Below are 113,863 nucleotides of genomic sequence, written 5' to 3' on the forward strand. Positions count from 1 at the left end.
CAGCACCTGTGCAGGCACCGGCGACGTCGTAGTCGTCGACACCGAGGAGACCGGGGTGCTCCGCGGTCTCGCCGCCGATGAGGGCCGTCCCGGTGTCGGAGCACGCGCGGGCGATACCGGCGACGATCGAGGCGATGCGCTCGGGATGGACCTTGCCGCAGGCGATGTAGTCGGTCATGAAGAGCGGCTTCGCGCCGACCACGACGATGTCGTCGACGACCATGCCCACGAGGTCCTGGCCGATGGTGTCGTGCTTGTCGATCGCCTGCGCGATGGCCACCTTCGTGCCGACGCCGTCGGTCGAGGTCGCGAGCAGCGGACGACGGAAGGAGGTGAGGGCCGAGGCGTCGAACAGACCGGCGAACCCGCCGAATCCGCCGAAGACCTCCGGGCCGTGCGTCTTCGCGACGGCCGCCTTCATGAGGTCGACGGCACGGTCACCGGCGGCGGTGTCGACGCCCGCTTCCCGGTAGCTGGTGGATGAGGTCATGACCGTCCTGAGCGTTCTGCGGTGGGTGGATGCTGGGGGCCGGACTCGTCTGGCTCAGCGGACGCCGATGCTGCGGGTTCCGCGGACGCCTGCACGGTGCCGGCTGAATGCACGTCAACTCTATCCGCTGCGACAACCTTCATCCGCTTCGTCATCGAGCGGTCGATGAGCAAGCCGATCCAGAGGGCGAGCGCCCCGAACACGACGCCGCACACGAGCAGGAGGAATCCGAAGACCTGGGTGAGCGAGAAGTCGGGGTTGGCCGGGAAGGCGAAGGTGAGCACGAGCGCCGCGATGATGCCGACGACGACGCCGATCACGAGGAACCGCCAGTACCGCGGAGAGCGCCGGACGGAGACCGTGCCGGAGGAGTACACGGTCGCGATCTCGGTGTCGGGTGCCTCAGTCGGGGAGGCCACAGTGGCGGCGTCCGGCGAGGTCGTCGGCGTCGGGTCGATCGGGTGCTGTGCTTCCGGTGCTGGCTGCCCGGTGGCGTCTGTCATGGCTCTATTCTCCCTCACGATGCTGAGCGTCGTGAACCGCCGGTGAACGGACGCCCCCAACCATGCGCCGGGTACGATCGAGCGGTGGACGTGACGTCGGACGAGGTGGAGATGGAGACCGCTCCGGTGAGCGCGGACGAGCTGGTCGAGGCGATGCGGCAGGCGGCGGATGACGCCGGTTTCGACCTCGAACCCGAGCAGCTCGAGGTGGCCCGACGGCTCGGGTCGCTCGCGGTCGGCGAGGCGTCCGTTCCGGCGCATCTGTACCTGTGGGGTGCCGCAGGTCGCGGCAAGACCTGGTTGCTCGACGCGTACTTCCAGGCGCTGCCGACCGAGCGCAAGCGTCGGGTGCACTTCCACTCCTTCTTCCGTGCGCTGCACCGCTCGATCCACGAACACCGGACCGCGGCGGCCGAGGCGGCACGGGCGACCGGTGAACCGGGTGCCGGCGCGCGGGCTGCCGCTGGCGCGGTCGCGAACGCGGTCGACCGGGCCGTGGAGGATCTCCTCGACGAGGTCGACCTCGTGCTCTTCGACGAGTTCCACGTCCACGATCCGGGCGACGGCACGCTCATGATCCGGCTCCTGGAGGCGCTGTTCTCCCGCGACGTGTCGCTCATCACGAGTTCGAACTACCCGCCGAGCGGGCTCCTCCCCGATCCCGTCTACCATCACATCTTCGAGCCGGGTATCGCCGTCATCGAGGCGAACATGACCGTCGTCGAGCTCGCCGGCGACACCGACCACCGGCGCAGCTCCGCTGTGCAGCGGCGTCAGGGGTTCTCCCGCGGGACCTGGATGCTCACCGGCCAGGAGGCCGACGACGAGCTCGCGGACTTGGGACTCCCCCGCCCCGATGCCGCCGACGCGGTGACCATGGCGATCAGCGGGCACGAGTTCCGGGCGTCCGCCGCGCGCGGTGGCGTGCTGTGGTTCACCAGCGCGGAACTCCTGGAGCGACCGACCTCCGTGGGCGACTATCTGGCCTGGGCGGCCGAGTACGACCGCTGGGTGCTCGACGCCCTTCCTGCGCCCGAGCATCTCACCCGCGAGGCGCGCGCACGCTTCGTGCACCTGATCGACGCGCTGTGCGACCTCGATGTCGAGCTGCACGTCATCGCCGCGACCGACCGTGAGACGTTCATGACGGCGGAGACGCTCGGCCGCGGGGGCTTCGCCCGCGACGCGTTCCGCACCCGGAGTCGGCTGGCTCTGCTGCGCACCGTCGGCTGACGCCGGGGACTCAGCTCCCGGCGAGGAGCGCCCGTTCGACGTCGCGGTCGAGGCCGAGGGCCGGCCGATCCGCACGCTGCGGGGCGACGCCGCCGATCGACTGCAACCAGCTCCAGGTGTCGGCGACCGTCTCGGTCACCGACCGCCGCTGCAGGCCGGCGTCGATCGCCCGCGAGACGTCGCCGTGATGCATCGCGTCGGCGGCCTCACCGGTCGGCAGCCACACCGGCAACTGCGTCCACGGTTCGACCCCGGCGGCGAGGACCCGGTCCTGGTCGATCCAGCGCAGGGTGGCATCCGAGCCAGTGGCGGCGATGCACGCCTCGAGCAGGTCTCCCAGCGAGACGGCGCCGCGCTCGCCGACGACGTTGAACGGACCGCTCGCGCCGATCGAACCCGCGGTGAGGAGGAACGCGGCGAGATCGCGCGCGTCGATGTACTGGATGGGATCCGTCGCCGCACCGGGTGCGAGCACTTCGCCGCCCTCGGCGATCCGGCCGAGCCACCACGGGAGCCGGCCGATGTTCTCGTGCGGGCCGAGGATGAGCCCCGCACGGGCGAGCACGGCCCGGTCGCCGAAGCCCTCGATCGCCGCGAGCTCGCCGCCGCGCTTGGCGCGCGCGTAGTCGTCGAAGACCCGATCCGTCGCCGCACCGTCGACGAGTCCCGCGTCCTCGGCGGCACCCGCCGCCGTCGGGTAGCGGTAGACGGAACGACTCGAGACGTACACGTAGCGAGCGACGCGGTCGGCCAGCAGCACGGCGGTCTCGCGCACGGCCGTCGGCGCCCACGACCAGGTGTCGACGACGACGTCCCACGTCCCCACCCGCAGCGCGTCCAGGCCGCCGGGAAGCGTGCGGTCGCCGTGCAGCACGCGCACGCCGCCTGCGGGCGCCGCGCGACTCGTCCCACGGTTGAAGACGGTCACCTCCCAGCCTGCAGCGACCGCTTCATCGACGACCGCGCGGCCGACGAACTCAGTGCCGCCGAGGACCAGGACCCTGTTCGTGCTCATGCGTCCATCACAGCCCACCCGGCTGAGGAACACCAGACCGTTTCGCCACGGGCAGAGGGAGGAGCTCTGCCGCCGGCACTACTTGCGGCTGTGTTCCAAGGACCCTGCCCGCATGGCGGCCTCGTCGTTCAGGTCGACACGGGACGCGACGTAGTAGCTGCTCCACTTCGCCGCGTGATATGTGGGGTTCACGACGAACCAGTAGGCGCGTCGTTTCCATCCGTACTGCCGGTCTCGGACGATGCGCTTCGCGTCGCGCAGGGCACCGACGGCCGTGTACGCGATCTGTCGGGAGCGCCGGAGCCGGGCGACGGGCTTGCCGATGCGACGCAGGGCCGTCGTCTCGTCGAAGATGCGCTTGCGGTACTCGTCGCGCGTGAGGTCGTTGGAGTGGACGACCCAGCCACGGGGGGCGTACGCCTTGCGGAGGCCTGCCGCGATGATGTCCGCCCCGAACGCCATGTCCTCCGAGTACGGGAGGTCCCGGTAGGGGATGTCGCCGAGCAGCAGCTCACGACGGGTGGCCGAGTTGACGTCGGAGTAGAACGCGAGCGCGTCGAGCAGGCCACCGTCGCCGTCCGCGAAGCCGTCGTTCGCGAACACGGTCGTGCCGAAGTCGGGGCCGAAGTTGCGGAAGACGTCGTGGATCTCGTACTTCAGCAACGGGAAGCAGGTGGGACGCGCGATCTGCTTGCCCATGACCGCGACGACGTCCATGCCGTCCGGGTCGAGCGGCGCGGTGATCTCGTGCAGCCAACGGGAGTCACCGGGGATGGCGTCGTGCGTCAGGTAGGCGACGTACTTGCCGCGGGCGAGCCTCGCTGCGAGCTGCCTCGTGCGACCGTGACCGAACTCGCTGTTCGGGATGACGTGGAGGCGGACCTCCGGGTGCGCTGCGACGATGTCGAGGGTGCGATCGGTCGAACCGGAGTCGATGACGAGCGTCTCGAAGGTGCCGTCGTAGTCCTGACCCTCGATCGCCGTCAGGATCTGCTCGAGGTACATCTCGCCGTTGTAGGTCGGGATGACGATCGTCGCGTCGAGCGTCGTCTCCTCCGGGGTGTCGGGCGACTGCGCGGCTGAGGTCTCGTTGCTGGAGGTCACGGCACCAATGTACCCGGAGGGTGCTGCACCACGCCTGATCGCCGGCGGGCGGGCGCCGGTCAGCGGGGCAGCAGCAGGGGCACGAGCCCCGTCAGGTCGGCGCGCTGCCCCGAGGCGTGCACGGTGCCACCGGCCATCGCGGCGTCCCAGTCGATGCGCCCGGAGGCGAGGGCGAGCCACGTCGCCGCATCCATCTCGATGACGTTCGGCGGCGTCCCCCGGGTGTGGCGCGGCCCCTCGATGCACTGCACGGCACCGAACGGCGGCACCCGCACCTCCACGGTGTTGCCCGGAGCGCGCTCGACGAGCAGCTCGAGGAGGTAGCGCACAGCGGTCGCCGTCTCGGTGCGCGACGCCGGGGTCTCACCGAGCGCCTGAGCGAGGGCTGCGCGTCCCACAGCATCCGTGATCCGGGGTCTGGCCATGACACCGAGGCTAGTACGGCGGTGCGAGGCGGACGCGACGACATCCGCGATCCGTGCCCGGCCGATGCACCTTAAGCTAGACGACGTGAAGATCCTCGTCCTCGGTTCCGGTGCCCGCGAGCACGCCATCATCAAGGCTCTCCTCTCCGAGGAGGCCGGGCACCACATCATCGCCGCGCCCGGCAACGCCGGCATCGCCGGCGAGGTCACCGTGGTCGGTCTCGACCAGGAGAACCCCTCGATCGTGCGCGACTTCGCCCGCGACGAGGCGGTCGACCTCGTCGTCATCGGACCGGAGGCACCACTCGTCGCCGGCGTCGCGGACAAGCTCCGCGCAGCGGGCATCCCGGTGTTCGGCCCGAACCGCTCGGCGGCCGCCCTCGAGGGCTCGAAGTCGTTCGCCAAGCGCATCATGGACGAGGCAGGTGTCCCGACGGGTCGCGCCGTCCGTGCCGAGGACCTCGATGCAGCCGTGGCCGCGCTCGACGAGTTCGGTGCCCCGTACGTCGTCAAGGCCGACGGCTTGGCCGCAGGCAAGGGTGTGCTCGTGACACCCGACCGCGAGGCGGCCATCGGGCACGCGAGCTACTGGCTCGGCTACGGCGGTGTCCTCATCGAGGAGTTCCTCGCCGGTCAGGAGGTCTCCCTCTTCTTCATCACCGACGGAGAGACGGTGCTCCCCCTCGCACCCGCTCAGGACTACAAGCGTCTCCTCGACGGCGACGCCGGCCCGAACACCGGCGGTATGGGGGCGTACTCGCCGCTCCCCTGGCTCGACAACGGGTTCGGCAGCGAGACGGCGTTCGTCGACGAGGTCCTCGAAACGGTCGCGATCCCGGTCGTCCGACAGCTGGCGTCTGAGGGCAACCCGTTCCAAGGGCTGCTCTACGCCGGTCTCATCCTCACCGAGCGCGGTATCCGCGTCATCGAGTTCAACGCCCGGTTCGGCGACCCGGAGACGCAGGTCGTCCTCCCCCGCCTCCTCACGCCGCTGTCCGCGCTGCTGTACGGCTCCGCCACCGGCACCCTCGCCCAGCAGCCGCGTCCGGCCTTCGCGGAGGCGAGTGCGGTGACCGTCGTCCTCGCAAGCCAGAACTACCCGGAGACCCCGGTCACCGGACGGTCGATCACGGGCCTCGACGCCGCGGTCGCCGTGGAAGGCGTGCACGTCGTCCACGCAGCCACAGCCGACGTCGACGGCGGCCTCGTCGCCACCGGCGGTCGGGTGCTCAACGTCGTCGCCCTCGGCACCACCTTCGCCGAGGCTCGCAGCCGCGCGTACGAAGCCCTGTCGCGCATCGAGCTCGAGGGCGGCCAGTACCGCACCGACATCGCTGCCCGCGTCAGCTGAACGACGGATGGACACCGTTCCCGAGCGGTCCGGCGTACTCGTCTTCACCAGTCACGACGGCACCCGCCTGCGGGCGGACGTGTACGGCTCCGACGCGCTGCCGACACTCGTCGTGCTGGGCGGCGGTCCAGCCAGGCATCCCAGATACCTCGGCGACCTCGCCGGTCTGAGCGCGCGGCGACGGCTCGTCGTGCTCCATCAGCGAGGCGTGGGCGATTCGGAGGACGGCCCGGACACGGCGGCAGGAGCCCGAGCCGCCGCCTGGCCCGCCCTCGCCGACGACGTCGAAGCGCTGCGGCGTCATCTCGAGGCCGAGCGCATCGAACTGCTGGCGCACTCCGCGGGCACGCGCGTGGCGATCAGCTACGCCGCCCGCCATCCAGATCGGCTCGACCGGCTGTGTCTCATCACCCCGCCGGCCACCTGGCTCGTGGACGCCGACGACGACACCGCCGAGATCATCGCCAGGCACGCGGCGGACGAGTGGTACCCGGCCTTCCTCGAGGCGCTACCGAAGTTGCTCGCCGCGCCGGACTCGGCGTCGGGCAACCTGCAGTTCCCCTTCGTCGCGCCGATCAGCTGGGCGGAGTGGAACGACACCGCGCGCGAACACGAGGCGCTCGGCGACTGGTACCCGAACGCCCAAGACGGCTTCGTGCACACGCCGTCGACCGACGAGGTCGAGGACATCAGGGATGCACTGCGCACGCTGTCCGCGCCGGTCCTCGTCATCGCCGGCGCGGAGGACGGGCTGACCGGCCTCGCTCCCGTCGTCGCCCTCGCGAAGCGGTTCCCGCTCGGGCAGGCGGTCGTGCTCGACGACTGCGGCCACTACCCGTGGGTCGAAGCACCGGCATCGTTCTGCGCTGCGATCAACCCGTTCTTCCCAGCGCGCTGACGGACCGCTGAGCGCAGGAGAACCGCGCGAGGGCAGGACGCGTTCCGAAGAAGCGTCCCGCCCTCGCGCGGTTCTCCTGCTGTCGCGTCAGGCGGCCGTCTGGCTCTGACGCGTCTCCGGGGACGCCCAGGCTGCCGCCTTCGGCTTCTGGAAGAACAGCACGATCACGGCGCCGACGAGCGCGAGCGCAGCCGGGAGCAGCAGCGACTGCGACATCGCCGTGGTGAAGCCCGCGTGGAGGAACTCGGGCAGCTCTCCACCCGTCACCTCGCTGACACCCGCACTCGCACCGCCGGGAGCGGCCGGGAGCTCCGCTGCGAGACGCGACTGGATGAGTGCGGCGATCGCCGCACTGCCGAGCACTGCGCCGATCTGGCGCGTCGTGTTGAACACGCCCGATCCGGCTCCAGCCTGGTGCTGGGGAAGCCCGCGAGTGGTGAGGTTGGAGACAGGCCCCCACATGAAGCCGTTCGCGAGGCCGAGCACGGCGCTCGGCAGGAGCAGCATGAGGATCGGCTGATCCGGCGTGAGGAGGATCGAGTACCACCCGAGTGAGGCCGACAGCAGGACGAGTCCGGCGAGCGCGAACCACTTCGGGTTGACCCGGTCGATCGCGCGGCCCACGACCGGCGCGAGCGCTGCGGACAGCACGGCCATGGGGACGAGCATGAGGGCCGACTGCGTCGGGGTGAGCCCGCGCACGGTCTGGTAGAAGAACACGAGCGGCAGCGACATGCTCGTGATGGTGAAGCCGATCGTGGAGATCGCGAGGTTGCCGACCGAGAAGTTGCGGTCGCGGAACAGCGCCAGAGGCAGGAGCGGTTCGCTCTTCGTGACGGCCTGCCAGACGACGAAGAGCGCGAGCACCACGATTCCGGCGATGATGAGCCCCCAGACCGTGACGGGTCCGGTGATGGTGCCCCAGTCGTAGCTCTGCCCCTCCTGGATGCCGAACACGAGCAGGAACATCCCGACGCCGCTCAGCACGACGCCGAGGATGTCGAAGCGGTGCGGGTGCGTGGCGAGGGACGGGACGTTCCGGACGACCATGATGAACCCGACGATGCCGATGGGCACGTTGATGAAGAAGATCCACTCCCACCCGAAGCCGTCGACGAGCACGCCACCGAGGATCGGGCCGACGAGGGTCGCGACGCCAGCAGTCGCGCCCCAGAGCCCCATCGCTGCGCCGCGGCGGTCCGGCGGGAAGATACGGGTGATGACGGCCATGGTCTGCGGCGTCATCAGGGCGGCGCCGATGCCCTGCACGACGCGAGCGACGATGAGCATCTCGATCGTGCCCGAGAGCCCGCACCAGAGGGAGGCGAGCGTGAAGATCACGAGCCCGATGAGGTAGAGGTTCTTCGGACCGAAGCGGTCGCCGAGGCGGCCGGTGATGAGCAACGGCACCGCGTAGGCGAGCAGGTAGGCGCTCGTGACCCAGATGACGTTGTTGATGTCGGTGTCGAGGCCCCGCATGATCGCAGGGTTGGCCACCGACACGATGGTCGTGTCGATGAGGATCATGAAGAAGCCGATGACGAGCGACCAGAGCGCGGGCCAGGGCCGCACAGCGCCCTTCTCGGGCGTCGGAGCGCTCTGGGATGCCGGGGCGCCGGTGGGTGGCGGCGGGGTGGTGGCGGACATGATGTCCTTTCTGAACGTGGGGTGGAGCGCGACGGCGGTCGCGGAGGCGGGCGGACGACGGGCCCTCAGCGACAGGCGCGACGTCCTCGTGGGTCAGGCTGGTGGGTCAGGCTGGTGGTTCAGCTGGAGGAGACGACGGTCGGTGCCGGTGGAGTCGCGGCCTGCTCGTGGAGCGGAGCCCTGGTGCCCGGCACATGCCAGGCGAGCGTTCCACTGGTGATCTCGTCGACGAGGGACTCGAGGTGAGCGATCTCGGCGCGGAGCATGTCGGCCGTGTACGGGACGTTGATCCAGTACACGCGCGGGATCTCGCGGTCGATCGCCCACGTCATGCGGCGGTCGATGTCGGCGAGTTCGGCTCGCTGGCGAAGGATGCGGGTTTCGAGGAGCAGCCGCACCTCCTCGGCACCGAGTTCGTGGGCCTCGGACAGGGCGAGGCCCAGTTCGGGGTACTCATCGGAGGGGGTACTGAGGAGTTCACGGAGTCGTTCGCCGAGTCGGTGCCTGCCGGAGTCGGTGATCTCGAAGGTGGTCCGTTCGGGCCGTGCGCCCTCGCGGTCGGTACCGGAGGCACGTACCAGCCCCTCGGCCTCGAGCCCGTAGACGGCCCGGTAGAGCGACCCGGGGCTCACCTTGACGACGCGGTCCTCCTGGCGGTGGAGCGCGAGCTGGTACATCTCGTACGGGTGCATGGGACGCTCGGCGAGGTAGCCGAGTGCGGCGATGCCGAGCATGCCGAGCGGCTTGACCCGTTTCATGCATCCTCCACTCACTCCATGCGAACTATTCCACATGGAATATACGCCCCGGGAGCATCGGACGCAAGCCGAGAATGGACGATAATGGTGCGGTGAACGCACCCACGGAGACCAACGCCTGGAACCACGTCTACTCGGGCAAGGTCCGCGACCTGTACGAGCCGACCACCGGACCGGACGACCGCCTCCTCGTCGTCGCGAGCGACCGGGTGAGCGCCTTCGACCACGTGCTCGAACCCGGCATCCCCGGCAAAGGTGAACTGCTCACGAGCCTCAGCCTCTGGTGGTTCGACCAACTCCGCGACGTTCCGAACCACCTGATCCCCGACCACGAACTCGACGCGACCGGCACTGTCGTCGAGAGCATCCCCGCCGAGTTCGCCGGTCGCGCGATGCTCGTCCGGAAGCTCGACATGTTCCCCGTCGAATGCGTCGTGCGCGGCTACCTCACGGGCTCCGGCTGGAAGGAGTACGTCGCGAACCGCACCGTGTGCGGCATCCCGCTGCCCGCAGGCCTCCGCGACGGCGACCGCCTCCCCGAGCCGCTCTTCACCCCCGCTTACAAGGCACCACTCGGCGAGCACGACGAGAACATCTCCTTCGGCCGCATGATGGAGCTCATCGGCGAGGACGACGCCGTCGCCTTGAAAGACCTCTCGCTGAGCATCTACGCCACGGCCTCCGCCACCGCGGAGCGCCACGGCGTGATCCTCGCCGACACGAAGTTCGAGTTCGGTCGGAACCCCGCGACGGGCGTCATCACGCTCGGTGACGAGGTCCTGACCTCAGACTCCAGCAGGTATTGGGACCGCGACGTCTACCTCACAGGGGGCAGCGACGCGGAGCGCATGGCGAGCTTCGACAAGCAGATCGTCCGCGACTGGCTTGCACGCAACTGGGATCAGGCCGACGACGCGACGCCCGCTCCACCGACGCTGCCGTCCGAGATCGTGACGCAGACTGCGGCGCGGTATCGCGAACTGCTCGAACGCCTCACCAGCTGAGGTCGGGCACGGCGACGCCGCGTCGTAAACGACGCGGCGCGTCAGAGGGACCGACGCTTGGCGCGCTGACGCGCAGTTCCCGCGAGGATCGCCTGCGCATCCGGCAGCGGCCCTTCCGGCACCCGGATACCCATGATCTGGGCAGTCTTCTCGAGACCCTCCCGAGCATCGGCTGCCGCGAAGCGGGCCTCCGCGAGATCGCACTCGTCCTCGTCACCCACCGCACCCCTCGCGGCGCTCAGCTGCACGAGTTCACGCTGGGCACGCTCAGCGGCGGCATACATGCGCGTGAGCGTCCAGAGCGACGTCCACGACACGTCGTCGCTCAGCCCGACCAAGTGGTCGTTCAACGGGTCGATCCAGCGCGACGGCTGGTGGCCTCCGTCGAGACTGCGGCGACGTTTCCGTCGCTCGGCCGACACGAGCAGGAAGACCACAGCTGCGATGACGCCGACGACCGAGCCGACGACGTCGAAACCGGGCACCCAGTCGGCGTCGAGGCCGGGCAGCGAGACGCCGGGGGACTTCACGCGACCGAGCGCCCACTCGACGAGCACGCCGATCAGCGCGCCGGCGATGAATCCGGCGACGAGCAGGAAGCCGCCGAGCAGGATGGTGATCCTGCGACGCAGCCGAAGCACGCGCTGTTGCCCCTCGGTGAGCGTGCCTCGGTCGGCGAACGGATCGACGACCATGAGGCGGCCACCCACACGGACCACACCTGGGTGGCGAGTCGTGACCGTCATGGCCCGAGGATATCCCACAAGGAGGGTGTTTCGGCGGAAATTCCTTCGCCAGATCGCCTCGATTCCGCGGGGTTCCCGGCGTGCTGGCCCCCGTTCTGGGGGCGCTCGAAGGGGTGTCGCCGCGCCGATGTCGGGACGCAGGGGTCGGCGACGATTCCGCGCCACCCTCCTCGTGCATGTTCCGCCAGCACGGGGGTCATCTCGCCTCACCGCTCCGAGGCGTCGTCGGGCGCGCGTTTCACAGGTCTCTTTCAGCCCCACCACTCCGTGAGAATGTAATATATCAGTGTGACTCCACGAGGGTCACGGATCCGAGCAGCCCGGCTCGGACGCCCCGGACCGGCGACGACCCGATGTCGCCGAACACGCTTGGAGCACCATGGCCGACACGACCGCGACGACCGTGCCGCTGACCCGTCGCGCCGCTCGCGCGGCCAGGGAGAAGCAGGAGGCCCACGAGATCAAGAGCCGTCGGCGACAGCCGTGGCGCCCCCGACGTCCGCGCCGATCCGACCTCCTCCGCGGACTCACCGCAGTCCTCGCGGCGACGCTCGTCCTCCCTTCCGTTCTGACGGCGCTCGCCCCGGCCGATGCCGGGCAGAGCGGCCCCCGGCAGGACCCCCGTCCGACCGCGCAACCGCTCATCGTGGCAGGCACGAACGGTGCCCAGATCGAGCGGGCCGGCTATTCGGCGACGTCCGCCGAGGAGGTCGCGCTGCTGTCCGCGTCGGCTCCCCGACAGACCGCCGCGACCTTCGTCAACAACCTCGCCTCCGAGGTCCAGTGGCCGTTCGTCACCGGCGTACCGATCACCGACGACTTCGGTCCCCGCTCGGCACCGTGCTCCGGCTGCTCGACCTTCCACAAGGGCCTCGACCTGGCCCCTGGCGCCGGAACGGATGTCCGCGCGATCGCCGCGGGTGTCGTCCGGGTGGCGCAGGAGAGTGACAGCGGCCTCGGCGTGCACGTCGTCATCGACCACCTCGTCGGCGGCGACTCGGTCAGCAGCGTCTCAGCACACCTGCAGTTCGGCTCGCTCCGGGTGGCCCCCGGCGACGTCGTCTCCGTCGGCCAGGTCATCGGCAGCGTCGGCTCGACCGGCCAGAGCACCGGCCCCCATCTGCATCTGGAGATCCTGGACGGCGGCACGACACCCATCGACCCGTACGCCTGGCTGCTCGCCCGTGTCACCGTCTGATCGCTGACGGCGGTCTCCCGGGACGGGTCAGGGACGCACGCCCACGCGGGGAAACGCCCCGGAAGCCGCCGCGACGAGTGCCTCGTCGACGTCGGCGAGACGGAACTCCGGGCCGACGAGCTCGGCGAACGGGTACCGGCGCCAGGCGCTGGTGAGGAAGTCGACTGCTCGCGCCAGATCGCGCGGACGGTAGTTGTGGGCGCCGCGCACCGTGAGCAGTCGGCGCACGATCTGCTCGGCGTCGATGCCGAGCGGCGCCCCGGGAGACACACTCCCGACCAGGACCGCCGTGCCACCGATCGCGAGCGAGGAGATGGTCGCCTCGACGGCCTGGGCGTTGCCGCACATCTCGATGGCGAGCGCGAACCCCGCGACGCCCACAGCCGTGTGCGCGGCCTCGATCTGCTCGGTTGCACCGAGGGCGGGATCCACGGTCGCGACCGCGCCGAACCGCCCGGCGAGCTGCCGTCTGGCTGGATCCGGGTCGCTCACGACGACCCGTGCTCCCGCGTCGGTCGCAATCGCCGTGACGGAGAGTCCGAGCATGCCGGCCCCGGTGACGAAGACGGCCGCACCGGCAAGCTCGGTGCCGGCGGCGTCGAGCGCGGCGATCGCGGTGGCCGTCGCGCACGATGCCGGCGCGAACACAGCAGCGGGCGGCGTCTCCCCCACGATGACGATCGCGGTGCCGGCCAGGAGCTCGACGTGCGTCGCGAAGCCGCCGCTCAACTCCCACCCGCGGTGCACGCGGTCGTGACCGTACTTCGCGAGTCGTCGGCACTTCTGCTCGAGCCCGGCGGCGCACCGGTCGCAGGCGCCGCAACTCACGATGACCGACCACACGACGCGCATCCCCGCGACGAGGACGGTGCCGTCGACAGCCGTCACCGGTCCGCCCACCGCGACGACGCGACCCACCTGCTCGTGGCCGAGCACCAGCGGCGTCGCCGCGTCACGGTGGCCGAGCACGGTGTGCACGTCGGAGCCGCACACCGTCGCCAGCTCCACCTCGACGAGGACGTCACCGGGTCCGAGCGTCACGCCGGGGACCGCCATCGCCTGGTGAGGGTGCCCCGGCCCCTGCCAGACCATGGCGACCGGCGACGGCCTGATGAAGACGTCGTTGCCCGCATGCGCGGTGAGCGTGCTGTGCATGATTCCCCCGATGGCCGTTCAGTCGAGGCCGAGGAGCGCAGGCAGCTCGGCGATGCTCGCGATGATCTCGTCGGCGCCCGCGGCGAGCAGCGTCTCCTCGTCGTGCGCACCCGTCAGCACACCGACCACGAGTCCGGCTCCGGCGCTGACACCCGAGAGCATGTCACTCGCGGTGTCCCCGACGACCACCATGGTGTCGACCGCACTCGCACCCGTCCGGATGAGGGCGGTGAGCGGCAGGTCGGGGAACGGACGGCCACGGCCGGCGTCGGCCGGTGACAGCGCATCGTCGGCGAGATCGGACCAGCCGAGGCTGTCGAGCAGCGCGTCACGCGTCGCCGGCGCGAAACCGGTGGTGAACACGACACGGATGTCGAGCTCGAGGAGGAGTCGCACGGTCTCCTCCGCTCCGGCGATCGCCTCGACCCGACCCTCCGTGATCAGGCGCTCGTACGCGGCCTCGAAGGCTGCGTTCCCGGCCTGCGCCCGGGCTTCGTCGCCACCGGTCAGCATGAGGAAGACGTCGAGCTTCGACTGGCCCATCGTGTCGCGGACGAGCTCGATCGCAGCACCGAGGGCATCCTCGGTGTCGATGCCGATCGTGCCGGCGGCGGAACGGAACGCGTCCTCGACGACGCCGTCGTCTGCGACGGTCGTCCCGGCGAGGTCGAGGACGACGAGTTCGAGGAGCAGGTCGTCCTCGTGGTCGTCGAACGCCTCGTCGAGGTCGTCGAGATCGGTGTCGAGGTCGAGTTCGAGGTCGGCGACGTCGAGGCCGTCGACCTCGGCCGCTCCGGTGTCGTGCTGTCGCGTGCGGTCGGTGTTGGTCACGATGAGCCTTTCTGCAGGGGGGCTGGTGCTGCGCGGACGAGGGCCGGCGGTGCCGGGGAGAAGGTGGGGCCGAGGTGCTGGGCGACCGCGAGCTCGCCGAGCGCGGGTCCGGTGGTCATGCCGATGCCCGTGGTGGCGGCGACGACACGCACCCCCGGCGTCGGCTCATCGATCAGCAGCTCCTCCGGCGCCGTCGCGTATACGCCCTGCCAGCGCTCGAGCACGTCGATCGGCGTACCGAAGAGGTCGCGACCGGCGCGCAGCAGTTCGTCGAACGCGTGCTCGGGTTGGAAGGGTGGCACGGCATCGCCCCGGCTGTGCGTGTCTCCGAGGATGAGCGAACCGTCCGGGAGCTGCGTCACCATGAGGTTGACGTCGAGCGAGGCGAGCCCGGGGTGCTCGTGGTGCAGACGCTCCCGAACGGCCGGAATGGCGGGCGACGCCGCGAAACCGGCGTAGCGGAGGAGCGACCAGCCGGTGAGGAGCGGCGCGTCGAGCGGGCGCGGCAGATGAGCGCGGACTCGCAGCATGTCGAGGGCGCAGCGTCGCACCTCGGCACGTTCGGCGACCTCCGGGAGCAGTTGGTCGATGTCGTGGTTCACGGCGACGACGGTGAGGTCGGCGGCGATCACACCGCGGCTCGTGTCGACGAATCCGCTCCGGAGCCCGGTGACGGCGGTGCGGAGACGGAACTGCACCCCGCGGCGCTGCAGATATGCCGTGATCGCGGCGGTCGCTTGGCGCGGGTTCGTCTGGAGGTCTCGCGGCAACCATGCACCGCCGAGCACTCCGGCGGCGGCGACGGGGACCCGCTGCAGGAATTCGGCAGCGTCGAACAGTCGGACGTCGTCCGGGGCCCCCGCCGCCGCACGCGCCTGGGCGAAGTCCTCGAGGACCCGCATCTCATCGGTCTGACGCGCCACGACGTGCGTGCCCGAGCGCCTGAGCCAGAGCCCCGCGTCCTGTTCGAGCCGCTGCCAGATCTCCGATGAACGGTTCGCGAGCCGAGCGGCGAGGCCGGCCTGCGGAGTCGCCGCAAGATGTCCGAAGTTGCGGATCGACGCGCCCTGCGCTTCGGCGGAGCGGTCGACGACGATCACCTCCGCCCCTGCGTCCACGGCGGCGAGCGCGGCTGACAGGCCGACGATGCCGGCCCCGACCACGACGACATCCGCGCGGTCCGCCGCCGACCCGAGGCCGCTGACGTCGAGCCCGTTCCGCCTGCTGAGCGGTCCGCCCGTCATCGGAACACCCGCCGCATCCACATCGCGACGCCCTCGACGATGAGCACGACCGCGAGGATCATCAGCACGATCGCCGTCACCTGGTCGTAATTGCCGCCCTGGTCGGCCTGGATCAGGTAGTACCCGATGCCACCGCCGCCGACGATGCCGAGCATGGTCGCCGCACGGATGTTCGTGTCGAGCGTGTAGAAGGTGTGGCCGATGAGGGCTCGTGAGCCCTGCGGCAGGGTCGCTGAGGTGTACACCTGCAGACGCGTGGCACCGACCGCGGTGAGCGCACGCTCCGGTCCGCGCGAGACCTCCTCGAAGGAGTCGGCGATGAGCTTGCCGAGCAGACCGATGCCGCAGATGCCGAGGGCGAGCGTCCCGGCCTGCGGGCCGAGTCCGGTGACGACGATGAGCAGGATCGCGAGGATCAGCTCGGGGATGCCGCGGATGCCGACGAGCGCGAAGCGGGCTCCCGTGCGGACGCCGCGGGTCGGGGCGACGTTGCGCGCCGCGAACGAGCCGATGACGATCGAGCAGACGAGGGCGATGAGCGTTGCGGCGAACGCGATGGCGATCGTCTCGAACATCGCGTCGAACATCTGCTCGGAGGTGCGCAGACCGAAGGACGGTGGCCACAGGCGGACGAGCACGTCGGGGGCCTTCGCCCAGAAGGTGATCAGATCGCCCCACTGGATGTTCGAGGCGACGAGTGCCCAGAGGACCACGGCGACCGCCGCCCACGCACCCAGGGTGTTGCGAACTCGGGCTGCGGTCCACGGCCGCCGGGCAGCGGCCGAGATGCGCTCGGCGGCCGGCAGCGTCGCGGAGGGCAGTGTGCGGGCCGTCGTGTCCGCCCCCTCCCGAGCGGAGCCCGAACGCAGGGCGCTCGCCCGCCGCACCACGAGGTCACCGAGTCCGCGGCCCGTCGGCTGCACACCGAGCATGACCGTTCGGACGGTGCTCGAGACGATCTCCATCACGACGCACAGCGCGAAGATGACGAGGGCGAGCCCGACGCCCAGCGAGTAGTCGAGCGACTTGAACGCCAACGACAGCTCCCGGCCGAGCCCGAGGACGCCCACGTAACCGAGCAGGACCGAACCGCGGAGGTTGATGTCGCCGCGGTGCAGGACGGTCGCGACCCAGGACGGCAGCACCTGCGGCAGCACTCCGGAGGTGAACTCCTGCAGCCGCGAGCCGCCGGCAGCACGGATCGCGAGTCGCGGACCCTCGTCGACCTGCTCGATCGCGTCGGCGAACAACTTCGAGATCATGCCGATCGAGTGCAGGCCGATCGCGATGATGCCCGGCAGTGAGCCGAGCGAGAACATGAGGACCAGGATCATCGCGATCACGACGTCCGGCACAGCACGGCTCAGCACGCCGAGGAAACGACCGAGCGCACGCCAGCCGGGGCCCGGCGTCGTGTTCGCCGCAGCGATGTAGGCGACCGGGATCGAGAGGACCGCTGCGAGCACCGTTCCGGTGATCACGATGCCGAGGGTGAGCGCCGTCAGTGACAGCAGCTCGTCCATCGGCGGGAAGGTGACCATGCCGACCCGACCGGCGAAGTTGACCGCGTTGTCCCAGCTCGCGATCATGTTCGGGATCGAGATGCCGACCTCGACGAGCGAGTACACCGAGAAGACCAGCAACGCCAGCAGGGTGAGGACGGCGGCCATCGTCTGCGGGCGGAAGCGCCCGATCGGGATCGGGCCGGAGAGCGCCGGCCTCCTGTCGTCGAGTCTCGGCTTCGTGCCGGGTGCGGTGACGACCATCAGCGGAGTCCGCCGGAGCGACCGGTGTCGCGCGTGCTGCGACTGTCGCGGGGTTCGCGGCCCTCGTCATCGGCGTCGAACTCCCAGTCCGGGTCGTCCGGGAGCTCGTCGTCACCGACGCGCTCCTCGATGCCGAGGATGCCGCGGAGGTCGTCGTCCGGGTCCCCGAGCACCTCGTCGGTGCCGAGCTCGACCTCGATCGCCTGCAGCTCCCGCGTCGAGGTCGCCACGCGACCGTAGATCTCCATGACCTCGGTCTTCGACAGGTCGGCGGTCGGGGTGTCCAAGACGACCTCACCGTGGCGCAGCCCGACGATGCGGTCACCCCAGGAGAGCGCGAGGTCGACCTGGTGGAGGCTGCACACGACCGTGAGTCCGCGGTCCATCGCGATCTCGCGGATGAGTGCCATGACCTGTTCACTCGACTCCGGGTCGAGGGAGGCGACGGGTTCGTCTGCGAGGAGGATCTCCGGGTCCTGCATGAGCGCGCGGGCGATCGCGACGCGCTGCTGCTGGCCACCGGAGAGCGTGTCGGCACGCTGGTACGCGCGCTCGAGGAGGCCGACGCGGTCGAGGTGACCGAGCGCCTGCAGTTTGAGTGTCCGGCCGTAGCCGAAGATGCCGAGACGCGGGCCGCGGACGGCGGCGAGGGATCCGGTGAGCACGTTCTCGAGGACGGTCAGCGACGGGACCAGCTCGAACTGCTGGAACACGAAGCCGACCCGGGCGCGGAGGCGGCGGAGCGCACCCTGGCCGAGTGTCGGGACCTCGTCGCCGAGCACGGTGACCGTACCCGAGGTCGGCAGCTCGAGCCCGTCGAGGTGCCGCAGGAGCGTCGACTTGCCGGACCCGGACAGGCCGAGGAGCACGACGATCTCACCGCGGCGGATGTCGAGGTCGACGCGGTTGAGGGCGACGGTGCGGTCGAAGCGCTTCGTCACCCCTCGGAGGCGGACGAGTGACTCGGTCCCGCTGTCGGCGGTGCGGCGCACCTGCTGCTCGGTGACACTCATGGTCGGCTGCCTTCCCTGTGGCGGTCGTGGTTTCTGGTGGTGCAGGTGCCCTTCGACAGGTGTGGGGACCGGATGGCGACGAGTCGTCCCCGGTCCCCGAGCCTGTCGAGGGGCGCTGATCAGATCAGGCCTGGCACTGCTTCGCGTTGGTCTTCTTGCAGATGTCGCGGATCGTGTCGTAGTAGCTGTCGTCGACTGGCGAGGTGCCGTAGAACGTGGCGCGGAACGCGTCGCTGTCGGCGCTCTTCACACCGGACTCGATGATCTGGTCGATCGTGACCTCGCTGAGCGCGTCGGTCAGCGTCGCCTTGACGTCATCCGGAAGCACGTCGGAGACGACGATCGGGGCACCGGGCACCATCGTGCGGTCGATGACCTCGACCTTGTCGCTCTTCTCGACCTCGGAGTCCTCAGCGAAACCCGCCTCGCACTCGACGCCCTCGCCGACCTTCGTCACCGAGACGTCGTGCTTGCCCGCGAAGACCGGGGTCACGCCCGTCTCGGGGTCGATGCCGGCGTTCAGGAGGTTGTAGCTGGGGAAGAGGTAGCCGGAGGTCGACGACGGGTCGACGAAGCAGACCTTCTTGCCGGCGAAGTCCTTGATGGACGTGATCGATGAGCCCTTCGGCACGATCGCCTCGGAGTAGTAGCCGGGCTCCTGGCCCTTCTCCGTGATGATCGAGGAGACCGGGGTGAGCTTCGCGCCGTTGTTGAGGGCGGTGACATAGGTGAAGCCGGAGAACGAGGCGACGTCGATCTTGCCGGCGACCGCTGCTTCGATGAGCGCCGCGTAGTCGGTGGACTCGTGGTATTCGACCTTCTTGCCGGTCTCCTGGGCGATGTAGTCCATGAGCGGCTGGTAGTTGGTCTGCGTGTCGACGCTGTCGGGGACGACGCCGAAGACGAGCGTCTGGTCGTCGACGGCGAAGGTGCCGGCGGTGGCTGAGCCGGTGTCGCTCGCAGTCGCGCTCGAACAGGCTGCGAGGCCGATCGAGAGGATGGCTGCGGCCCCGAGGGCTGCGACGCGGGTGAGGGAGAGCTTCATGTGCTGGGACGTACCTTTCGAAGGACCGTGGGCCCGCCCGTCCACCTGTGATGCTCCAGGCCTTCGACGCGGGCACTGCTGTGTGCCGTACGTGCGATCACGCTACGAGTGGCACTCGAACGGGGCCGGTCGCCTCGGTGAACGGCAGGTGAAGGGACGCGGAAGTCCACCGGCTCCGCCCGTCAGGTGTCGGGCAGTGGAGCCGCGGTGCGGAGGGTCCGTAGACTGCTGGCACCCCACCGATCCGACGAGAGCAGGAGAGCGGAATGCCCCTCGACCCGATCTTCGCCGAACGTCTCCGCACGCATCGGGCGTACCTCATCTCCACGGCGATCGAGCAGGCGAAGGCGTTCTTCCTGCGCCCGCGGACGAAGACCGTCCTCCGTCCGACGAGCCCTCCCGCGGCGAAGCCCGCCGCATCCTCGGCCGGTGGGACGACGCCGGGGTCGAAGGCGACGAAGGCACAGGCCACGACGGCTGCGCCGCGAAAGCGGAAGACGCGCGCGCAGCATCGCAAGGCGGCGCTCAACTGGGACAAGAAGGAACTCGCCACGGTCGGTGTGCCCGGGCCGCGGGTGCACATCACCGAGCACACGATCCCGGTCGCCGGGTTCCCGGACGTCCGGGTGCGCCTCTACTACCCGACCGAGGCGCCACCGTCCGCGGACACCCGGCCCGTTCCGGCGGTGCTCGCGTTCTTCGGCGGCGCCTTCCGGATCGGCGGTATCGACTACCCGACGACCGACGCGGGCTTCCGCCGTCGCGCGGCTGACGCCGACGTGATCGTCGCGGCCGTGGACTACGCGCTCGCGCCCGAGCACCGCTACCCGACGCAACTCGAGCAGGCGCACGCCGCGCTCGAGTGGTTGTTCGCGGAAGCCGCGTCGCTCGGAGTGGACGCCGAGCGGATCGGGGTGTCGGGAGTCTCGGCGGGCGGCAGTATCGCCGCAGCGCTCACGATCGCGAACCGGGAGCGGGGCCGCCTCCCCATCCGCCTCCAGCTCCTGGAGGTGCCGGTCACCGATCTGACGGGCGGACACATCGACCTGGGCCCGGTGCGGGAGATGGGCATCCCCCGCTTCTTCGCGATCAAGGAGCTGCGATCGGTCGCGAAGACCTACCTGCTGGACCGGCGGCAGGCGACGGAACCGCACGCCTCACCGCTGTTGGCGCGCTCGCACGAGGGCCTCCCTCGCGCGGTGATCCTCACCGCCGAGTTCGACCCGCTCCGTGGAGACGGCGCGGCCTACCTGGCGGCACTGCGGGCCGACGGCGTCGATGCGAGCGGCGTCCTCTACCTCGGAGCCACCCACGACACACCCATCTTCGGCGGGGTGCTCCCCGCCTCCCGACGCTGGCACGACGACGTCGTCACCGCCCTGCGCTCGCTCCACGCCACGGCTGAGGAGGCTCGATGACGAAGCAACCCGCGATGTCCCCCTCGGACCGCCCTGTCGGGGAGGTCCTCGATCGCGCGACCGGGCCGCGCCGCGCGGAGGTCGATGATCTCCTCGCCCTGCACGCCGAGGTCAGTGGCGAGCAGCCGGTCGTGTGGGCGGACCGCATCATCGGGTTCGGCGAGGTCCGATACCAGTACGACAGCGGTCACAGCGGACGCATGCCGCTCCTCGCCTTCGCTCCCGGGGCGGCGCACCACACGATCTATCTCGTCCCCGGCTTCGCCGAGCGCTGGCCGGACCTCCTCGCCGCACTCGGCAAGCACCGTGCGAGCACGGCGTGCCTGTACCTCACACGGCTCACCGGCGTCGATCGCGACGTGCTGCGGACGCTGCTGGAGCGGACCCTCGCCGAATCGCGAGCCACCGGTCACTGAGGTGCCGCACCTCGACAAGCTCGGTGACCGAGGCGCTCGGCGACCGGATGCGCTCGGCGCATCGGGCCGGTCAGCCGGCCGGAGGCACCGCCCGCAGGCTCACGAGCGCGAGCCAGAGCTCGGCCCTCGCCGCGAAGGTGTCGAGCGTGCGACCGAGGAGCTGCTCGACACGGGTGATCCGGTTGCGCAGGGTGTGCCGGTGGATGCCGAGCCGCTTGGCAGCAGGATCCCACTGCCCGTTGGCCTCCAACCAGCCGAGCAGGCTGTCGACGAGCGCCGTGCCCTCCTCGCGGTCGACGCGTAGGAGGGGCTGCAGCAGCTCCTCTGCCACAGCGGCCGCGCGCACGGGGTCGAGCAACCCCGCCATGCCCGCTGCGGCGAGCGCCCCGAAGCGCACGATGGACTGCCCGGTCGCCACCGCCTGCTCGTGCGCGGACACCGCCTGGTCGACACCGAGGGCGAGTTCGGTGAGCGCGATCGGCTGAGACAGTCCCATCCGCCGGTCCGCGGCCGCCTGGACGATCGTCTCGAGGACACCGCGTTCCCCCGTTCCGGCTCCATCGCCACCGTCAGGCGCAGATCCGGCGGGCCCGGTGTCCGGTTCCACCGTGTCCGCCACGAGGAGCAGGAGTCGACCGTCGTGCTCCGACACGAAGAGTGCGCCAGGCGACAGTGTCTCGGCACGCTCCAGCTCGGTGAGCAGGGTCTCCTTCGCGTCGCCCGGGGCGGAGCACACGCCGACGCGCACCGCCCCGGTCGGCAACGGTGTCCCGAGTTCTGCCGCGACGTCCCTCGCGGCCGCCGACTCCCCCGAGAGCAGCAACCGCCACACGCCGACCCGCAGGGATCGCCCGGCCCGACCGAGCGCGCCGCCCTGCTCCAGCGTCAGTCCGGCGATGGCGACGACGGAGGTGACGACGCTCTGCGAGCCGGGGTCGAGCGGCCCGTCGGTGCCGCCGATCGCGAGGACGCCGCGAAGGTCACCGCGCCGGCCGAGCGTCTGCAACGACACCGTGCCACCACGACTCGTGAGGGTCGCCCCGGACCGCTGCCCGCGCTGCAGCAGGCGCGTCGCTTCGAGGGCGACCCGCTGCACGAGGGGGTCGGCCGCGGTGTCGGCGACACCCGCCGCGACGGCTCCCCCGGTCGCCACGACCGACGAGTGCGCGTCGAACAGGACCACCCACGCCCCGAGCGCCCGCGCGAGTTCGCTGACGACCGCGGACGTCGCATCCGGACGCAGCGCCGCGAAGGCGATCGCTCGTTGGGCGGCGAGCGCCCACGCGTCCTTCGCTCTTCCGGCCTCCGCGATGAGGTCGGCCGCGTAGCGGATGACGGCGATGAACGGCGTCCGATAGGGCACTTCGAACAGTGGGACCCCGTGTGCCGCGCAGGCCTCCGCGAGTTCCGCCGGCGTCCCGGCCGTGATGACCTCGGTGCCGAAGCCGATCCCGGCGACACCCGCAGCCGCGAGTCGGGCGACGTAGGCCTGGACCTGCGTGGCCGATACCGCCGTCCCGAACTGAGTGCCGGTGGTGAGCACGATCTGCTGCTCGACGAGGAACGGGGTCGGGTCGGGCAGGTCGGAGCCGGACACCCACTCCACGGGCCGATCCAGCGCGCCCGCTGCTCCAGCGACGACGAGTTTCAAGCCGAGCGCGTGGTGGTCGAGCAGCTGCTGCAGCGATGGAGCCATGGCCTGACTCTACGCGATTCTGCCATTTCGTCGAGTGACTCGTCTGCCGCAGGACATATTGTCATGTGCCGCTGGGTGGTGCGCTGCCTAGCATGGCTGCAACGACGCGCGAGTGATCCCGGCAAGTGCCCAAGGACTCTCCCTCAGACCGAACGGAGCATCGAAGATGAGCAGCAGCAGCACGGCCACCGCCACCCCGACCGCAGAGCGCTCAGACGACTCCGGTACCGTCCTCGGCGGGCCCTCGCTCCCGCAGGAGCGCCGCCTGGTGACGGCCATCCCCGGCCCCATCTCCCAGGAGCTCATGGCCCGCAAGCAGTCGGCGGTCGCCTCCGGTGTCGGTACGACCATGCCGGTGTTCGCGGCGGGTGCCGGCGGCGGTGTGCTCGTCGACGTCGACGGCAACTCCCTCATCGACCTCGGCTCCGGCATCGCCGTCACCGGGGTGGGCAACAGCAACCCCCGCGTGGTCGAGGCCGTCACGCGTCAGCTCCAGGAGTTCACCCACACCTGCTTCACCATCACCCCCTACGACTCCTACGTCGAGGTGGCGGAAGCGCTCAACCGCCTCACCCCCGGCGACCACGCGAAGCGCACCGCCCTGTTCAACTCGGGCGCCGAGGCCGTCGAGAACGCCGTGAAGATCGCCCGCAGCCACACCAAGAAGCAGGCGGTCGTCGCGTTCGACCACGCCTACCACGGCCGCACGAACCTCACGATGGCACTCACGGCGAAGTCGATGCCGTACAAGAGCGGTTTCGGCCCGTTCGCCTCCGAGGTCTACCGCGCGCCGCTCTCCTACCCCTTCCGCGACGGCGGTCTCACCGGCCCTGAGGCCGCACAGCGCGCCATCACCCAGATCGAGAAGCAGATCGGCGCCGACAACCTCGCCGCGATCATCATCGAGCCCATCCAGGGCGAGGGCGGCTTCATCGTCCCGGCCGACGGCTTCCTCCCGACACTCCTGGACTGGGCGCGCGCGAACGACGTCGTCTTCATCGCCGACGAGGTGCAGACGGGCTTCGCCCGCACCGGCGCCATGTTCGCGTCCGAGCACTTCGGCATCGTGCCCGACCTCATCATCACCGCGAAGGGCATCGCCGGCGGTCTGCCGCTCTCCGCGGTGACCGGCCGCGCGGAGATCATGGACGCGCCGCACGCCGGTGGCCTCGGTGGCACCTACGGCGGCAACCCGCTCGCGTGCGTCGCAGCCCTCGCCGCCATCGAGGCGTATGAGGAGGACGACCTCGCGGCGGCCGCCCGGACCATCGAGCAGCACATCGTCGACCGCTTCACGGCGGCTCAGGCGAGCGACCCGCGCATCGGCGACATCCGCGGCCGGGGCGCCATGATGGCCGTCGAGTTCGTCGACCCCGCCACCGGCGAGCCGGACGCCGCCCTCACGGCGAAGGTCGCGAAGGCCTCGCACCTCGCCGGCGTCATCGTGCTCACCTGCGGCACCTACGGCAACGTCGTCCGCTTCCTCCCGCCGCTCACCATCCCGGTGGAGCTGCTCGAGGAGGGCATCGACGTCGTCCTCGAGGCGCTCGCCGCCAGCTGACACCCGCCCCTCGTCAGGCTCGGGCACCGGAGCACAACCAGGGTCCCCGAGCTTGTCGAGGGGCACCAGTCCTGCAACACTCACCTCGACAGGCTCGGCGACCGGGCCGGGAAACAGGCTCGGCGACCGGGCCGGTAAAGGAGCACCACCCATGACCGATGCACGCGAAACCGAGCTGCTCGCCAAGGTCCCGTCGGGCCTGTTCATCGCCGGCGAGTGGCGTGATGCGGCGGGCGGCAAGACACTCACGGTGAGCGATCCGTCCACCGGTGGCGTCATCAAGACCATCGCCGACGCATCCGTCGCCGACGGCGCGGCCGCACTCGACGCAGCGGTCGCCGTGCAGGACGAATGGGCGGCTACCGCACCCCGCACCCGCTCGAACATCCTCCGCACGGCGTTCGACCTCCTCCAGGAGCGCCGCGACGAGTTCGCGCTCCTCATGACCCTCGAGATGGGCAAGCCCCTCGCCGAGGCGAACGGCGAGGTCACCTACGGTGGCGAGTTCCTCCGTTGGTTCTCCGAGGAGGCCGTCCGCATCTCGGGCCGCTACGGCTCGAACCCCGAGGGCACCGGCATGATGACCGTGTCGCAGCACCCCGTCGGCCCGTGCTTCCTCATCACCCCGTGGAACTTCCCGCTCGCGATGGCGACGCGGAAGATCGCCCCCGCCCTCGCCGCCGGCTGCACGGTCGTCGTGAAGCCTGCCGAACTCACGCCACTCACGACGCTGTACTTCGTGAAGCTCCTCGAGGATGCCGGCCTCCCGAAGGGTGTCGTCAACGTGATCACCACGTCGACCTCGTCCGCGGTCTCGGGCCCGATCATCGCCGACCCGCGCCTGCGCAAGCTGAGCTTCACCGGTTCGACGCCCGTCGGCCAGAAGCTCATCGAGCAGTCGGCGAAGAACGTCCTCCGCACCTCGATGGAACTCGGCGGCAACGCACCGTTCGTCGTGTTCGAAGACGCAGACCTCGACAAGGCGGTCGAAGGCGCGATCGCTGCGAAGTTCCGGAACATCGGCCAGGCCTGCACCGCCGCCAACCGCTTCATCGTGCACCGCGACGTCGCCGCGGAGTTCGCGAAGCGCGTCACCGAGCGCGTCGACTCCTTCCGGATCGGCCGTGGCACGGAGGACGGCGTCACCATCGGGCCACTCATCGACGACCGCGCGGTCGCGAAGGCCGGAGCACTCGTCGGCGACGCGGTCGAGCGCGGTGCGGAGGTCCTCACCGGCGGCTCTGCCATCGACGGCCCCGGCACGTTCTTCCAGCCGACGGTCGTGTCGGGCGTTGCACCCGGCTCCGACATCCTGCGCGAGGAGATCTTCGGCCCGGTGCTGGCGATCGTCCCCTTCGACGACGAGGACGAGGCCGTGCGTCTCGCGAACGACACCGAGTACGGCCTCGTCTCGTACGTGTTCACGCAGGATCTCGCTCGCGGTCAGCGCATGATCGGCCGCCTGCAGACCGGCATGATGGGCCTCAACGTCGGCGTCATCTCGAACGCCGCCGCACCCTTCGGCGGCATCAAGCAGTCCGGCATCGGTCGCGAGGGCGGCCTCGAGGGCATTCACGAGTACCTCTACACGAAGTACACGATGACGCCCATCGGGTAGGCCACGGTCGCCCTTCGACAGGCGGTCCCTGACCGCTTGTCGAAGGCCCCGCTCCCATCACAACAACTGAAAACGTCGTATTTCGCAGATTTCACCGTTGAAATCGACGCCGCAGGTTTCGCCGGACCATCGAAACCGCCATAATCAACACATCTCTGCGAAAGGAATGGCTATGCCGGACTCGATCCTCCAGAACTTCATCAACGGAGCGTTCGTCGACGCCTCGGGCAGTGACACCCTCGAGGTCGTGAACCCGGCGACCGAAGCCGTCGTCGCGGTCTCGCCTATCTCCATCGCGGCCGACGTCGATGCCGCGTATGCCGCAGCCAAGGCGGCCGCGAAGACATGGAACCGGTCCACCCCCGGCCAGCGGCAGACCGCCCTCCTCCGACTCGCCGACGCCATCGAGGCCGCGGCCGACGAACTCGTCGAGGCGCAGCACCGCAACACCGGTCAGCCGAAGGCGACCGTGAAGGCCGAGGAGGTCCTCGCGGGAGCCGACCAGATCCGATTCTTCGCCGGAGCCGCCCGCATCCTCGAAGGCAAGTCGGCCGGCGAGTACGTCGAGGGCTTCACCTCCTACGTCCGCCGCGAACCGATCGGTGTCGTCGGCCAGGTCACCCCCTGGAACTACCCGTTCATGATGGCGATCTGGAAGATCGGCCCGGCCCTCGCCGCCGGCAACACGATCGTCCTCAAACCGAGCGACACGACGCCCGAGTCCACCCTCGTCCTCGCGGAACTCACCCGCGGCATCCTCCCCGACGGTGTCTTCAACGTCATCCTCGGCGACGCATCGACCGGCGCCCTCCTCACCGAGCACCCGACGCCCGGCCTCGTCGCCATCACCGGTTCGGTGCGAGCCGGTCAGGCCGTCGCCACCTCGGCCGCGAAGCAGCTGCACCGGGCGCACCTCGAACTCGGCGGCAAAGCCCCGGTCATCGTCTTCCCCGGTTCCGACCTCGCCGCGACCGCAGCCGCGGTCGCCGAGGCCGGCTACTTCAACGGCGGCCAGGACTGCACGGCCGCGACCCGGGTCATCGTCCACGAGAGCATCCACGACGCGTTCGTCACCGAGCTCGTCGCCGCCGCTGAGGCAACCGTCACCGGGCCCGTCGACGACGCGTTCTACGGCCCCCTCAACAACGTCAACCACTTCGGTCAGGTCGAGCGCGTCATCGCCGAGCTGCCGGAACACGCGACCATCGCGACGGGCGGCAAGCGCGTCGGCGACCAGGGCTTCTTCTTCGCCCCGACCGTCATCACCGGTGTGGAGCAGACCGATGCCTGCGTGCAGCAGGAGACCTTCGGACCGGTCCTCACCGTGCAGCCGTTCAGCACCGAGGCGGAGGCCGTCGAACTCGCGAACGACGTCGACTTCGCCCTCGCCGCGAGCGTCTGGACGAAGGACCACGGTCAGGCCCTCCGCCTGTCCCGCGACCTCGACTTCGGCTGCGTGTGGATCAACACCCACATCATCCTCGCCGCCGAGATGCCCCACGGCGGGTTCAAGAAGTCCGGCTACGGGAAGGACCTCTCGTCGTACGGCGTGGAGGACTACACCCGTATCAAACACGTCATGTCGAGCCTCGACGTCTGAGTCCCGGCACCACCCGAAGAGCACCATCCCGAACAGGAGAACAGCATGAGCTCAATCGAACGCGACGTCGTCATCATCGGCGCCGGAGCGTCGGGCCTGACGGCCGCGACGAAGCTGAAAGCGGCCGGCCTGTCCGTCGCCGTCCTGGAGGCCCGCGACCGCGTCGGCGGCCGCCTCTGGACCGACGACATCGACGGCGCGATGCTCGAGATCGGCGGCCAGTGGGTCTCCCCCGATCAGACCGCCCTCATCGACACGCTCGCCGAGCTGGGCCTCGACACCTACTCGCGCTACCGCGAGGGCGAGAGCGTCTACATCAACGCGGACGGCGTGCGCACGCGCTTCACGGGGGACATCTTCCCCGTCGCCGAGGAGACCGCCGCCGAGATGGAACGGCTCATCGTCCTCCTCGACGAACTCGTCGCCGAGGTCGGGGTCGAGGAGCCGTGGGCGCACGCCCGTGCAAAGGAGTACGACCAGGTCTCCTGGAGCCAGTGGCTCAGCGAGCAGACGGACGACCAGGAGGCTCGCGACAACATCGCCCTGTTCATCGGTGCGGCGATGCTGACGAAACCGTCGCACTCCTTCTCGCTCCTGCAGGCGCTCCTCATGGCCGCCTCCGCCGGCAGCTTCACCCACCTCGTCGAAGCCGACTTCATCCTCGACAAGCGCGTCGTCGGCGGCCTCCAGCAGGTGCCGTTGAAGCTCGCAGCAGCCCTCGGTGACGACGTGTACCTCTCCTCGCCCGTGCGGCGTCTGGAGTGGTCGGACGCCGGTGTCTCGGCCGAGGCCGACGGCATCACGGTCAACGCTCGGTACGTCATCGTCGCGGTGCCACCGAACCTGTACACGCGGATCGACTTCCAGCCACCGTTGCCGCGCCTCAGCCACCAGATGCACCAGCACATGTCCCTCGGCCTCGTCATCAAGGTCCACGCCGTGTACGAGACGCCGTTCTGGCGTGAGGACGGGCTCTCCGGTACGTCGTTCAGCCCCTATGAGCTCGTCCACGAGGCGTACGACAACACCAACCACGAGGACCCGCGCGGCACGCTCGTCGGCTTCGTCTCGGACGAACGCGCCGACGAGGTCTTCAAGCTGACGCCCGCAGAGCGCCGCGAGCGCATCCTCACCTCGCTGTCGCACTACTACGGCGAGCAGGCGCTCTCCCCCGTCGTGTACTACGAGAGCGACTGGGGCAGCGAGGAGTGGACCCGCGGTGCGTACGCGGCGAGCTTCGACCTCGGCGGGCTGTCGCGCTACGGCGCGATGCAGTCGACACCCGTCGGCCCGATCTACTGGTCGACGAGCGACCTCGCCGCAGAGGGCTACCAGCACGTCGACGGCGCGATCCGCAAGGGCGCGGCGACCGCTGCGGCGATCATCGCCAGACACCAGGCGTAACCGCACCACCCCTCGGCAGGCTCGGGGACCGGGACACGTCCCCGAGCTTGTCGAGGTACCCCACCCGTCGATACCCTGCACCAACGAACCACCCGCACACCGCCGTGCAGTCCGGCACCTTCGCACCCGATCGAAAGCGAACACCAGATGAGATACATCGTTGGATACACCGATACCCCGGCGGGACGCGACGCCCTCGCGCTCGGCATCCGGATCGCGCGGACCACCGGCGCCAGGCTCGACATCGTGCTCGTCCTCGCCAACGAGGAACGCCCGACGATCACCCCGGCCGACCCCGGCTACGAGCGGTTCCTGCGGGAGACCGCCGAGGGCTGGCTCGCCGAAGCACTCGCCGAGGTGCCGTCCGACGTCACCGCCAAGTCCCACCTCGTCTACGACGAGTCCTTCGCCGAGGGGCTCCTCGAGGCGTCGCGGATCCTCGAGGGCGGACTCATCATCATCGGAGCGGCCCGCGGAGGCCTGCTCGGGCGGTTCTCGCTCGGCAGCGTCGCACAGACCCTCCTGCACTCGGCCGTCGTGCCCGTCGCGCTCGCACCGAGCGGGAGCCGCGAACTGCTCGAGGCCCAGCCCACCGGCGGCACAGTGAGCCGCATCACCTGCGCCATCGGCACACGTGCGGGTGCGCACCAGCTTCTCGACGCGGCGATCGTCGTCGCGAAGAACGCTGGCATCCCACTGCGACTCGTGTCCCTCGTGGCACTCGACCAGCCGGAGGGTGCAGAACACCCCGAGGCGACCGCACGGGCCGAGGCGCACGCCGCCGAGGTCCTCGCCTACGCCGGAGAACACCTTCCGGCTGACGTCACCGTCACCACCGAGATCGCCGGCGGCACCCGGATCGAGGACGCCGTGGCGACCCTCGACTGGAAGCCCGCCGAGATCGTCCTCGTCGGGTCCAGCCGACTGGCCGCTCCAAAGCACCTCTTCCTCGGCTCCACCGCAGCCAAGATGCTGCGCGAGCTCCCCGTACCGATGATCGTCGTCCCCCGCGATTCGGTGCTCACGATCGGAGACCCGTCATGACCCCTCCCGAAACCACGCCGCCGCGCGACATCGCCCACCCCGAGACGACCGCCACAGGCGCGCTGTCGAAGAAGGGGCTCGGCGCCGGCACCGTCGGACTCGTCGGCGCGATCGTCATCGGTATCTCGTGCATCGCCCCGGCCTACACGCTGACGGGCGCCCTCGGGCCGACGGTCGCCGAGGTCGGCACGCACGTGCCGGCGATCTTCCTCGTCGGCTTCATCCCCATGCTGCTCGTCGCCTTCGGGTATCGCGAGCTCAACAGCCGCATGCCGGACTCCGGCACCTCGTTCACCTGGGCGACGCGTGCGTTCGGCCCGTGGATCGGGTGGATGGCCGGCTGGGGCCTCATCGCCGCGACGATCGTCGTGCTGTCGAACCTCGCCGGGATCGCCGTCGACTTCTTCTATCTGATGCTGTCGCAGATCTTCCAGAACCCCGACATCGCGAACCTCACGACGAACCCCTTCATCAACGTCATCACCTGTCTGGCGTTCATGCTCGGGGCGACGCTCATCTCCTACCGCGACATGCAGACCACGCAGAAGCTGCAGTACGTGCTCGTCGGCTTCCAGTTGCTCGTCATGGTGCTCTTCGGCATCGTCGCATTCGCGCACGTCGCCGGTGGCGACGCGTTCGACGCGCTGCCCATCTCGCTCGACTGGTTCAACCCCTTCGCCGTCGGCTCGTTCAGCGCCTTCGCCGCCGGCCTCTCGCTCTCGATCTTCATCTTCTGGGGCTGGGACGTCACGCTCACGATGAGCGAGGAGACCAAGGGGTCGAGCTCGACACCCGGCAAGGCGGCGACGGCGACGGTCGTCATCATCGTCATCCTGTACCTCTTCCTGTCGGTCGCGCTCATCAACTACGCGGGTGTCGGAGACGGCGAGTTCGGGCTCGGCAACGGCGACATCCAGGGCAACGTGTTCTTCTCCCTGGCCGGGCCGATCCTCGGGCCGCTCGCGATCCTCGTGTCGATCGCCGTGCTGTCGTCGTCGGCGGCCTCGCTGCAGTCGACGTTCGTCTCCCCCGCACGCACCCTGCTCGCGATGGGACACTACGGTGCGCTGTCGCCGAAGTTCTCGAAGGTGCACCCGAAGTTCTTCACCCCGGGCTACGCGACGATCGTCTCGAGTGTCGTGGCGTCGGTGTTCTACGCGGTCATGCGCTTCATCTCCGAGGACGTGCTGTGGGACACGATCACGACGCTCGGCATGATGATCTGCTTCTACTACGGGCTCACCGCGTTCGCGTGCGTCTGGTACTTCCGGAAGCAGTGGTTCTCGAGCGCGCGGAACTTCTTCTTCCAGTTCTTCTCCCCGCTCGTCGGCGGACTCATCCTCGCGGTGCTGTTCTTCACGACGATCATCGAGAGCGCGAACCCCGACTACGGTTCCGGCTCGAACATCGGCGGGGTGGGCCTCGTGTTCATCCTCGGCATGATCATCATCCTGGCGGGCATCGTCATCATGCTCATCCAGGCGAAGATCCGGCCGGACTACTTCCGCAACAAGACGCTGGCCCGCGGCATCGCCGGCGACGCCAACGAGGCGGACGCGGCCCTGCCCGAATAACCCCCACGATGCCGACGCGACGCCGACGATTCCCGTCGGCGTCGCGTCGTGCGCTCACCGCTAGACTGTTCTGGTCCCCGCCGCGTCGCAACGAAAGAGATCTCCGTGCCGACCATCGTCGTAGAAGTCATGCCGAAAGCCGAACTGCTGGACCCGCAGGGCAAGGCCGTCGCCGGCACCCTCGCCCGTCTCGGCAAGAGCAAGTTCACCGATGTCCGTATCGGGAAGCGCTTCGAGCTCACGGTCGACGGCCCGATCACCGACGCGACCCGCGCCACGGTCCAGCAGATCGCCGACGACATCCTGTCGAACGCCGTGATCGAGGACGTCGTGGCCATCCACTACCCCGAGGGTTCCGAGGCATGACGACCCGTATCGGCGTCATCACCTTCCCGGGTTCGCTCGACGACCGCGACGCCCAGCGCGCGGTCACCATGGCCGGTGCCGAGGCAGTCGCACTCTGGCACGGCGACCACGACCTCCAGGGTGTCGACGCGGTCATCCTGCCCGGTGGGTTCAGCTACGGCGACTACCTCCGTGCCGGTGCGATCGCCGCAGTCGCACCGATCATGACCGAGCTGAAGGACGCCGCCGCGAAGGGCATGCCGATCCTCGGTATCTGCAACGGCTTCCAGATGCTCGTCGAGGCGCACCTGCTGCCCGGCGGCCTGATCCGCAACGCGCACCAGCAGTTCATCCGCCGCGACCAGCTCCTCACGGTGGAGAACGCCGACACCGCGTGGACGCACCAGTTCTCCAAGGGCCAGGAGATCACGATCCCGCTGAAGAACGCGGACGGCGGGTACATCGCCGACGCCGAGACCCTGAAGCGGGTCGAGGGCGAGGGCCTCGTGGCCTTCCGCTACGCGGGCGTGAACCCGAACGGCTCGCTCGACGACATCGCCGGCCTCACGAACCCGGCAGGCAACGTCGTGGGCCTCATGCCGCACCCGGAGCACGCGATCGAGCCCGGCTTCGGCCCCGACACGAAGGAGGCCATGCGCTCCGGCGTCGACGGCCTCGCGTTCTTCACGAGCGCCGTCCAGGCCCTCCAGGCGGTCTAACCACCACCTCCGAACGCCCGTCCCGATCCGTCGGGGCGGGCGTTCTGCGTCGCGCTGATAGCCAGCTGTGCACCTGAGTCATGTTGGTATCACGTGCGTCATTGAGGTATCACGTTCACAGCTATTTTTCTCGAAGCGGCAGAGATGTACGTCGAAACCAGCGATGTGTCGTCATGGAAGGTCGCAGGCTCCAATGCCGTCAACGCAGGTATCGCAGCGTCAGATGTCATCTGCGGCGTGGTCCTTGGCGAATGCTCCCGCAGTGGGAACCACAGCGACGCCGTAGCCCTCCTTCTGGAAGCGACGCAACCGGACACTGCTCCGCGAAAGCACCTGAACGCCCTCCTCGCCGAGAAGAGCTCCTACCAGTACGGCTCAGCCGGAGTGAGACAGCTTGCCGCCAGGGCGCTCGTCGAGCATGCCTCGAAGCTCGTCGCAGAGGCAGTGGGTCGGGCACGGCAGTAGCCGACCGGCGTGCCCACGAGGCGAACACCACCACGGCACGCCAGCTACGATCGGAGCTGGTTGGACCGATCGAGGGAGCAGCATGGCGATACCGCTCGAGGCCCTCGTGGGCAGGCTCGTCGACCTCGCGATCCCGGAGCCCGGCACGACGGCGAGACGACTCCCACCCGAGCGGGAGCTCGGCGAGGCGCTGCAGATGAGCCGCGGTGCGCTGCGTGAACAGCTCTCGGTGCTCGAACTCCTCGGCTTCCTGCATCGCACCCAGGGTCGTGGCACGTACATCGACGCTCCGGGCGACGCCTTCGTGCGCAGTTGGTTCACGATCTCGCGGCAGCTCGGGTATCTCACGGACGAGCAGTTCGCGAGCTCACGCAGGCTCCTCGAGGAGAGCGTCGCCGAGGCCGCTGCAGGGATCGTCACCGATGAACAGGTGGCCCTTCTCCGCGGTGACGTCGACCGCATGATCGCTGCCACCCGAGCGGACGACCACGACGCAGCACTCGATGCGGACGTGGCCTTCCACAGCAGGCTCAACGCGATCGTCGACAACCCCATCCTCGGACTCCTGCACGAGGGCTTCAGCCACGTGCTCCGCGAGGCGATCCGGACCAGGCGCCTGCTCGCGGTCGAGGTCGAGTCGCCGGACGCCGACGGCGTGCGCACGACCGACAGCGTGCACTACGCGGTGGTCGACGCCCTCGCCGCACGCGACCCCGAGGCCTCACGGCGCGCCATGCGCCGGCACTTCGAGGACTGGCTGGACCTGGGCGTCGAGTCGCACTGAAGCCCGCGCGATCGTCGGGCTTGTCGCCATCCCGTTCACCCCGTACGATTGGTCCAACCAATCTCTGGAGGATGCCATGGCGACGACGCCACGACCCCGAACCACCGCCCTCACCTTCGTCGGCATCGGCGCCATCGGCCTCCCGATGGCCACACAGCTGGCCGGCGCCGGCTACGGCGTGACCGGGGTCGACCCGTTCCCAGCCGCACACGAGCGGGCTGCAGCGGCCCAGATCCCCGCCGTCGATTCGATCGCGGACGCACCCCGAGCCGAGGTCGTCGTCGTGATGGTCGCGACCCCCGACCAGCTCGCTGCGCTCGTCGACCTGGCGCTGGAGCGCACCGAGGTGGCCGGACAGCTCTGGATCGTCATGAGCACCGTCGGCCCGGCCTCGGTCATCGAACAGGCGGTGCGCCTCGAAGCCTCGGGTGCGTCCGTGGTCGACGCCCCGGTCACCGGCGGGGTCGCCCGAGCGAGCATCGGCGAACTCACGATGTTCGTCTCCGGCCAGCCCGCGAGCACCGCGGCGGCCGCCGCGCCACTCGCCGCCCTCGGCACGGCCAAGATCGTGGGGACGGCGATCGGCGACGGCCAGGCCATCAAGGTCGTCAACCAGCACCTCTGCGCCGTCCACATCGCAGCCGCCGCAGAGGCCCTCGCGCTCGCCTCGTCACTCGGACTCGACCCGGCGCAGGTCCTGCCGCTCGTGGAGTCCGGCGCCGCTGCCTCGTGGATGCTGTCGGACCGCGGGCCGCGCATGCTCGAGGGCACCGAAGCCGCCGTGCTCAGCCGGGTCGACATCTTCGTCAAGGACACCGGGCTGGTCGCCGATGCGGCGAGCGCCGTCCGCGCATCGACACCTGTCCTCGACGCCGCCCGCGAACGATTCCTCGCCGCCGCTGCCGCAGGGCTGGGCGCGCGCGACGACTCCCGTGTCATCGAGACCTATCAGGAGACCGGCGCGTGAAGACGATCATCCTCGACGACGATCCGACCGGCACGCAGTCGGCGTCGGGCGTCGACGTCCTCCTGGAGTGGGACGCCGGACTGCTGGAGCAGACGCTGCGCGACGCCGACGCGGTCTACCTGCTCACGAACACGAGGGCGGTCTCCGAGGCCGAGGCCGTCGCCCTGCTCGAGCGAACGCGCGACGACGCCGAGGAGGCCGGCCGTCGCCTCGGTGAACACCTCCACGTGGTACTGCGAGGCGATTCGACGCTCCGCGGCCACGTGTTCCCGGAGACGGCGGTCTTCGCCGGCGAGGGCAGCGTGATCGTCTTCGTCCCCGCGTTTCCCGAGGGCGGGCGCACGACCGTCGACGGCATGCACCTCGTCCGCGTCGGCGACACGATCCTCCCGGCGCACGAGACGGAGTACGCCGAAGACCCCGTCTTCCCGTTCCGCTCCGGGTTCCTCCCCGACTACGTGCGTGAGCAGTCCGGCCGGGACGCCCGACGGTTCGACCTCGACGACGTCCGTACGGGCGCATCGGCGTTCCGCACGGCGCTGCGTGAGGCCGCACCGGGGTCGGTTCTCCTGCCTGACGCGGCGACCGGCGACGACGTCCGCGTCATCGCCCGGGCGATCACCGAGGCCTGGGCCGACGGGGCCGATGTCGTCGTACGCTCCGCCTCGCCGCTCGCCGCCGCGATCGCCGGGGTCGAGAGCGACGGACTCCTGGAGCACCCACTGCTCGCCGCACCGACGAGCACCCTGCTCGTCTGCGGCTCGCACACGGTCGGCGCGACACGACAGCTCGAGGCGGTCGAGGCCGTGTTCGGCGCCGCGCTGCCCGTCCCGACGGATGAGGCGCTGCAGGACGCCGAGGCGACGGGCAGCAGGATCGCCGAGGCGACGCATCGGCGCCTCCTCGACACGGGGTTCGCGGCGATCTCCTCGGAGCGCGTGCGTGACGCCGCCCACAACACCCTCGAACACGGCGAACGCGTGATGGTCGCTCTCACGACCGCCACAGCGGCGCTCCGCAGCGCGGTCGAGGTCGTCGTCTCGAAGGGCGGCATCACGTCAGCAGAGGTGGCACGACTCGGTCTCGGCGCCCGTCGCGCGCGCGTCCTCGGGCAGGTACTTCCGGGTGTCTCGGTGTGGAGCCTCGTCACGCCGGAGGGCCAGGAGAAGCTCTACGTCGTGGTGCCGGGGAACGTCGGCGACCCGGCGACGCTCGTCGACGTGCTCGCCTCGCTCGGGCGTGCGGGCTAGGACGCGCTCGGCGACGGCACGTCGTCAGCCTCAGCCAGGGGGCCGACTCGGTGGACGGGGACGCCTCAGTCGCCCGAGCGGGTGAGGATCGCGTCGGCGTTGTCGTCGATCCAGCCCATGAGCGGCAGCAGGTGCTCGTTGAGGGCGCGCCCGCGATCGCTGAGGCTGTACTCGACGCGAGGCGGGATCTCGGGATAGGCGACCCGGACGACGAGGCCGTCCTGTTCGAGCGTGCGAAGCGTCTGCGCGAGCATCTTCTCACTGATGCCCTCCACCACTCGCCGCAGCTCACCCCAGCGGTGCGTGCCGTCCGAGAGCGCAAGCAGCACGAGGACGCCCCACTTGCTCGTGACGTGGTCGAGCACGGTGCGCGTCGGGCACGCTGCCGGCAGGACGCCGTCCGTGAAGCCGGGACGCCGCGGTTGCGCGGAACTGATCGTCATGAAAGTACCTTACCTGAAAGTGGGTACTGCACTTCGGGAAGTAATGTCGTGGACAGCGGGTTCCACCTGGCGAACCCCATCGAAAGGAACCCCATGTCTGTCGTCGTCACCGGTGCAACCGGCCAGCTCGGCCGCCTCGTCGTCGAGCACCTCCTCGCTCGCGGAACCGACCCCGCGACCATCGTCGCCACCGGTCGCCGCACCGAGGTACTCGCCGACCTCGCCGCACAGGGCGTCCACACCGCGAAGGTCGACTTCACGGACCCCGCGACGCTCGACGCCGCGCTCGAAGCCGGCGACGTGCTCCTGCTCGTCTCGGGCAGCGAAGTCGGCCAGCGCGTCGCCCAGCACGCCAACGTCATCGACGCGGCGAAGCGCGCCGGCGTCGCCCGCATCGTCTACACGAGCGCCCCGAAGGCCGACACGTCCGCGCTCATCCTCGCGCCGGAGCACAAGGCGACCGAGGAACTCATCATCGCCTCCGGCCTCCCGTTCACCTTCCTGCGCAACGGCTGGTACACCGAGAACTATGCGCAGACCGTGCAGCAGGGTGCCTCTACCGGCTCTATCATCGGAAGCGTCGGCACCGGCCGTGTCGCGAGCGCATCGCGCACCGACTACGCCGAGGCCGCAGCCGTCGTTCTCACCACCGAGGGTCACGAAGGCAGCGTCTACGAGCTGTCCGGCGACGTGGCCTGGACGCACGACGAGCTCGCTGCGGCCATCGGCGAACTCGCCGGCCGCGAGGTGGTCTACCAGGACCTCTCCCCCGAGGACCACGCGGCGGCGCTCGTCTCCGCCGGACTCGACGAGGGCACCGTCGGCTTCGTCGTCGCGCTCGACGGCAACACGCGCGACGGCCTCCTCGGCGACACGAGCGGCGACCTGAGCCGCCTCATCGGTCGCCCGACGACGCCGCTCATCGAGGGATTGCGCCCGCTCGCGTCATAGTCGCACGCCACGACCCCGCACTCGAACAGGCCCGGAGCATCTGCTCCGGGCCTGTTCGCGCGCCATCAGCGGCACAGATCACATCAACACGCGCGCCAGACACGAGGACGCGCGAAATCCGTTGCAGAAACGCGATGCTGCGCACGAATCCGTCACCGCGATCCGGGTTATGCTCTCGATACCGCCAGCGCGGCAACGATGCCTCGCGGGCCTGACGGCACCACCGACGCTTCGAGCAGGTGACACATGACGAGCAATGCGGACACGGTCTTCTCCGGAGGCACCGTCTTCCGCAGCGCGCTCGACGCCCCGCGCGCAGGTGCTGTCGCGGTCACCGACGGCCGGATCAGCGCACTGGATGACGACGCCCTCGCGGCGATCGGCCCGGACACCGACGTCGTCGACCTCGGAGGCGGTCTCCTCCTCCCCGGTTTCGTCGACGCCCACGTGCACCCCGTCGAGGCAGGACTCGAACAGCTGGCCTGCGACCTGTCCGGCGAGCGCACCCCGGACGGCTACCTTGCCGCGATCGCCGCCTACGCTGCCGCCCATCCCGACCGCCCCTGGATCGTCGGAGGCGGATGGCAGCAGGCGGCCTTCCCCGGCGGCACTCCGCTCGCCGTGGACCTCGATCGCATCGTGCCGGATCGTCCCGTCTTCCTGCAGAACCGCGACCATCACGGCGCCTGGGTGAACTCCGTCGCCCTGCGGCTCGCCGGACTCGACGCCACGACACCGGACCCGGCGGACGGACGCATCGAACGCGACGATGCCGGCCGGCCGAGCGGCATGCTCCATGAGGGCGCTCGCGCACTCGTCTCCCGGCTCGTTCCTCCGGACACCGACGAGGACGTCGCCGCCGCGCTCCGTGCCGCCCAGTCGACGCTGCACGGATTCGGCGTCACCGGGTGGCAGGACGCCATCGTCGGCGACTACGGCGGCCACACCGACACGAGCGACGCCTACCTGGCCGCGGTCGCGGACGGCACCCTCACGAGCACGGTCGTCGGCGCGCTGTGGTGGGACCGGGAGCGCGGACTCGAGCAGGTCGATGAGCTGATCGCCCGGCGCGATGCGATCGCCCACCGCGCAGCCGGCCTCGGTGACCGCGTCGGTGCGTTCACCGCGGGAACGATCAAGATCATGCAGGACGGCATCCCTGAGAACCGCACGGCCGCGATGATCGACCCGTACCTCCGACCGTGCCGGTGCGGCGACACGGCCGACCACGCGTCAGAGCGCGGCATCTCCTTCGTCGACCCTGCCGTGCTCGTCGAGGCGGTCTGCCGCCTGGACGCCGCGGGCTTCCAACTGCACTTCCACGCGATCGGCGACCGCGCGGTCCGCGAATGCCTCGACGCCCTGGAGGCCACCGCGGAACGCAACGGGGCCCTGGCGAACCGGCACCACATCGCGCACGTGCAGATCGTGCACCCGGACGACCTGCCGCGCTTCGCCCGCCTCGACGTCACGATGAACATGCAGGCGCTCTGGGCCACCTGGGAACCACAGATGCGCGAGCTGAACCTGCCGCTCCTCGGCGACGAACGTGCCGCCTGGCAGTACCCGTTCGGCGGTGCCGCCCGCCTCGGCACCGCCCTGTGCGCCGGCTCGGACTGGCCCGTGACCACCCCGGACCCGTGGGCGGCACTGCACGTCGCCGTGAACCGGACGCTGCCCGTCGACGACCCGGACCATTCACCGGAACCGCTGGGTCCCGAGCAGGCGCTCACCCTCGGTGAAGCCCTCGCCGCCTATACGAACGGCTCCAGCCGGATCAACCACCGCGACGACGCCGGCGCGATCGAGGTCGGCGCGGTCGCCGACCTCGTCCTCGTCGACCGCGACCCGTTCTCCCGTCCCGCCGCAGAGATCGCAAGCACCAGGACCGTCGGCACCTGGATCGCCGGACGGCGCGTCTTCACCTCCACCACAACCACATCGATCGAGCAAGGAACACCATCATGAAGAACCGATACCTGCTCCCGGCGGCGCTCACGGCCGCTGCCGCGCTGCTCCTCACCGGCTGCGTCAACAACGAGGTCGCCACGCCGACCAGCACCGGGTCCAGCGGCGCCGTGTCCGTCGACAAGGCCGCTGAGGCGCTGCTCCCGGACGACATCCGGACGGCGGGGAAGCTGATCCTCGGCACCGATGCGACCTATGCACCGAACGAGTTCAAGGATGCCAACGGCGACCCCGTCGGCTGGGAGATCGAGCTCGCCGATGCGATGGCCGGGAAGCTCGGCCTGACGACCGAGTACCAGGTGGCGAAGTTCGACAACATCATCCCGAGCATCACGGGCGGCAAGTACGACGTCGGCCTCTCCTCGTTCTTCGACACCAAGGAACGCCAGCAGCAGGTCGACATGGTCGACTACTTCACCGCCGGCATCCAGTGGGCGACGCTCGCCGGCAAGACCGTCGACCCCGACAACGCCTGCGGACTGAAGGTCGCCGTGCAGAACGGCACGACGGAGGCCCTCGATGACGTCCCGGCGAAGTCGCAGGCGTGCGTCGACGCCGGTAAGCCCGCGATCGAATCCCTCGGCTACGACACCCAGGACGAGGCGACCGCGGCGGTCACCCTCGGACGCGCAGACGCCATGACCGCCGACTCCCCGGTCGTCCAGTACGCGGTCCAGCAGAGCGACGGCAAGCTCGAGCTCTCCGGCGACATCTACTCGACGTTCCTCTACGGCATGCCGATCGCGAAGGACCGCGGCGACCTCGGCAAGGCACTCCAGGCGGCGCTGCAGTCCCTCATGGACGACGGCACCTACACGGACATCCTCAGCAAGTGGGGCGTCGAGTCCGGCGCGATCGACAAGATCGACATCAACGGCGCGACGAGCTGACGATGAGCGATCCACGCACCGACGCAGCGGGTGCGCCCGCGCCACTCAAGGTGGTGAAGCTCCGCCATCCCTGGCGGAACGTCTTCGCGGTCGTCATCGTCATCCTGATCGTGGCAGTGGTCTACGACGCGGCGCTCCGTCCCGCCTACGACTGGCCGGCCGTCGGCAAGTACGTCTTCGACCGTCGCATCACCGTCGCCGCGCTCATCACGCTGCAACTGACGGTGTATGCGATGATCGGCGCGATCGTCCTCGGTGTGCTGCTCGCGATCATGCGGCTCTCCCCGAACCCTGTGCTGAAAGCCATCGCGTGGGCGTTCGTCTGGCTGTTCCGTGGAACCCCGGTGTACGTCCAGCTCGTGTTCTGGGGGCTGCTGGCCACCATCTACCCCACGCTGAACATCGGTCTGCCGTTCCTGCCTCCGATCGCACAGTTGCCGACCGACAACGCGCTGAACACCTTCTGGATCGCGGTCATCGGCCTCGCGCTCAACGAGGCCGCGTACATGTCCGAGATCGTCCGCGCCGGCCTGCTGTCCGTCGACCGCGGACAGGAGGAGGCGTCGACGGCACTCGGGATGAGCTGGGCGCAGACCATGCGTCGGGTCATCCTGCCGCAGTCGATGCGGATCATCATCCCGCCGACGGGCAACGAGGTGATCTCGATGCTCAAGACGACCTCGCTCGTGACGGCAGTGCCGTTCACGCTCGACCTGTACACGAGGTCTCGGGACATCTCGTCGGAGACGTTCAACCCGATCCCACTCCTCATCGTGGCGTCGCTCTGGTATCTGCTGTTCACCTCGATCCTGATGGTGGGTCAGTACTTCCTGGAGAAGCGCTTCGCGAGAGGACTCACGAGGATCGACACCGGGGTGCCGCTGACCACCGAGGCGATCCAGACCGAGGAGGCACGGCTCCGCGCAGGCGAGGGACCGACCGACGGCACGAGCGGAGAACGACGATGACGGATCAGACTCTCGCCACGGAGATGGTGCGTGCGGAACGCGTCGTGAAGTCCTTCGGTTCGAACACCGTGCTGAAGGACATCTCCCTGACCGTCCGGCGCGGCGAGGTGATGTGCCTCGTCGGCCCCTCCGGTTCGGGGAAGTCCACGTTCCTCCGCTGCATCAACCACCTGGAGCGCGTCGACGGCGGACGGCTGCTCGTGGAGGGTGACCTCATCGGATACCGGGAGCGCGGCGACAAGCTCTACGAGCTGAAGCCGAAGGAGGCCGCCAAGCAGCGACGCGACATCGGGATGGTGTTCCAACGGTTCAACCTGTTCCCGCATATGACCGCGCTCGAGAACATCATCGAAGCGCCCATGCAGGTGAAGGGTCAGCGCCGGGCGGCAGCCGAGCAGCGCGGGAGGGAGCTCCTCGACCGGGTCGGTCTGAGCGACAAGGCCGGCGCATACCCCGGGCACCTCTCGGGCGGCCAGCAGCAGCGCGTCGCGATCGCCAGGGCGCTCGCGATGGATCCGAAGCTCATGCTGTTCGACGAGCCCACCTCTGCGCTCGATCCCGAACTCGTGGGCGAGGTGCTCGACGTGATGAAGGGCCTCGCCAAGGACGGCATGACGATGATCGTGGTCACGCACGAGATGGGCTTCGCCCGTGAGGTCGCGGACTCGCTCGTGTTCATGGACGGCGGTGTCGTCGTGGAGGCCGGCGATCCGCGGGAGGTGCTGTCGAACCCGCAGCACGCGCGGACGCGCGCCTTCCTGTCGAAGGTCCTCTAGCCGCCCGCCGCCACCGTCCACAACTCCTGCAGACGAACAGGCCCGGAGCATCTGCTCCGGGCCTGTTCGCGGCTCCCGCACGTGTGCGGCGCAAGCTGCAGGAGTTGTGTTCGTCGTGCGGTCAGTGAAGCTGCTTCTGGAGCTGCTTCTCCGCCTTGGCGGTGGCCTTCTTGGCACTCTTGACCGCCTTCTTGCGGGCCTTGGCCACGTGCGGGTCGTTCCAGAACTCCTCCGCCGCGTGCTTGATCTCGCGGTACCGGGTGCGTCCGGCCTTCGCGCCCAGGACGTACGCGCCGAACGCGAGCCCGACGACCAGGACGATGACGATCTTCTTACCCATGATGCTGCTCCCTCTCCCACGGAGACGCCGTGGGGCGTTCACCTGTCTTCTGGCATTCTGCAAGCGCAGTCTGCGGATCACCCGAATCGGACGGGGGCTTGATATTCAGGCCCGCCGTCCGTACGGGTGACGGTCAGTGCAGTACCCGCTTCGGTTTGGCGGCGCGGAAGCCACCGCCGACCTCGACGAGCACGGGCAGTTCGACGCCGAGCAGGCTGTCGAGCGATTCGACCGCGGTGCTGACCGTCTCGACGGCGGTGCGCGGCGAGACCCCTCTGGCGCACGTGACGGCGACCTTCAACGCCCGGTCCCGCCCGACCTGCCACGCGGAGACGCGGACGGCGGAGAACGCCGACGTGTCTTCCAGGGCATCCCCCAGAGCGTGGGCTGCGACGTCGGCGTCGAGGATCACGTCGCCGCGATCGGTCGGCGCGCGGTGCACGATGCCCGTGCGGCCACGTCCCTGACGCAGTGCGAACGCGATCAGGAGCGCCGCGACCACGACGAGGAGGACGACGGCGGCGATGGGGACCACGATCGGCGCTGCACCCCGGTCCGCCTGCGCACCGGGCACGGCCGCGAAGGGGTTCCAGGCGAACCAGCCGGCGATGGTGTCGAGGACGACGCCGCGGTTGTCGCGCCACCAGTCCGCGATGAACGGGACGGTGACCACGGCGAGCGCCGCGGCACCGAGAGCGGTGAGCACGAGCCCGACGACGAGGATGAGCAGACGGTTCAGTCCGCGGTTGGTGGAGTTCACTGTCCGACCTTCCCGTTCGTCGAGATCGTGGTGGCGGCCCGCAGGGCAGGCCGAAGTGCATACGTCTCGAGCTGTTCGGCGACCGCGCGGTCGACCGCCGCGCGGTCGACGGTGATACCGCTCGCCGGCGTGATGCGGATGCTCGCGGTGCGGCGTCCGACGGCGACGATCGTGCCATCGGGATGGGTCGACGCGGTCGCGGACGCCTGCTGTGCGAGCGCCGAGGCGATGACCTCGTCGTCGACGACGGCGAGCACCCGGTCGGTTGCGAGCAGGTGCCGGTGCCGCCGACCGGGGCCGACCGCGAGGGCGAGCAGCATGATCCCGAGCACGAGCACGAGCGCACCTGCGATGCCGAGGATCACCGGCTGAGTCGTCGGCAGGCTTGCGGCCGCCGCTGGGATCTCCCCTGGCGACACCAGGAGTGGCGGTATGCCGATGAGGGCGAGTACCGTCTCCACGGCGATCCAGATCGCGACGAGCACGAGGATCACCGCGAGGGTGATCGCAGCGGTCGAACGCGGCGAATGCAGCTCTCGACGAGCCAGTCGGCGGAGCAGACCCGACCGCCCGGCGCTCGGTGCCCGCGGTGGTGAGGCGGCTGGCGACGCGTTCGGCGACGTGATGATCTCGGTGGTCATGAGACGCGTCCTTCCTGTGCGATCTCGAGTCCGCTCACGCGGATGGACACTCGGGAGACGCTCGAACCGGACAGCTGTTCGAGCTTCGCACCGATGGTGGCCGTCGCCGCAGTGGCGCGGTCGAGGACGGAGCCGCCGGATCGCGCGAAGGCGTCCGGGACGGCGGCGATGCGGCCGAGCGGGACCGCCCGCATCGGTGAGGTGACGACGAGGGCGAGTGCGCCCCGGTCGTCGGCGAGCTCGACCTTGACACGTCCCGCCGGGACCCCGAGCGTCTCGGCCGCGATGGCGACCGCGACGTGCTCGAGGGCCTTCGCGGCGATGCGCGTCCGGCCCGGCCCGCCGTGCGCGGGCACGGCGGGTGATTCGGCGACCGCCGAGTCGTCATGTGGCGACCCTGTCCGATCGAGGACGGCGGTGGTCATGACGACACGCGCTTCCCGCGGACGGCGTCGACGATGGCGCTGAAGTCGGTCTGCCCGGAGACGATGCGGCCGACGATCGCGCCGACCCCCATCGCCAGGGCGACGAAGACGAAGGCCCAGAAGCCGAACGCCACCCAGCTGATCGCGAGGACGGCACCGATCAGGATGCCGGTGTGCGTCGGGGTCACTGGACTCGCGCCTCAGCGTTCTGGTCCTCGTCGTCGGACGGGATGAAGACGTCGCTGACGGTCACGTTGACCTCGGTGACCTCCATGCCGACGAACTGCTCGATGGCACGGATGATCGAGGCACGGACCTCGCTCGCGACGACCTGCAGGTCGACGGGGTAGTCGGCGACGATGACGACGTCCGCAGCGACCTGCGTCTCGCCGACCTCGACGCGGATGCCCTGCGAGAGGTCCGAGGAGCCGATGGCGTCGCGGATGGCTCCGAAGGCACGAGCGGCACCGCCGCCGAGGGCGTGCACACCGCGGACCTCGCGGGCTGCGATTCCCGCGATCTTCGCGATCACGCCGTTGTCGATGACCGTCTTGCCGTGCGAGTTCGCCTCGGTGACGATGCTGCCGTCGGCCGTCTGGCCCTTCGCGACGCTCGTGGGCTTCGGGGTGCTGGTGGTGTTCGACATGTGATGACCCTTCTGGAATGTCCGGCCGAGGGGTTCTCGATCGGTTCGTTGTTGATAGGACGCAGGTGTCGCGCCGTTCGTCACGGTCGTTCCGGAAGCTCGTGGAGTTGCTGCGAATCACGCCCAGGACCGTGACGAATCGTGCTGCACCACCGACGCGCCTCCGAGGATCTGTTCGACGCCGCGCGCCGCTAAGATTGGTGGGTCCGGCATCCCCCCTTTTTCCTTTGGAGCCCTGCCCTCGTGACGACCACCAGCCCCAGCAACGCCATCGCAGACACCGTCGAGAACGCGGTCGCGACCCCCGATCGCGAGCAGCCGTACGGTGCCCTCGGTCTGAAGTCCGACGAGTACGCGAAGATCCGTGAGATCCTCGGCCGTCGCCCCACGAGCGGCGAGCTCGCAATGTACTCGGTCATGTGGAGTGAGCACTGCTCCTACAAGTCCAGCAAGATCTACCTGCGCCAGTTCGGTCAGAAGGTCACCGACGACATGAAGAAGAACCTCATGGTCGGCATGGGTGAGAACGCGGGCGTCGTCGACGTCGGCGAGGGTTGGGCCGTCACCTTCAAGGTCGAGAGCCACAACCACCCCTCGTACATCGAACCGTTCCAGGGTGCTGCCACCGGCGTCGGCGGTATCGTCCGCGACATCATCTCGATGGGCGCCCGCCCGGTCGCCGTCATGGACCAGCTGCGCTTCGGCGACATCGACCACCCCGACACGGCCCGCGTCGTGCACGGCGTCACCGCCGGCATCTCGTCCTACGGCAACTGTCTCGGCCTGCCGAACATCGGCGGCGAGACCTACTTCGACAAGGTCTACCAGGGCAACCCGCTCGTCAACGCCCTCTCGGTCGGCGTTCTGCGCCACGAGGACCTCCGCCTCGCCAACGCCTCCGGTGTCGGCAACAAGATCGTCCTGTTCGGTGCCCGCACGGGTGGCGACGGCATCGGTGGCGCGTCCATCCTCGCCTCCGACTCCTTCGATGCGAACGGCCCGACGAAGCGCCCGGCGGTCCAGGTCGGCGACCCGTTCGCCGAGAAGGTGCTCATCGAGTGCTGCCTCGAGCTCTACCGCGACAGCCTCGTCGAGGGCATCCAAGACCTCGGTGCCGCCGGCATCTCCTGCGCCACGAGCGAGCTCGCCGCGAACGGCGACGGTGGCATGTTCGTCGAGCTGTCCCACGTCCTCCTCCGTGACCCCTCGCTCACGCCCGAGGAGATCCTCATGTCGGAGTCGCAGGAGCGCATGATGGCCGTCGTGGAGCCGGGCAAGCTCGAGGCGTTCCTGGCCGTCACCGACAAGTGGGACGTCGAGACCTCTGTGCTCGGCGAGGTGACCGACACGGGTCGTCTCGTCATCAACTGGCACGGCGAGGAGATCGTGAACGTCGACCCGTCCACCGTCGCCGTCGACGGTCCGGTGTACGAGCGCCCCGTCGCCTACCCCACCTGGATCGACGCGCTGCAGGCCGACACGGCGGCAGCACTCCCCCGCACCGACGTCCCCGCAGAGCTCGAAGACCAGTTCCTGTCGCTCCTCGGCTCGGCGAACCTCGCCGACAAGAGCTGGATCACGAACCAGTACGACTACTACGTCATGGGCAACACGGCACTGTCCTTCCCCGACGACGGCGGCATGATCCGCGTCGACGAGGAGTCCGGCCTCGGGTTCGCCATCGCCACGGACGCGAACGGTCGCTACTGCCAGCTCGACCCGCGCCAGGGTGCGCGGCTCGCGCTCGCCGAGGCGTACCGCAACGTCGCCGTCACGGGCGCCGTCCCGGCAGCGGTCACCGACTGCCTGAACTTCGGCTCGCCGGAGAACCCCGAGGTCATGTGGCAGTTCTCTGAGGCGGTCGCTGGGCTGTCCGACGCCTGCCTCGAGCTCGGCGTTCCGGTCACCGGCGGCAACGTGTCGTTCTACAACCAGACGGGCGACGTCCCGATCTTCCCGACCCCGGTGGTGGGTGTGCTCGGCGTGATCGACGACGTCGCGCGCCGCGTGCCGAGTGGTTGGCAGGATGAGGGCGACAACCTGTACCTCCTCGGCACCACCGCCCTCGAGCTCGACGGCTCCGCGTGGGCCGGCACCGTGCACGACCACCTCGGCGGGCTGCCGCCGAAGGTCGACCTCGCCGGCGAGAAGACCTTGGCAGAGCTCCTGCAGGCGGCGGCGAAGGAGGGCCTCGTGTCCTCCGCGCACGACCTCTCGGATGGCGGCCTCGCGCAGGCTCTCGCGGAGAGCGTCATGCGTTTCGGCGTCGGCGCCCGCGTCTTCCTCGGCGAGCTTCTCAGCCGTGACGGCATCGACCTCACGACCGCGCTGTTCTCCGAGTCGACCGGCCGTGTCATCGTCTCGGTGCCGCGCGAGGACGACGTCAAGTTCCAGGGTCTCTGCGAGGGACGCGGCTACCCCGTGCTCCGCATCGGTGTGACCGACGCTTCGGCCGTCGGCGACGCCACCGAGCCTGCACTGGAGATCCAGGACGTCCTGACGATCCCGGTGTCCGAGCTGCGTCGGGTGTCGAAGAGTGTGCTGCCCGAGCGATTCGGCGCCGTCATCGGCTGAGTCACTCCTGGCTGGGCTTCACGCCTCGAGGCCGGTGTCGTCGCGACCTGTTCGTGGCGACACCGGCCTTCTTCTGTTGCTGTGCGTCATGTGATATTCTAGTATATATATACCGAATCACGATCACGACCCCACTCGACGCCCGACAGAGAAGACCATGCCCATGACCCTCAACGCCACGATCGCGCTCATCTCGCGCAGCAGCAACTCCCTCCTCGACCGCATCGAGCGACTCGCGCGACGGATCGCGGTCCCCTTCGTCCGCCTCGCACTCGCCACGGTCATGCTGTGGTTCGGCATCCCGAAGCTCATCCCGAATGGCAGCCCGGCCGAGGACATCGCCGTCGACACGGTGGCGGTCCTCACCACGGGGATGATCACCGGTGACCTCGCCCGCATCCTCGTCGGCTCATTGGAGGTCGTGATCGGCTGCGCGCTCCTGATCGGTCGCTTCATGCCGCTGATTCTCGCCGTCATGCTCGGCCACATGGCGGCCACCTTCGCCCCGCTCGTGATCTTCCCCGCGCTGACCTGGCACGGACCGATGGTCGGCAGCCTCGAGGGTCAGTACATCCTGAAGAACATCATCATCATCGCCTGCGTCATGATCCTCGCAGCCTTCGACCTGCGCCACCACCGTCACGCGAAGCACGCGGCCTGATCCTCGCGATCTGCACCACGGCGAACCCTGTGACCTGATGAAGTATTCGCTGGGTGAGTGGATACCCGAAACCCACCCACCCAGCTCCCCACCGGGCGCACTGACACGGAACCCGAATGTCCGCGTCGGCCTCACCGACGGATCTGGTCGCTAGCGACATCTTCCAGCATATCAGAACTTGGCATGCTTGAGATCCAGGCGGTCGACCGACACGGCGCGCGGCGTTTGCGCCGTCAGACCACGGGCTCCGACATCCGGAACATGCGCTCGATCGCGAGCTCGGCGGCGATCGCGTCACCCTCGGCGATCGCGCCCCGGAATCGCGGGAAGTCGACATCGAGCTCGTCCCAGCGAATCCAGTTGGTTCCGCTCGTCATCCGCAACCGGTGAGCGAGAGCGCCGATGTTGTCCCGCGTCGCCTCGACGAGGATGCGGTTGGGGCAGACGGCGACGAACTCATCGACGAGCAGCCACGCACGTGCGCCGTACGCGACTGGATCACGATCCGGCAGGATCTCGATGATGCGCTCGATCCGCTCGACGAGGTCCGCCCGCGTCGGCTCGTCGAGCGTCGGGACGGTGACGCGGACGACTCCGCCCACGAGCGCGCCCAGCGTCTGGAAGACGAACGTGCGACTCGCCTCATCGGGGCGGGCGACCCGCGTGTACCGCTGCGGCGCGTTCTCGACGAGGCCCATGCTCACGAGGTCGTTGAGGGCTTCGCGGATGGGCTTGCGCGAGCACCCCAACCACGCCTGCAGCTGATGATCGAGGAGCGGCTCGCCCGGCTGAAGGGTGCCGTCGTAGATGGCGTCGCGGATCCGCGTCATCGCCCTCTCGCGCATCGAAGCGCGGGGTTCACCGCCCGCGTCGAGGGTAGGGACCGGCATCGACTGGCGCCTTCCTCTTCTGCACGACGGGACTGGATCGTGCCCGCCAGCCTAGCAACGCGTGATCTCACGCCGAGAGGAGCTCCTGCGCCATGATCGGGCGGAAACGGTCGAAGTATCCCGGGCGGACGAAACGGATGATGTTCCCCGCCGGGTCGACGAGCGCGCAGCCCGGGTAGCGCTCGTCGGCGTGCGGGTCGGCGCCCTCATCGAACAAGGCGGGCGCACCTGTGCGGAAAACCTCGCCGCAGTGGACCTGCATACGGCGAGCGAACTCGAGGTAGACCCCCTGCGGACTCACGGAACTGAGGACACAGGCGCCGGGGCGCGCGGCCCGCCCGGCGAGTTCACCGGACTGACGTTCCACATAGAGCAACTCGCCGCCGCCGACCACGACATGCAGTCGCCGCTCGGTAGCGACGTCGACGCGCGTGATCCGCGCACCGAGCATGGCGTAGAAGCCCTCGACCTCAGGGGCCGACGGGCATTCGAGTACGGCGACGGCAAGGCCGGTGGGCATGATTCTGTCTCCTCGGGTCAGGTCGACACCGGGATCGGGTTGGTGTCTACTCATATTCAAGATATCAGATACCTGAAGGATCGTCGAGGGTTTCGGGCACATTTACGACAGATGCCGCGTAATTTAATCCAACATGCCTCGGATATCGGTATCCTGAACACGAAATATCTGAATCGACGATCGGAGAATCATGCCAGTGCCCACCGCCGCAGAGGCCACCCCTCGCAAGCTCCTCCGGGACGTGGTCTTCGATCAGCTCCTCACCGCCATCCAGGACGGCACGCTCGAACCGGGAGAGCGCCTGAACGATGAGGAACTCGAGAAGTGGCTCGGCGTGTCACGGACTCCGATCCGCGAAGCCATCAGCAAACTCGCCGACATCGGCCTCGTCGAGACGGCTCCGCAGCGGTACACGCGCGTCGCCAAGCCCACGATCGAGCAGTACATCGAGGGCCTGCGCCTGCTGTACGGGTTCCACGAACTCAGCGCACGCTGGGCGATCCCGAACCTCACCGACGCGGACGTCGAGCACTTCCGCAAGCTCGGCGACCAGGTCCTGGCAGACGCCGAGGCGAAGAGCAAGGACATCATCCTGTCCGCCTCCCGCTTCATCGACGTCCTCGTCGAACGCTCGGAGAACTCCCTCCTGCAGCAGCTCGCCCGCCAGGTCGACGCTCGCGTCACCTACATGTCGCTCCCCCGCGTCGGATACTTCCAGTGGGACATCTTCGCCGGATACGTGACGGGGCTCGTCGCGGCGGCCGAGGCACGCGACGCGGACGCCGCCGAACGGGTCATGCGAGCACAGGCCGTCAAGATCGAGGAGTTCCTCGCCGCCGTCGAGCAGGCGGGCGGCGGCTTCCCCGGCGTCTGACCCGATCGCGGCCGGAGCGACTCCAGCCGCGTGAACGTCACACGCGTTCTCCGATTCCTCCCGAGTCCGGCCGCACGGTACCGTTGACGGTCGCCTGCGGGCAGACCGGATCCGATCGGAGCGTGCATGGGCCTGTTGCTGTGGCTGTTCGACGCCACGTTCACGATCGGAGACCAGCCGGTCCTCTGGCGTGAGGTCATCGGCAACCTGTTCGGCATCGCGAGCGCGTTCGGCGGCATGCGTCGGCGTGCCTGGGCCTGGCCCGTCGGCATCATCGGCAACGCCCTGCTGCTGACGGTCTTCCTCGGCGCCGTCTTCCACACCCCGAATCCCACGAACCTCCTGGGCCAGGCCGGCCGCCAGCTCATGTTCATCGTCGTCTCGGTGTACGGCTGGGTGCAGTGGCGGCGCGAGCGGCACCCGACCGCCGGCGCATCGGCCGAGGTGATCCAGCCGCGATGGGCCGGCACACGGGTCCGAGTGATCCTGGTCCTGACGCTGCTCGGCGGCACGCTGGCACTCACGCCACTGTTCCGTGCACTCGGTTCCTACGAACCGGTGTGGGCGGACGCCTGGATCTTCATGGGTTCCCTGCTCGCCACCTGGGGCATGGCCAAGCGATGGGTCGAGTTCTGGCTCATCTGGGTGGCGGTGGACCTCGTCGGCGTGCCGCTCCTCTTCGGTGCGGGCTACTGGGTCTCCGCATCGATGTACGTGTTCTACGGCGCCTTCACGCTCACCGGTTTCATCGTCTGGGCGCGCGGCAGACCCGCTCGCGTCGCCCCCGCGGACTGAGCGCCCGCCCACCACACCGCGGCCGAGCACCCCTCCGCTGCCGAGGAAAGATCATCTGCCGCAGTGCCGACCGCAGCAGTAGAGTGTGCGCCATGGACGAGCTGGACGAACAGATCCTCGGTATCCTCCACGACGACGCGAGGATTTCCTTCAGCGCTCTCGGCCGACGCATCGGGCTCAGCACGAACGCGGCCGCCGCGCGCGTCCGCAAGCTCGAGCAGACCGGTGTGATCCTCGGCTACACGACCCGCGTCGCCGACGAGCTGCCCGGCCGAGGCGGCCTCGAGGTCTTCATCGACATCCGTCTCGACGCCGACACCTCGCACGAGGACTTCGCCGCGAGGCTCGCCGCCGTCCGTGCCGTCGAGGACGCCGTGCACCTGACCGGTGAGTACGACTGGCTCGTCCACGTCCGGGTGGAGGACGCCGCAGACCTCGATGCGCTGCTCCACCGCCTCAAGCAGGAGGCGGGCGTCGCCCACTCGCGGACGAGGTTGGTCCTGCGCAGCTGAGGCCGGCCACGCCGCCGACCGTCAGCCGTCGAGCGATTCGGTCAGTGCGTTCACGATCGCGGGCAGCGTGCGCATCGCGAGGGCGCGCGGAGAACCCTCGTCGCCATCCGGGTCCATGAGGACCGCGGTCTGGATCGCCGATTCATAGAGGGCGACGACGATGTGTGCGACGTCGGGGGTCGGGATCGTGAAGCGCAGGTGCACGAGGAGCGCCGCCTGATCGAGCCAGGCTGCCAGCTGCTGACCGGCACCCTCCTGGTGTTCGAGATAGCGCGCGGCCACTGCGGAGTCGCGCATCGCGAGCATCCGGAACTCGGACTGCACGAGGCACCAGCGTCGATCATCGGGCTGGAGTTCGAGGAAGGCCTGGATCAGTGCCTCGAGCGAGCCCTCCGTGTAGTGCCCGCTGTCATCGATGAGCGACGGAGTGATCGACTGCAAGCCCGACTCCAGGCGGTCGAGTCGCAGCTGGTTCTCGCGCGCCTCGAGGGCGAAGAAGAGCTCCTCCTTCGAGTCGAAGTTGGAGTAGAACGCGCCTCGGGTGAAGCCGGCGCGTTCGCTGATCTGCTCGACCGATGCCGCGTGCACGCCGTGTTCGGCGAACACCTCGTAGGCGGCGTCGATGAGTCGTTCCCTGGTCTTCTGACGCCTGACCGATTCGACCGGGAGATCGCCCTCGGCATCCGTCGTTTCACTCGCGCGCATCCTGACACCTTACTGACAGCTGGGGAACCACCTTGGCGATACACCACTGTATCGGATACAGTCATGTATCGGATACGACGGTGTATCGATTCTGTCCGAACTCGTCTGGTCGGCTCGTCTGCTTGCAGCGAGCCCGGCCACTTCAAGGAGCGACGCGTGTCCTCATTGCTCTACACCCTCGGTCGCTGGGCCTTCCGCGCGCGGAAGCTGGTGCTCATCCTCTGGATCGCCGTGCTCGCCGTCGCCGGCGGGAGCGCACTGCTGTTCAACCAGGGCACCGACAACGCGTTCTCCATCCCGGGCACCGAGTCACAGGAAGCGCTCGACACGCTGAACCACACCTTCCCCCAGGTGAGCGGCGCGTCCGCCCAACTCATCGTGGTCGCTCCCGCGGGAGACACGGTCGAGGACGGCGCCACCCGCACGGCGATCGACGACGCCGTCGGCTCGCTCTCCGACATCGCGCAGGTCCAGCAGGCCGTCTCCCCGTTCGATGAGAACATCACCGGCGCGGTCTCCGACGACCAGCGGGCGGCGCTCATCTCGATCCAGTTCGACGGGGCGATGACCGACATCACCGCCTCGACGATCAGCGACGTCGAGGGCGTCGCATCGTCGCTCGCCGAGGCCCTCCCCGCCGGCGCGGAGTCCTCGCTCGGTGGCGAACTGTTCAGCAACAGCCTGCCCGCCCTGAGCGTCGTCGAGCTCGTCGGCGTGGTCGTCGCCCTGGCCGTGCTCATCCTCACCTTCGGCTCGTTCCTCGCCGCCGGCATGCCGCTCATCACCGCCCTCCTCGGCGTCGCGATCTCGATGGCGCTCATCTTCGTCGCCACGGTCTTCGGCCCGATCTCGTCGACGACCCCGATGCTGGCCCTCATGCTCGGCCTCGCCGTCGGCATCGACTACGCGTTGTTCATCATCTCCAGGCATCAGGACCAACTCCGATCCGGGCTCGACCCTGAGGAGTCGACGGCGCGCGCGACCGCCACGGCCGGATCGGCGGTGATCTTCGCCGGGCTCACCGTCATCATCGCGCTGCTCGGACTCGCCGTGGCGAACATCCCGTTCCTCACGACGATGGGGGCTGCAGCCGCTGTCGGCGTCGCGATCGCCGTGCTCATCTCGCTGACGCTCATCCCGGCGATGCTCGGTTTCGCGGGCGAGCGACTGCGACCCAAGCCGCGCCGCGCGGCGCGCCGAGCCGCCGCGCGGAGGACGACTGCCGCCGCCGCCACCACCTCCCCGCGCGGGGACCGTACGGACGCCGCCGGACCGCTCGACGACCTCGGGGAGCGGTCGGAGTCGCCCGCGCCGGTCCCCGAGCATGTGGAGGGGCAGGGCAACCGCTTCTTCCTCGGGTGGGTCCGCGGCGTCACGCGCCTCCCGATCGTCACGATCATCGCCGTCGTCGCCGTCCTCGGCGCGCTCGCGATCCCCGCGCTCTCCCTCCGCCTGGCGCTCCCCGACGCCGGCTCGCTGCCCGAAGGCGACGGCGCACGCACCACCTACGACCTGGTGTCGGAACACTTCGGCGAAGGGTTCAACGGTCCACTCATCGTCACCGGCAGCATCGTCGGAAGCACCGACCCACTCGGACTCATGGCCAACCTCAAGAGCGAGATCGAAGGCCTCGACGGCGTGGCCGCTGTGCCACTCGCCACCCCGAACGCGACGGCGGACACCGGCATCATCCAGGTCATCCCGAGCGGCAGCCCCGACTCGCAGGCGACGAAGGACCTCGTCGCCGAGATCCGCGGACTGCACCAGTACTTCCTCGACGAGTACGACGTCGACCTGCAGGTCACCGGCTTCACCGCGATCGGCATCGACATCTCCGACCGACTCGGCGGCGCCCTGCTGCCCTTCGGCCTGATCGTCGTCGGCCTCTCGCTCATCCTCCTCACCATGGTGTTCCGCTCGATCTGGGTGCCGATCAAAGCGACGCTCGGCTACCTCCTGTCCGTCGCGGCATCGTTCGGGGTCGTCGCACTCGTGTTCGAACACGGCGTGTTCGCCGAGGCCCTGCACGTCGCGCGGACGGGACCGGTGATCAGCTTCATGCCGATCATCCTCATGGGCGTGCTGTTCGGACTCGCCATGGACTACGAGGTGTTCCTCGTCTCGCGGATGCGCGAGGACTTCGTCCACACGAAGCTCGCGAGGCGGTCGATCGAGACCGGCTTCCTCGGCTCGGCGAAGGTCGTCACCGCCGCGGCGGTCATCATGTTCGCTGTGTTCGCCGCGTTCGTGCCGGAGGGCGACACGAACATCAAGCCGATCGCGCTCGGCCTGGCGGTCGGTGTCTTCGTCGACGCCTTCATCGTCCGGATGACGCTGGTACCGGCCGTGCTCGCGCTCCTCGGCGACCGCGCCTGGTACATGCCGAAGTGGCTCGACCGCCTGCTGCCGTCGTTCGACGTCGAGGGCGAGGGGCTCCAGCACGAGCTCGCGCTCCGCGAGTGGCGCGATGGCACGGACATCGCGGTCGCAGCCTCCGGTCTCGGTCTCGGCGGCCCGGACGGCGTGCTCTACCGTGATGTCGAGACGACGGTCCGCACCGGTGGCGTCCTCGCCGTCGTCGGCTCCCGCCCGATCGAGGTGACCGCCCTCCTGCTGACGCTCGCCGGCCGACTCGAGCCGGACACGGGGCTGCTCAAGGTCGCCGGCCTCGTCCTCCCCGTCCGAGCCGGCGCCGTCCGGGCGAGGGCAGCGTACGTCCGCCTCGACCACGGCGAACCGGTCGAGACGCTCACTGCGTCACTCGCCGAGCGGCCGACGGTGCTCGTCGTCGACGGCGTCGACACCCTCCCCGATGCAGCCACGAGACGCACCGTGTACGAACGCCTGGTCACAGCGACGCGGGCCGCCGAGCGCGCCGGGCGCCCACTCACGATCGCCATGGGGACCGCCGACGCCGCCTCACTCACCGACGTCCTCCCCACCAGTGCACCCGAGGTCCTCGACCTCGACGCCACGAACCCGGGCACCCGCCTCACCGCGGAGCCGTCCGCCTCCACCGCCGAATCCCGTGCCAGCTCAGAAACGCAGGTCGACGCATGAGCACCATCCTGAACCGACTGGAGCGCGCCCGCTCCTCCAAGCGCATCACGGTCGTGTCGATCATCGGCCTCATCCTGGTGCCACTCGTCATCGCCGGTGGGCTCGTCTGGGCGCTCTGGAACCCGTCGGAGCGGCTCGGGCAGGTGACCGCCGCCATCGTGAACAACGACGAACCGGTGACGATCGACGGCCAGACCGTCCCACTCGGCCGCCAGCTCGCCGCAGGTCTCGCAGCCGGCGACCAGGAGACGAACTACACCTGGGTCATCACCGATGCCTCCGATGCGAAGAGCGGCCTGGCCGACGGCTCGTACACGGCGGTCGTCACGATCCCCGCGAACTTCTCCGCGGCCGCCACCTCGTTCTCGGGCGAAGCCGCCGACGCCCAGCGGGCCCGCCTCGACGTTACGACGAGCGACCGCAGCAAGCTCGTCGACGACGCGATCACGCAGACGATCACGCAGACCGCCTCGACGCTCCTCGGTCGTCAGCTCACCACGACGTACCTCGAGAACGTCTACGTCGGCTTCAACACCCTGCACGATCAGCTCGGCGAAGCGGCGGACGGTGCCAGCCAGCTCTCGACCGGTGGACTCTCACTCGCTCAGGGCGCGCAGGACCTCGCGAACGGCACGACGCAGCTCGCGGACGGGGCGGTCTCGCTCGCCGACGGAGCGACCCAGCTGAGTGACGGGAGTGGGCAGCTGTCGTCCGGCCTCGCAGCGCTGTACGCGGGGACGCAGCCTGGCGGGTCGAGCCCGGGGCTCGTGGCGGGCGCCGAGGGACTCTCGACGGGCGCCGCGAAGGTGTCCAGCGGTCTCGCAGACCTCTCCGCCGGCGCGAAGGGGACCGCGGGAGTGACCAGTGCACTCGCCGGACAGCTCGCGCAGCTGGCAGCGGAGTGCGCAGCATCCGGTGCCAGCGACACCTACTGTGCTGGCGTGGCCCAGGCCGCCGGGTTCAGTGCTGGGATCGTCAGCGGGATGCCCGTCCCCGGCGGGACGTATCCGGGCACGACGGTCCTCGCGGACGGCACAGAGGCGGCCGCCGACGGCGCAGCCGAACTCGCCACCGGCGCTGCAACCTTCTCCGCCGGCATGCCGACACTGGTCGACGGCATCGCGACGATCACCAGTGCGGCCAGCCAGCTCGCGACCGGAGCCGCGGCCCTCGCCGACGGTGCCACGCAGGCTTCGACGGGTACCGCGCAAGTCGCCGACGGCGCGACCCAGCTCTCGGCGGGTGCCGGCACGCTCTCGGGCGGGATCACCTCGCTCGCGTCCGGCCTGCAGTCCGCGGTCGACTCGCTGCCGACGTACACGAGCGCCGATCGCCGGACGTTGGCCGACGTCGTGGCGGACCCCGTGTCGGCCGGCGACTCGTCGAGCGTCGCGTTCGGCACCAACAGCGCGCCGTTCTACGCGGTGCTGGCACTCTGGCTCGGAGCGCTCGCGAGCTTCCTCGTGCTGCGACCGGTGCCGGTCCGGGCGTTCGGGTCGACGCGGTCGTCGCTGCGTCTCGCACTCGGTTCCTTCGCCCCTGCTGGAGCGGTCGGGATGGCGCAGGGCGCTCTCGTCGCCGTCATCACGGCGCCCTTGCTCGATCTCGATGCGGCTGCGTGGCTGGGCTTCGCGGGGATCGCGGTCCTCGCCGGAGCGGTCTTCGCTGCGACGAACCAGGCGCTCGTCGCCCTGCTCGGCGGAGCGGGCCGGTTCATCTCGATGATCGTGGCGCTCGTGGGCCTGGCCACCGGGATCATCGCGACGACACCACCGGTGCTCGACCAGGTGCTCGCCTTCCTGCCGATCGCGCCCGCGTTGAGCGGTCTGCAGTCGATCGCGATCGGTGACACGGGCGCCGCGGCAGCGGTCGTCGGACTCGTGGTCTGGCTCCTCGGTTCGATCGCCGCGACGACGTTCGCGGTGGCACGGGCGCGCACGACGACGGTGAAGGCGCTCACGCCGGCCCTCGCCTGAAGCAGGGCGGTCCGGTGCCATGCGGCCAGCGCGATGCGCTGAGTCGGGCGCGGGGCTGTGGCGCGAGCGCGGGTCTCCGGAGGCCCGCGCTCGCGCCACAGACCCACGGACCCATCCGCCCGCCTCCGTCGACGGTCGCGCCGGTAGGCTGGCCTGCATGAGTGAAGACCGGGAACTGGCCGAGTGGGGCGAACAGCGGAAGCGTCGTCAGCGGCTGATCGCCTGGGTGCTCGTGATCGCCCTCGTCCTCGGCGCCGGCGGAGCGACCGTCCTGGGCCTCATCCTCAACTGACCCCGGTGCGGTGAAGCCGCGGTGCGCCGATCCGAGCGCACCGCGATGGCCCGTGGTTTGCCGAACGCGGAAACCCGAACTACACTCGGTTTTTATCGCCGGGATGCCGCATCCCGATCCCCCATCGAACACGCCATCACAATGTCCGTGCGGCCGTGCGATGAAACGATTCATAGGAGAGTCACACGTGTCAGGTTCACCCCTCACCCCGCGCACCAGGAACCCCTGGTTCGTCGCCACCGTCGCCGGCATGGCGTCCTTCCTCGACGCCGGCGCGATCGCGGGAACCTCCACCGCCCTCGTGCTCTTCCAGGAGAAGTTCGCGCTCGGCCCGGTCGAGATCGGTCAGCTCTCCGCGCTCCTCACCGTGATGATCGCGATCGGCGCGTTCACCGGTGGCCGACTCGGGGACCGCTACGGCCGCCGTCGCGTGTTCATCGTCACGATGATCCTCTTCGCGATCGGCGCACTCGTGCTCACGCTGGCCGTCGCGACGCCGATGCTCTACGTCGGCATCATCCTGCTGGGCTTCGCGGCCGGCGCCGACCTCCCGGTCTCGATGGCGATGATCGCCGAGAGCGCCCCGGAAGGGAAGCGCGGCAAGATGATCACCTTCTCGCACGTGCTCTGGATGACCGGGGTGTTCGCGGTGATCCTCATCGGCATCTTCGCCGGTGGCCTGGGCGACCTCGGCGCCCGCATCCTCTACGGTTTCCTGTTCGTCGTCGCCGTCATCGTGCTCGTGCTCCGCGCCGGCCTGCCGGAGTCGAGGGAGTGGACCGAGGCGAAGACGGCGAGCACCACGACCGGCGAGCAGTTCGGCTCGCTCACAGCACTGTTCACCTCGCGCTACGTCGTGCCGCTCATCGGCACCGGTCTCTTCTACGCGATCGCGAACATCGCCGCGAACACCAACGGCCAGTTCAGCACCTACCTGTACGTCAACGTCGCGGGTGTCGACGTCTCGACCGCTTCGACGTTCAACCTCATCGCCTTCGCGTTCAGCTTCGGCGGCACGTTCGTCACCATGCGGATCGTGGACACGAAGTACCGCATGCCGGCGTTCATCGTCGCGTCGGTCATCTCCGTTGCGGCGTTCGCGATCCCCGCAAGCCTGGGCGTCGTCAGCTGGACGCTCGTGCTCATGTCGATCCTGTACTCGATCGGCGGCGCGCTCGCCGGCGAGCCGATGTACAAGGTGTGGTCACAGGAGCTCTTCCCGACGACCTTCCGCTCCAGCGCGCAGGGCATCACGATCGCGTTCACCCGCGTGGTCGCCGCAGCCATCGCGCTCGTCACACCACAGATCATCCTCGGCGGCCCGCAGGCGCTGTTCGCGTTCCTCATCACCACGACGATCGCCTCGTGTCTCATCGGCATCCTGTGGTTGGCTCGCATCAAGCGTGCGCCTGCGACGACGTCGATCGCCACGACGGCCCTCGACCACGACCCCCAGCCGCAGCACTGACCACCCCAGCATCCACCCTCGACCCCGCAACGACGCAGAGACAGGATCGTCATGACCGCTTCGCCGACGCCCACACGCCCCCGCATCGAACACCACGAGGACGGCCGACTCGGCATCGGTGAACGGACGCCACGTCTGTCCTGGCGCGTGACGGACGCCGATCCCGGATATGTGCAGCAGGCGTACCGGGTGGAGGTCTCGGTCGGGATCGCCGGCGCCGAACCCGAGGTGTCGGTCCACGAGGTCCTCGGGACGGCGGGCGCGGAGCAGGTGCTCGTCGAGTGGCCGGCACGCCCGCTGTCGTCCCGCGAGCAGATCAGTGTTCGAGTCGCGGTCGACGGGGGCTCCGGCTGGGGCGATTGGAGCGAGCCGGCCACCGCCGAGCTCGGCCTCCTGGATGCGACGGACTGGCAGGGCTCCTTCGTCGGCGGCGCGTGGGAGGAGGACCCGGACACCGACCGGCGTCCGAGCCGGGTCCGTGCCGAGTTCGAGCTGCCCGAGGGCATCGTGTCCGCTCGCCTGTACCTCACGGCGCACGGTGTCGCCGAGGCGGAGGTCAACGGCGTGCGCATCGGCGACGAAGCCCTGACCCCGGGCTGGACGAGCTACGACCACCGACTCCGGTACGCCGCGTTCGATGTGACCGAGCGGCTCGTGCCCGGCGCGAACGCGATTGGCGTCTGGCTCGGCGACGGCTGGTACCGCGGCCGCATCGGTTTCGAGGGCGGCAAACGCAACGTCTACGGCGAAGACCTGTCCGCGCTCGTGCAGCTCGAGGTCACCACCGCCGACGGCGAGCGCACGATCATCACGAGCGATGCGTCGTGGTCGGCCGGTTTCGGCCCGATCACCCTCACCGGGCTCTACGACGGCGAGACCTTCGACGCCCGCTTGCACGACGCCGAGTGGTCGACCGCCGGCTTCGACGCCGACGGGTGGTCACCGGTGCGCACCATCGAGACCGACGCGTCGCGGTTCGTGTCGCCGATGGGGCCTCCAGTCCGCGCGGTGGAGGAGATCGAACCCGTCGACGTGGTGGCGAAGGGCGACGGGCGCTTCCTGCTCGACTTCGGCCAGAACCACTCCGGTCGACTGCGCCTGCGACTCGACGCCCCGGCCGGCCACACGGTCACGCTGCGGCATGCCGAGGTGCTGCAGGACGGCGAGATCTACACCCGGACGCTGCGCCAGGCCGCCGCGACGGACGTGCTCATCAGCGCCGGCGACCCCATCGAGTGGGAGCCGCGCTTCACCATCCACGGCTACCGCTATGCCGAGGTCGACGGTTGGCCCGGCGAACTCACCGCTGGCGACGTCGTGTCACGCGTCTACCACTCGGACATGGAGCGTCGTGGTTGGTTCCGCAGCTCGAACGCCGCGGTGAACCGCCTCCACGAGAACACGCTGTGGAGCCTGCGTGGGAACTTCGTGGACCTCCCGACCGACTGCCCGCAGCGTGACGAACGCCTCGGCTGGACGGGTGACATCCAGGTGTTCGCGCCGACCGCGTCGTTCCTCTACGACGTGTCCGGGTTCCTCGGCTCGTGGTTGCAGGATCTGGAGGCAGAGCAGCGCGCCCTCGGCACCGTGCCGGTCTTCGTGCCCTACATCTTCCTCGGCTTCTGGGGCGAGATGGTGAAGCACCCGATGGCGGTCTGGGGTGACGCGGCCGTCCTCACCCCGGACGTCCTGCACCAGCGGACGGGCGACGTCGGCATCCTGCGCCGTCAGTATGCGAGCGCCGTCGCCTGGATCGACGAGGTCGAGGAGGCGACGGGCCCAGGGCGCATCGTCGACAACTCGATGCAGCTGGGCGACTGGCTCGACCCAGCAGCGCCGGCCGACAAGCCGTTCGAGGCGCTGACCGCGCCGGACCTCGTCGCGACCGCGTACTTCGCGTTCTCCGCGGGACGGTTGGCGGCGATCGCCGAGCTCCTCGGTGAGCACGCCGACGCGACCAGGTTCACCACGCTGGCCGCCGAGGTCAGGGAGCGGTTCGTCTCCCGATACCTGATGCCCGACGGTCGAGCGACGAGCGACACCCAGACGGCGTACTCGCTCATCTCGATGCTCGACCTCTACCCTGACGCGCGCAGCCGTGAGCTCGGTGACGCCAGACTCGCCGAGCTCGTTCGGGAGTCGAACGGGCACATCTCCACGGGCTTCGCGGGGACGCCGGTCGTCTCCGATGCGCTCACGCGCGGTGGGAAGCTCGACGAGGCGTACCTGCAGCTACTGCAGGACGGCAATCCGTCGTGGTTGTATCCCGTCTCGATGGGTGCGACGACCATCTGGGAGCGGTGGGACAGCATGCTTCCGGATGGTTCGGTGAACCCGGGCGACATGACGAGCTTCAACCACTACGCGCTCGGGGCGGTCGCCGACTGGCTGCACCGGGTCGTGGCGGGGCTGGCGCCGGCTGCTCCGGGTTACCGTGCGATCCGGTTCGAGCCGCGGCCCGGTGGTGGGTTCACGTCTGCCGGGGCGACGCATCTGACGCCCTACGGCGAGGCTTCCGTCGACTGGTCGATCGCCGACGCCACCCTCTCGACGACGGTCACGGTGCCGTTCGGGACGACGGCGGTCGTCGCACTTCCCGGTCTCCCTGAGGTCGAGGTCGGCCCGGGCACCCACACCTACGCAACACCCGTCGTCTGACTCGAGCCGTCGTGGCCGATGCCAGCGCGGTGCGCTCAGGCGAGCGCGCACCGCGCTGGCGCAGGACGACACGGACGACGCACCGATCAGCTCACGGGCGGGCCTCGTGCAGGTCGCGCTGCTTGATGATGCGATCCGGGTTCGCCGGACGCATGCCGACGATGATCTTGCCGCGGGCGTGCAGGCGTTCGAGATCCTCGAAGGCGTCGATGATCAGATCGAAGGGATAGAACGCCGACACGACGACGTGCAACGCGTGATCCGAGGTGAACTCCGCCAGCCGCTGCAACTGACTCGTCGCGTGCGCTGCGAACTCGTCGTCGGGGTCGAGCGCCGCGAGTTCGATGCGCTTGCGGTCCTCGCTGGATCGATAGAGGTGCGGTTCGACGCCCAGTTCGTACGCCAGCTGCTGGCCGTCCTGGCCGAAGTTGTCGATGAACGCCGTGACACCGCCCGGCGCCGCTTTCCGGATGCGCTCCGCCATCCCTTCGCCGTAGACGATCGGCGTGATCCCCTGCTCGCGCAGGAAGTCACGGTTGCGCTCTCCACACGTGCCGATCACCCGAACCCCGGCGAACGCCGCCAGCTGCGCTTCGATGTTCCCGACGCCGCCCGCCGCTGCCGAGATCACGAGGGTGTCACCCTTCGAGAGGTGCAGGCCGTCAAGGGTGTCGAGCGCGGTGAGCCCCGCGAGATACAGGCCGCCGGCTTCCTCCCAGTCGACGCGCTTGGGTTTCCGCACGATCGACGTCGCGGGCACCACGACCTGCGTCGAGTGCGCCCCGCGAACGGCATGCCCGATGATCTCGTCGCCACGCTTCCAACCCGTGACACCGGCTCCGACCTCACGGATCAACCCCGCGAAGTCGCTGCCCTGCCCGGTGGGGAGCTTCAGCGGCAAGGTCTCGGCGAGGTGTCCCTGGCGGACGAACGCCTCGATGTGGTTGACGCTGCTCGCCAGGACGTCGACGACGACCTCGCCCCCTCTCGGATGCGGGATCTCGGACTCGACGAACTCGAGGACCTCAGGGCCGCCGTAGCGTGCGTAGCGGATGGACTTCATCGTCTGCTTCGAACCGAACATGGTTCATCATCTCTCCACAGGTCGCTAGTCAGACGAACTATCAGCCAGCTTCCAGGTTTCTGGGCGCGCGTTCCGCTCAGTCGAAGAGCTCGCTGAGCCAGTTCTCCTTCTTGCGCTTGCGCGAACGGTCGTCGCCGTAACCGCGGTCGCCGTAGCCACCCCGCGAGCGGTCATCGCCGTAGCGCTGCTCACCGTAGGGGCGATCGTCGCCCCGCTGACCGTACGCGGGAGCCGCCGGCGCGACCGGCGCAGCAGGCGCCACGGGAGCGGTCGCCATCGACCGGTCGATGATCTTGTCGAGCTCGCCGCGGTCGAGCCAGACGCCTCGGCAGCTCGGGCAGTAGTCGATCTCGATGCCGCTGCGCTCGGACATGACGAGCTGGGCGCCGTCGATGGGACAGTTCATGGGGAGGTCTCCTCGGTCGTTGACCTCTCGACGCTACCGAGTGTTCGTTTGTGTAACCTGACAGCGCCCGCTCGCCCACCTTCGGGCGAACGGGCGCTGACCCGCCCGAAGACGGGCGAACGGACCGGCTCGTGGACGGGCGTCGCGTTACCCCTTCACCGCACCGGCGGTCAGTCCCTGCACGATGTACCGGCTCGCGAAGGCGAACAGCACCATCGTCGGCACGATCGTCAGCACCGCGGCCGCCGACATGGAGCCCCAGTCGATGTTGTAGCTCGTGATGAAGCCGTTGAGTGCCGTCGGGATCGTCTTGTTCGCGTCACTGTTGATGAGTGTCACCGAGAGGAACAGCTCGTTCCAACAGTTCACGAAGTTGAAGATGAACGCCGCGACGATGCCGGGCTTCAGCACCGGGACGAGCACCCGGAACAGCGCACCGAACCGTGAGCAACCGTCGATCATCGCCGCCTCCTCGAGCGCATCGGGGATGTTCTCGAAGAAGCCGCGCAACATGACGGTGCAGAACGGGATGCACACCGCGATGTAGATGAGGATGAGGCCGAAACGGTTATCGACCAGCTTCAGCTGGGTCATCAGCAGGTACAGCGGCCCGAGGGCGATGAACGACGGGATCATCTGCGTCGCGAGGAACGCCAGGAGGATCGCTCCCTTGCTCCGGAACTCGAACCGGGCCAGCACGTACGCGGACAGCATCGAGATGAACGTCGCGACGACCGCCGCGACCGTCGCCACGATGAGACTGTTGACGACATAGGTGCCGAACTGCGCCTTGCTGAACAGGCCCAGGTAGTTCTCGATCGAGAACACCTCCGGCCAGTACGTCAGCGGGTAGGAGAAGATCGCACCGGGCTTCTTGAACGAGGTGACGACGATCCAGTACAGCGGGAACACCGTGATGACGAGCCACAGCCCGAGGAAGAGGAACTTGATCGCCTTGGCGCGCGAGGTCTCCTTGTCGATCATGCCTTCACCTTCTTCTCACGCATGGACAGCAGGTAGAACGCGGTGAACACGAGCAGGATCGCGACGACGATGAGCCCGATCGCGGACGCCCGCCCATAGTCGCCGCGCTGGGTGGTCGCGATCATCCACGTCGTGAGGATGTGCGTCTGGTTCGCGGGCCCACCGCCCGTCATGCCGTAGATGATGTCGGGGAAGTTGAAGATCCAGATGACCCGGAGCAGCACGGTGAGTGCGAGCGTCGTGCGGATGTACGGGATCGTGATCTGGAACAGCATTCGCGCCTTGCCGGCACCGTCGAGCGCGGCGGCCTCGAAGAGGTCCTCCGGCACCGACTGGAGCGCGGCGAGGATCATGATCGCGAAGAAGGTGACGCCGTACCAGACGTTCGCGACGATGACGGCGAACATGGCGGTGTTCGGGTCGGCGAGCCACGGGATCGGGGTGTCGATCAGGCCGACCTTCTGGAGCAGGTCGTTGATGACACCGAACTCGCTGTTGAACATCCAGCGGAAGAGGATGCCGATGAGGAAGCCCGAGATGGCCCAGGGGAAGAAGATCATCGCCTGGTAGAGACCGCGGAAGCGGAACTTCCTGCGCAGCCAGAGTGCGATGCCGAAGCCGATGACGAACTGCGGGACGATCGACGCGACCACCCAGAGGACGGTGTTCGCGACGACCTTGCCGAAGGCGGGGTCGGCGAACACGGCGATGAAGTTGCCGAAACCGACCCAGGAGGTGTCGGTGAGGTTCGCCAGGTTCCAGTTGCGGAACGCCATCTGCGAACCGGCGATCATCGGGTAGTAGATGAAGACCGCGACGAAGAGGAACGCGGGGGCGAGGAAGGCGAGGAGGCCGAGGCCCCGGCGCACCGTGAAGGTGCGCCGGCGACGCCCGCCGGCGGTCCGGGAGGGACCGGCCGGAGGCACCGGGGTCGCCGGCTGCTGCCTGCGACCCGCCTCGTTCGTGGTGGTGGTCATGCAGGTGTCCCTACTCGCTCTTCCACTTCTCGGTCCAGTACTCGTCCCAGCTCGCGAGGAGCTCCTTCGGCGTCAGCTGGCCGATGAGCACCTGCTGGATCTCCGAGTCGGACTTCTGGACCCACTCCGTCCACCAGGACGAACCGCGCGGCTGCGTGACGCTCAGGTAGGTGTCGGGGGCCTCGTTCATGGTGACGTAGCTGGCCCACGGGCCGGTCTTGTAGAAGTCGCTCTCGGCGGCGCTCTTCACGATCGGGACGAGGCTGTTCTCCTGCGCGAAGGTGGTCGCCTGCTTGTCCTCGGAGAGGAACTCGATGAGCTTCGCGGCCTCGGCCTTGTGCTCGCTCGACGCCGCCGTGCCCCACCCGGCGGTCGCCATGGGCTGCGCGGCCTTGCCGGTCGGACCGGTCAGCAGCGGCGCGGTGCTCCACTGTTCGGCAGTGATCGCCTCGGACTGTTCGACGGTCGCGATGACCTCCGGGTCCTGCAGCAGGAACGCCGTGGAACCGTTGGAGAACCCCTCGACCATCTCGGGGTATCCCCAAGCGACGGACGACGGCGGCGAACCCTGCTTGAACAGGTCGAAGTAGGTGTTCAGGGCGTCGAGCGCTTCCGGAGCGGAGAAGATCGTGTCGCCGTTCTGCAGTTTGAACGCGTTCTCAGTGTCGAGGTCGTCGGCGACGTACGCCTCGATCGCGGCGACGACGTTGCTGTTCGCGTTGGTCCCGCCGCGGAAGGCGTACCCGAACTGGTTCTTCGACGGGTCCTGGATGGCCGACGCCTGCTCGAGCAGTTCGTCCCAGCTCGTGGGAGGACCGTCGAAGCCGGCCTCCTTCACGAGGTCGGTGCGGTAGAAGAGGCTCAGGCCGTAGAAGCCGTAGGGCACGTAGTAGACCTTGCCGTCCTCGCCCTTCGCGTACTTCACGGCGTTGTCGGTGAGGTCGTCCCAGCCCTTCCAGTCCTCGAGGGCCCCGCTCATGTCGTCGAGCCAGCCGTTGGTGGAGAACGGGCCGACGGTGATGTCGCGCACCTCGAGCACGTCGACGCCAGAGCCGGACTGCAGCATCTGCGTGATCTTCTGGTCGGCCTGATCGGTGGGCGGCGAGATCAACTCGACCGTGATCGTCGGGTTCTCCTTCTCGAAGTCGGCGATGAGCGACTTCAAGACCTCGGTCCGGGCGGGGTTGGTGAGGCTCTCGACCATCTGCAGGGTGACGGTGCCGTCGCGGGCGTCGCCGGAACAGGCCGATAGAGCCAGGCCGGTGACGATGGACAGGCCGATGGCGGCCGTTGCACGTGACTTCCTCATGCTCGCTTCTCCTTCGAGTGGTGCTGGGTGGGTGGCGTGGTGCTGTGGGTGGGGTGGGTGGTGCAGTGGGTGGGGTGGGTGCTGGTGGTGCTGGTGGGTCGTGCTCCCGGGAGGGAAGGCTGCTCAGCTCGTGGCCGCGCGCTCCGCCTGGGCCCATCGCGCGAGCACCGGGACGGCGTGCTCGGCGAAGTGTTCGAAGTCCTCGGGGGTGTTGTAGGCGTGGGTCGAGAGGCGCACGTAGCCGACGCCGTCGAGGCTCGTGAACGCACCCTCGATGCCGAGCTCAGCGGACACGCGGTCACGAAGGCCGTCGGCGGTCGCGTGCGTCGTCGCGAGGCCCGTCGGGAGCTTCACGAGGCGGAGCGCGTTGACGGGCATGCCGACGTCGACGTGGCTGTCCTCACCGGTGATCGCGGTGACGGCGTCGGCGACGACCTCGACGGCGTAGTCGGCGAGTTCCGTCATGTAGGCGCGCGTTCCATCCCAGCCCCAGGTGTCCTCGATGAAGCCCAGTGCGGTCGACGCCGCGAGGTAGCTCGTCACGTCGACCGTTCCCTGGGTGTCGAAGCGGTCCGGGAACGGCGCAGGGGCACCCCAGGAGTCGATGAGCGGATACAGCTCCTGCGCGAGTGGGCTGCGGGCGACGAGCACGGCGGTGCCGCGCGGCGCGCAGCCGAACTTGTGCAGGTTGCCGACCCAGAAGTCGCAGTCGAGGCCGTCCATCGGGTCGGTGTAGAGGCCGGGGACGTGGGCGGCGTCGACGAGGGTGGGGATACCGGCGGCGCGGGCGGTCGCCGCGATCTGCTGCACCGGCAGGAGGCGTGCGGTCGGTGAGGTGATCTGGTCCATGACGACGAGCGCGGTGCGGTCGCTGAACTCGGCGACGACGGCGTCGTGGGCGGTCTGCGCGTCCGCGCCGAGCGGCACGCGGGCCGTGCGGACGGTGCCACCCCAGCGACGGGCGAGGCGTTCGGCTCCCATCGTGACCGCACCGTAGCCGTGGTCGGTGACGACGATCTCGAGACCGGTGGAGACCGGGAGGCTGTTGAAGACGACGCTGGCGCCGGCGCTGGCGTTGGGGACGAGCGCGAGCGTGTCGGTCGATGCCCCGAGGAACTCCGCGATGCCGACGCGAGCGGCAGCGACCCTCGCTGGGAGCGCGGGGAACCAGGTGAGCGGGGCGGCCTCCATCTCGCGGCGCAGCGCCTGCTGACGCTCCTGCGCGACGATCGGGACGGCACCGAAGGAACCGTGGTTGATGTGACGCTTGCTCGGGTCGAGCGTCCAGGCGGCAGCAGCCGGTCGTCCGTCGCCGAGCGTGAGCGGGCGAGGCGCTGCAAGGGTGGTGCGAGTGTCCACAGTGACGTTCCTCCGAGTCGATTATGCAGTGGATTGTCCGATAACCATAGAGGCAACGTTTGATGACTTTGGTTTCCTGCGTGTTACAAGTGATCGAAACCGCGTCAATGTCCGCGAGTCATCGGATGAGTCTGCCGACCTCTCAGAATTCATCTGATGTCAGAGGCGCGACCCGGTCTTTCCGGGAACAGCCGCCGTGCCGCTACGATTGCGGGAAGAGTCCGCCTGAGAAGGAGCCGAATGTCAGCTGTCGACACCGCGTTCCACGGCCTGCGACACATGATCGCGTCCGGTCGACTCGTCGCCGGGCAACGCTTCCCCGCGGAGAGCGAGCTGTGCGACGAGCTCGGGGTCTCCCGCGGCTCGCTCCGCGAGGCGGTGCGGATGCTGGCGGCGCTCGGCATCATCGAGTCGCGGCATGGATCGGGCACCTACGTGTCGATGCTGCGGCCGGAGGAGATCATCGGCAGTCTGTCGTTGACGGTCGACCTCCTGCCGCTCGACGGCCTGTTGCAGATGTACGAGCTGCGCCGCGTGCTGGAGACGCACGCCGCCTCGCAGGCTGCCGCTCGGGCCGACGACGCCGTGCACACCGAGCTGATGTCGTTGATCGAGACCATGGAGCGCACCACCGACCCAGCCGAGTCGAGCGAGCTCGACCATCGATTCCACGAGCTGATCACGCGCACCGCGGGGAACGCGACGCTGACCGCCCTCCTCCAGGTGTTCCGTTCGCGCTCGCGTGCCTACGACGTCTTCAGCCTGCCGGATGGCGATGAGCTGCGTCGCGTGAGCAACCGGGGTCACCGTTCGATGACCGAGGCGATCATCGCGCGCGATCCGGTGGGCGCGGCGGGGGCGGCGTCGGCGCACGTCGCCCAGACCGAGGAGTGGCTTCGTGTCCTCCAACCCCCTGCGACCCGGTCGACCGACTGACCAGCCGGAGCGGTGGGTCCGTCCCCCGTTGCCAGCGCGATGCGCTGACGCGGCCGCGGGCCATGCGCGCGAGCGCTCCCCTCTGGAGACCCGCGCTCGCGCCAATCCCCCGCGCTGAAGCCGGTTGGCGGACATCCCGGCACAGCGACCCGCGCGGCTGCGCGTGAGCCCGCGCTCGGGTCAGCGCACCGCGCTGGCTCCCGACAGCACGGGCGTTCCGATGAGCGATTCGAGCTCAGTCCACAGGGCCGACGCCGTGGCGCCGTCGGTCGTGATCGCCGCCGGAGTCTGGCGGACCGCATCGCCCTTCGTCAACCAGCGGGGCCCGAAGAACCACCCTCCGTCGGCCGCCTCGTCGGTGAGCGCTCGCAGCGTCGGTTCCGCACCCCGCGCCTTGCTCTGCGCATAGACGGCCTGGAAGTTGTCGGCGAGACGCCTGCTCTTCGTGGGTTCGTTCACGCCCGGGACGCGTCGGTCGAGTCCGTTCACGGAGTACCCAGGGTGGGCGACCAACGCGCGCACCGTGCTGTGGGCATCAGCCAGTCGTCGGTCGAGCTCGAAGCCGAACGACGACAGTGCGATCTTCGACTGGGCGTACGCCTGCCAGCCGCTGTAGTCGTGCTGCAGCTGCAGGTCATCCGACCTGAACCGGACGAGCAACGTCGACAGGCTACCGAGGAGCACGATGCGCGGCGCGGTGTCATGGTCCGCCGCGGTCCGCTCGAGCACCGGGAGGGCTTCCGCGACGAGCGCCGCGTGTCCGAGCACGTTCGTCGCGAAGACGAGCTCGTTGCCGTCGACCGACTCGGCGCGCTGCTCGGGGAAGTGCACGATGCCGGCGTTCGCAACGAGACCGTCGAGGCGATGGAGTGTCGCGATCTGCTCGCCGGCCGCCCGCACGGACGCAAGCGAGGAGGTGTCGAGTGCGAGGTGACTGAGCTTCGCGTTCGGGACCTTGACGCGGATCGCGCGCATGGCCGCCTGGGCCTTCGTCGCGCTGCGGCAGCCGAGGACGACTTCGGCTCCGGCGCGGGCGAGTGCGAGGCTGGTCCAGAAACCGAGGCCGGCATTCGCACCGGTGACGAGCACGACCTTCCCGGTCTGATCGGGCAGGTCGGCGGCGTTCCAGGTCATGGATTCATGATGCCGCACGAGACTGAACAGCAGCTGTCGCATTGCGGACCCGTCACCTGGCGCACATCTCGGGCCTGGTCAGCGCGGTGCGCCAGTCCGAGCGCACCGCGCTGGCGACAGAGAACAGGTGACTCAGTGACCGCCGGCGAGACGCTCGTGGTGGTGGATGACCTCGGCGACGACGAAGTTGAACCACTTCTCGGCGAAGGCCGGATCGAGGTGCGACTCCTCAGCGAGGGCCCGCAGGCGCGTGATCTGCCGTTGCTCCCGAGCCGGGTCGCTCGCGGGCATCGCGTGCTCCGCCTTCAGCCGACCGACCTCCTGGGTGCACTTGAACCGCTCCGCCAACAGGTGGATGAGCGCCGCATCGATGTTGTCGATACTGCTGCGCAGGCTGCCGAGCCGCTCGGTCGGTGCGGTCGCGTCAGGCGCGACGGCGGGGACGGTGGACTCGGGGGTCTGCTCGGCCTGGCTCATGCGAAAACTCTAGCAATCGGAGCACCCCGCGCACCCTGCCGCCTCAGCCCGACCACCGGTCGCGGACGGCAGGAGCCGGCCGGCCTCGAGGTGGAGTCGCACGTCGGCGTCGGCCATCGCCACCGCGTCATGGGTGACCTCGACGACGACCGCGCCGCGATCCGCCTCCGCACGCAGCACCCGACGGATCGCCCGGGCTGCGACGCGGTCCAGTCCAACCGTCGGCTCGTCGAGCAGCACCACCTCCGCCTCCCGGGCGAGTGCTTGGGCGACCAGGACGCGCTGCCGTTCACCACCGGACAGCTCACCGAACGTGCGGGCGGCGAGATCGGCGACACCCAACCGATCGAGACTCTCGGAGACCACCCGGACGTCGTCGACGTCGAACCGCGACCACCACGATCGAAGCCGCGGCCAGCGTCCCATCGAGACCACCTCGCGCACCGTCACGGGGAAGTGCTCCGGTACCGCGCTGCGCTGCGGGACGAAGGCGAGCGAGCGACCCGACACGCCCTCGACGGCGCCACCGACGATCGGTTGCAGTCCGGCGATCGCGGACAGCAGTGTCGACTTCCCGGCCCCGTTCGCGCCGGTGATCGCCGTGATCGACGCCGACGGGATGTCGGCGGAGACACGGTGCAGCACGCGGGTGCCGGCATGGTGCGCGGACACGTCACGCACGTGGATCGACCCCGAGGGCGAGCGATCGGACGGCAGCGCTGCGGAGACGGAGATGGCGGAGGTCTTGGACACGTCACGACACTATCAATATTGAGAATCATTGTCATGTAGAGTGCTCGACCATGACCTGGATCACCGAGCCGTTCACCGCGGCCTTCCTCCTCCGCGCCCTCGTCGGCGGCGTTCTGGTGGCGGGCATCTGCGGCGTCGTCGGCACCTGGGTCGTCTTGCGCGGACTCGCGTTCCTCGGTGAGGCGATGGCCCACGGCATGCTCCCCGGCGTCGCCGCGGCAGCGCTCCTCGGCCTGCCTCCGGTGGCCGGGGCCGCGGTCAGTGCGGTCGCCATGAGCGCCGGGATCAGCCTCGTGTCGCGCCGCGGCAGGCTGTCGCACGACACGTCGATCGGGCTGCTCTTCGTCGGCATGCTCGCGCTCGGCGTCATCATCGTCTCCGCCAGCAGATCCTTCGCCACCGACCTCACGGCGATCCTCTTCGGCGACGTCCTCGCCGTCCAGCCCGCCGACCTCCTCGGCCTCGCGATCGCCCTCGTCGTCACCGTGGTCGTCGCGACGGCCTTCCACCGCCCCTTCGTCGCCCTCGCCTTCGACCGGCGGGTCGCCGCGACGATGGGGCTTCGGCCCCGCCTCGCCCACGCCGCGCTCGTCGGCCTGGTGACGCTCGCCGTCGTCGCCTCCTACAGCGCGGTCGGCACGCTGCTCGTCGTCGCCCTCCTGCTCGGACCGGCGGTCGCCGCCGCGCACTGGGCCAGGCGGATCCCACTCATCATGCTCCTCGCCACAGGTTTCGGTGCACTCGCCGTCCTGAGCGGCCTCCTGCTCTCCTGGTACGCCGGCACCGCGGCCGGCGCCTCGATCGCGGCGTGCTCGATCCTGCTCGCCGCCGCGTCATGGGGCGTCCGGAGCGCTCTCCTGGCGCTCCGCCGACCGACCGACCACCACCCGACCCACCCGACCGATCCGATCCACCTGGAAAGCGCACCGTGCACCGACTCCCCCACCCACCCGTCCATCGAACCAACGTCCGACGACCGTCCCGCATCGTCGGCCTCTCCCTCGGCGCTCTCGCGCTGATCCTCACCGCGTGCGCTGCGCCCGGAGATGCGGCGAGCTCCCCGACGACGCCTACCGAGGCCCGCGGTCACGGCTACGTCGAGGGCGCGAGCGAGCTCCCCGAACCGCAGCTGCACCTCGCGACGGCGGACGCCACGGGACTCGTCGAGCTCACGGACCTCCTGAGCGAGGACCGGTCGACGGTCGCTCAGCTCGGGCCGCTGTCCTCGATGTCGGGTGACGGGCGGTTCGTCGCCGCGCAGTCCGACCCGCCCGGCACCGTCACCGTCATCGACACGGGCGTGTGGACCGTCGACCACGGGGACCACCAGCACTACTACCGGGCCGAGGCGCGGGTCGTCGGTGAGCTGGAGGGCCAGGGCGTCGCCAGCATCGTGGCGGGTGCCACGACGACCACTGTGCGCTTCGCGGACTCTGGCGAGACGATGCTCCTCGACACGGTGGCGCTCGGCACCGGCGAGGTGGCCGAGACGGGCACGATCACGACGCGGCCCGGCGCCGAGGGGATCGCCGTACCGATCGGCGAGACCGTCCTCGCGACGGACGGCCAGGGCGCACTCGCCCTGTACGACGCATCGGGGAACCCACTCGACGCAGCGGGCTCATCGGTCGCGGCCGCTCGCGCCGCCCTCGAGGGGTGCAGTGCGGCGTCCGGATCCATCACGACGAACGTCGGAGTCGTCGTCGGATGCACCGAGGGAGCGCTGCTCGCCGTCGTCGACCGCAGCTCGAGCGACGCCGATCCGGTGCCGACGTTCGAGGCGATCCCGTACCCGGGTGCCGTCGCCGCGTCCGAGCGGGCCTGGTCCTTCCACGCCCGTCCCGGCCGTCCCACCGTCGCTGCGGTCGCGGGCGCCACCGGCGCCTGGCTTCTCGACACCCGTGAACGCAGCTGGAGCCTCCTGCCGACCGAGGTCCCGCTTCAGCTCGTGAGCGCCGTCGACGACCGCGAGCAGCACGTCGTGGCCGTGACGACCGATGGACGCGTCCTCGTCCTGGACGGCGCGAGCGGCGCGACGGCCGGTGCGACCGGTCAGCTCCTCACTACGGAGGACCTCGCCGCTGGCGTGCAGCTCGAGGTGGACCAGAACCGTGCCTACCTCAACCGCCCGAGCGCGCGGACCGTCGAAGAGGTCGACTACGCGGACGCCGCACGGATCGCCCGAAGCTTCATCTACGACACCGAGCCGGCGTTCCTCGCCGAGACGGGACGATGACCATGCATCGCAGCGCCGAACCGCACCCCAGCGCCGTACGCCGCGCACCACGGCCCCGGACATCACCGATCCGGACCCTCCGCACCCTGGCGGCGCTCACCGTTGGCATCACCGCGGCAGCAGGTCTCACGAGTTGCAGTGCGGCTGCGGACGACCGGCCCCTCGTGGTGGTCACGACGAACATCCTCGGCGACGTCGTCGGTGAACTCGTCGGAGACTCGGCCGAGGTCATGACCCTGATGCAGCCGAACGCCGACCCGCACTCCTTCGAGATCTCCGCCCAGGAGGCCGCCCGTATCGTCGGCGCCGAACTCGTCGTCTCGAACGGCTTGCGGCTCGAGGAGGGGCTGGTCCGGCATCTGGAGACCGCCGCCGCCGAAGGGGTGCGAATCGTCGAGGCCGGTTCGCTCATCGACGTGCTCGAGACCGACTCGGGCGCGCCGGATCCGCACTTCTGGACGGACCCGCGGCAGATGTCCACGGTCGTCGAGGGCGTGACGGATGCGCTGGTCGAGGATGTGCCGTCTCTCGACACCACCGAGATCCGGGCGAACGCCGACGCCTACCTCGCCGAGCTGGCGTCGCTCGACGAGGCGATGTCCGCCGCATTCGACACGATCCCGGTGGAGCACCGCAAGCTCGTCACCAACCACCACGTCTTCGGCTATCTCGCCGAACGCTACGGCTTCGAGGTCATCGGCGCGGTCATCCCCTCCGGCACCACGCTCGCCGCTCCGAGCGCCTCCGACCTCGATGAGCTGTCGACCGCCATCGCGGCCGCCGGTGTGCGCACGATTTTCGCCGACTCCTCCCAACCGGACCGACTCGTGCAGGTGCTCGCCGACGAGGCGGAGCTCGACGTCGCGGTCGTGCCGCTCTTCACCGAGTCACTGACGGCAGCAGACGGCGAAGCCCCCACCTACCTCACCATGATGCGTGCCAACACGGAACGCATCGCCACCGGACTCTCGCCCTGAGCGGGCGTCCACGACACGATAGGACATGATGCACCAGCACCGCAGCTCCACCCGCAGCACCGGCGGCTCGACCGGCACCCGACGACGATGGGCTCCGTTCCTCACCGTGAGCGCCGCCTCGGCCCTCCTCCTCACGGGATGCGCGACGGCGAACGGCTCCACCGCCGACTCGAGCGCGACCGCCTCGGACGGCCCGCAGAGCCGGATCACCCTCACCTACGACGGCGGCCTGCTCGTCGTCGATGCCGCGACCCTCGAGGTCGTCGGCGATCTGCCCCTCGCCGGCTTCAACCGGGTGAACCCGGCGGGTGACGGACGCCACGTGCTCGTCACCACGGGTAAGGGGTTCCAGGTGCTCGACACCGGCACGTGGACGGACGCCGACGGCTCCTCCCACCAGGCCGACCCGGAGCTCACCGACCTCGTGTTCGAGGCGGACACGGCAGGCCACGTCGTCCGGCATGGCGAGAAGACCATCCTCTTCGCCGATGGGACCGGGGACACGACGATCTTCGACAGCGCTGCGCTCCTCGACGCGACTTCCGAACTGCCGGAGACCGAGACGGTCGCCTCGGAGGCCGCGCACCACGGGGTCGCGATCGAGCTCGAGGACGGCACCCTGCTCTCCACGCTCGGCACCTCGGAGGCTCGCACGGGCGTGCGGGTGCTCGACGCCTCACGCACCGAGATCGCCCGCAACGAGCAGTGCCCCTCCGTCCACGGGGAGGGTACGGTCGAGGACGAGATCGTCGTCTTCGGCTGCAGCGACGGCGTGCTCGTCTACGATCACGGCGAGTTCACCAAGATCCAGGCTCCCGACGCCTACGGCCGCACCGGTAACCAGTACGTGAGCGAGACCTCGAGCATCGCGGTCGGCGACTACAACAGCGATCCCGACGCGGAGGGGTACGACCTCCGTCAGCTCGCCTTCACCGACACCGTCGCGAAGACCACGAAGATCGTCGACCTCCCGGAGGGTGTCGGCTACACGTGGCGAGACGTGGCCCGAGGCCCATCCGACGAGGTCGTGGTGCTCGGCAACGACGGTTCACTCCATGTCCTCGACGAACTGAGCGGAGAGGTCACCGACACCATCGAGGTCATCGACGCCTGGGAGCCGCCGGCCGAGTGGCAGGACGCCCACCCGGCGCTCGTCGTCGCAGACGGCGTCGCCTACGTGACCGATCCCGCGACGAAGTCGATCCACGCCGTGGACCTCGCCACCGGCGAGATCGTCACGGGTGAGCTGCCCGACGTGCCGAACGAGATCGCCGTCGTCACCGGCTGATCACCACCGATCGCGCCCGGGCCGTCCTCCCACTGCACCACAGGGGACGGAACGGGCGCGCTCGCGTTTCCAGTCAGTTCGAGCGGCGGCGGTACTGCGCGAACAGGGCGGCGTCGGCGGCCCAGCCGGCACCGAGGAAGCGGATGCCGGATGCCATGGGCGTTGCGGCATCATCGGCGGGCGACGCTGCAGCCGACGTCGTGAGGTCGACACCGGCAGCACCCCTGGACACGTGCGCTGCGGCCGACACGCGCTCGGCGACCTCCGGGACCCGGTCGCCGACAGGAGCGGCCTGCGCACCGATGCGGACCGGCTGCGGCAGCGATGCGACCGGCACGGGCGTGGTGACCTGCGGACGGATGGCGTGCGAGCGGCTGATCGATGACATGTTCCCATCGTCGTCGTGAGAGACGCGCAGGACATCCCGCGGCCGGGTGATCTCGGCGGCCCGATGTCATCCTCCGGTACCACGTCCGCGGTCATCCGTGTGCGGTACCCGCCCGTGCCGCTGGCCCCGCCCGGCCGTCCTGAGCAATACGCTAAGCCCATGTCCAGTGAACCGCGCCGCTCCCAGGCCCTGCGTCGTCCGGCCGGCACGCCACGCATCGCCTTCCGAGGCGGACGCCCGGTGTCCCGCACGTCCACGGTCAAGACGACGCTGCAGCACCCGTTCGCGATCGGCTTCATCGGAGCCCTCGGCGCTCTCGCGGCCGTCCTCGTCGGCCTCACGATCGGCTCCTTGTCGACGATCCTCGTCTACATCGCCGTCGGGCTGTTCATCGCACTCGGCCTCGACCCCGTGGTCGTGCGGTTGGAGTCCAAAGGCATCAGACGGCCGGTCGCCATCGTCATCGTCTTCGCGGCGTTCGCGATCATCATCGGCGTCCTGCTCGCCGTCATCATCCCGATCGTCACGCGGCAGGCCGTCGAACTCGTCTCCAACGCACCGATCTTCCTGACCGACATCCAGAATCAGGAGTGGTTCACCAACCTGAACTCCTACCTCGGCCCCGGCATCGACCTCGAGGGCGCACTCGAGTGGCTGTACGGCCTCGCAGCAGACCCCAAGAACTGGATCGCACTCGCCGGCGGCGTGCTCAACATCGGTGTCGGCATCGCGAACGGGTTCTTCGGCGGGTTCATCGCGCTCGTGCTCGCTCTCTACTTCCTGGCGTCGATGCAGGCGATGAAGAACGCGTTCTACTCGCTCGTCCCCCGCCCGTCCCGTCCGCGCGTGGTCTCGATCACCGATCAGATCACCGGGTCGATCGGCGGATACGTGAGCGGCATGGTCACGCTCGCCGCGATCAACGCCGGCCTCGGCCTCGTGATGATGCTCATCGTGGGCGTCCCGTATGCGGGCATCCTCGCCGTCGTGATCTTCTTCGTCACGCTCATCCCGCTCGTCGGTTCGATCATCGCCACGGTGATCGTCGCGATCGTCGGGCTCTTCAACTCCCCGACGACCGCGCTCGTCGTCGTGATCTACTACCTGATCTACATGCAGATCGAGTCGTACGTGCTCACCCCGCGCGTGATGAACAAGGCCGTCGCCGTCCCCGGTGCGCTCGTCGTCATCGGCGCGATGGTCGGCGGGACGCTCCTCGGGCTCCTCGGCGCTCTCGTGTCCATTCCGGTGACCGCGTCCATCCTCCTCATCATCAAGCAGGTGGTCGTGCCACGGCAAAACCGAAAGCCCTGACAGAGCCTGTTCAGAATTCAGGGAATCTCCGGCGGAAAGACTCGGGTCGGGCACGATCCTCGCGGAAATCGGACATTGCGGCCCGACAGCACCGTGATTCCCTGAATTCTGAACCGCCCGGCTCAGCGCTGCTGCACCGGCACCGGGCGCCCGGTGAAGCGGATGCGGACGGCCTCGCCGACCTCGAGCCGCTCGGTCGCGCCGTGCTGCACGGCGACCAGGGTGCCGTCCGGCAGCTCGACGGTCGTGCGCCGCACCGGGCCGAGGAAGCTCGACGCGAGCACGACGGCATCGGCACCCGACTCGGTCGCGTCGACGAACACGATGTCCTCCGGGCGGACGAGCGCGGTGACGTCGCCGTGGTCGGGGTGCTGCCCGATGACCGGCAGACGCTGGCCGAGCACGTCGACTCCCCCACCGACCAACCGGCCGGCGAAACGGTTGCTGAGGCCGATGAACTCCGCGACGAACGACGACGACGGCCGGGAGTACAGCTCCTCCGGCGTCCCGATCTGCTCGATGACCCCTGCCCGCATGACCGCGACGCGGTCGGCCACCGCCAGCGCCTCCTCCTGGTCGTGCGTCACGAACAACGTCGTGATCTGCAGTTCCGACTGGATGCGCCGGATCTCGTCCCGCAACTGCACGCGCACCTTGGCGTCGAGGGCGCTGAGCGGTTCGTCGAGGAGGAGCACCCGGGGACGGGTCACCAGCGCGCGGGCGAGCGCGACGCGCTGCTGTTGCCCACCCGAGAGCTGGTGGGCGTAGCGTGCACCGAGGTGGCCAAGTCCGACGAGTTCGAGACTCTCTTCAGCGCGAGTGCGTCGCTCGCCAGCGGGAACCCTGCGCATGCGCAGCCCGAACTCGACGTTCTCGAGCACGGTGAGGTGCGGGAAGAGCGAGTACGACTGGAACACCATGCCCAGGTCGCGCTTGTTCGTCGGCACAGCTGCGACGTCGACGCCGTCGATGAGCACGCTGCCCGAGGTGATGTCCTCGAGGCCGGCGAGGCTCCGGAGTGCCGTCGTCTTGCCGCAACCCGACGGGCCGAGCAACGCGACGAACTCTCCGGGCGCGAGCGTGAGACTCACGCCGTCGAGGGCGCGCGCGCCCTGGCCGTAGTCTTTCACGACGCGCTGGAACTGGACCTCGGCGCCGGATTGCCGTTCGGCACCTGAAGCGGCGGATGCCGACTGATCGATGATGGTCATGGTGTCTCCCTGATGCGACGACCCTCGCCGACGCGGCCGATGATGAAGAGCAGGACGAACGCGAACGCGAGCGCCAGCAGCGCGAAGATGACCGCGACGAACGGGTCGCTCTTCGACACCTGCACGAGCGAGGTCTGGAGCGTGTTGCGTCCGAGCAGTGAGGCGATCGTGTACTCGCCGAGGACGACCGCGACCGAGATCACCGACGCCGACAGGACGCCACGTCGCAGGTTCGGCAGCAGGATCCGGATGAGCACGGTGCCCCAGCCCGCTCCGAGAGTGCGTCCGGCCTCCGCGAGCGTGCCCACGTCGACGGACTGCAGGTTGGCGGCGATCGCGCGGTACGCATAGGGCAGCACGGTGATGCCGTAGGCGAAGGCCAGCGTCCACGGCGAGGAGCCGAGCACGCGGGCCACCACCGAATACACCGGTGCGAGGCCCACGACGAGCACGATCGCCGGGACGGTGATGGGGATGATGCACACGAACTCGAGCACCCGTTGGAGCTTCGGGAAGCGCAGCTTCACGAGGATCATGGTCGGCAGCAGCAGCACGACGACGATCAGCACCGTGACGGCCGCGAGGATCACCGAGTTCCCGATGCCCTGGAACAGTACGCGGTACTTGCGTGCGTTCTCCGGGTCGAGGATCGCGGCCCAGTGGCTGAGGTCATGTCCGCCGTCGATACCCGCGCGGAGCGTGAACTCCACCATCGAGAGGATCGGCACGGCGAAGACCAGACCGACGACGATCAGGATGAGCCGACTCGTGAGCTTCGACGGGGTCGCGGCGTCGCGACGGACCGCTGGCCGCACGCGGTGCGGTCTCCCACCGAGCGGTGCCCGGCTCTTCACGAGCGCCTCCGTCTTCGTGACGGTCGGGCGCGGGCCGAGCGGACCTGCGGGGTCCGTGGTCTCAGTGTCGATCGAACTCATCGCTGCCACCGTTCCGTGCGCGCCTGCAGAGCTACCGGTGATCCGCCCAGCCCGGTCATCATCGATCGAACTCATCGCTGCCACCGTTCCGTGCGCGCCTGCAGCGCTGCCGGTGATCCGCCCAGCCCGGTCATCATCGATCGAACTCATCGCTGCCACCGTTCCGTGCGCGCCTGCAGCGCTGAGTACCCGGTCATCATGACGACCATGACGATGATCATGCCGATGGCGAGGGCGCCGGCGAGATTCTCACGGCCGAGGACGGTCTCGCTGATGAGTGCTCCACGGATCTGGAGCGGCACGATCTGCGCCCCCTGGCTGATGAGCGCGGCGGCTGTCGCGTAACTGGAGAACGCGTTCGCGAACAGGAGCAGGAGCGACCCGAAGAAGGAGGGCGCGAGCACGGGCATCGCGATGCGCGTCCAGTAGGTGAAGCGCGTGCCGCCGAGGGTCGCGTTGGCCTCCGACCAGGTGCGCTTCAGTCCTTCCATCGCGGGCATGAAGGTGATGATCATGAGCGGCACCTGGAAGTACAGGTACGGCAGCAGGAGGCCGGGCACCTGGTACAACCACACGCCGTTCGCGAAGATGTCGACGCCGACGCTGTCCTTGAGGAACACCGTGATGAGTCCCTGGATCCCGATCGTCGCGATGAACGCGAACGCGAGCATGACGCCACCGAACTGGGCGAGCACGCTCGAGGCCGCATCGACGATGGTGCGGATGAATCCGTCCGGGCGCACGGCGAGCAGCGCGTAGCAGACGAGCGAGCCGACGAGGGCCCCCGCGATGGCGGTGACCGCTGACACCCAGAACGACGACGCGAACGCGCCGAGGACCGCCGGCTCGAAGAGCGCCGTCAGATTGTCGAGCGTGAACGCGCCGTCGCCGTCGAAGAAGCCGGTCGCGAGCGCCAGCACGGTCGGCACTGCGAGGAAGAGGAGGGTGTAGGCGGCGAACGGTGTGAGGCCGAGGAGCGCCCAGCGGGGGCGGCGGCGTGGCTTCGCAACCGGTTCGGTCTCGTGCGACGACGCACGATCGGTGGTGATGGGGAGCGAGACGGCGGGGCCGGCGACTGCCGACCCCGCCTCGCTCCGCCCTGCGGCGGAAGCGCTCATCAGGAGATCGCTGCCGCCCACTTCTCGGCGAGCAGTGCGGTGGCCTGCTCGGTCTGCGCAGGGCTGAACTGCACGAGGTCTGCGGGCATCTCACCCACGGCGTCGAGAGCGTCCTGATCGACCGTGCCGGCCTCCACCATCGCGTCGAGCGTCGCCGGGTAGGCGCCGGCTGCGAGGTACAGGTTCTGCGCCTCGGGGCTGAACAGGAATTCCTGCCACAGTCGGGCGGCCGCGGGGTGCGGAGCGTCGACGTTCACGGCCTGGTTGTAGTAGCTGCCGACAGCCGAGCCGGGGAGGACGGTGGTCTTCCAGTTGCGCTGGCCCTCGTTCTCGGTCGCGGCTGCGAGGTTGTTGTAGCTCCAGTCGATGACGACGGGGGTCTCGCCAGAGGCGATGGTCGCCGGCGTCGGGTCGAGCGGCAGGAAGTTGCCGGCCTGGTTCAACTTCTGGAAGAAGTCGATGCCGGGCTGGATGTCGTCCGCGGTTCCGCCGGACTGCAGGGCGGCGAGGTACACACCGGCTGCTGCCGCACCGGCCTGGGTCGGGTCGCCGTTCAACGCGACCTTGCCCGCGAACTCGGAGCCGAGGAGGTCGTCGATCGACTTCGGGGCGGGGACGGCGTCGGCGTCGTAGCCGATGGAGACGAGGCCGGTGTAGTCGTACACCCAGAGGCCGGTCTTCTCCTTGTACCCGTCGGGGATCTCATCCCAGTTGGCGACCTGGTACGGCGCGAACTGGTCGAGGTTGGCGAGGGCGACGGCGCTGCCCAGGTCGAAGACGTCGGGTGCGGTGTCCTGCCCCTTCTGGTTCTGCGCTGCGGTGATCTCCTCGGCGCTCGAGACGTCGGGGTCGGCCGAGTTCACGGTGATGTCGTACTTGGCTTCGAAGGCGGAGATGATCGCGCCGTAGTTGGCCCAGTTGTCGGGGAGCGCGATGACGTTGAGTTCGCCCTCGGCTTCGGCCGCGGTGACGAGGGCGTCGAGCCCGCCGAAGTCCTCCGCGGTGGTCGCTGTCGCCGCATCGATGCCGGAGTCGGACGCGGCGTCGGCCCCTGCCGAGCATGCGGTGAGCGCGGTCGCTGCGAGAGCGACGATGGCGAGGGCGGTCATGCGCCTGGTGTTCACGGTTCCTCCAGTGACGTCAGCGGCCGCCCGTGCTGTCGGGCTGTCGGATACCGCGTCCGTCGTCTGGAGGACAAGCTAGGGTCGCCACCTTGCGTGGTCACGGCCACTCGGTGACGCACAGGTGAACACAAGACCTACTGTTCAGAATTCAGGGAGTTCTCGCGCGCAGCGGCCGAATCCTGCAGCATTTTCGCGGGAATCGGACATCGACGTGCCTGGACGCAGAACTTCCCTGAATTCTGAATTCTGAATTGTGAATGCGGGCGAGGGTCGGTCAGCCGCGGAGCGCGACCGGTCCAGGCGTGCGGGCGAGTCGCTCTTCGAGGCCCGCGCGGACCTCCGGCCACTCGTCGGCGATCACCGAGAAGAGCGCGGTCGTTCGCCAGGTGCCGTCGGCGCGCTGCTTGTCGCGGCGGACGAGCCCTTCGAACGTCGCCCCGAGCCGCAGAATCGCGGTGCGGGAGCGTTCGTTGCGCTCGTCGGCCTGGATCTTCACGCGACCGAAACCGGACTCGAACGCCAGCCCGAGGAGCAGCAGCTTCGCCTCGGCGTTCACCGCCGTACCCCAGACGCGCGGGTCGTAGGCGGTCCACCCGAGGTGTGCCGCCTCCCCGGGCTCGTCGAAGTCGCCGAGCGTCGACGTCCCGACCAGGAGGCCGTCGTGGTCACCGCCGACCAAGCGGATCACGTACGTGTTGCGGAGCCCGGTGGTGAAATACCCGTCGGCGAAGGCGTCGAACTCGCCCTGTGTCGTCGGCAACGCCTCGATCCCGCCGCCGTAGCCTCCCGCGAAGACCTCCGGGTGGGCGATCGCAGCGAACAGTTCGGGGTAGTGGGCGGCCTCGAGGGGTTCGAGACGGATGGTCCGGCCATCGATGGGGCGGGGTTCAGGGCGTCGCGCAGTCACCTCTCCACCGTATCCGCTCGTGGCACGTCTTGACCCTCGCGGCACGTCCTGCAACACGCGCCCGTGCTCGCGGCACGTGCCCGCGATTCGGGTGACTCCTGCCGAGGAGGGTCAGGCGCGGATGAGGCAGGTGGGTGAACCTGCGTCGAGTGTCCCGAGCAGCGCGGTCGGCACGCCGGTGCGCTCGTCGAGCCGGAAGCTCGCGACGTCGTTCGACAGCTGGTTGGCGACGTGCAGGAACCGGCCCGACTCGAGGTGGTGGCGCGGCCACGACCCGCCGCTCTCCACGTCTGCGACGGCCTCGAGCTGCGAGCCGTCGCCCAGCACCCGGAGCGTCGCGATCCGGTTGCTCCCCCGCACGCCGACGTGCAGCTGCTCCCGCGAGGCGGCGAGACTGATCTCGGCTCCGGTGTCGCCCTCACCGACCCCCTCCGCCGGCGCGACGGTCGCTGAGATCAGGTGCCAGTGCCCATCGGTGCCGCCCGAGCCGAGCGTGAACACCTCGACCGAGTACTCGGTGATGACGTGGAGGTGGCCGCTCGGGTGCACGACCAGGTGGCGGGGGCCCGTGCCACGCGGGAGGACGACGGTGTGGTCGAGCACGAGGCGGGCGCCGCGCAACTGCCAGATCCGGACGGCGTCGTGGCCGAGGTCGGTGGTGGCGATCCGGCCGTCCGGCAGCACCGCCGACGCGTGCGCGCGCGAGGGCCGGGAGGGCAGCGCCTTGCCGACGGCAGCCTCGAGCGCGAGCAGGGTGAGTGCGTCCTCGCCGGCGTCGGCCGCTTCCGCGTCGAGCGCGGTCGGCGACGCCCACGGGTCGACCGACGCCTCGCCGAGCTTCGGGTCGCCGCCGAACGCCGCGGTCTCGGCGAGCGGCACCGACACGACGCGGCCGTCGCCGTAACAACTCGCGATCAGCGCAGCACCGCCGGGCACCGCCATGACGTGGCACACCGAGTCGCCGGCTTCGATGGGCTTGCCGAACGGAGCGAGCGCGAACTCGCCCGAGCGTTTGAACGCCTCGACCGCGCCCGTCGACTCGCTCGCGGCGTAGACGATCGGCAGTGTCGGGTGCAGCGCGAGGAACGACGGCGACTGCGCTTCGGACGACTGCACGAGTCGGAGGGTGCCGCCCTCGTCCTGCCGCAGGAGGCTGATGCCGGCACCGATGCCGTCGGCCTCCGCCGTGTAGGAACCGAGCAGGAGGTAGGGGGTGTCGTCGCTCACCTGCCCAGTCTCCCACCGTTCGCCGCCGTCGACGATCCCGCCCGCGACCCGGCGCCTGCCCAACCCCAACCCCAACTCAGGATCCGCTCGGCGCGTCGGCCCCGAACGTCGGCGACACGCGGACCCTCTCCTGAGTTGGGGAGGCGGAGATGGGCGTTCCGTCGCACGGCCCACCGTGCCACGATGAAGCATGACCGACCTCACGCGATACGACCTGGCCTGCGGCGCCTTCCTTCGACTCGTCGCCGGCATCGATGCCGCGCAGTGGACACGACCGGGGCTCGGGGTCTGGGACGTCCGGGCCCTTGTCGGGCATACCAGTCGGGCCATCATCACCGTCATCGACTACCTCGAGATCGACGCTCCGGAGACCGTGTCGTTGGAGAGCGCCGCCGACTATTACGGCCAGATCTACCTGACCTACACGAACCCCGACGCGATCGCGCTGCGCGGGGTGCGCGCGGGCGAGGCGCTCGGCGACGAGCCGGTGGAGCACGTGGCTGCGCTGCGTGAGCGGGCGGTCGCCGCGATCGCCGCCCAGGGGCTGGATCGCATCGTCTCCATCGGCGGCATGGGTATTCCGCTCGGCGAGTACCTGCGCACGCGCATCTTCGAGCTGGTCGTGCACTCGCTCGACATCGCGCGCGCGACGGGGCAGGACGCCGCGATCCCACCGGCACTCGTCGAGGAGGCTGCGTCGCTCGCGGCGGGCATCGCAGCGCTCCGCGGCGAGGGCGAGCGCGTCCTCCTCGCCCTGACCGGTCGCGATCCGCTCCCCGAGGGCTTCAGCGTCGTCTGACGTTCCGCCTGTCCTGAGATACCAGCGCGGTGCGCTGGACCGAACCTGGCGGAGACGGCGCCGGCGCGGTGCGCTGAACCGAGCGCGCCGGAACCGGCGACGACGCACCCCACGAACGCGAGCGCGCCCCTCCGGAGACCCGCGCTCGCGCTACTGACCCGCGCTCGGTCCAGCGCATCGCTGGCGGCCACCGGAGGTCAGGGGGTTCGGCGGGCGCGGACGTCGGCGGCGTACTGCTTGGGGGTGACACCGATCGCCTCACGGACGATGCGGATGAGCGTCGCCCGCGTGATGCCGAGGGCGTTCGCAAGCGTCACCAACGAGAGCTCAGGCTGCTCATCGAGCGTTGCGAGCGCGCGACGCACCCGCGGATCGAGCGCGGTGCGGTCGGCGGGGACCCGCGCCACGGCAGGACGAGGCTCCGACGCCCGGGCCAGCTCCTCGAAGGGAGGCAGGCCCGGCAACGACGGCTGTTCGTGCTCGGTCACGCTGATCGACGTCCGACGTTCGCGCTGGGCGTCGCCGCTCAGTCGACGAGGTCGTGGCGGACCACGATCGCGTCGCGGCCGGGGCCGACACCGATCGCCGAGATGCGCGAACCGCTCATCGCCTCGAGCGCGAGCACGTAGTCCTGGGCGTTCTTCGGGAGATCCTCGAAGCGACGGACACCGGAGATGTCCTCCTGCCAGCCGGGGAACTCCTCATAGATCGGGACCGCGTGGTGGAAGTCGGTCTGCGAGACCGGCACCTCGTCGACCCGCACGCCATCGACCTCGTAAGCGACGCACACCGGGATGGTGGCGAGTTCGTCGAGGATGTCGAGCTTCGTGAGCACGAAGTCGGTGACACCGTTGATGCGTGCCGAGTAGCGGGCGATCGGGGCGTCGTACCAGCCGACGCGCCGCGGCCGCCCGGTCGTGGTGCCGAACTCGAAGCCCTTCGAGCGGAGGTGATCGCCCGAGGCGTCGAACAGCTCCGTCGGGAACGGACCGGCACCGACGCGGGTCGTGTACGCCTTGACGATGCCGATGACGCGCTCGAGACGGTTCGGGGCGACTCCGGAACCGGTCGCCGCACCACCCGAGGTCGCGTTCGACGATGTGACGAAGGGGTAGGTGCCGTGGTCGACGTCGAGCATGGTGGCCTGGCCGCCCTCGAAGAGGACGATCTTGCCGGCGTCGAGTGCCTCGTTCAGCACCAGGGCGGTGTCGGCGACCATGGGACGCAGGCGCTCGGCATAGGAGAGGAGGTCGTTCACGATCTCGTCGACCGTGATCGCACGACGGTTGAACACCTTCACGAGGAGGTGGTTCTTCTGGTCGAGGGCGCCCTCGACCTTCTGACGCAGGATGTTCTCGTCGAAGAGGTCTTGGATGCGGATACCGACACGGTTGATCTTGTCGGCGTAGGCCGGACCGATGCCGCGACCGGTGGTGCCGATCTGACGTTTGCCGAGGAAGCGCTCGGTCACCTTGTCGATCGTGCGGTGGTACTGCGTGATGATGTGCGCGTTGGCGCTCACCAGCAGACGGGACACGTCGATGCCGCGGGCCTGCAGCGCCTCGAGCTCGTGGAACAGCACCTCGATGTCGATGACGACACCGTTGGAGATGACGGGCACGACGCCGTCGGTGAGGATGCCGGAGGGCAGCAGGTGCAGGGCGTACTTCTCGTCGCCGATGACGACGGTGTGCCCCGCGTTGTTGCCGCCGTTGAACTTCACGACGTAGTCGATGCGGTCACCGAGGAGGTCGGTGGCCTTCCCCTTGCCTTCGTCGCCCCACTGGGCGCCGACGATCACGATTGCTGGCATCTGGATGCCGCCCCTTCCGGATTCTGTGTGCCCGGCGCCATCCGTGAGGATGCGTCGCCCTGACAGGCCGGACGCCCACCCTCCGCGGGCGGGCGTCTCGTGCACGCACCCGTCTATCGTACCGGAGGCGACTGACGCACACCGAGTGGCCGCTGCCGTCCGGGCACGCGAGCGGGGCGGGTCGGTACGATGAGGAGACGCTCAGGCTCGTGCTGGTAATATTTCAGCCCGATCACCCTGCATCTGCACCTCGCATCTGCGCCGTCGACCCGACCGAACGGAACCCATGACCTCCCTGCCGCGCCTTGTCGCCTTCGACCTCGACGACACCCTCGCCGAGTCGAAGTCCGCCCTCGACCCGCGCATGGCCGAACTGCTCGTCGCGCTGCTCGAACGCACCTCGGTGTGCATCATCTCGGGCGGCCAGATCGTGCAGTTCCAGAACCAGGTCCTCGACCATCTCGGCGCAGCATCTGCCGATGCCCTCGGTCGCCTGCACCTCATGCCGACCTGCGGCACCCGCTACGACCGGTTCGACGGCACGAGGTGGACGACGGTCTACAGGCACGACCTCACCGACGACCAGAAGTCCCGCGCGATGGGCGCCCTCGAAGCTGAGGCGAAGCGCCTCGACCTCTGGGCCGCCGAGACCTGGGGCCCGATCCTGGAGGACCGCGGTTCGCAGATCACCTTCTCCGCTCTCGGCCAGTCGGCCCCCGTCGCAGCGAAGGCCACGTGGGACGCCGACGGCAGCAAGAAGGAGTCGCTCCGTGCCGCCGTGCAGGCGCTCCTCCCCGACCTCGAGGTCCGTTCGGGCGGCTCGACGTCGGTCGACATCACGATGGCCGGCGTGGACAAGGCCTTCGGCATGACCCGTCTCGCGGAGCACACCGGCATCCCGCTCACCGAGATGGTGTTCGTCGGCGACCGACTCGACGAGGGCGGCAACGACTACCCCGTGATCGCGCTCGGTGTTACCACGGTCGCCGTGCACGGATGGCCCGACACGGCCGCCTACCTGGAGTCGCTCGGTCTGTAGCACCTCGACAGGCTCGGCGACCGGGCGCACGTCGGCGGCCGGGCGCATCTCGGCGACTCGACAGGTTCGGCGGCCGGGTGGTTCTCGGCAGAAGGACCGGTCCCTGAGCGCATCGAAGGGCGTGCTCTGAGATCGGCCGGACCGCTCCCCTGCATGCGCTGGCGCGCCCGCGACGAGGCCGAAGGGACTAGTCGGAGCCGAGGATGACGATCGCCGAGGTGGGCGGTGCCGCTGCGGCGATGAGGTATTCGATCTCAGCGGACGCCGTCGGGTCGGCTTCGGTGAGGAAGGCGTCCAGACGCTCGACCTCTTCGGTCTCGCCGATGGCCCTGGCGGAGCGACGCAGCGCGTACAGCGAGCGCAGGACGCCGCGGTTGGGCGCGTGCGACCACGGCACCGGGCCCTGTCCGCGCCAGCCGGCCGCACGCAGGGCGTCGAGGCCGCGGTGGTAGCCGACGCGCGCGGCGGCATAGCCGGGCACCGGTGACTGCGGGTCGTGGACCGCGTCGGCGAGCAGTGCCCAGCCGAGCGATGAACGCGGGTGTGCGGCGATGAGTTCGGCGAGCGCCTCGATGGAGCCGACCGCTGCGAGGAACTCGGCGTCGGTCGCGCTGTCGTCCGGCAACAGCGTCGGAGGGGTTCCCATCAGATTCTCACCGGTCATCCTTCAACCATAGCTCCGATGCCTGTTCGCGGCGTGGGAGGAAGCTGGTAGCCGGTCGCTGAGAGCTCACTGCACCTTCGATCACTATCTTGCACAGCGTTGTGCAAGATAGTACGATCGAGTCCATGACCACCACCGCAGCCCAGACGAGCGGCCCGCGTGCGCCTCGTCGCGACGCCGCGGAGAACCGTGTCGCGCTCCTCGAGGCCGCCCAGCTCGCGCTCCGGAGCGATCCCGACGCCAGTCTCGAGACCATCGCGGCGACCGCAGGCCTCACCCGCCGCGCCGTGTACGGCCACTTCGCGAACCGCGACGAACTCGTGAACGCCGTGGTCGTCGCCGGTGCGGAGCGAGTGGCCGCCTCGATCACCGCCGTGCGCGGTGACGACCCGCTGACGACGATCGCCCTGATCGGCGACGTCCTGTGGGCCCAGGTGGACCACGTCCGCATCATGGCACCGCTCGCCGTCCGCGGCCCGCTGCGCACGGTCACGGCGGCAGCCCTCCAACCCGTCCGCAGCCTGCTGCGCGACACCGTCGAAGCCGGGGTCGCCGCCGGTTCCATCCGGCCCGACATCGACGCCGACGTCCTCGCGCGGCTCGTCGAGAGCACCGCGGTCGGCGTCCTCGAGGAGGCCAGCCGGTCCGAACTCACCACGAGCGCCGGCCGCCGCCTCGTCATGCTCGCCACCCTCGGCGCCGTCGGTCTCTCCTGGCAGGACGCCACCGCGGTCGCCGAACGAGCGGACACCATCGCCGCCGACACCACGACCATCCGCACCACCGATGAGGAGCCCTCCCATGCGCGTTGAACTCGACGGCGTCTCGAAGGGCAAGGGCGGCGTCGTCCTCGAGCCCACCTCCCTCTCCTTCCGCACCGGCGAAGCGACCTTCGCGCGCGCGGAGACGGAGCAGCGTCCGACCGTGCTCGGGCTGATCGCCTCCGGGCGCATGAAGCCGGACACCGGCACGGTGCTCGTCGACGGCGCGACCGACCGCCGCACGATGCGTCGCGCGATCGCACTCATCGACGCCCCGGACGTCTCGGAGCCGGCGAGTGGCGTGGCCGTCGCGGGTGTGGTCGCCGAGGAGCTCATGTTCGCCGGCCGCGCGAGCCACCCCTTCGCCGTCGCTCGCCTGCTCGACTCGCTCGACCTCGGCCACCTGTCCAAGCAGCCGATCTCCACCGTCGCGCCGACGGACCGGGTCCGGCTTCTCACGGAGCTCGCGATCCTGCGCGAGGGCGTCACGGCGCTCGTCCTCGTCTCCCCCGACCGCCACGGCGGCGACCCGCTCCAGTGGTGGACGATCGCGCGCTCACTCGCGGCGCGCGGGTACGGCGTCCTCGTGATCGCCGGCGACGCCTCGGCCACCGCCATCAATGCGACCGCGGCCGCACCCGTCTCAGAGAACGCCACGGACGAACTCGTCCCCCTGTTCCAGCAGGACTGGTCGTGATGCGCCGCAGTCCGCGCTCCGCCCGTCTTTCCACCCGCCCCAGCACCACCCGCCCCCAGAAGGACCTCCTGTGAAGATCTTCGCCATGATCCGTGCCGAGCTGTCGAGGCTGTGGGCGACCCCGATGTCGCGCCTCGCCCTCATCGCGCTCATGTGCGTGCCGCTGCTGTACGGCGGCCTGTACCTCTGGGCGAACCAGGATCCCTACGCGAAGCTCGACCAGGTGCCGGTGGCACTCGTCGTCGAGGACACCGGCGCGCCCGCCACGAACGACGCGGGCGACGACACCGGCGACACGGAGAACTACGGCGCCGACATCGCCGAGCAGCTCATCGAGGACGGGTCGTTCGCCTGGCACGAGGTCAGCGCTGCGGATGCCCGGCGCGGTGTGAACGACGGGACCTTCGACTTCAGCGTCACGATTCCCGCGGACTTCTCAGCGTCCCTGACGTCGGCGTCCGGTGACGACCCGCACCAGGCGGAGGTGCAGCTCACCACGAACGACGCGAACAGCTACCTCGCGACGACGATCGGCGAGCAGGCGGTGAAGCAGATCAAGGCGACGATCGTGCAGACGGTCAACAAGCAGGCCGCCGGTCGCTTCCTCGTGGCTCTCGACACGATCAAGACGAACCTCGTGGACGCATCCTCGGGGGCGACCCAGCTCGCCGACGGCGCACAGCAGGCTCTCGACGGCACCGGCACCGCTCAGGCCGGAGCGTCGACCCTCGCCGACGGCACGGCCCAGATCGCCGCCGGAACCGCGAACCTGCCATCGCAGACCGACCAGTTGGCCTCCGGCGCCGAGCAGGTCGCAGCCGGCACATCGACCCTCGCGGGTAAGGGCGACGAAGTGGGCGCAGCGGCGCAGCGACTCGTCGACGCCTTGCCGGCGGCCCGTGCCGACATCGCGACGGTGCTCGCCGAGAACGGCTTCAGCCAGGAGCAGATCGACCAGGTGCTCGCACGACTCGACCCCGTCGCGGCCGATGCGACGGCCGCGAACCAGCAGGTGCAGACCGTGGTGGCGCAGGTCGATCAGCTCAACAGCGGCGCGCAGCAGGTCGCCGGCGGCGCCCGCACGCTGAGCAACGCCATGCCGGCACTCGCCTCGGGAACGCAGCAGGCGGCCGACGGTGCAGCCTCGCTGCGGGACGGGCTCACCACGCTGCAGACGGGCCTCGGTACGCTCCGCGACGGCATCGTCACCCTGCGCGACGGCCTGCAGGACGGCGCGGACGCGATCCCGGCGACGACCGAGGACTCCCGAGCCCTGCAGGCGAAGACGATCGCCGACCCGGTGAAACTCACGAACTCCTCCGTGACGAGCGCCGGTACCTACGGCGCGGGTCTCGCACCGTTCTTCGTGAGCCTCGCCGCGTGGATCGGCATCTACGCCCTGTTCCTCATCGTGAAGCCGGTGTCGCGTCGGGCGATCACGGCACTCCACAGTCCGATCAAGGTGACGGTCGCCGGCTGGCTGACCCCCGGCCTCCTCGGCACGATCCAGATGGTCGCACTGTTCGGCATCCTCGCCGGCGCGCTCCATTTCGAGATCCACAACCCGCTCGGCACCTACGGCATGATGGCGCTCGCGTCGTTGACGTTCGCCGCGATCATCCTCACGCTCAACGTGTGGTTCGGCAGCGTCGGGCAGTTCCTCGGCCTCGTCCTCATGGTCGCGCAGCTCGTCACCGCCGGTGGCACCTTCCCCTGGCAGACCCTGCCGGAACCGCTCGCCTGGTTGCACCACGTGCTGCCGATGTCGTACGCGGTGGACGGCATGAGGCAGCTGATGTACGGCGGCCGGATGGATGCGGCCCTGCAAGACGCCGGCGTGCTGCTGGCCTGGCTCGCGATCGCCCTGAGCCTTGCGGCGATCGGCGTGACACGGATGACGCACGCACGCACGCTGCGCGATCTGCGCCCGAGCCTCATCGGCTGATCCTGCGCCGGAGCGTCACCCGTCGGGTACGGATGTCGCTCCGGCGCACTTCGGATCACCGGACCGCGCGGTGCCCCTTCGGGTGAGGCGCCGATCGTTCGCGATGCGAGTGACCGGCCGGGTCGATCGGGTCTCCTCCGCCGCGGTTGCACTCGCTTGAGTGAGTGCATCCGGTGCCGATCATGATGCGGGTTCCGACAATCGATCGCGAACTCTCGGCTGCGTCCCACTCTGGACGACGAAAACCCCCGCGAACGGGGGTCAAGGACGACGATTCATGCCGACCGCGGGGTGGAACACCGGAGGCCGTCGGGAGTGGGGGAACTCCCGGCGGCCACCGGTGCGACGGTCGGGTCCGTCTGGGGGCGCCTCGCTTCGGAAGTTCGGGCTTCCTCGGGTCGGCACGTCCGTGCGCTGATCAGGCTGCGATCAGCGCGGCTTCCTCGCGCTGCTCGGCGAGCATCCGGCGACGAGTCGCGAACGCCGCGCCGGCACCCCAGATGAGGAGCGAGGCGAACAGTGCACCGGCTGGGGCGATGAGCTCGCTCGGGCCGGTCTGCGACGCAGCGCTCGTCGTCGCGGTCTCGACGACACGCGGCTCGGCCTGCGCCGGGGAGGCGACGCCGACGAGCAGGGCGATTGCGAGGGCTGCGGGCACGGCGACGGCCGTGGCGCCGCGGACCAGTGAGCGGCGGGTTCCTCGTTCGGGCGAGGTTCCCAGGGGTTCGGTGTGACGGTTCATCTTCGACGCATCCTTCGGGTGACCGCCGATTCGCATCGCACGGATTCGGGTTCCGTGCGATGGCCCTCGTGGCTTCGGGTGCGGTGAGGGATTCGGGTTCAGCGGTGGAGTCTTGCTCCGGTATCGAGTATGGCCCTCGCTGTCGGCACTTTGGGGGACTACAGAGTCAACTTGGGCAATCTTGAGGTTTTCCTGAGCTGCCGGTGGGGACAGCCCTGAGAACACCCCGCAGACGGGGGCCACGGCGACTCAGGATGCGGCGAAGGAGACGTGCTGCATGACCCAGGAGTGCATCGCGACGGCGGCGGCGGCGGACGCGTTGATGGATCGGGTGGAGCCGAACTGACTGATCTCGACGACCGCATCCGCCGCCGCGACGGCCTCGGGGGACAACCCTGGACCCTCCTGTCCGAAGAGCAGCAGGCAGCGTTCGGGGAACCGGAAGGTCTCGATGATGACGGAGCCCGGGATGTTGTCGATCGCGATGATCGGGAGGTCTGCTGCGGCCGCCCAGGAGACGAGGCCGGCGACGTCGGTGTGGTGCTCGACGTGCTGATAGCGGTCGGTGACCATCGCACCGCGCTTGTTCCAGCGGCGGCGGCCGACGATGTGGACGGTGTCGGCGGCGAAGGCGTTCGCAGTGCGCACGATCGAACCGATGTTCATGTCGTGCTGCCAGTTCTCGATGGCGACGTGGAAGGGGTGCCGATGGTCGTCGATGTCGGCGACGATGGCCTCCATCGTCCAGTACCGGTAGCGGTCGATGACGTTCCGCGTGTCGCCTGCAGCCAGCAGCTCCCGGTCGTACCAGGGCTCCTCCGGCCACTCGCCCTCCCACGGCCCGACGCCCGAACCCGCAGCCTGGGTCGCAGCGGGGTCCTGAGAGGGGTCTGCGGGGGTCTCGTGCACCCGCCAACCCTACCCGCGGCATGCCACACTGGACTCCCGGGCCCGACGCCGCGCCATCCCGCAGCGGCGCGCAGCTCGCGCGACCCGCAAGCACACCTGGAGGAACGCATGTCACGACGTGACGATGTCGAATGCTGGCTCACCGACATGGACGGCGTGCTCGTCCACGAGAACCACGCCCTACCCGGGGCCGCCGCGCTCCTGCAGCAGTGGCAGGACACCGGCACACCGTTCCTGGTGCTCACGAACAACTCGATCTTCACCCCACGCGACCTCAGCGCCCGTCTCCGCGCCTCCGGACTCGACGTCCCCGAGGAGTTCATCTGGACCTCGGCACTCGCCACGGCGGCGTTCCTCGCCGAGCAGGAGCCGGGCGGTTCGGCGTTCGTCATCGGCGAGGCCGGCATCACGACGGCCCTGCACGAGGCTGGCTTCATCATGACGGAGACCGACCCCGACTACGTGGTGGTGGGCGAGACCCGCAACTACTCGTTCGAAGCCATCACGAAGGCCATCCGACTCATCGCCGGCGGCGCACGCTTCATCGTCACCAACCCCGACGCGACGGGCCCGAGTAAGGACGGCCCGCTGCCCGCCACCGGCGCGATCGCCGCACTCATCACGAAGGCGACCGGCATGGAGCCGTACGTCGTCGGGAAGCCCAACCCGATGATGTTCCGTTCGGCGCTCAACAAGATCGGCGCGCACTCGGAGAACACGGGCATGATCGGCGACCGCATGGACACCGACATCGTCGCGGGTATCGAGGCCGGGCTCCACACCATCCTGGTGCTCACGGGCATCAGCGACGAGGCGGAGATCAACCGCTACCCGTTCCGACCGAACGAGATCCTCGGCGGCGTCATCGACCTCGTGAAGTCCGAGCCGGTCGAGGTCGAACTCTAACCAGCCGCCACCGCCCGACCCCTTCCGAGGAGCAGCATGCGCGCCGTCGTCTACGAGCAGTTCAACCGTCGTCCCGAACTGCGGGAGGTGCCGGACCCGGTGCCGTCGGCCGGCGGAGTCGTGGTGCGTGTCGAGACGACGGGACTCTGCCGCAGCGACGCCCACGGCTGGCTCGGACACGACGACGGTATCGCGCTCCCCCAGGTGCCCGGCCACGAGCTCGTGGGCGTCGTGCACGCGGTCGGGCAGGGCGTCGAGCGGTTCCGGGTGGGCGACCGTGTGACGGTGCCGTTCGTCTGCGCCTGCGGCCGATGCGCGCAGTGTCTCGCCGGCAACGGTCAGGTGTGCCCGAACCAGACGCAACCCGGCTTCACCCACTGGGGTTCGTACGCGGAGCTCGTCGCGCTGCACGACGCCGACGTGAACCTGATCCCCGTCCCCGCCGACCTCGACGCCGGTGCCGCGGCGCTGCTCGGCTGCCGCTTCGCGACCGCGTTCCGAGGACTCGTTCACCGCGCCGGACTGCAGCGAGGCGAGCGGTTGCTCGTCGTTGGCTGCGGCGGCGTCGGACTGAGCGCGGCGATGATCGGTGTAGCGCTCGGCGCAGACGTGATCGCCGTCGACATCGACCCGTCAGCGCTCGCACGCGCGGAGACGATCGGTGTCGCGCACACGATCGACTCGCGTGGGCTCGACGAAGCCGAGGTCCTCGCCCGCATCGCGGACGCTGCACCGGACGGCGTGCAGGTGTCCGTGGAGGCACTCGGTCGCGAGGCCACCATGCGCCTCAGTCTGCTCGCGCTGGCACCACTCGGTCGCCAGGTGCAGATCGGGCTGTTCGCGACGTCTCCCACACTGCCGGTTCCGACGATCATCTCGCAGGAACTCTCCCTGCACGGCAGCCACGGCATGCCGGCCTCCGACTACGCCGAACTGCTCGAACTGGTCGCGAGCGGCGCGCTCCGCCCGCAGGACCTCATCGAGCATCGGATCGGCCTCGACGAGGCCGCCGACGCGCTCGTCGCACTCGCTTCCGGCGACCGCTCCGCCGGGATCACCGTCATCGACGTCAGCTGACCCACCGGCCCCACCGAGCACGGGACGGCGTCGACCGGCACCCCCTTTCGCTTCCGACCGGACCCGCGCTAGCCTCACCAACATGCACCGCGGCAGCGCACGCCCATCCGGTGTGGTCGCAGTCCTGGCTGCGATCGGCATCGCATTCGCCTCCGTCACTCCAGTGGCGACGGCGGTCGCCGCCCCTGCCGCGGCACCGCGTCTCGCAGCGGCCGCGCCGGGATGTCCGGTGCCGGGCGGACCAGGGAGCGGTGAGCCCGGCGGCTCGGATGCCAACGTCTCCGTGTTCGCCGGCGGCGACTACACCGTCGGACGAGCCGCCGCCGAGTCGGAGGGCGTCCTCGTCGTCGGTGCAGACGCCGTCTTCGACCGAGAGCGCCCCGGGGTCTTCAACGTCGGCGTCGTCGGCGTCGGCTCGCAGGTCCCCCCACCCGCGGGCTCCGACATGCTCCTCGCCGGCGGCTCGGTGAGCGTCGGCGAGGAGACGAGACTCGACGTCGGGCACGGCATCGGCGGCAACATCGCGGCGGGCGGGTCGATCACCCCGGAGTCGCGCATCGAGACGTCGGGCGGCATGCTCCGACCGGCCCTGGCGGACCCGCTCGGCCCGTTCGTCGACTTCGGCGCCACCATCCGCACGGCGTCCGACGGTTTCGCCGCGCTCAGCACCACCGGGACCGTCTCGGAGGCCTACGGCACGATCACGTTCACGGGCGACGGTTCATCAGCGCAGCAGGTGTTCACGATCTCCGGCTCACGACTCGGCACCGCCGCCGACACCCGCTCCATCCGCTTCGCTGGCATCCCCACCGGCGCGACCATCGTCGTGAACGTGACCGGGTCAAGCGCCGAGTTCGCTCCCGCCGGCTTCTTCACCGACACCGACCCTCGCCAGATCACCTTCGACGACCCGCGGTTCGTGACGCTCGCGAGCACCACCATGTGGAACTTCGCCGAGGCGACGGACGTCCTCGTGTCGACCGGTGACCAGGTGCTCGGTTCGCTGCTGGTGCCGCGGGCGGACAGCTCGGTCGAGATCGCGGCGAGCACCAACGGCAGGGTCCTCATCGGCGGTGACCTGCTGTTCGCCGGTGACGGCAATGAGGCCCACGCCTACCCCTATCCCTCGCCGGAGTTCGAGTGCAAGCCGACGATCGAACCGTTGCCGCTCGGTTCGCTCGCCGTCACGAAGGTCGTCGACGGAACCGACGCCGGTCTCGTCGACCCAACGCGCAGCTATGTCGGCACCTACAGCTGCGCCGGGCCGGCCGGCCAAGCCATCCCTGGCGGCAGCTGGAGCGTCCGCGCCGGGGAGACGACCGTCGTGGCAGCGCACCTGCGGATCGGTTCGGTGTGCACGCTCGTCGAGTCGGCCCCACCACCACCCGTCCCGGGTGATGACTCCTACGTCTGGTCGCCGGCGGTCATCACGCCCGAGCAGATCGAGATCACGAGCACGACCGAGGCCGCGCTCGTCGAGGTGCGGAACACCGTGGACCGGTCGACGGCGCCGCTCACCGTCGAGAAGCGTGTGTCGGGTGAGGACGTCGCGGAGGGACTCGTGTTCACCGGCACCGTCCGCTGCACCGTCAACGGCGCGGACGTCACCCCGGGCGACGGCACCTGGACCGCTGTCGCCGACGCGGGACCCGTCGCGCTCGGCGAGACCCCGATCGGTGCGTCCTGCGCGTTCACCGAGGACCCGCCGGACGCACCGGCCCCCGGGGTCGGCTGGAGTGCGCCGCGCATCTCTCCGAACCCCGTCATCGTCGACGGCACGACGGGCGCGGCCGTCGTGGTGGAGAACGTCGCCGAACCGACCACGGCGTCGTTCCGGCTGAGCAAGACCATCATCGGTGACGCTGGCGATGCCACGGGCCCCTTCTCCTTCACCGCGAGCTGCACACTCGGTGACGCGACGACCCTCCCGGAGACGAGCGTGTCGCTCGCGGGCGGCGCCAGCTGGGACGCCCCCGACGTCACCGCCGGCAGCACCTGCTCGGTCACCGAGGGCGCGGACCCACCGGGCGACGGCCCCGGAGCATGGCAGCCCCCGGTCATCGCCGTGAGCGGCGTGCCAGGACTCGTGAGCGGACGCACCGTGACGTTCGTCCTGCCGCCTGCCGGCGCCGCGACGGTGCAGGTCTCGGTCACCGACGAGTGGGTCCCGGCGCTCGGCTCCTTCGCCGTCCAGAAGATCACCATCGATCCTCGACGGGTCCTCAGCGTCGACCGTCCGTACGTCGGCGTCTGGCAGTGCGATGTCGACGGCACGGAGATCGCCGGCGGCTCGTGGGAGGTCAAGGCGAACACCGGCCCGCTGGTCCTCGCCGACGACCTCCCGACCACCGCGGTCTGCTTCGCGAGCGAGAGCCTCCTCGTCGACGAACCGGACGGCGTCAACCCACTGGTCGGCTGGGCCCCCGTCACTTCGGACGCCTCGAACCGGACCGTGGCCCAGGACGAGGTGGTGGTGATCTCCATCGTCAACACCGTGCAGGAGTTCCGGGCCTCCCCAGCGACCATCCGCAAGGTGCTCACCGATCCGGGCGGCCTCGCCGACCCCGCGACACAGTACAGCGGGACGGTCCTGTGCGAACCGCCCGGTGACCTGTCGCCGATCGAGGGCACCTGGTCCGTGACGGCGGGTGCGGAACCCGTGCTCCTCATCGACGGCCTGCCCGATCAGAGCACGTGCACGGTGACCGAGGACACCGTCGCACCGCCCGGCGCCGACGCCGAATGGCAAGCGCCCGTGATCGCCCCGAACTCCTTCGTCGCCAGGGTCGGGCAGACGGTCGAGGTGACGGTGACCAACCTGCTCACACCGGTCATCCCGCCCGTGGTGCCGCCGGTCGACCCACCCGACGAAGGCGGACCCGCGGAACTCAGCCGTTCGGGTACCGACCCCTCGATGGGGTTGGCGCTCGCTGGCGCCCTCGCCCTGCTCGGCGCGACGCTCGTCCTCACGACCGGATCGGCCCGGCGGCACAGAGCCGGGAAGTCGGTCGGAGACTAGACCGCCGGTTCGACCAGAGTCGGCAGCGACGTCGCACCGACGGACACGCTCGACGTGGGGGCCGACTCGGCGGGTGCTGCACCGGCGTTCGCCGCGCCGACGAGTGTGCCGAAGTAGAACGCGAGCAGGAGCAGCACGGCGGCTCCGAGACCGACGACCGTCCACAGGAGTGCCTTCGGGATGCCCTGCTCCGCGCGGTCTCCCACGTACTCCGGCAGGTCGCGCTCCGGCGTCGACGGGACGACCGGCGGCGGGACGTCCGCGCCGACGACGCCGGCGGCTGCTGCAGCGGTGACGAGGTTCCCCGCAGCGGCGTCGAGTTCCGGGAAGGCGACGGTCTCACCGGGCAGGGCGGCCGGAGCCGTCTGCACCGGCGGTACCACCGCACCGCGCGAGGGGACGGCCGGCGCATGCTCGCCGACGGCGGTGCCGAAGGCCGGCGTCGTCGGCGCAACCGCCCGGGTCTGGTCGTCCGCAGCGACGACGTCGACGGACGCACTTGGAGCGGTCTCCTCGGTGGCGTCCAGCTGTCCGTCACCGGCGAGCACGCCCGGCACCGGAGCCAGCGGGAGCGCGGGTTCCTCGGTGGCGTCGGGGTCGAGCGACCATCCGCCCTCCGAGGCGAAGGTGTCGGCGAGGGACGTCGCAGCGTGGGTGGGCGCCGTCACCTCAGGGGCGACGACCGCGGACTCCGTCGGCGACGCGCCCAAGGCGTCGTCCTGCGTGCCGTCGACGGCATCGTCCTGCTGGACGACCTCGACGAGGTCGGTGTCGGGTCCGAGGTCGAACAAGGACTCCAAGCGGAGTTCCTCGCTGACGGGCTCCGGCTCGCCAGGCTCCACGACCTCGGTCGCCGCAGCGTCTGCCGGCACGACGTCGATCGGGTCGATCGGATCGAGCACGGCGCCGCGATGCGGAACGTCCGACGCGGCTTCGGCGTCGTCGGGGACGAAGGACGGCAGTGGCTCGACACCGGCGGCAGCGAGCGGGACGGCGTCGAAGGCGACGATCTCCTCGTCGAACTCGTCGTCGAGCTCCTCCGGATCGACCGCGAACACCGGGGTGACGACGGTCGGCGTCTCCTCGGCCGCAGCCGACGGTGCGGGCTCGGCCGCCTCGGACTCGAGGGGATCACTCTGCTCGGCGTCCGCCTGTGCGGGATCGTCGAGCGAGGTCGCGCTGGCGGCATCGGGCGTGCCCGTGGCTGCGATCCCGCCGAGCGCCGCCGCGTCGAGGCCGCCGAGCGACAGCGTCGGGAAGAGGTCGACCGTGTCGCCGGGGTCGGAGATCGGTTGCTGGGGCGTCGCGTCCGTGGTGGTGGACGGCCCGGTGGTGCCGTCATCGTCGGTCCAGGTGCCGAACTCGTCGCCAGGGCCGTCGACCAACGGGCGGGCGAGCGTCTCGGCAGCGAGAGCGGGGGCGAAGGTCTCGAGGTCGCCGGCGACGAACGCGGCGTCGGGCACTTCCCCCTCCGACGCGAGCTCGGACGGCGACTCGGCGCTGACGGCTGCGATCGGCTCCGTGGACTCCCACTGGACGGGCGGTACCGGGATCGGCTGCGTGGTCGGTGCGGCGTGGACGAGCGGGTCGAGGGCGTCGTTCGGCGCGAGGTCCCAGACGAAGGGCGCGTCACCGAACGGATGCACCGTCGGCTCCGGCTGCACGCCGTCGAGGGAGATGAGTTCCGTGATGGAGCGCTCTGCGGGCGGGTTCGGCGGGCCGAACGCGGCGGGGACCGAGGTCGCGTCGTCGTCCGTCGCCGGCTGCTCGACTGCATCGAGCGGCTCCGGCGAGAAGACCGGACGTGAGAACGGCGGCGGGCTCACCGCGGCCGCAGCAGCCGCAGCGGCGAGCAACCCGGGGCCTCCGAGGCTGTCGAAGGGACGCGTCTCGTCGAGCGCCTCGGCGTCCTCGGCCGGTTCGTCTGCGTCGAGGTCGTGGCCTGCGGTCGCAGCGGGCTCCTCCGGCTCCGGAGCGGGAGCGGGAGCGGGAGCATCCCATCGGAAGGTGCCGCTCGTCGTCAGCGTCGCCTGCTCGAGTCCGGCATCGGCGGCCGGGAGGTTCACAGGCGGGACGTCCAGCGGCGTCGTGGGCTCCGACGTCTCCTCGGCCGGCTGCGTCGTCGGTGCTTCGACGGCGTCGGTGGTCGTGTCGGTGTCGAGCGGCGTCACGGGCTCCGACGGCTCGGGCTCCGCCTCGATGTCGTCGTCCGTGGACGCCCAGGCCGCGGGCGGAAGATCGGACACCGCGCTGGTCGCGTCGGACGCAGCGGTGTCGACCTCGGCGGTTTCGGCGTCGTCGGTCTCCGGCGTCGACTCGCCTGCATCCGCGGCACCTGCATCCGCGGTGTCATCATCCGTGGCCTCATCGTCCGTGGTGTCCTGGCCGGTCGTCGGGGTCGCACCGAAGGTCTCACCGAAGGGGACGGCCAGCCACGCGAGCGGGTCGGTGCGCGGCTCGGAGGCGGCGCCGGCGGCGAGGACGTCGTCGATCGGCGTCGCGCTCGCAACGGGTTCGACCGAGGCCGGCTGGGCCGGTGCGGAATCGGCTGGCTCCGGCACGACCGGTGCCGGTGCGACGGCGTCGTGGACCTCGACGGTCTCGCCGTCGAGGACGTCCTCGTCCCAGGTCTCCGACAGGCTCCAGGAGCCGCTCGGCAGTTCGTCGTCCGGGGAGTCCGTCGTGGCTGCGGCGTCGGGGCCCGCTGACCGCGAGGAAGATCCGACGGCAGGTGCGGTCGGGATCTCCGAGGCAGGCACGGATGGCCCCGGTTGGACCGGAGCAGGAGCGACGACCGGAGGAATCGGTGCGGCGGTCGGCTCAGCAGAGGACGCGGACGTCCCACCCTCGATGCTCTCGGTCTCGGCGTCCACTTCGGCCCAGGCTGCCGGGTCGTCGGTGGCGAGGGCGCGAGCGGTGGGGAGGACGGCCGTCTCGACGTCCTCCGGTGCCTGGCGCGCGGCGTCGTCCTCGGCGCCGAGGCTCCACGGCTGATCGTCGACCGGCGGCACGACGACGGGGCTCGTCGGAGCGGGGCGGAACGTCCCCGCGGGGGCGTGCTGCAGGACCGAGTCGGTGTCGACCGTGAGCTCGTTGAGCACGGGCGCGACGGGCGCCTGCGGAGCCGGCGTCGGGGGTGTGACCGGAAGCTGCAGGGCATTGGGGTGCCGCAGCGGGGCCGCGGGGGCTGCTGGCGTCTCAGCGGACGCGGACGACTCGGGCAGCACCGGCTCCGACTGCGGGTCGGTGGCGTCGAGGGGGACCTCGGGGTCGGCGGCAGGACGCACCGTTGCCGAGGTGCTCGCAGGCTGCACCTGCGACTGCCACCAGGCGAGGAGCTCCGACTCGCTCGCGAACTCGCCGGGGGCTGCCGGTGAGACCGGTGCCGCGGGAGCGCCAGCAGGCGCTTCGGCAGGAGCATCCGTGGGCGACGTCGACGGCACGACGGGAGGGACGACCGCCGCAGGCGCGGCGGGTGCAGCGTCGTGATCCGCGATGACGGGCAGCACCCGCGTGCGGTCGTCCTCGGCGTCGGCCGACGCCGATACCCGAGCCGAGTCGGTGGCCAGCGGGTCGACCGATGTGGCTGGCGCCGGCGCGTCGACCGGAGCGGGGACGAACGGCTGCGGCGTGAACGGTTCCGCGGCGGACCACTCCCCTGCTGCGGGGGCCGCAGGCGTGGAGTCGGCCTCCGGCTGCGCCTCCTCGGGCTGCGTCTCGATCGTGCCCGTCTCGTCGTCGTCGAGCTGCGAGAGCAGCCAGTCGGTTCCGTCCGCTGCGTCGTCGGGCGTGCCGGCTCCGCCGCGATCGGTCCCGTCGCCGGACATCAGACGAGTCCCAGGTCTTCCAGGCCGATGGCTGCCAGGTACTGGTAGCCGGCGGCCTCGATGATCTCGCGGGCACCGGTCGCGCGGTCGACGACGACGGCCACGGCGACGACCTCTGCACCGACCTTCTCCAGCGCCTCGGCCGCCTTCAGCGGCGATCCACCGGTGGTCGAGGTGTCTTCGAGGACGATCACGCGCTTGCCGGCGAGGTCTGGACCCTCGACCTGCTTGCCGCGGCCGTGGTCCTTGGGCTCCTTGCGCACGACGAAGGCGTCGTAGCTGAGTCCGCGGGCAGCGCCCTGGTGCAGGATCGCCGAGGCGACCGGATCGGCGCCCATGGTGAGACCGCCGACCGCGAAGACGTCGGGGACGTCCGCGATGAGGTCGATCATGACCTGGCCGATGAGGGGCGCAACGCGGTGGTCCAGGCTCACCTTGCGGAGGTCGACGTAGTACGTCGCCTTCTTGCCGCTCGTCAGGGTGAAATCACCGTGGAACACGGCTTCTGCCGAGATGTAGTCAATGAGCTGAGCTCGTGCGTCCGTCACGCCGGCAAGTCTACAAGGCGTGACCCCCATCGCCGTAGCCGCCCACACAGGGGACAACTCACGCTCTCCCCAACTCAGGAGCGCCCCGGCGAGTCGGGCTCGACTCGCCGGGGCCAGGTCGCGACGCGCCCTCGACTTCCTGAGTTGGGGCGCCGGGAACGGGACGGTTCGGGTCAACGGACGGTGTCGGGCTCCGGGTCGTCGACGCCGTCCGCCGCGAGCAGGCCAGCCTCGGTCGCCCCGCCGTAGCCCTCCGTCTCGGGGTCGCCGTGCAGACCGCCCGAGACCGCGTACTCCTCCTCGGGAGACATCACCAGGCGGTGACGACCCCACAGGGCGAACGCGGCCAGCATGACGAGGTACACCACGACGATCGCGATGATCGCCGGGAGGAACGTCGGGTTCACCAGGAAGCCGACGAAGACGAACGCGGCGATGACGGCCGCGATGACCGCTCCTGGCACACCCCACGGGCTGCGGTACGGCCGCTTGGCGTTCGGGAACTTCTTCCGGAGCAGCAGGAACGCGATCATCTGCATGAGATACGCGAGCACGGCGCCCCACACGGCGATGTTCAGCACGATCGCACCGGCGACGCCTCCGGAGCCACCGGCCGCATCGACGATGATCAGGGCGATGAACCCGATGATCGCGCCGGCGACGAGCGCCACCCACGGGGTCTGCCGCTTGCCCGTCAGCGACAGGAAGCGCGGGTAGTAGCCGGCACGCGACAACGAGTACATGTTGCGGCCGTAGGCGAACATGATGCCCTGCAGCGAGGCGAGCAGGCCGATGAGGGCGAAGAGCGCGAGGACGGCCGCCGCACCGTCGCCGACGATCGCACGGAATCCGTCGAGGAGCGGTTCACCTGCCGTGCCCGTCGCCTCGGCACCGATCACACCGGTGTTGAGGAAGAGCACGAGCAGTCCGGTGACGATGAGGGTGCCGCGAGCCCAGAACCCGGCCTTCGGGATGTCGCGCACGGGGTTGTGGGACTCCTCAGCGGCGAGCGGCAGCTCCTCGATGCCGAGGAAGAACCACATCGCGAAGGGCAGGGCGAAGAGGATCGGGAAGACACCGTGCGGCAGGAACTCGGTCTGGCCGGGGTCGGGCGCGATGTCGAACAGGTTCGCCCAGGCGAACTGCCCGGAGAAGATGGCCATCGCCGAGAAGACCAGCAGGATGCCGATGGAGATGATGGAGACGACGATCGCGAACTTGAAGGAGATGCTTGCACCGGCGGCGTTCAGGGCGATGAAGGCGACGTAGAGGATCGCCCACCAGACGGGCGACGGCATCGAGAAGCCGAGCAGTTCGCTCGTGATCGCGTCGGCGTACGACGCGGAGAAGTACACGATCACCGCGGTCGTCGCGACGTACTCGATCGTCTCCGCGAGCCCGGTGACGAAGCCGCCGAGCGGCCCCATCGCGGCCCTGGCGAACGAGTACGCTCCACCGGTGTGCGGCATCGCAGCCGCCATCTCCCCGATCGAGAAGATCATGCCGTAGTACATCGCGACCAGGATGATGAAGGCGATGAGCATGCCGCCGAACCCGGCGAAGTCGATGCCGAAGTTCCAGCCGGAGAAGTCGCCGGAGATGACGGCGGCGACCGCGAGACCCCAGAGACCCCACACCCCCGCCGACCGCTTCAGGCTGCGCTTCTCGAAATACCCGTCGGCAGCCGTGGTGTACGTCACCCCGGAGACCTTCAGTGTGTCCTTGGCCATTGATGCGTCCTGTTCGCTCGGGTTGCGCGCTGAACGGGCTCGCACAACGTCCTGAGATTCGGTTGGCCCGACTATAGGACCTGCAATGGTCGCGTGTACATACCTTTGTCGCGAAGCTAGGCCCGCAGATATCTCGATTCATCGGTCGTGTTGTGCTTCAATGGTCGAGTTCGCGACCTTTCCGTTCTCCACCGATGCAGAACGAGCCCGATCGGTCACCCGACACACGAGGAGCAGTCGATGCACCCACGCTCAGGAAACCTGACGCTCGAGGAACTCACGCAGGCCGTCGGGGATCGCGAGATCGACACGGTCATCGTCGCGTTCACCGACATGCAGGGACGACTCATCGGCAAGCGGGTCTCCGCCAGGTTGTTCCTCGAGGACGTCGCCGAGCACGGCGCGGAGTGCTGCAACTACCTGCTCGCGGTCGATGTGGAGATGAACACCGTCGACGGCTACGCGATGTCGAGCTGGGAACGCGGCTACGGCGACATGGCGATGATCCCCGACTTCACGACCCTCCGGCGCGTGCCGTGGCTGCCGGGCACCGCCCTCGTGACGGCAGACCTGAAGTGGCTCGACGACGCACCCGTCGTCGCGTCCCCGCGGCAGATCCTCATCGCCCAGTTGGAACGTCTGGCCGAGCGTGGGCTCGTCCCCTTCGTCGGCACCGAACTCGAGTTCCTGGTGTTCGACGACACCTTCCGCGAGGCGTGGAGCAAGGGGTACGCGAAGCTCACACCGGCGACCGACTACAACATCGACTACGCCCTACTCGCCTCGACGCGCATGGAGCCGCTACTCCGTGACATCCGCAACGCCATGGACGGCGCCGGGATGTACTGCGAAGGCGTGAAGGGCGAGTGCAACCTCGGCCAGCAGGAGATCGCGTTCCGCTACGACCACGCGCTCGTCACGTGCGACAACCACTCGATCTACAAGAACGGGGCGAAGGAGATCGCCGACGCGCACGGCAAGAGCCTCACCTTCATGGCGAAGTTCGACGAGCGTGAGGGCAACAGCTGCCACATCCACATCAGCCTGCGGGGCGAGGACGGCTCAGCGGTGTTCGCGGACGCGTCGCAGCCCGACGGCATGTCGAAGCTGTTCCGCCACTTCCTCGCCGGCCAACTCGCCGCGATGCGTGAACTCACGCTGTTCTTCGCGCCGAACATCAACTCGTACAAGCGGTACGTCGACGGCAGTTTCGCGCCGACCGCGGTGGCGTGGGGCATGGACAACCGCACCTGCTCGCTCCGGGTCGTCGGCCACGGTCTCGGCATGCGCGTCGAGAACCGGGTACCGGGCGGAGACGTCAACCAGTACCTCGCTGTCGCGGCGCTCATCGCGGCCGGTCTCCACGGCATCGAGAACGAGCTGGACCTCGAGGAGGTGACGACGGGCAACGCCTACACGGGCGGAGCGCCACGCGTGCCGACGACCCTGCGCGAGGCCGCTGAGCTGTTCTCGCAGTCGGCGATCGCCCGCGAGGCCTTCGGCGACGAGGTCGTCGACCACTACCTGAACTACGCGAAGGTGGAACTCGCGGCCTTCGACGCGGCCGTCACGGACTGGGAGCGGGTGCGCGGCTTTGAGCGCCTCTGACCGGACGACCACCCAGGCTGCATCGAGCGCGCCGCTCATCGGGATCACGACCTACCTCGAGCAGGCGCAGACCGGGGTGTGGGACGTCCCGGCGTCGTTCCTGCCGAAGGTGTACCTCGACGCCGTGACCGACGCGGGCGGGATCGCCGTGCTCCTGCCCCCGCAGCCCGTGAACCGCGCGGTCGCCGCAGCCGTCCTGTCACGACTCGACGGGCTCATCGTCTCCGGCGGCGCCGACGTCGACCCGGGGCTCTACGGCCAACCGGCGCACCCGCGCACCGGCCGTCCACGCACCGACCGCGATGCGTGGGAGGAAGCGCTGCTCACCGCGGCGATCGATGCCGAGCTCCCGTTCCTCGGCATCTGTCGTGGTGCGCAGCTCCTGAACGTCGCCCTCGGCGGCACGCTCATCCAGCACCTCCCGGAGGTCGTCGGCGACGAGTCGTACCAACCGGGTGAAGCGGTGTTCGGCCCGAAGACCGTGACCGTGGACGGCGACTCGCAGCTCGCGAGCGTCCTCGCGCAGGACACCCCGGAACTGCCGGTCCACGTCTACCACCACCAGGCGATCGACCGTGTCGCCGACGGTCTCGTCGTCACGGCGCGCACCGACGAGGGCGTCATCGAGGCGGTCGAGCTGCCGAGCGTGCCGTTCGGTCTCGCCGTGCAATGGCACCCCGAGGAGGAGAGCGCCGACCGCCGCCTCTTCGCCGGCCTCGTCGACGCCGCCCGACGACACCGCGACGGCGAGCCCGTCGCACCAGCGCCCCCTGCCACCAGCACTGCCTCCGGCACCATGAACAGGAGCACCACCCCGTGAGCTACACGATCGTCAACCCCGCGAACGAGCACGTCGTCACGACGGTCGAGCACCTCGACGAGGCCGCCACCGACGCCGCCATCGCCCGCGCCGCCGTGGCCCAGCGGGCGTGGGCCGCGCTCGCCCCTGCCGACCGAGCGCGGGCGTTGCGCCGGTTCGCGGAGGCGGTCGACGGCGATGTCGAACACCTCGCGAGCCTCGAGGTCGTCAACTCCGGCCACCCCGTCACGCAGGCACGCTGGGAGGCCGGTCACGTCCGCGACGTGCTCGACTACTACGCCGCGTCGCCCGAACGACTCTTCGGCCAGCAGATCCCCGTCGCCGGCGGGCTCGACGTCACCTTCCACGAACCACTCGGGGTCGTCGGGATCATCACCCCTTGGAACTTTCCGATGACGATCGCCGCCTGGGGCTTCGCGCCGGCACTCGCTGCGGGCAACGCGGTCGTGTTGAAGCCCGCCGAATGGACACCGCTGACGAGCATCCGGCTCGGCGAACTCGCGCTCGAGTCCGGGTTGCCGGAGGGGCTGTTCCAGGTGCTGCCGGGTCGTGGCTCCGTCGTCGGGGAACGCTTCGTGACCAACGAGACGGTCCGCAAGGTGGTGTTCACCGGTTCCACGGCCGTCGGCAAGCGCATCATGGCCGGTGCCGCGGACCAGGTGAAACGGGTCACGCTCGAGCTCGGCGGCAAGAGCGCGAACATCGTCTTCGCGGACGCGGACCTCGAACGCGCTGCGGCGAGCGCCCCCTACGGTGTGTTCGAGAACGCCGGGCAGGACTGTTGCGCCCGCAGTCGGATCCTTGTCGAACGCAGTGTGTACGAGCGATTCATGGAGCTGTTGGAGCCGGCCGTACAGGGGGTCGTCGTCGGCGACCCGAACGACCCGGCGACCGAGATGGGGCCGCTCGTCTCCGCACCGCACCTCGCGTCGGTCCGATCGTATGTCCCGGACGACGCCCCGATCGCGTTCTCGGGGAGCGCCCCGGACGCGCCCGGCTTCTGGTTCCCCCCGACGGTCCTGACGCCGGGACGGAGCGACCGCACGGTGCGCGAGGAGATCTTCGGCCCTGTCGTGACGGTGCTGCCGTTCGAGGACGAGGCCGACGCCCTCCAGCTCGCGAACGACACCGAGTACGGACTGTCCGGCTCGATCTGGACCCGCGACATCGGCCGCGCCCTCCGCGCCGCCCGCGCCGTCGAGTCCGGAAACCTCTCGGTGAACTCGCACTCCTCGGTGCGGTATTCCACCCCGTTCGGCGGTTTCAAGCAGTCGGGGCTCGGACGCGAGCTCGGACCGGACGCTCCCCTCGCCTTCACCGAGACGAAGAACGTCTTCATCGCCGTCGACTGAGCCGCCACCGGTCCCTGAGTTCGTCGAAGGGCACCACCGCACGACCGCACCACCCCGTTTCACCCCGTTCCCCGAGCTCGTCGAGGGGATGACCCACCAACCCCGAACCTCAGGGAGCAGCACATGACCATCACCTCCATCGACCTCACCCAGCGTCTCGCGGGCAAGGTGGCCGTCATCACCGGTGGCGCGAGCGGTATCGGCCTCGCCACCGCGAAACGCTTCGCAGCCGAGGGGGCGACGGTCGTGATCGGCGACCTCGACCCCGTGACCGGGCAGGCTGCGGCCGAACTCGTCGGCGGCCTCTTCGTGCAGGTGGACGTCACCGACCAGGGGCAGGTCGACCACCTCTTCGACACTGCCGCTGCGACCTACGGTTCGGTCGACGTCGCGTTCAACAACGCCGGCATCTCCCCGCCCGACGACGATTCCATCGAGACGACCGAGCTGCCCGCGTGGGAGCGGGTGCAGGACGTAAACCTGAAGTCGGTCTATCTGTGCTCGCGTGCCGCGCTCCGGCACATGGTGCAGCAGGGCAAGGGTTCGATCATCAACACGGCGTCGTTCGTCGCGGTGCTCGGTTCGGCGACGTCGCAGATCTCCTACACGGCGTCGAAGGGTGGCGTGCTCGCGATGAGCCGCGAGCTCGGCGTGCAGTTCGCCCGGCAGGGCATCCGCGTCAACGCCCTCTGCCCCGGCCCGGTGAACACCCCGCTGCTGCAGGAACTGTTCGCGAAGGACCCGGAGCGGGCGCAGCGTCGCCTCATCCACATCCCCGTCGGCCGCTTCGCCGAGCCGGAGGAGCTCGCGGCGGCCGTCGCGTTCCTCGCGAGCGACGACTCGTCGTTCATCACCGGTTCGACGTTCCTCGTCGACGGCGGGATCTCCTCGGCGTATGTGACGCCGGAGTGATGTGGGGCGGGTACGGACAGTGGCTCCGCGGCGGAGAAATAGACTGATCCGATGAGCGAGACGCGGAGGGACGACGAGGCGCCGGGGATCCTCAGCGCCGAGCTCCTCCTGCGTCCGGGCCGTTCTGGCAACGCCTTCGAGGAGACGATGCAGCGGCTCCTGCAGTCGATCCGCCTCGGGCTCATCGCCCCCGGCGGCCGGCTCCCCGCCGAGCGCGAGCTCGCGAGCATGCAGGGTGTGAGCCGCGACACGGTGCGCGACGCCATCGCCGCCCTCACGGAGGCCGGGTACCTGACCTCGCGTCGAGGTCGCTACGGCGGCACCTTCGTGATGGACGAGCTGCCCGACGACGCTCCACCGAGCGATGCGGCGAGCGCCCCGGACGCGCGACGGGCGATCCCGTCGGCCGAGATCGAGGACACGCTCATCCTGCGGAGCATCCTCGAGGTCGGCGCGGCTCGCGAGGCCGCGCAGTGCAAGCTGTCGGGCTCCGACCGGGAGCGGCTGTGGCAGGCGTTCGAAGACTGCCGCGGAGCAGCCCCCACCGACTACCGCCGGCAGGACTCCCGACTGCACCTGCTCATCGCCGAGCTCGTCGGTGCCCCCAGCCTGCTGCCGCTCGTGGCCGAGTCGCGCATGCGGGTGAACGAGCTCCTGAACGGCATCCCCTTGCTCGCGGTGAACATCGCCCACTCGGACGAGCAGCACGAACGCATCGTGAAGTCGATCCTGCGCGGGCATCCCGAGGAGGCCGCGCAGGCGATGGCCGAGCATGTCGCCGGCTCTGAGGCCCTGCTCCGCGGGTTCCTCGCCTGATCACCCGCTCCCGAAGGGCGCCCGCCACGCTCGGAGCGTGCCGAAGGGTCACCTCCGTGCCTCCGTCGACGGGCCGCGCATGGAAACGGCCTCCGACTGCGACGGATCGCAGGGAGGCCGAGATGCGCCGGCGCGGGCCGGCGGGTACGAGGTCTTAGAAGGACTTCGGGTAGGAGCGGGCCGGAACGGCGCGGTAGCCGTCGCGCTTGACGACGACGACCGTACCTGCGGCGGCTCCTGCAGCGAGGAGGGCGATGATGCCGAGGAAAATGGTCATGCTTCAATGAAACGGCATCAGGCGATGAAGGACAAGCTCACAATACTGTCGTGACTCGGTAGCATCTCTACATGGATGTCCGTCGTCTCGATCTGCTCCGCGAACTCGCCGATCGCGGCTCCGTCCACGCGGTCGCCGAGGCCCTGCATCGCACACCATCAGCGGTGTCGCAGCAGCTGAAGGTACTCGAACGCGAGGCGGGTCTGCCCCTCACGGAGCGTCGAGGGAGAGGGCTCGTCCTCACGGACGCCGGTCGAGCACTCGCCGCAAGCGCCACCGACGTCGCCGTCGCGATCGAGCGCGCGACGAGCGTCTGGGACGAGTACCGCAACCACCCGACCGGCACGGTCACCGTCGCGACGTTCCCCACGTTCGGACAGATGGTGATCCCCGCCGCCCTGCGCAGCCTGGAGTCCGTTCCGGGGCTCCGGGTGGAGGTGAGCGACCGGGACCCGGAGCTCGAGGACTTCCCAGCGCTCGCCGCCGACTTCGACATCGTCATCGCACACGCGATCAGCGGTGAGCGCAGCTGGGTGCGTCGTGGCCTCAGAACGGCCTCGCTCCTCACCGAACCACTCGACATCGTGCTGCCGGTCGGACACCGCCTCAGCGGGCACACCGTCCTGACCCCCGCCGATCTCGCCGAGGAGGCCTGGATCGGGGTTCCCGTCGGCTATCCGCTCGACCGACTCCTGCGGACCATCGAGACCGCGTCCGGCGGCGAACTGCGCGTCGTGCAGCGCGTCAGCGACAACCGCATCGCCGAGGCCATGGTCGCGGCCGGCATCGGCATCGCCCTGCTCCCCCGCTACACGGCGAGTGGACCGGAGCGCGGCATCATCCTGCGCCCACTCGACGGGCTCGATGCCACGCGTCGCATCGTCGCCCTCTCTCGACCCGACCGAGCGGAACGCCTCGCCGTGCGCACGGTCCTCGACGCCATCCGAGCCGAGGCGCACGCGGTCGCCGCCTCGCACACGGCCCCCGAACCCGACGAACTCACCACCCCGCGCTGGCTCTGATCGAGCCGTCCGCCCGCCCCACCTCAACCCGCTGATCCCAACTCAGGAACCGGGCGCGTGTCGGGGCTCCTTGAGGGCACGGAGGCGCGACACGCCGACGCACTTCCTGAGTCGGGTCGCTGAGGCAGGGTTGGTCAGTCGCCGACGGGGTCGGCCGAGCGTCGTTCCCGCAGCAGTCGACGGACACCGAGCCAGACGACGACCACCACGGCGACGACCACCGCGACCACCACGACGCGCTGCAGGATGCCCGCATAGTCCTCGACGATGTGCCATTGCTCGCCCAGGAAGAAGCCCGCGAGGACGAAGATCGTGTTCCAGATCGCGCTGCCGGCCGTCGTGAGCAGGGTGAACCGCACGACCGGCATCCGCTCGACACCGGCCGGGATCGAGATCAGGCTGCGGAAGATCGGGAGCATCCGGCCGAAGAACACCGCCTTCGAGCCGTGCTTCAGGAACCAGGCCTCCACCCGGTCGACGTCCTCGAGCTTCACGAGCGGCACCCGTTCGGCGAGCCGACGCATGCGGTCGCGGCCGAGGAGTGCACCGATCGCGTAGAGCGCGAGCGCTCCGACCACCGAGCCGGCCGTCGTCCACAGCAGGACCTCGATCAGCCCCAGCCGTCCCTGGCTGGCCGTGAAGCCGGCGAGCGGCAGGATGATCTCGCTCGGCAGCGGCGGGAAGAGGTTCTCGAGCGCGATAGCGAGGGCAGCTCCCGGGCCGCCGAGCGTCTCCATGAGCGCGACCGCCCAGTCGGCGACGCCGGAGAGCGCACTGTCACCGCCGGTCGTGGCGGTCGGGAATCGAACACTGGCGGCGGCGATCGTCGTCATGCCCGCGACGCTACGCGACGCATTTCGGAGATCCCTGGCAACCTCTCTCGTTCGGATTCCCCTATCTCAGGAACCCCTCGGTGTGTCGGGCGACACAGGCGGGTTGGTGCGCACGACACGCCGACGGGTTCCTGAGTTAGGGAAAGGAGAGGCGGACTCGGGACACGGGTCTTCGGAGTCGGCGTCGTTCGGTAGCGTTGAGGCATGCGCATCGCCACCTGGAACGTCAACTCGATCCGTACCCGCGTCGGACGCGTGGTCGACTGGCTCGTCCGGGAGGACGTCGACGTCCTCGCCATGCAGGAGCTCAAGTGCAAGCCTGAGCAGTTCCCGATGGAGGCGTTCACGAAGGCCGGCTACCAGGTGGAGTTGCACGGGCTCAGTCAGTGGAACGGCGTCGGCATCGCGAGCCGTCTCCCGATGGAGGACGTACAGATCGGCTTCCCCGACATGCCCGGCTTCGGCAAGCCACCGGCGAGCCTCGCCCTGGACGGTCCCGGTTTCGACGCCGAAGGGCTCCCGCTCGAAGCCCGCGCCATCGGGGCGACCGTGGACGGCATCCGCCTGTGGAGTCTGTACGTCCCGAACGGTCGTGCCGTCGGCGACCCGCACTACGACTACAAGCTGCGTTGGCTCGCCGCCCTCGAGGCCGACACCCGGGCGTGGCTCGCGGAGAACCCGAACCTGCCGCTGGCCCTCATGGGCGACTGGAACGTCGCACCACTCGACTCCGACGTCGGAGACCCGAGCTTCGGTCCGGGATCCACGCACATCTCCGAACCGGAGCGGGCGGCCCTCGCAGCCTTCGAGGACGCGGGCCTCACCGACACCGTCCGCCCGTTCGTTCCCGAGGGTTTCACCTTCTGGGACTACAAGCAGCTCCGGTTCCCGCGCAACGAGGGTCTGCGCATCGACTTCATCTACGGGTCGCACGGCTTCGCCGACCACGTCGTCGAAGCGTCGATCCACCGCAACGAGCGCAAGGGCGACAGCCCCAGCGACCACGTGCCCGTCGTCGTCGACCTCGACTTCTCCCTCTCCGACGAGGACGAGGACGACTCACCGATGATCTTCGGCTAGCCTCCGCCCACCCGAGCTCCGGGCACAACTCCCGCCGTGCTCCGCGCACAACTCCTGCGTACCGGGGTCGATAGGGCCCGGATCCGGGTTCGCGGCCACCCGAAGTCAGTACCTGCAGGAGTTGTGGGCGAGGAGGCCCTCGCGAGGCGCGTTCGCGCTCGCCCGCGGCCATTGCGAGCCGTCCCGGCCGCAACTCCTGCAAAACGCGCGTGCGCGAGCTCCTGAGTCCTGCCTCGGCGTCATTCCGCCGTGGAGCAGGAGTTGTGGACGGTCAGCGGGGCGGGGTGCTCGGAGGGGATCGTACCGCCGGCTGCCGCCGCGACTACGGCTTCGGGGGCTTCGGGCCCTGCTCGCGCTTGCGCTTGTTGGCGTCGATCGCGGGTCGCTCGGCGACCACGGGCCATGTCCCCGTGTGCCCCTCGCGCGCAGCAGCAGCAGCGAGG

General features: G+C 69.6%; 107 protein-coding genes (2 of these 107 running past the window's edge). 55 read left to right on the forward strand and 52 right to left on the reverse strand.

The annotated features are described in order from the left end of the window. Together purM and KXS11_RS15730 are read right to left on the reverse strand one after the other, a co-directional pair. Positions 1-490, reverse strand: the start of a protein-coding gene (purM, locus tag KXS11_RS15725) for a phosphoribosylformylglycinamidine cyclo-ligase (RefSeq protein ID WP_437386566.1). It extends 629 nt beyond the left edge of the window; only the first 490 of its 1,119 coding nucleotides appear in the window; it begins with the start codon at positions 488-490; the stop codon falls past the left edge of the window. After that, complete coding sequence (locus tag KXS11_RS15730; protein WP_437386567.1) at positions 487-993, reverse strand: hypothetical protein; 507 nt, start codon at positions 991-993, stop codon at positions 487-489. The genes purM and KXS11_RS15730 overlap by 4 nt, the downstream gene beginning before the upstream one ends. A gap of 84 nt (positions 994-1,077) precedes the next feature. Here KXS11_RS15730 and zapE point away from each other — a divergent pair, with 84 nt between their 5' ends. Next, positions 1,078-2,226: a cell division protein ZapE gene (zapE, locus tag KXS11_RS15735; RefSeq protein WP_437386568.1), complete on the forward strand. Its 1,149-nt coding sequence runs from the start codon at positions 1,078-1,080 to the stop codon at positions 2,224-2,226. Between the two features lie 10 nt (positions 2,227-2,236). Here zapE and KXS11_RS15740 read toward each other — a convergent pair whose 3' ends face one another. From KXS11_RS15740 to KXS11_RS15750, 3 genes are all read right to left on the reverse strand, one after another. Beyond that, entirely contained in the window at positions 2,237-3,241 is a 1,005-nt protein-coding gene (locus tag KXS11_RS15740; RefSeq protein ID WP_437386569.1) for an NAD-dependent epimerase/dehydratase family protein, read from the reverse strand. Positions 3,242-3,319: 78 nt separating this feature from the next. Beyond that, a complete protein-coding gene (locus KXS11_RS15745) occupies positions 3,320-4,345 on the reverse strand; it encodes a glycosyltransferase family 2 protein (protein WP_437386570.1) in 1,026 nt (341 codons plus the stop codon). Positions 4,346-4,404: 59 nt separating this feature from the next. Further along, positions 4,405-4,770: a sterol carrier family protein gene (locus KXS11_RS15750; RefSeq protein WP_437386571.1), complete on the reverse strand. Its 366-nt coding sequence runs from the start codon at positions 4,768-4,770 to the stop codon at positions 4,405-4,407. A gap of 85 nt (positions 4,771-4,855) precedes the next feature. Here KXS11_RS15750 and purD point away from each other — a divergent pair, with 85 nt between their 5' ends. After that, positions 4,856-6,121, forward strand: a complete 1,266-nt coding sequence (purD, locus tag KXS11_RS15755) for a phosphoribosylamine--glycine ligase (RefSeq protein WP_437386572.1) — start codon at positions 4,856-4,858, stop codon at positions 6,119-6,121. A 7-nt stretch (positions 6,122-6,128) separates the two neighbouring features. After that, positions 6,129-7,019, forward strand: coding sequence for an alpha/beta fold hydrolase (locus tag KXS11_RS15760; protein ID WP_437386573.1), 891 nt, complete (start codon positions 6,129-6,131; stop codon positions 7,017-7,019). An 87-nt stretch (positions 7,020-7,106) separates the two neighbouring features. On the opposite strand, the gene KXS11_RS15765 is transcribed toward KXS11_RS15760, so the two are convergent. Continuing rightward, positions 7,107-8,666: a DHA2 family efflux MFS transporter permease subunit gene (locus KXS11_RS15765; protein ID WP_437386574.1), complete on the reverse strand. Its 1,560-nt coding sequence runs from the start codon at positions 8,664-8,666 to the stop codon at positions 7,107-7,109. A gap of 119 nt (positions 8,667-8,785) precedes the next feature. Beyond that, positions 8,786-9,424, reverse strand: a complete 639-nt coding sequence (locus KXS11_RS15770; RefSeq protein ID WP_437386575.1) for a PadR family transcriptional regulator — start codon at positions 9,422-9,424, stop codon at positions 8,786-8,788. A gap of 74 nt (positions 9,425-9,498) precedes the next feature. On the opposite strand from KXS11_RS15770, the gene KXS11_RS15775 reads away from it, so the two are divergent. Then, complete coding sequence (locus tag KXS11_RS15775; protein WP_437386576.1) at positions 9,499-10,428, forward strand: phosphoribosylaminoimidazolesuccinocarboxamide synthase; 930 nt, start codon at positions 9,499-9,501, stop codon at positions 10,426-10,428. Positions 10,429-10,469: 41 nt separating this feature from the next. Here the strand turns inward: KXS11_RS15775 and KXS11_RS15780 are convergent, their stop codons facing one another. Next, positions 10,470-11,174: a hypothetical protein gene (locus tag KXS11_RS15780; protein ID WP_437386577.1), complete on the reverse strand. Its 705-nt coding sequence runs from the start codon at positions 11,172-11,174 to the stop codon at positions 10,470-10,472. A gap of 379 nt (positions 11,175-11,553) precedes the next feature. Here KXS11_RS15780 and KXS11_RS15785 point away from each other — a divergent pair, with 379 nt between their 5' ends. Further along, positions 11,554-12,372 (forward strand): M23 family metallopeptidase, encoded by an 819-nt coding sequence (locus KXS11_RS15785; RefSeq protein WP_437386578.1) that lies wholly within the window; start codon positions 11,554-11,556, stop codon positions 12,370-12,372. A gap of 27 nt (positions 12,373-12,399) precedes the next feature. Here KXS11_RS15785 and KXS11_RS15790 read toward each other — a convergent pair whose 3' ends face one another. The 6 genes from KXS11_RS15790 to KXS11_RS15815 form a co-directional block, all read right to left on the reverse strand. Beyond that, complete coding sequence (locus KXS11_RS15790; protein ID WP_437386579.1) at positions 12,400-13,527, reverse strand: zinc-binding dehydrogenase; 1,128 nt, start codon at positions 13,525-13,527, stop codon at positions 12,400-12,402. Between the two features lie 18 nt (positions 13,528-13,545). Beyond that, positions 13,546-14,358: an HAD family hydrolase gene (locus KXS11_RS15795; protein ID WP_437386580.1), complete on the reverse strand. Its 813-nt coding sequence runs from the start codon at positions 14,356-14,358 to the stop codon at positions 13,546-13,548. Beyond that, positions 14,355-15,602, reverse strand: a complete 1,248-nt coding sequence (locus tag KXS11_RS15800) for a TIGR03364 family FAD-dependent oxidoreductase (protein WP_437386581.1) — start codon at positions 15,600-15,602, stop codon at positions 14,355-14,357. Before KXS11_RS15800 ends, KXS11_RS15795 begins: the two co-directional genes overlap by 4 nt. Further along, positions 15,599-17,368 (reverse strand): phosphonate ABC transporter, permease protein PhnE, encoded by a 1,770-nt coding sequence (gene phnE / locus KXS11_RS15805; RefSeq protein WP_437386582.1) that lies wholly within the window; start codon positions 17,366-17,368, stop codon positions 15,599-15,601. Before phnE ends, KXS11_RS15800 begins: the two co-directional genes overlap by 4 nt. After that, entirely contained in the window at positions 17,368-18,381 is a 1,014-nt protein-coding gene (gene phnC, locus KXS11_RS15810) for a phosphonate ABC transporter ATP-binding protein (protein ID WP_437386583.1), read from the reverse strand. The genes phnE and phnC overlap by 1 nt, the downstream gene beginning before the upstream one ends. Before the next feature lie 124 nt (positions 18,382-18,505). Beyond that, complete coding sequence (locus tag KXS11_RS15815; RefSeq protein WP_437386584.1) at positions 18,506-19,426, reverse strand: phosphate/phosphite/phosphonate ABC transporter substrate-binding protein; 921 nt, start codon at positions 19,424-19,426, stop codon at positions 18,506-18,508. 266 nt (positions 19,427-19,692) lie between these two features. Between KXS11_RS15815 and KXS11_RS15820 the strand changes: the two genes are divergently transcribed. Then, positions 19,693-20,844, forward strand: a complete 1,152-nt coding sequence (locus tag KXS11_RS15820; RefSeq protein WP_437386585.1) for an alpha/beta hydrolase fold domain-containing protein — start codon at positions 19,693-19,695, stop codon at positions 20,842-20,844. Further along, entirely contained in the window at positions 20,841-21,260 is a 420-nt protein-coding gene (locus KXS11_RS15825) for a DUF1801 domain-containing protein (RefSeq protein WP_437386586.1), read from the forward strand. The genes KXS11_RS15820 and KXS11_RS15825 overlap by 4 nt, the downstream gene beginning before the upstream one ends. Positions 21,261-21,330: 70 nt before the next feature. Here the strand turns inward: KXS11_RS15825 and KXS11_RS15830 are convergent, their stop codons facing one another. Then, positions 21,331-22,956 (reverse strand): PucR family transcriptional regulator, encoded by a 1,626-nt coding sequence (locus KXS11_RS15830; protein WP_437386587.1) that lies wholly within the window; start codon positions 22,954-22,956, stop codon positions 21,331-21,333. A gap of 166 nt (positions 22,957-23,122) precedes the next feature. On the opposite strand from KXS11_RS15830, the gene gabT reads away from it, so the two are divergent. The 12 genes from gabT to KXS11_RS15890 all read left to right on the forward strand — a co-directional run bounded on the left by gabT (position 23,123) and on the right by KXS11_RS15890 (position 36,287). Next, positions 23,123-24,517, forward strand: a complete 1,395-nt coding sequence (gene gabT, locus KXS11_RS15835) for a 4-aminobutyrate--2-oxoglutarate transaminase (protein ID WP_437386588.1) — start codon at positions 23,123-23,125, stop codon at positions 24,515-24,517. Between the two features lie 151 nt (positions 24,518-24,668). Then, on the forward strand, positions 24,669-26,135 hold the full coding sequence (locus tag KXS11_RS15840) for an NAD-dependent succinate-semialdehyde dehydrogenase (RefSeq protein ID WP_437386589.1): 1,467 nt from the start codon (positions 24,669-24,671) through the stop codon (positions 26,133-26,135). 172 nt (positions 26,136-26,307) lie between these two features. Then, positions 26,308-27,735 carry an aminobutyraldehyde dehydrogenase gene (locus KXS11_RS15845; protein ID WP_437386590.1) on the forward strand — a complete coding sequence of 476 codons (1,428 nt, stop codon included), beginning with the start codon at positions 26,308-26,310 and terminating at the stop codon, positions 27,733-27,735. Between the two features lie 45 nt (positions 27,736-27,780). After that, entirely contained in the window at positions 27,781-29,139 is a 1,359-nt protein-coding gene (locus KXS11_RS15850) for a flavin monoamine oxidase family protein (protein WP_437386591.1), read from the forward strand. Between the two features lie 147 nt (positions 29,140-29,286). Further along, positions 29,287-30,183 carry a universal stress protein gene (locus KXS11_RS15855; RefSeq protein ID WP_437386592.1) on the forward strand — a complete coding sequence of 299 codons (897 nt, stop codon included), beginning with the start codon at positions 29,287-29,289 and terminating at the stop codon, positions 30,181-30,183. Then, positions 30,180-31,757 (forward strand): APC family permease, encoded by a 1,578-nt coding sequence (locus KXS11_RS15860; RefSeq protein ID WP_437386593.1) that lies wholly within the window; start codon positions 30,180-30,182, stop codon positions 31,755-31,757. Before KXS11_RS15855 ends, KXS11_RS15860 begins: the two co-directional genes overlap by 4 nt. A gap of 105 nt (positions 31,758-31,862) precedes the next feature. After that, positions 31,863-32,123, forward strand: a complete 261-nt coding sequence (gene purS / locus KXS11_RS15865) for a phosphoribosylformylglycinamidine synthase subunit PurS (RefSeq protein WP_437386594.1) — start codon at positions 31,863-31,865, stop codon at positions 32,121-32,123. Then, positions 32,120-32,821 carry a phosphoribosylformylglycinamidine synthase subunit PurQ gene (purQ, locus tag KXS11_RS15870; RefSeq protein WP_437386595.1) on the forward strand — a complete coding sequence of 234 codons (702 nt, stop codon included), beginning with the start codon at positions 32,120-32,122 and terminating at the stop codon, positions 32,819-32,821. The genes purS and purQ overlap by 4 nt, the downstream gene beginning before the upstream one ends. A 144-nt stretch (positions 32,822-32,965) precedes the next feature. Then, complete coding sequence (locus tag KXS11_RS15875) at positions 32,966-33,286, forward strand: hypothetical protein (RefSeq protein WP_437386596.1); 321 nt, start codon at positions 32,966-32,968, stop codon at positions 33,284-33,286. 82 nt (positions 33,287-33,368) lie between these two features. Continuing rightward, positions 33,369-34,070, forward strand: coding sequence for a FadR/GntR family transcriptional regulator (locus tag KXS11_RS15880; protein ID WP_437386597.1), 702 nt, complete (start codon positions 33,369-33,371; stop codon positions 34,068-34,070). 76 nt (positions 34,071-34,146) lie between these two features. Further along, a complete protein-coding gene (locus KXS11_RS15885) occupies positions 34,147-35,037 on the forward strand; it encodes an NAD(P)-dependent oxidoreductase (protein WP_437386598.1) in 891 nt (296 codons plus the stop codon). Next, positions 35,034-36,287: a four-carbon acid sugar kinase family protein gene (locus KXS11_RS15890; RefSeq protein WP_437386599.1), complete on the forward strand. Its 1,254-nt coding sequence runs from the start codon at positions 35,034-35,036 to the stop codon at positions 36,285-36,287. Before KXS11_RS15885 ends, KXS11_RS15890 begins: the two co-directional genes overlap by 4 nt. Before the next feature lie 65 nt (positions 36,288-36,352). On the opposite strand, the gene KXS11_RS15895 is transcribed toward KXS11_RS15890, so the two are convergent. Continuing rightward, entirely contained in the window at positions 36,353-36,730 is a 378-nt protein-coding gene (locus tag KXS11_RS15895; protein ID WP_437386600.1) for a winged helix-turn-helix transcriptional regulator, read from the reverse strand. A 93-nt stretch (positions 36,731-36,823) separates the two neighbouring features. Between KXS11_RS15895 and KXS11_RS15900 the strand changes: the two genes are divergently transcribed. From KXS11_RS15900 to KXS11_RS15920, 5 genes are all read left to right on the forward strand, one after another. Next, a complete protein-coding gene (locus tag KXS11_RS15900; protein ID WP_437386601.1) occupies positions 36,824-37,681 on the forward strand; it encodes an SDR family oxidoreductase in 858 nt (285 codons plus the stop codon). A 246-nt stretch (positions 37,682-37,927) separates the two neighbouring features. Then, positions 37,928-39,649: an amidohydrolase gene (locus KXS11_RS15905; protein WP_437386602.1), complete on the forward strand. Its 1,722-nt coding sequence runs from the start codon at positions 37,928-37,930 to the stop codon at positions 39,647-39,649. Next, positions 39,646-40,539 (forward strand): ABC transporter substrate-binding protein, encoded by an 894-nt coding sequence (locus KXS11_RS15910; RefSeq protein WP_437386603.1) that lies wholly within the window; start codon positions 39,646-39,648, stop codon positions 40,537-40,539. The genes KXS11_RS15905 and KXS11_RS15910 overlap by 4 nt, the downstream gene beginning before the upstream one ends. Before the next feature lie 2 nt (positions 40,540-40,541). After that, complete coding sequence (locus tag KXS11_RS15915; protein ID WP_437386604.1) at positions 40,542-41,507, forward strand: amino acid ABC transporter permease; 966 nt, start codon at positions 40,542-40,544, stop codon at positions 41,505-41,507. Then, positions 41,504-42,283: an amino acid ABC transporter ATP-binding protein gene (locus tag KXS11_RS15920; RefSeq protein ID WP_437386605.1), complete on the forward strand. Its 780-nt coding sequence runs from the start codon at positions 41,504-41,506 to the stop codon at positions 42,281-42,283. Before KXS11_RS15915 ends, KXS11_RS15920 begins: the two co-directional genes overlap by 4 nt. Before the next feature lie 121 nt (positions 42,284-42,404). On the opposite strand, the gene KXS11_RS15925 is transcribed toward KXS11_RS15920, so the two are convergent. The 6 genes from KXS11_RS15925 to KXS11_RS15950 all read right to left on the reverse strand — a co-directional run bounded on the left by KXS11_RS15925 (position 42,405) and on the right by KXS11_RS15950 (position 45,095). Continuing rightward, complete coding sequence (locus KXS11_RS15925) at positions 42,405-42,623, reverse strand: hypothetical protein (protein WP_437386606.1); 219 nt, start codon at positions 42,621-42,623, stop codon at positions 42,405-42,407. Between the two features lie 133 nt (positions 42,624-42,756). Continuing rightward, entirely contained in the window at positions 42,757-43,383 is a 627-nt protein-coding gene (locus KXS11_RS15930) for a hypothetical protein (protein ID WP_437386607.1), read from the reverse strand. Continuing rightward, complete coding sequence (locus tag KXS11_RS15935; protein WP_437386608.1) at positions 43,380-44,024, reverse strand: hypothetical protein; 645 nt, start codon at positions 44,022-44,024, stop codon at positions 43,380-43,382. Before KXS11_RS15935 ends, KXS11_RS15930 begins: the two co-directional genes overlap by 4 nt. Further along, a complete protein-coding gene (locus tag KXS11_RS15940; protein ID WP_437386609.1) occupies positions 44,021-44,449 on the reverse strand; it encodes a hypothetical protein in 429 nt (142 codons plus the stop codon). Before KXS11_RS15940 ends, KXS11_RS15935 begins: the two co-directional genes overlap by 4 nt. Next, positions 44,446-44,637, reverse strand: coding sequence for a DUF2273 domain-containing protein (locus KXS11_RS15945; RefSeq protein ID WP_437386610.1), 192 nt, complete (start codon positions 44,635-44,637; stop codon positions 44,446-44,448). Before KXS11_RS15945 ends, KXS11_RS15940 begins: the two co-directional genes overlap by 4 nt. Further along, positions 44,634-45,095, reverse strand: a complete 462-nt coding sequence (locus KXS11_RS15950; protein ID WP_437386611.1) for an Asp23/Gls24 family envelope stress response protein — start codon at positions 45,093-45,095, stop codon at positions 44,634-44,636. Before KXS11_RS15950 ends, KXS11_RS15945 begins: the two co-directional genes overlap by 4 nt. 243 nt (positions 45,096-45,338) lie before the next feature. Here KXS11_RS15950 and purL point away from each other — a divergent pair, with 243 nt between their 5' ends. After that, positions 45,339-47,669, forward strand: a complete 2,331-nt coding sequence (purL, locus tag KXS11_RS15955) for a phosphoribosylformylglycinamidine synthase subunit PurL (RefSeq protein WP_437386612.1) — start codon at positions 45,339-45,341, stop codon at positions 47,667-47,669. A gap of 163 nt (positions 47,670-47,832) precedes the next feature. Then, positions 47,833-48,330, forward strand: coding sequence for a hypothetical protein (locus KXS11_RS15960; RefSeq protein ID WP_437386613.1), 498 nt, complete (start codon positions 47,833-47,835; stop codon positions 48,328-48,330). 233 nt (positions 48,331-48,563) lie between these two features. On the opposite strand, the gene KXS11_RS15965 is transcribed toward KXS11_RS15960, so the two are convergent. Next, complete coding sequence (locus KXS11_RS15965; RefSeq protein WP_437386614.1) at positions 48,564-49,220, reverse strand: GntR family transcriptional regulator; 657 nt, start codon at positions 49,218-49,220, stop codon at positions 48,564-48,566. A 67-nt stretch (positions 49,221-49,287) separates the two neighbouring features. Next, the gene (locus KXS11_RS15970; protein WP_437386615.1) at positions 49,288-49,740 is read right to left on the reverse strand and encodes a hypothetical protein; all 453 of its coding nucleotides are present in this window, start codon (positions 49,738-49,740) and stop codon (positions 49,288-49,290) included. 190 nt (positions 49,741-49,930) lie between these two features. On the opposite strand from KXS11_RS15970, the gene KXS11_RS15975 reads away from it, so the two are divergent. The 3 genes from KXS11_RS15975 to KXS11_RS15985 all read left to right on the forward strand — a co-directional run bounded on the left by KXS11_RS15975 (position 49,931) and on the right by KXS11_RS15985 (position 51,921). After that, positions 49,931-50,614 (forward strand): GntR family transcriptional regulator, encoded by a 684-nt coding sequence (locus tag KXS11_RS15975; protein ID WP_437386616.1) that lies wholly within the window; start codon positions 49,931-49,933, stop codon positions 50,612-50,614. 126 nt (positions 50,615-50,740) lie between these two features. Beyond that, positions 50,741-51,409, forward strand: a complete 669-nt coding sequence (gene pnuC, locus KXS11_RS15980) for a nicotinamide riboside transporter PnuC (protein ID WP_437386617.1) — start codon at positions 50,741-50,743, stop codon at positions 51,407-51,409. A 92-nt stretch (positions 51,410-51,501) separates the two neighbouring features. After that, positions 51,502-51,921, forward strand: coding sequence for an Lrp/AsnC family transcriptional regulator (locus tag KXS11_RS15985; RefSeq protein ID WP_437386618.1), 420 nt, complete (start codon positions 51,502-51,504; stop codon positions 51,919-51,921). A 21-nt stretch (positions 51,922-51,942) separates the two neighbouring features. Here KXS11_RS15985 and KXS11_RS15990 read toward each other — a convergent pair whose 3' ends face one another. Then, a complete protein-coding gene (locus KXS11_RS15990) occupies positions 51,943-52,626 on the reverse strand; it encodes a TetR/AcrR family transcriptional regulator (protein WP_437386619.1) in 684 nt (227 codons plus the stop codon). A gap of 156 nt (positions 52,627-52,782) precedes the next feature. Here KXS11_RS15990 and KXS11_RS15995 point away from each other — a divergent pair, with 156 nt between their 5' ends. The 5 genes from KXS11_RS15995 (at position 52,783) to KXS11_RS16015 (ending at position 62,080) form a co-directional block, all read left to right on the forward strand. Continuing rightward, positions 52,783-55,686 carry an MMPL family transporter gene (locus KXS11_RS15995; RefSeq protein WP_437386620.1) on the forward strand — a complete coding sequence of 968 codons (2,904 nt, stop codon included), beginning with the start codon at positions 52,783-52,785 and terminating at the stop codon, positions 55,684-55,686. Further along, on the forward strand, positions 55,683-57,662 hold the full coding sequence (locus tag KXS11_RS16000) for a YhgE/Pip family protein (RefSeq protein ID WP_437386621.1): 1,980 nt from the start codon (positions 55,683-55,685) through the stop codon (positions 57,660-57,662). The genes KXS11_RS15995 and KXS11_RS16000 overlap by 4 nt, the downstream gene beginning before the upstream one ends. 157 nt (positions 57,663-57,819) lie before the next feature. Continuing rightward, positions 57,820-57,954, forward strand: a complete 135-nt coding sequence (locus tag KXS11_RS16005) for a hypothetical protein (protein WP_347868436.1) — start codon at positions 57,820-57,822, stop codon at positions 57,952-57,954. Between the two features lie 187 nt (positions 57,955-58,141). Then, on the forward strand, positions 58,142-59,422 hold the full coding sequence (locus KXS11_RS16010; protein WP_437386622.1) for an MFS transporter: 1,281 nt from the start codon (positions 58,142-58,144) through the stop codon (positions 59,420-59,422). Positions 59,423-59,473: 51 nt separating this feature from the next. Continuing rightward, on the forward strand, positions 59,474-62,080 hold the full coding sequence (locus KXS11_RS16015) for a family 78 glycoside hydrolase catalytic domain (protein WP_437386623.1): 2,607 nt from the start codon (positions 59,474-59,476) through the stop codon (positions 62,078-62,080). Positions 62,081-62,171: 91 nt separating this feature from the next. On the opposite strand, the gene KXS11_RS16020 is transcribed toward KXS11_RS16015, so the two are convergent. The 6 genes from KXS11_RS16020 to KXS11_RS16045 all read right to left on the reverse strand — a co-directional run bounded on the left by KXS11_RS16020 (position 62,172) and on the right by KXS11_RS16045 (position 68,199). After that, positions 62,172-63,164, reverse strand: coding sequence for an NADP-dependent oxidoreductase (locus tag KXS11_RS16020; RefSeq protein ID WP_437386624.1), 993 nt, complete (start codon positions 63,162-63,164; stop codon positions 62,172-62,174). Between the two features lie 76 nt (positions 63,165-63,240). Continuing rightward, positions 63,241-63,570, reverse strand: a complete 330-nt coding sequence (locus tag KXS11_RS16025; protein WP_437386625.1) for a zf-TFIIB domain-containing protein — start codon at positions 63,568-63,570, stop codon at positions 63,241-63,243. Between the two features lie 147 nt (positions 63,571-63,717). After that, a complete protein-coding gene (locus tag KXS11_RS16030) occupies positions 63,718-64,554 on the reverse strand; it encodes a carbohydrate ABC transporter permease (RefSeq protein ID WP_437386626.1) in 837 nt (278 codons plus the stop codon). Continuing rightward, positions 64,551-65,531 (reverse strand): carbohydrate ABC transporter permease, encoded by a 981-nt coding sequence (locus tag KXS11_RS16035; protein WP_437386627.1) that lies wholly within the window; start codon positions 65,529-65,531, stop codon positions 64,551-64,553. The genes KXS11_RS16030 and KXS11_RS16035 overlap by 4 nt, the downstream gene beginning before the upstream one ends. A gap of 10 nt (positions 65,532-65,541) precedes the next feature. Continuing rightward, positions 65,542-66,840, reverse strand: a complete 1,299-nt coding sequence (locus KXS11_RS16040; protein ID WP_437386628.1) for an ABC transporter substrate-binding protein — start codon at positions 66,838-66,840, stop codon at positions 65,542-65,544. Between the two features lie 123 nt (positions 66,841-66,963). Then, the gene (locus KXS11_RS16045; protein ID WP_437386629.1) at positions 66,964-68,199 is read right to left on the reverse strand and encodes an aminotransferase class V-fold PLP-dependent enzyme; all 1,236 of its coding nucleotides are present in this window, start codon (positions 68,197-68,199) and stop codon (positions 66,964-66,966) included. A 240-nt stretch (positions 68,200-68,439) separates the two neighbouring features. Here KXS11_RS16045 and KXS11_RS16050 point away from each other — a divergent pair, with 240 nt between their 5' ends. After that, positions 68,440-69,135: a FadR/GntR family transcriptional regulator gene (locus tag KXS11_RS16050; RefSeq protein WP_437386630.1), complete on the forward strand. Its 696-nt coding sequence runs from the start codon at positions 68,440-68,442 to the stop codon at positions 69,133-69,135. A 180-nt stretch (positions 69,136-69,315) separates the two neighbouring features. On the opposite strand, the gene KXS11_RS16055 is transcribed toward KXS11_RS16050, so the two are convergent. The 3 genes from KXS11_RS16055 to aztA form a co-directional block, all read right to left on the reverse strand. Next, positions 69,316-70,269, reverse strand: coding sequence for an SDR family NAD(P)-dependent oxidoreductase (locus tag KXS11_RS16055; RefSeq protein WP_437386631.1), 954 nt, complete (start codon positions 70,267-70,269; stop codon positions 69,316-69,318). Positions 70,270-70,401: 132 nt separating this feature from the next. After that, positions 70,402-70,746 carry a chorismate mutase gene (locus KXS11_RS16060; protein ID WP_437386632.1) on the reverse strand — a complete coding sequence of 115 codons (345 nt, stop codon included), beginning with the start codon at positions 70,744-70,746 and terminating at the stop codon, positions 70,402-70,404. Positions 70,747-70,755: 9 nt separating this feature from the next. After that, on the reverse strand, positions 70,756-71,499 hold the full coding sequence (aztA, locus tag KXS11_RS16065) for a zinc ABC transporter ATP-binding protein AztA (RefSeq protein WP_437386633.1): 744 nt from the start codon (positions 71,497-71,499) through the stop codon (positions 70,756-70,758). Positions 71,500-71,549: 50 nt separating this feature from the next. On the opposite strand from aztA, the gene aztB reads away from it, so the two are divergent. Genes aztB through aztD form a run of 4 tightly spaced genes read left to right on the forward strand, consistent with a single transcriptional unit; the run spans position 71,550 to position 76,000 of the window. Beyond that, complete coding sequence (gene aztB, locus KXS11_RS16070) at positions 71,550-72,518, forward strand: zinc ABC transporter permease AztB (RefSeq protein WP_437386634.1); 969 nt, start codon at positions 71,550-71,552, stop codon at positions 72,516-72,518. Beyond that, positions 72,428-73,735 (forward strand): ABC transporter, encoded by a 1,308-nt coding sequence (locus KXS11_RS16075; protein WP_437386635.1) that lies wholly within the window; start codon positions 72,428-72,430, stop codon positions 73,733-73,735. The genes aztB and KXS11_RS16075 overlap by 91 nt, the downstream gene beginning before the upstream one ends. After that, on the forward strand, positions 73,732-74,712 hold the full coding sequence (gene aztC / locus KXS11_RS16080) for a zinc ABC transporter substrate-binding protein AztC (protein WP_437386636.1): 981 nt from the start codon (positions 73,732-73,734) through the stop codon (positions 74,710-74,712). The genes KXS11_RS16075 and aztC overlap by 4 nt, the downstream gene beginning before the upstream one ends. A gap of 25 nt (positions 74,713-74,737) precedes the next feature. Next, complete coding sequence (gene aztD / locus KXS11_RS16085; protein WP_437386637.1) at positions 74,738-76,000, forward strand: zinc metallochaperone AztD; 1,263 nt, start codon at positions 74,738-74,740, stop codon at positions 75,998-76,000. 73 nt (positions 76,001-76,073) lie between these two features. Here aztD and KXS11_RS16090 read toward each other — a convergent pair whose 3' ends face one another. Further along, complete coding sequence (locus tag KXS11_RS16090; RefSeq protein ID WP_437386638.1) at positions 76,074-76,388, reverse strand: hypothetical protein; 315 nt, start codon at positions 76,386-76,388, stop codon at positions 76,074-76,076. A 159-nt stretch (positions 76,389-76,547) separates the two neighbouring features. On the opposite strand from KXS11_RS16090, the gene KXS11_RS16095 reads away from it, so the two are divergent. After that, positions 76,548-77,702, forward strand: a complete 1,155-nt coding sequence (locus tag KXS11_RS16095; protein ID WP_437386639.1) for an AI-2E family transporter — start codon at positions 76,548-76,550, stop codon at positions 77,700-77,702. A gap of 122 nt (positions 77,703-77,824) precedes the next feature. Here KXS11_RS16095 and KXS11_RS16100 read toward each other — a convergent pair whose 3' ends face one another. From KXS11_RS16100 to KXS11_RS16125, 6 genes are all read right to left on the reverse strand, one after another. Beyond that, positions 77,825-78,913: an ABC transporter ATP-binding protein gene (locus KXS11_RS16100; protein ID WP_437386640.1), complete on the reverse strand. Its 1,089-nt coding sequence runs from the start codon at positions 78,911-78,913 to the stop codon at positions 77,825-77,827. After that, a complete protein-coding gene (locus KXS11_RS16105) occupies positions 78,910-79,848 on the reverse strand; it encodes an ABC transporter permease (protein WP_437386641.1) in 939 nt (312 codons plus the stop codon). The genes KXS11_RS16100 and KXS11_RS16105 overlap by 4 nt, the downstream gene beginning before the upstream one ends. A gap of 146 nt (positions 79,849-79,994) precedes the next feature. Then, positions 79,995-80,966: an ABC transporter permease gene (locus KXS11_RS16110; protein WP_437386642.1), complete on the reverse strand. Its 972-nt coding sequence runs from the start codon at positions 80,964-80,966 to the stop codon at positions 79,995-79,997. After that, on the reverse strand, positions 80,966-82,075 hold the full coding sequence (locus tag KXS11_RS16115; protein ID WP_437386643.1) for an ABC transporter substrate-binding protein: 1,110 nt from the start codon (positions 82,073-82,075) through the stop codon (positions 80,966-80,968). Before KXS11_RS16115 ends, KXS11_RS16110 begins: the two co-directional genes overlap by 1 nt. 289 nt (positions 82,076-82,364) lie before the next feature. Next, positions 82,365-82,997 (reverse strand): GNAT family N-acetyltransferase, encoded by a 633-nt coding sequence (locus KXS11_RS16120; RefSeq protein WP_437386644.1) that lies wholly within the window; start codon positions 82,995-82,997, stop codon positions 82,365-82,367. A 111-nt stretch (positions 82,998-83,108) separates the two neighbouring features. Next, complete coding sequence (locus tag KXS11_RS16125; RefSeq protein ID WP_437386645.1) at positions 83,109-84,224, reverse strand: lactonase family protein; 1,116 nt, start codon at positions 84,222-84,224, stop codon at positions 83,109-83,111. 190 nt (positions 84,225-84,414) lie between these two features. On the opposite strand from KXS11_RS16125, the gene KXS11_RS16130 reads away from it, so the two are divergent. Continuing rightward, positions 84,415-85,023, forward strand: a complete 609-nt coding sequence (locus KXS11_RS16130) for a maleylpyruvate isomerase family mycothiol-dependent enzyme (RefSeq protein WP_437386646.1) — start codon at positions 84,415-84,417, stop codon at positions 85,021-85,023. A 197-nt stretch (positions 85,024-85,220) separates the two neighbouring features. On the opposite strand, the gene KXS11_RS16135 is transcribed toward KXS11_RS16130, so the two are convergent. Both KXS11_RS16135 and KXS11_RS16140 read right to left on the reverse strand, forming a co-directional pair. After that, the gene (locus KXS11_RS16135; RefSeq protein WP_437386647.1) at positions 85,221-85,511 is read right to left on the reverse strand and encodes a hypothetical protein; all 291 of its coding nucleotides are present in this window, start codon (positions 85,509-85,511) and stop codon (positions 85,221-85,223) included. 38 nt (positions 85,512-85,549) lie between these two features. Then, positions 85,550-86,836 carry an adenylosuccinate synthase gene (locus tag KXS11_RS16140; RefSeq protein ID WP_437386648.1) on the reverse strand — a complete coding sequence of 429 codons (1,287 nt, stop codon included), beginning with the start codon at positions 86,834-86,836 and terminating at the stop codon, positions 85,550-85,552. Between the two features lie 286 nt (positions 86,837-87,122). Between KXS11_RS16140 and KXS11_RS16145 the strand changes: the two genes are divergently transcribed. After that, on the forward strand, positions 87,123-87,875 hold the full coding sequence (locus tag KXS11_RS16145) for an HAD-IIB family hydrolase (RefSeq protein WP_437386649.1): 753 nt from the start codon (positions 87,123-87,125) through the stop codon (positions 87,873-87,875). Positions 87,876-88,062: 187 nt separating this feature from the next. Here KXS11_RS16145 and KXS11_RS16150 read toward each other — a convergent pair whose 3' ends face one another. Then, positions 88,063-88,539, reverse strand: coding sequence for a DUF3151 domain-containing protein (locus KXS11_RS16150; protein ID WP_437386650.1), 477 nt, complete (start codon positions 88,537-88,539; stop codon positions 88,063-88,065). A gap of 125 nt (positions 88,540-88,664) precedes the next feature. Between KXS11_RS16150 and KXS11_RS16155 the strand changes: the two genes are divergently transcribed. The 3 genes from KXS11_RS16155 to KXS11_RS16165 all read left to right on the forward strand — a co-directional run bounded on the left by KXS11_RS16155 (position 88,665) and on the right by KXS11_RS16165 (position 91,942). Further along, positions 88,665-89,351, forward strand: a complete 687-nt coding sequence (locus KXS11_RS16155; protein ID WP_437386651.1) for a TetR/AcrR family transcriptional regulator — start codon at positions 88,665-88,667, stop codon at positions 89,349-89,351. Further along, positions 89,341-89,997: a hypothetical protein gene (locus tag KXS11_RS16160; RefSeq protein WP_437386652.1), complete on the forward strand. Its 657-nt coding sequence runs from the start codon at positions 89,341-89,343 to the stop codon at positions 89,995-89,997. The genes KXS11_RS16155 and KXS11_RS16160 overlap by 11 nt, the downstream gene beginning before the upstream one ends. 70 nt (positions 89,998-90,067) lie before the next feature. Beyond that, positions 90,068-91,942, forward strand: coding sequence for a YhgE/Pip family protein (locus KXS11_RS16165; RefSeq protein WP_437386653.1), 1,875 nt, complete (start codon positions 90,068-90,070; stop codon positions 91,940-91,942). Between the two features lie 418 nt (positions 91,943-92,360). Here KXS11_RS16165 and KXS11_RS16170 read toward each other — a convergent pair whose 3' ends face one another. Beyond that, the gene (locus KXS11_RS16170; protein ID WP_437386654.1) at positions 92,361-92,684 is read right to left on the reverse strand and encodes a hypothetical protein; all 324 of its coding nucleotides are present in this window, start codon (positions 92,682-92,684) and stop codon (positions 92,361-92,363) included. 249 nt (positions 92,685-92,933) lie between these two features. Beyond that, positions 92,934-93,593 carry a TrmH family RNA methyltransferase gene (locus KXS11_RS16175; RefSeq protein ID WP_437386655.1) on the reverse strand — a complete coding sequence of 220 codons (660 nt, stop codon included), beginning with the start codon at positions 93,591-93,593 and terminating at the stop codon, positions 92,934-92,936. 108 nt (positions 93,594-93,701) lie between these two features. Between KXS11_RS16175 and KXS11_RS16180 the strand changes: the two genes are divergently transcribed. The 3 genes from KXS11_RS16180 to KXS11_RS16190 all read left to right on the forward strand — a co-directional run bounded on the left by KXS11_RS16180 (position 93,702) and on the right by KXS11_RS16190 (position 98,595). Next, the gene (locus KXS11_RS16180) at positions 93,702-94,499 is read left to right on the forward strand and encodes an HAD-IIA family hydrolase (RefSeq protein ID WP_437386656.1); all 798 of its coding nucleotides are present in this window, start codon (positions 93,702-93,704) and stop codon (positions 94,497-94,499) included. A 36-nt stretch (positions 94,500-94,535) separates the two neighbouring features. Further along, entirely contained in the window at positions 94,536-95,576 is a 1,041-nt protein-coding gene (locus tag KXS11_RS16185) for an alcohol dehydrogenase catalytic domain-containing protein (protein WP_437386657.1), read from the forward strand. A gap of 82 nt (positions 95,577-95,658) precedes the next feature. After that, complete coding sequence (locus KXS11_RS16190; RefSeq protein ID WP_437386658.1) at positions 95,659-98,595, forward strand: DUF5979 domain-containing protein; 2,937 nt, start codon at positions 95,659-95,661, stop codon at positions 98,593-98,595. Here KXS11_RS16190 and KXS11_RS16195 read toward each other — a convergent pair. The 3 genes from KXS11_RS16195 to KXS11_RS16205 all read right to left on the reverse strand — a co-directional run bounded on the left by KXS11_RS16195 (position 98,592) and on the right by KXS11_RS16205 (position 104,700). Next, on the reverse strand, positions 98,592-102,422 hold the full coding sequence (locus KXS11_RS16195; RefSeq protein WP_437386659.1) for a hypothetical protein: 3,831 nt from the start codon (positions 102,420-102,422) through the stop codon (positions 98,592-98,594). The genes KXS11_RS16190 and KXS11_RS16195 overlap by 4 nt on opposite strands. After that, positions 102,422-102,970: an orotate phosphoribosyltransferase gene (gene pyrE, locus KXS11_RS16200; protein WP_437386660.1), complete on the reverse strand. Its 549-nt coding sequence runs from the start codon at positions 102,968-102,970 to the stop codon at positions 102,422-102,424. Before pyrE ends, KXS11_RS16195 begins: the two co-directional genes overlap by 1 nt. Before the next feature lie 173 nt (positions 102,971-103,143). After that, complete coding sequence (locus KXS11_RS16205; protein WP_437386661.1) at positions 103,144-104,700, reverse strand: amino acid permease; 1,557 nt, start codon at positions 104,698-104,700, stop codon at positions 103,144-103,146. Positions 104,701-104,940: 240 nt separating this feature from the next. Between KXS11_RS16205 and KXS11_RS16210 the strand changes: the two genes are divergently transcribed. The 5 genes from KXS11_RS16210 (at position 104,941) to KXS11_RS16230 (ending at position 110,208) form a co-directional block, all read left to right on the forward strand. Further along, positions 104,941-106,308, forward strand: coding sequence for a glutamine synthetase family protein (locus KXS11_RS16210; protein ID WP_437386662.1), 1,368 nt, complete (start codon positions 104,941-104,943; stop codon positions 106,306-106,308). After that, positions 106,295-107,128: a gamma-glutamyl-gamma-aminobutyrate hydrolase family protein gene (locus tag KXS11_RS16215; protein WP_437386663.1), complete on the forward strand. Its 834-nt coding sequence runs from the start codon at positions 106,295-106,297 to the stop codon at positions 107,126-107,128. Before KXS11_RS16210 ends, KXS11_RS16215 begins: the two co-directional genes overlap by 14 nt. Then, a complete protein-coding gene (locus KXS11_RS16220) occupies positions 107,125-108,480 on the forward strand; it encodes an aldehyde dehydrogenase family protein (RefSeq protein WP_437386664.1) in 1,356 nt (451 codons plus the stop codon). The genes KXS11_RS16215 and KXS11_RS16220 overlap by 4 nt, the downstream gene beginning before the upstream one ends. Before the next feature lie 123 nt (positions 108,481-108,603). Then, positions 108,604-109,392, forward strand: a complete 789-nt coding sequence (locus KXS11_RS16225; protein WP_437386665.1) for a 3-oxoacyl-ACP reductase — start codon at positions 108,604-108,606, stop codon at positions 109,390-109,392. 51 nt (positions 109,393-109,443) lie between these two features. Further along, a complete protein-coding gene (locus tag KXS11_RS16230; RefSeq protein WP_437386666.1) occupies positions 109,444-110,208 on the forward strand; it encodes a FadR/GntR family transcriptional regulator in 765 nt (254 codons plus the stop codon). A 154-nt stretch (positions 110,209-110,362) separates the two neighbouring features. Here the strand turns inward: KXS11_RS16230 and KXS11_RS16235 are convergent, their stop codons facing one another. Beyond that, entirely contained in the window at positions 110,363-110,485 is a 123-nt protein-coding gene (locus tag KXS11_RS16235) for a hypothetical protein (RefSeq protein WP_437386667.1), read from the reverse strand. Positions 110,486-110,556: 71 nt separating this feature from the next. Here KXS11_RS16235 and KXS11_RS16240 point away from each other — a divergent pair, with 71 nt between their 5' ends. Beyond that, positions 110,557-111,507, forward strand: coding sequence for a LysR family transcriptional regulator (locus KXS11_RS16240; protein ID WP_437386668.1), 951 nt, complete (start codon positions 110,557-110,559; stop codon positions 111,505-111,507). Between the two features lie 134 nt (positions 111,508-111,641). Here the strand turns inward: KXS11_RS16240 and KXS11_RS16245 are convergent, their stop codons facing one another. Then, entirely contained in the window at positions 111,642-112,340 is a 699-nt protein-coding gene (locus tag KXS11_RS16245; protein ID WP_437386669.1) for a DedA family protein, read from the reverse strand. A gap of 204 nt (positions 112,341-112,544) precedes the next feature. Here KXS11_RS16245 and KXS11_RS16250 point away from each other — a divergent pair, with 204 nt between their 5' ends. Next, positions 112,545-113,420 carry an exodeoxyribonuclease III gene (locus KXS11_RS16250; protein WP_437386670.1) on the forward strand — a complete coding sequence of 292 codons (876 nt, stop codon included), beginning with the start codon at positions 112,545-112,547 and terminating at the stop codon, positions 113,418-113,420. A gap of 322 nt (positions 113,421-113,742) precedes the next feature. Here the strand turns inward: KXS11_RS16250 and KXS11_RS16255 are convergent, their stop codons facing one another. After that, positions 113,743-113,863 carry the 3' portion of an amino acid permease gene (locus tag KXS11_RS16255; RefSeq protein ID WP_437386671.1) on the reverse strand. It continues 1,481 nt past the right edge of the window, so the window shows 121 of its 1,602 coding nt (coding positions 1,482-1,602); its start codon lies off the right edge, out of view; the stop codon is at positions 113,743-113,745.

The organism is Plantibacter flavus, assembly GCF_051487245.1.
In the GTDB taxonomy this organism is placed as follows: domain Bacteria; phylum Actinomycetota; class Actinomycetes; order Actinomycetales; family Microbacteriaceae; genus Plantibacter; species Plantibacter flavus_B.

Bases quoted from the DNA above. Each gene is read 5' to 3' on its own strand.
- KXS11_RS15775 (WP_437386576.1), top strand. From the start codon at position 9,499: ATGGACGATAATGGTGCGGTGAACGCACCCACGGAGACCAACGCCTGG.
- purQ (WP_437386595.1), top strand. From the start codon at position 32,120: ATGACGACCCGTATCGGCGTCATCACCTTCCCGGGTTCGCTCGACGAC.
- KXS11_RS16050 (WP_437386630.1), top strand. From the start codon at position 68,440: ATGTCAGCTGTCGACACCGCGTTCCACGGCCTGCGACACATGATCGCG.
- KXS11_RS16245 (WP_437386669.1), bottom strand. From the start codon at position 112,340: ATGACGACGATCGCCGCCGCCAGTGTTCGATTCCCGACCGCCACGACC.
- phnE (WP_437386582.1), bottom strand. From the start codon at position 17,368: ATGGTCGTCACCGCACCCGGCACGAAGCCGAGACTCGACGACAGGAGG.
- KXS11_RS16180 (WP_437386656.1), top strand. From the start codon at position 93,702: ATGTCACGACGTGACGATGTCGAATGCTGGCTCACCGACATGGACGGC.
- KXS11_RS16160 (WP_437386652.1), top strand. From the start codon at position 89,341: ATGCGCGTTGAACTCGACGGCGTCTCGAAGGGCAAGGGCGGCGTCGTC.
- KXS11_RS16190 (WP_437386658.1), top strand. From the start codon at position 95,659: ATGCACCGCGGCAGCGCACGCCCATCCGGTGTGGTCGCAGTCCTGGCT.
- KXS11_RS15920 (WP_437386605.1), top strand. From the start codon at position 41,504: ATGACGGATCAGACTCTCGCCACGGAGATGGTGCGTGCGGAACGCGTC.
- KXS11_RS15960 (WP_437386613.1), top strand. From the start codon at position 47,833: ATGACCCTCAACGCCACGATCGCGCTCATCTCGCGCAGCAGCAACTCC.
- KXS11_RS15925 (WP_437386606.1), bottom strand. From the start codon at position 42,623: ATGGGTAAGAAGATCGTCATCGTCCTGGTCGTCGGGCTCGCGTTCGGC.
- KXS11_RS15815 (WP_437386584.1), bottom strand. From the start codon at position 19,426: ATGAAGCTCTCCCTCACCCGCGTCGCAGCCCTCGGGGCCGCAGCCATC.
- KXS11_RS16110 (WP_437386642.1), bottom strand. From the start codon at position 80,966: ATGAGCGCTTCCGCCGCAGGGCGGAGCGAGGCGGGGTCGGCAGTCGCC.
- KXS11_RS15730 (WP_437386567.1), bottom strand. From the start codon at position 993: ATGACAGACGCCACCGGGCAGCCAGCACCGGAAGCACAGCACCCGATC.
- KXS11_RS16090 (WP_437386638.1), bottom strand. From the start codon at position 76,388: ATGTCATCGATCAGCCGCTCGCACGCCATCCGTCCGCAGGTCACCACG.
- KXS11_RS15965 (WP_437386614.1), bottom strand. From the start codon at position 49,220: ATGCCGGTCCCTACCCTCGACGCGGGCGGTGAACCCCGCGCTTCGATG.
- aztD (WP_437386637.1), top strand. From the start codon at position 74,738: ATGATGCACCAGCACCGCAGCTCCACCCGCAGCACCGGCGGCTCGACC.
- aztB (WP_437386634.1), top strand. From the start codon at position 71,550: ATGACCTGGATCACCGAGCCGTTCACCGCGGCCTTCCTCCTCCGCGCC.
- KXS11_RS15985 (WP_437386618.1), top strand. From the start codon at position 51,502: ATGGACGAGCTGGACGAACAGATCCTCGGTATCCTCCACGACGACGCG.
- gabT (WP_437386588.1), top strand. From the start codon at position 23,123: ATGAGCAGCAGCAGCACGGCCACCGCCACCCCGACCGCAGAGCGCTCA.
- KXS11_RS16235 (WP_437386667.1), bottom strand. From the start codon at position 110,485: ATGACCATTTTCCTCGGCATCATCGCCCTCCTCGCTGCAGGAGCCGCC.
- KXS11_RS15785 (WP_437386578.1), top strand. From the start codon at position 11,554: ATGGCCGACACGACCGCGACGACCGTGCCGCTGACCCGTCGCGCCGCT.
- KXS11_RS15875 (WP_437386596.1), top strand. From the start codon at position 32,966: ATGTACGTCGAAACCAGCGATGTGTCGTCATGGAAGGTCGCAGGCTCC.
- KXS11_RS16020 (WP_437386624.1), bottom strand. From the start codon at position 63,164: ATGTTCGGTTCGAAGCAGACGATGAAGTCCATCCGCTACGCACGCTAC.
- KXS11_RS16030 (WP_437386626.1), bottom strand. From the start codon at position 64,554: ATGATCGACAAGGAGACCTCGCGCGCCAAGGCGATCAAGTTCCTCTTC.
- KXS11_RS15880 (WP_437386597.1), top strand. From the start codon at position 33,369: ATGGCGATACCGCTCGAGGCCCTCGTGGGCAGGCTCGTCGACCTCGCG.
- KXS11_RS16095 (WP_437386639.1), top strand. From the start codon at position 76,548: ATGTCCAGTGAACCGCGCCGCTCCCAGGCCCTGCGTCGTCCGGCCGGC.
- KXS11_RS16205 (WP_437386661.1), bottom strand. From the start codon at position 104,700: ATGGCCAAGGACACACTGAAGGTCTCCGGGGTGACGTACACCACGGCT.
- KXS11_RS16250 (WP_437386670.1), top strand. From the start codon at position 112,545: ATGCGCATCGCCACCTGGAACGTCAACTCGATCCGTACCCGCGTCGGA.
- KXS11_RS15790 (WP_437386579.1), bottom strand. From the start codon at position 13,527: ATGCACAGCACGCTCACCGCGCATGCGGGCAACGACGTCTTCATCAGG.
- KXS11_RS16240 (WP_437386668.1), top strand. From the start codon at position 110,557: ATGGATGTCCGTCGTCTCGATCTGCTCCGCGAACTCGCCGATCGCGGC.
- KXS11_RS15910 (WP_437386603.1), top strand. From the start codon at position 39,646: ATGAAGAACCGATACCTGCTCCCGGCGGCGCTCACGGCCGCTGCCGCG.
- KXS11_RS16035 (WP_437386627.1), bottom strand. From the start codon at position 65,531: ATGACCACCACCACGAACGAGGCGGGTCGCAGGCAGCAGCCGGCGACC.
- KXS11_RS15905 (WP_437386602.1), top strand. From the start codon at position 37,928: ATGACGAGCAATGCGGACACGGTCTTCTCCGGAGGCACCGTCTTCCGC.
- KXS11_RS15800 (WP_437386581.1), bottom strand. From the start codon at position 15,602: ATGACGGGCGGACCGCTCAGCAGGCGGAACGGGCTCGACGTCAGCGGC.
- KXS11_RS16155 (WP_437386651.1), top strand. From the start codon at position 88,665: ATGACCACCACCGCAGCCCAGACGAGCGGCCCGCGTGCGCCTCGTCGC.
- KXS11_RS16060 (WP_437386632.1), bottom strand. From the start codon at position 70,746: ATGAGCCAGGCCGAGCAGACCCCCGAGTCCACCGTCCCCGCCGTCGCG.
- KXS11_RS16025 (WP_437386625.1), bottom strand. From the start codon at position 63,570: ATGAACTGTCCCATCGACGGCGCCCAGCTCGTCATGTCCGAGCGCAGC.
- KXS11_RS15860 (WP_437386593.1), top strand. From the start codon at position 30,180: ATGACCCCTCCCGAAACCACGCCGCCGCGCGACATCGCCCACCCCGAG.
- KXS11_RS16055 (WP_437386631.1), bottom strand. From the start codon at position 70,269: ATGACCTGGAACGCCGCCGACCTGCCCGATCAGACCGGGAAGGTCGTG.
- KXS11_RS16150 (WP_437386650.1), bottom strand. From the start codon at position 88,539: ATGACCGGTGAGAATCTGATGGGAACCCCTCCGACGCTGTTGCCGGAC.
- KXS11_RS16115 (WP_437386643.1), bottom strand. From the start codon at position 82,075: ATGACCGCCCTCGCCATCGTCGCTCTCGCAGCGACCGCGCTCACCGCA.
- phnC (WP_437386583.1), bottom strand. From the start codon at position 18,381: ATGAGTGTCACCGAGCAGCAGGTGCGCCGCACCGCCGACAGCGGGACC.
- KXS11_RS15975 (WP_437386616.1), top strand. From the start codon at position 49,931: ATGCCAGTGCCCACCGCCGCAGAGGCCACCCCTCGCAAGCTCCTCCGG.
- KXS11_RS16040 (WP_437386628.1), bottom strand. From the start codon at position 66,840: ATGAGGAAGTCACGTGCAACGGCCGCCATCGGCCTGTCCATCGTCACC.
- KXS11_RS15915 (WP_437386604.1), top strand. From the start codon at position 40,542: ATGAGCGATCCACGCACCGACGCAGCGGGTGCGCCCGCGCCACTCAAG.
- KXS11_RS15970 (WP_437386615.1), bottom strand. From the start codon at position 49,740: ATGCCCACCGGCCTTGCCGTCGCCGTACTCGAATGCCCGTCGGCCCCT.
- KXS11_RS16185 (WP_437386657.1), top strand. From the start codon at position 94,536: ATGCGCGCCGTCGTCTACGAGCAGTTCAACCGTCGTCCCGAACTGCGG.
- KXS11_RS15780 (WP_437386577.1), bottom strand. From the start codon at position 11,174: ATGACGGTCACGACTCGCCACCCAGGTGTGGTCCGTGTGGGTGGCCGC.
- KXS11_RS15855 (WP_437386592.1), top strand. From the start codon at position 29,287: ATGAGATACATCGTTGGATACACCGATACCCCGGCGGGACGCGACGCC.
- KXS11_RS16130 (WP_437386646.1), top strand. From the start codon at position 84,415: ATGACCGACCTCACGCGATACGACCTGGCCTGCGGCGCCTTCCTTCGA.
- KXS11_RS15895 (WP_437386600.1), bottom strand. From the start codon at position 36,730: ATGACGATCAGTTCCGCGCAACCGCGGCGTCCCGGCTTCACGGACGGC.
- KXS11_RS16100 (WP_437386640.1), bottom strand. From the start codon at position 78,913: ATGACCATCATCGATCAGTCGGCATCCGCCGCTTCAGGTGCCGAACGG.
- KXS11_RS16145 (WP_437386649.1), top strand. From the start codon at position 87,123: ATGACCTCCCTGCCGCGCCTTGTCGCCTTCGACCTCGACGACACCCTC.
- KXS11_RS16140 (WP_437386648.1), bottom strand. From the start codon at position 86,836: ATGCCAGCAATCGTGATCGTCGGCGCCCAGTGGGGCGACGAAGGCAAG.
- KXS11_RS16170 (WP_437386654.1), bottom strand. From the start codon at position 92,684: ATGAACCGTCACACCGAACCCCTGGGAACCTCGCCCGAACGAGGAACC.
- KXS11_RS15830 (WP_437386587.1), bottom strand. From the start codon at position 22,956: ATGGCTCCATCGCTGCAGCAGCTGCTCGACCACCACGCGCTCGGCTTG.
- KXS11_RS16195 (WP_437386659.1), bottom strand. From the start codon at position 102,422: ATGTCCGGCGACGGGACCGATCGCGGCGGAGCCGGCACGCCCGACGAC.
- KXS11_RS15825 (WP_437386586.1), top strand. From the start codon at position 20,841: ATGACGAAGCAACCCGCGATGTCCCCCTCGGACCGCCCTGTCGGGGAG.
- KXS11_RS15950 (WP_437386611.1), bottom strand. From the start codon at position 45,095: ATGTCGAACACCACCAGCACCCCGAAGCCCACGAGCGTCGCGAAGGGC.
- KXS11_RS16000 (WP_437386621.1), top strand. From the start codon at position 55,683: ATGAGCACCATCCTGAACCGACTGGAGCGCGCCCGCTCCTCCAAGCGC.
- KXS11_RS16105 (WP_437386641.1), bottom strand. From the start codon at position 79,848: ATGAGTTCGATCGACACTGAGACCACGGACCCCGCAGGTCCGCTCGGC.
- KXS11_RS15760 (WP_437386573.1), top strand. From the start codon at position 6,129: ATGGACACCGTTCCCGAGCGGTCCGGCGTACTCGTCTTCACCAGTCAC.
- KXS11_RS15845 (WP_437386590.1), top strand. From the start codon at position 26,308: ATGCCGGACTCGATCCTCCAGAACTTCATCAACGGAGCGTTCGTCGAC.
- KXS11_RS15750 (WP_437386571.1), bottom strand. From the start codon at position 4,770: ATGGCCAGACCCCGGATCACGGATGCTGTGGGACGCGCAGCCCTCGCT.
- KXS11_RS15990 (WP_437386619.1), bottom strand. From the start codon at position 52,626: ATGCGCGCGAGTGAAACGACGGATGCCGAGGGCGATCTCCCGGTCGAA.
- KXS11_RS15740 (WP_437386569.1), bottom strand. From the start codon at position 3,241: ATGAGCACGAACAGGGTCCTGGTCCTCGGCGGCACTGAGTTCGTCGGC.
- KXS11_RS15885 (WP_437386598.1), top strand. From the start codon at position 34,147: ATGGCGACGACGCCACGACCCCGAACCACCGCCCTCACCTTCGTCGGC.
- KXS11_RS15850 (WP_437386591.1), top strand. From the start codon at position 27,781: ATGAGCTCAATCGAACGCGACGTCGTCATCATCGGCGCCGGAGCGTCG.
- KXS11_RS16225 (WP_437386665.1), top strand. From the start codon at position 108,604: ATGACCATCACCTCCATCGACCTCACCCAGCGTCTCGCGGGCAAGGTG.
- KXS11_RS15900 (WP_437386601.1), top strand. From the start codon at position 36,824: ATGTCTGTCGTCGTCACCGGTGCAACCGGCCAGCTCGGCCGCCTCGTC.
- KXS11_RS15940 (WP_437386609.1), bottom strand. From the start codon at position 44,449: ATGACCACCGCCGTCCTCGATCGGACAGGGTCGCCACATGACGACTCG.
- KXS11_RS16015 (WP_437386623.1), top strand. From the start codon at position 59,474: ATGACCGCTTCGCCGACGCCCACACGCCCCCGCATCGAACACCACGAG.
- pnuC (WP_437386617.1), top strand. From the start codon at position 50,741: ATGGGCCTGTTGCTGTGGCTGTTCGACGCCACGTTCACGATCGGAGAC.
- KXS11_RS15840 (WP_437386589.1), top strand. From the start codon at position 24,669: ATGACCGATGCACGCGAAACCGAGCTGCTCGCCAAGGTCCCGTCGGGC.
- KXS11_RS16005 (WP_347868436.1), top strand. From the start codon at position 57,820: ATGAGTGAAGACCGGGAACTGGCCGAGTGGGGCGAACAGCGGAAGCGT.
- KXS11_RS16230 (WP_437386666.1), top strand. From the start codon at position 109,444: ATGAGCGAGACGCGGAGGGACGACGAGGCGCCGGGGATCCTCAGCGCC.
- aztC (WP_437386636.1), top strand. From the start codon at position 73,732: ATGACCATGCATCGCAGCGCCGAACCGCACCCCAGCGCCGTACGCCGC.
- KXS11_RS15765 (WP_437386574.1), bottom strand. From the start codon at position 8,666: ATGTCCGCCACCACCCCGCCGCCACCCACCGGCGCCCCGGCATCCCAG.
- KXS11_RS16210 (WP_437386662.1), top strand. From the start codon at position 104,941: ATGCACCCACGCTCAGGAAACCTGACGCTCGAGGAACTCACGCAGGCC.
- KXS11_RS15770 (WP_437386575.1), bottom strand. From the start codon at position 9,424: ATGAAACGGGTCAAGCCGCTCGGCATGCTCGGCATCGCCGCACTCGGC.
- KXS11_RS15935 (WP_437386608.1), bottom strand. From the start codon at position 44,024: ATGACCACCGAGATCATCACGTCGCCGAACGCGTCGCCAGCCGCCTCA.
- KXS11_RS15820 (WP_437386585.1), top strand. From the start codon at position 19,693: ATGCCCCTCGACCCGATCTTCGCCGAACGTCTCCGCACGCATCGGGCG.